Here is a 97,486-nt window from a genome sequence, read left to right as displayed (position 1 = left end):
GCTGGACACGCTGTTCACCGGCCCGACGCGGACCTGGAACTTCGTCGGCAACCTGGCGGCGCCGGTGTTCAATTTCGGCCAGACCGGCTACGCGGTGGACGCGGCCAATGCGCGGCAGAAACAGGCGCTGGCGCAATATCAAAAGACGGTGCAGAGCGCGTTCAAGGACGCGCTGGACGCGCTGTCCGGCTACAGCGCGGCGCGCGATATCCAGGCGGCGCAGACCACGCAGTTCCAGGCCTTGAACAAATCGCTGCGTCTGGCGAACCTGCGTTACGACAACGGCTACGCCAGCTATCTGGACGTGCTGGACGCGCAACGCAACAGCTTCCAGGCGGAACTGGGCCTGGTCAGCGCCAAGCTGGACCAACTCAACGCGGTGGTGGGCCTGTACAAGGCACTGGGCGGCGGCTGGGAAACACCGGCCAAGTCTTGATCCGCGGCAGCAAACGACAAACCCCGCCTTGGCGGGGTTTTTTTGTTACCTATCTATCTCGCTAAGCTCAGGCTGGCCGTACCGGCCAAGTAACATGCTTGATATCCGTAATGGCTTCCGGCAGATCTCTCAACTTTTGACGATACGCTTGCCATGCAGCCTTTTGCTCGGAGCTCAGTGCCGCATCCTGCATTTGCGTCCAATCACACTCTCGCAACAGCATAGTACGCCGCATGCGTAAGTCCATCAGCAAACCCCGCTCAATATACTGCATTACTACTTGATCCAATTGAACCTGTTCCATTGTCACGCACCTCGCAAATAACCGTTAGCAACCATAGCTCCAGACACTCCTTGGAGAGCATCCAGCCTCACTACATACTGTGGACTGGGATGGTCATACACGACATTTCCTGTCTCTTGGCTAAACACTTCAATGATCGCAGGCACGGAAGTCGTCACATTATAATGACGCGCTCCCAACAGCCAGACAACAGCCTTCATGTCATGCGCCGTAATTCCGAAATCAGCAACAGGAGGCAATTTTTCGAATAACCCGGCTTTATAAGAGTATGCCTGAGGATACAATAGAGGAGGAATGCCGCCCCACTCACCATTGACGCCACACAGGTGTAGAAACATCGCCCCATTAAATTTTTCGTATTTATCGCTATCTTCATGAGTATAGCGCGCGATAAATATATCCATTGCCTTGCGGCTTGGCAGACTGATTACAACTGGATACCAGTGATCTGCCGCCCCTCCCACTGCAATCGTCTGAGTTGCAATACTTGCAAACTCTTGCCGCGCACCATTTCGCCAATCTTCCATTTGCTGAATCTTGACATCAACACGCCGATCAATATCGGCGATCTTACCGTTCACCGTACCGGTCAGCGCGTTCGACGCTTTTACCAGTTCCGCGATATTGCTTTCCAAGCTCATCATGCTCTCCAATGGTTCATCACAGAGTGGATTGAATTAAATTCAACCATGTGTTCGTTCACCGCCCTTCCGGCGTGAACGGCTTCAGCGCTGACATGGAGACATTGTGTCAGTTATGGAAAGCAAGGGCTTTTAAACCGCTTTAGCAAAAAAAGCGAAAACCGCGCCCATGATGTGGAAGCGCGGTTCATTCTGACTTAGCCAAGCTATTTTCTCAGCCCGGCAAGCCGTGCTCGGCACGCCAGCTTAATATCATGGCTTGATTTTTCCCAGCTCAGCACTAGTAGCTGAGCTTTGATTGCTCCAAGCTCGGCAGGCATCGATGAAAGCACTCATTTTCTTGCGTTCATCTTCCGAGCCGGTCCGCAACACATTCAACTGCACATGCACGGGGTAATAACGATGAATATAAGCGGCGCAAGTATCGCGTGCCCAGACCACGGCTGGCCGCTCCAGCCCTTTCTCCGTCACGATCAAGCCAATATCGTCCTGCACATCGGAATAAAATTTCATTTCAGTACTCATATCACCCCCTGATTTAACGATTGCTGTTATTGATATTGGCAAATACGCCGCCGAGACCGCTGATCGTGCTATGGCCAATCACATCAATGACTGGGTCATAGTAGTTATATAACGCCGGCAGACGACGTTCTGGATTCCACACCCCTGGAATGACTTGTGGCAATGCCAGATAAAGCTGATCACCTACTTGAGCATTGGACAAAGCAATATCGACATGGGTATACGCCCCTGCGCGATCCGATAAAAAATGATGGGTTTTTTGATGCCAAACCCCCTTCTTACCGTTATCCATCCAATTCCAATCGCCTTGACCAATCACCTTGTGATACAGCGCCACACTGGTAAAGGCCCCCATCTTGACGTGCTGATAGGGAACAAAAAAAACATAGGGACCGAAGCCATCGCTAACTTTCTTTACAGTCAAATGCAGAATATTGAAACTACCGGAAAAGTGCAGATCATCACTGCCCATATATTGCAATAGCTCGCGAACAATGACCGGACGGGATGTCGGTTCCTCTCCCGAATTCACCGGAATCAAGGCCGCATCGAACTTGCCCCAGAAATCCCCGCCGGCATGCACGCCCAAGGCCAGCGGCAATTTCTTGTCGCCCTCCCCTCCTACCTCCGTCATTCTGGCATTGAAATTGACGGCGATGGCCGGATGCTCATTCCAATGACTGGTTCTCCAATTATTCAGCTCGGTGATTTTCTGACCGACTTTCTGATCGATTTCACCGATCTTTCCATGAACGGCATCGGTCAAACCATTGGCCGATTTCACCAACTCGGCGATATTGCTCTCCAAACTCATAACACTCTCCTTAAGGTCTTACCGCGATACATGGCCTTGACGGCCATTCAAAGCAAGGCGTCCCCAGGCCTCAGCCTGGAAACGGAAACACATAGAAATGGGGAAGTGCCGGAAGCGGCGCGGGAAATACAGGAGTGACTGCGGGGACGGCCACATCGGCCAGGGGAAATGGGGCTGCGACGCAGCCCCGGCGCTCAAGCGCCCAGACGTTGTTTGACGAACAAATGCTGCATGCTGACGATAGCCGCGGCATTGGCGGTGGCCAGCTCCAAACCGGAGCGTTTATCGGCGGCATGCTCCTGTTCCAGCGCTTGGCTGCGGTTTTGCAAGGTGGCCACTTGAGGCTCCAGCGCCTGCAAACGCGCGTCCTGCGCGCGGATACGCTCATCCCGCCCCAGGCCGCGGTTGGCTTCGCCGATCTGGGCCGCCGCCAGTTCCGCCAGTTCGCTGGCCAGGCTCAGATTGAGGCCGGCGCCGCTGGACTGGATGGTGACGCTGTCCGGCGGCAACGCGTTCAAGGCCAGGTCATAGGCCAGCAGCAATTGCACATCGGCGGCCTTGTAGGCCAGCGCCGCCTTCGGGTCGGACCAGACCGCCAGCAAGGTGCCGTCCGCCAGGATGAAACCGATCTCGCGCACCCAGAACGCCTTGTCGTCGTCAGCGATGGCGGTCAGGTGGATCTGGGTATTGCCCAGCCGTTCACCACCGGCGATGGGGTAGCGCGCCTGTTCGCTGCGCAAGGCGGTCTGGCCCTGCGTCGGCGCGTAAGCACCGTCGCCCAAGGCGATGTGGGTGATCTGCGCGGACACGCCGTCATTGCTGGCGCGCCAGATTGCGGCCAGGCCGGCCGCGGTGATAAGAGGTGCTAAGGGGGTGCTCACAACGATGCCTCCATGGTGACGTGAACCACGCTATAAATTTGCGCGGCGGATGAAAGAGCCAGCGGCTGCAACGGCGCCAGCCGCATCGGTGCGGCCTCGGCGCTACGGCGGATCAACGCACGCGCCTGAGCGGCCGATGCCAAGCCCAAGCGGCCGTTGAAACGCGCGCCCAATTTGAAGCGGTAGGTACTCCGCGCCGGCTTGGCCAGCTCCACCATGCGCCGCAAGCGGCGATAGAGATCGGGGTTGAGCAAGGCCTGGCCGGGCAGCAAATTGTCGTTCGCCCAAGCGGTCAGCTCGAAGGTGTAGGGCGCGGCCGGCGGCTGACACTGCCACCACTCCTCCAGTTCCACCGTCACGCCGAGGATGCGGAACACTTCGCGCAATGCCCAGGGCGTGCCCTTGTGGCGATGCAGTTCTATGCTCTGCTTGATCAGATCTCGGCGTTGCTGTTCGCTCTGGGTCAGCAGCCAACCTTCGTCGCCGTCGATATGGAATTGCTCGGCGAGCAAGGGCAGCAGCTCCGGCTTGGCCGCGTCCACTAGATAAACCAACAGGCCGCCTGGATCGATGTCGCACAGCCGTTCGCTCAGCCGGGCCAGCGGACCGAAACGCGCGTCGCGCGCCAGCAGATTTGGGGTCACATCAGCCATCCTGGCCTCCCGTCATTTCCAGTTGGATGTCGGTACAGTGCGACCAGCCCTGTGGCGGCACCACTTGGGTTGCGGCCGGCTCCAGCAGGGTCACTTGGTAAACGCCGGGCACCGATAGGGTCGCGATCAGCTGCGACGGCACGATGTCGCGGCCCAGCCGCTCCGCCTGCGCCTGCACGAAGGCGCCGACAGCCGCCTGCGCCTGCTGCTGCACGGTTTTAGGAACGACATCGCGATACGGCGTCAGCCGCGCGCGTACCCGGTAGCCGTAATCCTCCGGCGCCAGCACCTCCACTAGATCCGTCAGCGGCCGCACTCGGTCTGCGCTACACGCGGCGGCCACCACGCTGAGCAGGCTGTCCGGCGGCATGCCGGTTTTGGTCAGCGGGTACAAGCGCACCACGCCGGGCGGCACCTGGTTGGCGCTTTTCAGTTCGCCGTTCTGCTGTTGCAGACTGGCGCTGATCACCGCCACATCGGCGATGTCCTGATGCGCGCGCAACGCGTGGTGACGATAGGAGGCGGCGCTGCCGGCCACGCTGAAGGACTCCGGCGCCAGTCGGATGCGCGCGCGCAAGCGCTCGTCGTCCTCCGCGTCGGCGCCGCCGGCGCTGGTGTCGATATTGACCACGCTGGCGTCCACCTCCAGTTCATCCACCAAAGTGTTGATCTGGCCCGGCACGAAGCCATTGCCCGCGGCCCCCGCCTCCGTCGCGCTGACAGGCAGGTCAATACTGTTGCTGCCGGCCGGCGCGATCTGGCTGGCCAGGGTCTGGAACTGCACGCCGCCGCCGGCCACCAGGGTCTGCGCCGGGATCACCTGCGCCAGCGCCAGCGGCTGGGCGAAAGCAATGCGCACCGTACAGCGCGCGTGCTGCGCCGCCAGCCGGCTGACGCCGACCAGCTCGCCCAGGTAGTCCAGCATCGGCGCGCGGGCGAAAGCCACCAGGTTTTGGCGGCCGGCATCGTTGAAGGCGGCTCGAACCACGCTTTCGCGATAGGCGATCAGATCGATCAGCAAACGCTCCACCTGGCCGGGGTAGAGCGTCTTGCCGCTCATTTTCTGGTAGGCGTCGATCAGCTCGGCGGTGACGAGATGCGGGTCGTCATCGATGAACTTGGGCAAGTCTGGGGTCATGGGAGAACGTCCTTGAATGGAGCGCGGCGGCCTGGCGCGGCCGTCGCGGGGCGCAGAAGAGAAAGCGGATGACGACATGATCCGCCATCATGCCGCCGGCCGGCTTTTAAAGCCGTTTGGAAAAGAACTTGAACAGACCGCCGGCGCGGCCGGCTTCGGCCTCCGGCGCAGCGGCGGCAAAGTCGCCCGCAGCCAGTTGCCGCAGTTGGGACACCGCCTCGTCGGCCGCCGTGCGCGCCGCCGTCTCGTCCGAGGCCTGACGCACCGCTTCCTTGCCCTTCAGTCGCGCGTCGCGGATTGCGTACAACGCCTGTTCGCAGGCCGCCGCCTTGGCCAGAATGCTGTCCGCCGCCTGCTGGCCGTCCCAGCCCTTGGCCTCGGCCCAGGAACGCACCGCCGGCGGTGCCTCGCCCTTGTAGCCGGCGTCCTTGAACGCCTGCGCCTCGGCGGCGGCGCGCTGGTATTCGGCTAGGTTAGGCTCACTGCCCAAGGTTACGCTGCGGGTGGTATCTGCAGCGGCATCAATCTCTCGCAGCAACTGTTCTTGCAACTCCGCCAGTGAAAATTGCGGTGTCGGTTGATTGCCTTGCTGCAGCCAGAGTTCATACTCATCCCACCAGCGGTGACCTTTAGGGATATAGGCCCCATCGACAACTCGAATCACTCCATCCGACTGCTTGGTTAAACGATACATGGCATTCACTTTCACCCCCCCTATCGATTAATTAAATCTCAGCATCCGCCACCCAATGACAGGCAATCCAATTAATACTTGGACTAACTGGGGGAATCACATTTACAAACCTGGTAGAACTGGACTTAACCGCCGGAATCACGCCATTTCCATTACTCGTAGTCATTCTATCAACCGCACCTAAACCGTCATAAATCACAATAGCCGGCTCAATCCGTTTCTCTACCATAAACGGGATAGTCATATTAATTTGCTTGTCACCCAAATTGCCGACATTCAAATGAAACATCTTGCTAAAGATAGCCGGCGCGAAAGCGGAATCGGCCCCATAGTTTTTAGCGGGAAAGTCATTTAACGGATAGCTTTTCTCAAAATACCGCTGACACAAAGTCAACTCCTCGCCAAAACTGCGGTACTCGAACGGCGTCGCCACTGGGCTCTCCTCCAACTGCACCTGGGCAATATCGAAAATGCCGGTTTGCGCGCCGGTCATCGCATTCAGGGCCGGGTAGGCATCGCTGTACGACACCCCAAGAAAAACTGCCAGAGAGGCCTCGTTCCCCGGTTCGCGCCCCTGCAAGCTAGGAGAGGAAAAAGAGAAGACAAAGCGTTGCCAACGGGTCGTCAACTCCACCGGGCTTGCCTCCAGCGCCCTGATCTTGTCGGATGCGGCTGGCGGCCTCTTCAACCACTGTTCAACATAGGCCACCATCTTGCGCGGCTGATCCGCCTTGGCCCAGAAGCTCAGCGTCATACGCTTGCCGGTGAAACGCCGCAGGTTTTCCACCGGCTGACACACCTGGCAGTACTCGTTGGCCTTGCTGGCCGGCGGCTTGCTCAGCGTCAGACGCATGAAGTTCGTCGTCGCTCCCAAGGTTTCGGTCTCGGCGATACTGGCCGCCATCCGCGACAAGGTCGCGCCGCCAAGCGGGCCGCCGCCCAAATCCAGAAGCCAACGGTCCACCGAGCCATAACCGCCCACTGTCTGACTGGCGCCGCGCTGCCACACGTCGAAACCTCCATTGATCAGCACATTGCGTCGGTAGGCCTGAGCCGGAAAGGTTTGCAGAGGGTGGAAATCACGCGGCTTGGCATCCCGCTTTGCCAGCTCCTCTGCGATGCGCTGATCCACCGCGGAGCGCGTCGCCAATACCACGCTGGGGTCCACCAGCAGCGTCACCGCCGCGGTGTTGGACACTTCCAGAATCATCCGGACATAAAGCTGCTTGTTTGAACCTGCCGCCAGCAGCGGCTTGTAGCTCTCCGGGAATTTGCCGATGGCGATCAGATCGCCGCGGCTATCGAACAGACCCACCTCGCGGATGTAAAAGCCGCCCACGGTATCCGGCAACACCGCTTCCGCCACCACCCAGTTGGGGTTGTTCGGATCCACCTCCAAGTGGTTGAGCGCGCCGCGCCAGGTTTCATGTTTGAGCGCGGTCTGGCTCTCGCTGGGCGTGTAATACCCGCCGTTGTCGCCGTCGCCCACCGCCATCTGGCTGATCTGCAGCGGCGCGCCGTTTGCTTGCGCCGCCGCCAGCTTGGCCTTGCCGCTGGCGGTGAGAAGCGTGAAAAACTCATTGGCCATCGATTGCTCCTGGGAAAGGTTCTAAGGGGCTCATGCTGCGGGATAAAGCGTGACCGTCTCCACGCTGGCATGCGCCAGCGCCGCGTTCAAACTGGCGCGCTGTTGAAGTGATTCGGGCTGAAACGGATAAACTGTGGCCAGTTCGCCCACCTGAGTGGCCAGCGCCAACATTGGCACAGCGCTGCGGTTGCTCAGCACCAGTGCCAGCCGTTCCAGCACCGAGCGGGCGTTCTTGTATTCGTTGATCATCGCCTCCAGCGCCGTTAGCGTGGCGGCGTCGATGCCGCGCGCGGCCAGATCGATCCGGATCTTGAAGTGATAAGGTTTTCCGGCGTATTCGAACCATTCGCTGATCTGACCAGACAGCGCCAGCGTGGCCAGCACCTGCTGCAAAGACCAGCGCGTGCCCTTGCTGCGGTGCAGATGGATGGACTGCTTGATCAGCTCGCGCTGCTGGCGCTCACCCTGGCTCAGCCGCCAGCCTTCGTCGCCGGCGACGTGGAACTGCTCGGCCAGCGCCGGCAGCCAGCCGGCGTCCACCTGATCCACCAGGTAGACCAGCAGCGTGCTCAAATCGGCGTCGCCCAAACGAGTAGTGAGCTGTGCCAGGTGGCCGAAACGCTCGTCATTGGCCAGGATATTGGGCGCCGTCCCGCTCATAGCCGCAGCTCCGTTTCGCGGATCACGCCGTCGGCCAGACGCCACTGCACGGTGAGCCGCGCGTCGCCGTTGCCGCCTACGCTGTAGAGCACCCGCGCCACGGCGACGCGCGGTTCGCCGTACAAGGGGTGGCTAATCGCCTCCACCGCCTCGCGCACCACATGCGGCCGGGCGCGGTCTACCGGGTAGTCCAGGTAACGGAACAAATCGCTGCCAAACTCCGGCCGCAGCGGATCGCTGCCCTTGGGCGTGCCCAGGATGATGCGCAAGGCCTGATGGATGTCGTCGAGGTTCTCGACGATGTCAGCGGGGGATGCCTGATCGCGGGCCTGCAAGGCCGGCTGCCAGTGCAAGGAGGAGATGTCGGATATGCGGGTCATGGGCCTATGATGCCGCAGGACCCGCCACAGGGCTTTTAAAGCAGGTGAGGGAAACAATTGAATGGCAAGGAAAAATCATCCGCCACCGCCAAATGCGGCGCAAACCTTGCCTCCCTCCACCCCACCCGCTCGGCAACAATCGCCACGTTGCCGCACACGGGATTGGCGTCTGCTGATCTACTTAGCCATTTGGCAGGCGCATGGTGGACTATCCGCGCCACTCTCTTTTGTAGGGCGGGGCGCAGTCAGACGCGGCCACCCCCTCACGGCTTTTAGAACCTATTCAAAGTCTGCTGCGCGTCGGAGACACGGCGCCGAAAACTAAGGCCTCTGCCGATTCAAGCGCCGCAAGCCAAACGCACTTGCTCCAGTAAAGCGTCCGCCCGCGCCCAGTCGCTGTGGCGGTTCGGTCGCGCCGTGGCTTCGTAAGCCCTCATTTCCCGCTCAATATAATCGTGCAGGCCCGGCGTGGCCGGGCCGTACTCGGGCGCGCCGCCAGCGGACTTCAAAGCCAACAAACCAGCCAACTCGTCACGCAACCGGGTGTCATCCAAAGTCTGGTCGGCCAGTTCCCCCAGCCGCAGCGGCGGCATGCTGCGCCAGCGCAGCAGCCATTGCGCCGCCAGCAGGGGCCGCAGCACGTACAAGTATTTTTTCAGCCGCAGTTGCTGTTCGCGCTTGCGGCCGCGATAGTTCTTGCGCGCCGCCGACAGATAATGCCAGTAGGCGGCATCGCCGGCGAAATGCTCTTGGCCCAGATTTCGCAAAAGCCGACAAGCCGCCGGGTGCTGGCGGTAGACCTGCGGCGAGGCCAGCCACTCCAGCAACGCGGCGTTGCCGCCCAGAGTCAGCCGCAGCGCCTTGCGCAGCTCCCAGCCGCTGATGTCCAAGCCGTCGGCCAGCAGCAGTTCGATCACGTCGCGCTGGCCGCCTGCCTCGTACCACTCCGCCGCTTGCAGGTAGACGAAGCGCACATCGTAATCGCTGTCCGGCGCGTTGTAGCCCCAGCAGCGGCTGCCGCCTTCGGCCGCGTAAAGGATGCGCACGCCGTGCTGCGCCTCCACTTGTTCCAGCCGCGCCAGGGCTAGCCTCCGCGGAGCCTCCGCCTGACGCTCCGCGCGTTCCGGGCGGGCGTGTGCTTCCGTCGGCACTGTTCAACTCTCCCCATATCGTCGCGGCGCGCCAGGCTGCGGCCCGCCGATTACAAAATTTCCCTTTACCCCGCGGAAGCTATTTAATACAAAGGCGGTATGCCGTTGGAAACCGACGCCGCCGGCGGGCCCACACCATAATAACCGGGCCGGGAGCCGGCGTCCGCTCGCAATGGCTTTTGGGGAAGAACACATATGAAGCGATGGGGACAACCATGATCACCACCATCAAGGGCAAGATTCTGGCCAGTTCCGGCCTGCTGATCCTGATCGGTTTTTGCGTGCTGGCCGGCGTCAATATCTACGCGAGTTATCAAAACGCGGAGAAAGCGGTGCTGGACAACGCCAAACTGCTGGCCGAAAGCGAGGCCGGCCAGGTGCAGCGCTTGCTGGGCAAGACTTACGATTCGGCCCAGGTCGTGGCCGAATCCGCAGTGGCGGTCAAACACAATCTGCCACCCAACGCCCGCCAACTGCTATCCGACATCGTGAAGGGCCAATTGCCCAATAACCCGGACGCGGTCGGCTACTGGGCCATCTGGGAGCCCAACGCGCTGGACGGCCGCGATGCGGAGCTGGCCGGCAAGGAGCATAACGACAAGACCGGGCGCAGCGGCGTCTACTGGTATCGCAAGAGCGGCAAGATAGACGTGGTGTGGGGCGGCGAGGGGGTGGACGACAGCGCCTACTACACCGAGCCGCGCAAGACCGGCAAGCCGATGTTGACCGAGCCTTACGTGGACCCGGACATCAAGATCCTGATGGGCACCATTTCCTTTCCCCTTCTGGTCAACGGCAAGGTGCTGGGCGTGGCCGGTTGCGATATCGCGCTTGGTCATTTGCAGGAGCTGGCGGCCAAGGTCAAGCCTTACCAGAGCGGCTTCATGAGCTTGTATTCCAACAGCGGCGTTCAACTGGCCGGCCGCGATCCGGCGTTGAACGGCAAGGCGGACGCCGGCCTGCCGGCCACGGCCAAGACGGCGATCAAAAGCGGTCAGCCGGCGGAGTACGACAGCGACGACGGCTTCCGCCACTTCATCATGCCCATCACCGTGGGCGAGGCCGGCATGCCGTGGGCGGTGCGGATTTCCATACCTCTGAGCGAAGCTTTCGCCCCAGTACGCGCCGCCAGTTGGCAGTCGGCCTTGATCAGCCTGGGCATTCTGGCGCTGATCCTGTTGCTGCTGGGCGCCACGCTCAGTCAGTTGCTGCGCCCGTTGGGCCGGCTACAGTCCGCAATGAGCGAGCTGGCCTCCGGCAGCGGCGATCTGACCCGCGCGCTGCCCATCGCCAGCCGCGACGAAATCGGCCTGGCCGCCGGTGCCTTCAATACCTTCACCGGCTCGCTGCGCACGATGATGCTGGACGTGCGCCGCCACGCCGGCGATGTGCTGGGTTCGGTGCGCCAGCTGTCCGGCGATGTGGATCAGATTCGAGGCAGCTCCGCGCGGCAGTCCGAGGCGGCCAACGCCACCGCCGCCAGCGTGGAGCAGATGTCGGTCAGCGTCAGCCACATCGCGGAGTCGGCGCGAGTGGCGGAACAGCGCGCGCGCGAGGCGGGCTCGCTGTCCAGCGAGGCCTCGGCCAATGTCGACGCCACGGTGCGCGAGATCGGCCGCATTTCCCAGACGGTGCGCGAGCTGGCCGAGGTGCTGGGCGGCATGCAGCAACGCTCGGACCAGATCAGCGGCATCGTGTCGGTGATCCGCGACATCGCCGACCAAACCAATCTCTTGGCCTTGAACGCGGCGATCGAGGCCGCGCGCGCCGGCGAGATGGGCCGCGGCTTCGCCGTGGTGGCCGATGAAGTGCGCAAGCTGGCCGAACGCACCTCGCAGGCTACGCTGGAAATCTCCGGCGTGATCCAGACCATGCAGCAGGACACCGCCAAAGCCTCCGACAGCATGGACGGCGCGCTGCGCCAAGTGGACCAGGGGGTAAAACTGGCCGAAGAGTCCGCGCAATCGATCCAGCAGATCAGCGGCCACGCCCAGCAAGTGGTGGAATCCGTGGGCGACATCGCCTCCTCCACCGCCGAACAATCCAGCGCCAGTCAGGAAATCGCCCGCCATATCGAGAGCATTCACGGTATGTTGCTGCAGACCGACGAATCCATCAGCCAGGCGCAGCAGGCCACCGCCTTGCTCGCGCACTTGGGCGAGGAACTGGATTCGCTGATCGGGAAGTTCAAGCTGTAGCCGCGGCTTGATCGGATTTTTTGATCGACTCTTGCGGTTTTTTGCGCTTTTTTCGCGCCGCGCCTATCCGTATAGTCCGTTCATGGCCAGCCGCCCTCCGCGGCCGGCGTCATCAACCAAAGCCGGCGCGCCGGCAGGAGAACGCAAGATGGATAAATGGATCACATTGCTTGCCCGCGTGCTGCTGGCGCAGGTGTTCTTTCTGGCCGGCATCGGCAAGCTAGGCGCGGGCTATGCCGCCACTCAGGGTTATATGGCCGCGATGGGCGTGCCCGGATTTTTGCTGCCGCTGGTGATCGCCTTGGAAATCGGCGGCGGCTTGGCCTTGGCGCTAGGCGTGAAAGCGCGCTGGGTAGCGCTGCTGCTAGCGGGTTTCTCCGTCGCCTCGGCGCTGCTCTTCCACCTGGAGCCGGGCAATAGCCAGCAAATGATCCAGCTGACCAAGAACCTGGCCATGGCCGGCGGCTTGCTGATGGTGTTCGCCCATGGCGCGGGCAAACTGTCCTGGGACGGCCGAAAAGGCTAACCGCGGCGGCTTAAGCCCCAAACGCGGCGCAGCTCGCTCCTGCGTCGCCGCATTCAAAATTCATACAATCCAAGCCGATCTCCACCTTCGCCCAAGGGAAATCCATCTCGATGAAACCGCACTGGATGATAAGCGGCCTCGCCGCTCTGAGCTTCAGCCTAAGCGCCGCGTTGAGTTATTCCACGCCGCTCGTCGCCCCCGCCGTCGCAATGCAGCGGGCAAGCAGCAATAAGCAACTGGTGGTCGATTTCTACAACCAGTTTTTCAACCAGCACGACTTGAGCGCGGCGGACCGCTATATCGGCGACCGGTACATTCAACACAACCCCAGCGTCAAAGACGGCAAGCAAGCTTTTGTCGATACATTCGCCGACCGCTTCAAACAAGCGCCTGAGCGCCGCAGCACCATCATCCGCGCCATTGCCGAAGACGATCTGGTGGTGCTGCATGTGCACAGCGTCAACGACGCCAAAGACCGAGGCCGAGCGCTGGTCGACATCTTCCGCGTGGAGAACAACAAGATTGTCGAGCACTGGGACGTGATCCAGCCGGTGCCGGACGCAAGCGCCAGCGGCAACAGCATGTTCTGACACCGCCCGGAGGCCCGCGCCATCATGGCCGGACCTCTCCTCATCCGCGCCGACTCATGCCACAATCCAGGCATCCCCATTGAACCGAGCGCGCCATGTCCCTGCACTTCCACGTGATTCCAGTCACGCCGTTTGCCCAGAACTGTTCCATCCTGTGGTGCGACGCCAGCGGTCGCGCCGCCGTGGTGGACGCCGGCGGCGATATCGAGCGCATCGCCGACTGGATCTCCCGCCAAAACCTGACGGTGGAAAAACTGCTGCTGACCCACGGCCACATCGACCACGCCGGCGGAGCCGCGCGGCTGGCGGAGCAACTGGGCGTAAAGATAGAAGGCCCGCAACGCGCGGAAAGCTTCTGGCTGGACCAATTGCCGCAGCAAGGCCATATGTTCGGCTTTCCGCGCAGCGAGGCGCTGACGCCGGATCGCTGGCTGGAGGAAGGCGACACCGTCAGCGTGGGCGAGGAAACGCTGAACGTGATCCACTGCCCCGGCCACACGCCGGGCCACGTGGTGTTCCACAGCGCCGGCGCGAGGCTGCTGATCGCCGGCGACGTGCTGTTCCAAGGTTCGATCGGCCGCACCGACTTTCCAATGGGCAATCACCAACAGTTGATCGATGCCATTCAGCAAAAGCTGTTCCTGTTGCCGGACGACACCACCGTGGTGCCTGGCCACGGTCCCTTGACCACCATCGGCGAGGAAAAGCGCAGCAACCCCTATGTCGGCAACCCTCGCTACCGCTGAATCTCGATGCCGCCCGACTTTGATCGCAGGGTGATCGCGCTGTTGCTGGCGCTGCCGCCGGGCCGGGTCACCACCTACGGCGCCTTGGCGGAACAGGCCGGCTATCCTCGCCATTCGCGCCATGTCGGCCGCTTGCTCAGCCACCTGCCGGACGGCGTCAGCGTACCCTGGTTTAGGGTGCTGGGTTCCGGCGGGCGCATCTCGCGGCCCGGCAGCGAGCAGGCCGACTGGCAGCGCTTGTTGCTGGAGGAGGACGGAGTGGAATTGAGCGCGGCCGGCAAGGTGGATTTACGGCGCTACGGCTGGCCGGACACGCACTTTTGTAGCAAAAAACTGTAGTTCCACAACATTTAATGTTTCACACAAAATATCTATAGCTAAAAATACATCGCATTTACATAAAATGACAAAAATGCGACAAGCGCATTGTAAATACTTTGCAAACGAATATTTCTGAGCTAGTCTGCGCCCGCGCCGACAGGTCTGTCCGCGCGCACTACACGCTACACGCACAATATTCTGGTGAAACAATGAAAACTCGCAATCTGCTGCTGGCCCTGGCTCTGGTGGGCGGCTGTACCGTGGCGCAAGCCGGTGATTACTCCTTCGGCAATGTCAGCTTCAACCAGCTGAACTGGTCGCCGAGCACTCTGGATCGCACGCAAGCCGGCCCGTTCGGCGCTAAGCGCAACTTCCAGTACCTGGAAGCCGAAGGCGGCATCGGCCGTTCCTGGGGCGATGTTTACGGCTTCTTCGATCTGGAAAACTGGAACCGTAACGACAAGGAAATGCCGGCTGGCGATCGTCGCTACACCACCAAGGTAGTTGCGCGTTTCAATTTGGCGGAAGTCGGCGGCGTGCCGGTCAAGCTGTACACCCACGTATACGACACCCGTGGCCACAATTTCTTTGACCAAAACCGCGTAGTGGGCTTGGGCACCGACCTGAGCTTCGGCAAAGTCTGGTTCAAGCCTTTCCTGGGCTTCCATCAGGAACTGAAATATGGTGTCGGTGCCAATATGAACGGCTATATGGCCGGTTATGTCGCCGGTTTCGACTTCACCGCCTTCGGCCAGCCGTTCTCGGTGACCCAATGGCATGAAACCGAATTCGACCGCGCCAAGGAATACACCACCCTGGCCACCCCGAACGGCGTGAGCGAGCGCCGCACCGGCCAGAACGGCGCCATCGGCCTGTGGTGGACCCCGGTCAAATCCATGACCGCCGGTCTGCAGTACCGCTACGCCGTCAACAAGCTGGGCGTGGCCGGCAATGAAAACGCCATCATCTATTCGCTGAAATACAACTTCTAAGCCCTGCTGGCCTGAAGACAAAAGCCACCCTCCGCGGTGGCTTTTTGCATGTCCGTCGCGCTCCGCGCCCACTATGCCCCCAAGGCCGATTGACACCTTACTTACTAGTAAGTATCTTCAACGCCAACACTGGCAAGTCCAAGCAATCAAACACTTGCCCGCCGCGCTGGCGCCGGACGGCGGCCGCGGCCACAATGATCTGCGCGAGAAATCCACACGAGGACGAAAACATGACGGCATACCCGCACCTGCTGGCTCCGCTGGACCTGGGCTTCACCACGCTGAAAAACCGCGTGCTGATGGGCTCGATGCACACCGGCCTGGAAGAAGCCCCGCAAGGTTTTGAGAAGATGGCGGCCTTTTACGCGGAGCGCGCCCGCGGCGGCGTGGGCTTGATCGTGACCGGCGGCGTCGGCCCAAATCCTGAAGGCTGTGTCGCCGAGGGCGCCTCGATGCTGGCCGACGAGGCCGAGGTCCCGCACCACAAGCTGGTGACCGACGCCGTGCACGCCGCCGGCGGCAAGATCGCGCTGCAGATCCTGCACTCCGGCCGCTACAGCTTCCAGGAAAAATGCGTATCCGCTTCTCCGCTGATCGCGCCGATCAACTTCTACAAGCCGCGCGAGTTGTCCGATGCCGACATCTGGCAAACCATCGCCGATTTCGCCCGTTGCGCGCAGCTGGCGCAACAGGCCGGCTACGACGGCGTCGAAGTGATGGGCTCGGAAGGCTATCTGATCAACCAATTCATCGCCCGCGCCACCAATAAGCGCAGCGACGACTGGGGCGGCAGCTTTGAAAACCGCATCCGCTTCGCCATCGAAACCGTCAAAGCGGTGCGCGCCGCGGTGGGCAGCGACTTCATCATCATCTACCGGCTGTCCATGCTGGACCTGGTGCAGGACGGCAGCTCCTGGGACGAGGTGGCGCAGTTGGCCGGGGAGATCGAAAAGGCCGGCGCCACGCTGATCAACACCGGCATCGGCTGGCATGAGGCGCGGGTGCCCACCATCGCCACCATGGTGCCGCGCGGCGGCTTCGCCTGGGTCACCAAGAAGCTGATGGGCAAGGTGAAGATTCCGCTGATCACCACCAACCGCATCAACACGCCGGAAGTGGCCGAAAAAATCCTGGCTGAGGGCTGCGCCGACATGGTGTCGATGGCGCGTCCATTCCTGGCGGACCCGGACTTCGTCAACAAGGCCGCAGCCGGCCGCGGCGATGAAATCAACACCTGTATCGGCTGCAACCAGGCCTGTCTGGACCACATATTCCAGGGCAAGCTGACCAGCTGCCTGGTCAATCCGCGCGCCTGCCGCGAAACCGAGCTGAACTACGAGAAAACCGCTCAGGCCAAAAAACTGGCGGTCGTTGGCGCCGGTCCGGCCGGCCTGGCCTTCGCCACCGTCGCGGCGGAACGCGGCCATCAGGTAACGCTGTTTGACGCCGCGGCGGAAATCGGCGGCCAGTTCAATGTGGCCAAGCGCATCCCCGGCAAGGAGGAATTCTACGAAACCCTGCGTTACTTCAAGCGCAAGCTGGAGCAGACCGGGGTGGAACAGCGGCTGAACACCCGCGTGGCGGCGGAGGATCTCGCCGGTTTCGACGAGGTGGTGCTGGCCACCGGCATCGCCCCGCGCACGCCCGAGATTCCCGGCGTGGACCACCCCAAAGTGCTCAACTATCTGGACGTGCTCAAGCACGGCAAGCCGGTGGGCAAGCGTGTCGCCATCATCGGCGCCGGCGGCATCGGCTTCGATACCGCGGAATTCCTGACCCACGAGGGCAAGTCCAGCTCGCTGGACACCGCCGCCTTCATGCGCGAATGGGGCGTGGACATGGAGGTGGAGCATCCGGGCGGCCTCAGCCCTCAAGGACCGCAGCCGCACCCCAGCCCGCGCGAGGTGTACCTGTTGCAGCGCAAAACCAGCAAGGTGGGCGAAGGGCTGGGCAAGACCACCGGCTGGATTCACCGCGCCAGCCTGCAGATGAAACGGGTGCGCATGCTGTCCGGCGTCAGCTACGACAAAATAGACGACGCCGGCCTACACATCACGGTCAAAGGCGAAGCCCAACTGCTGCCGGTGGACAATGTGATCATCTGCGCCGGCCAGGACCCGCTGCGCGAGCTGCAGGCGCCGTTGCAGGCCGCCGGCAAGAGCGTGCATCTGATAGGCGGTGCCGACGTGGCGGCAGAACTGGATGCCAAACGGGCGATTGATCAAGGCTCGCGCCTCGCCGCCAGCATCTGACCGCCCGCCCGCCCTCCCTCGCCCGGCCCAGCCATGCCATAAAGGCATGGCCGCCGGCGCGCGGCCAGCCACTCAGAACCCGTTCAAAGTCTGCTGCGCGTCGTGAGGCGTGGCACGGTACATGGCATCTTCGAAATGCTCATGTACCCCCGGACATTCCGCTTTCTCAGCCGTTTTCGCCCTGCCTCTCTCTTGCTCACGAGGCTTTGAACAGATTCTCAAGCCCGGCATCGCCGGGCCTGCCCGCCGTCTTCCCGTCCCGCCCCCGCGTCTTCACGCAGAAACACCGTCCTTTAGTACAGATTTGACCTGATAAAACGTTTTAGCTCTTGTTTGGCGTTCATTAATTTGTCATCGTTGCGGCCATCAAATTAATTCATATATATGACCATATGACAGACATGCGTCAGGCGGATCTTCGCCTGCCCCTGTACCAGCAAGTGCGTGACGCTTTGGCCCGCGACATCGCCAACCGGGTGTGGAAACCCGGTGAGGCCATCCCCACCGAAGCGGAGCTGGTGGGACGCTTCCACACGTCCATCGGCACCATCCGCAAAGCGGTGGACCAATTGGTGGCCGACGAGATGGTGGAACGCCGTCAGGGCAAAGGCACCTTTATCAAACCGGCCAACTTCCAATCCTCGCTGCTGCGCTTTTTCCGCTTTCACGACGCGGCGGGCAATTACCGCATCCCTGAAGCAAAGATCCTGCACCGCGAGCAACTGACGCCGCCGCCGGCCATTGCCGACAGCCTGCAACTTTCTCCAGGCGGGCAGGCCATCCATCTGACCCGCTTGCGCTACCTGGACCGCGAGCCGCTGCTGGCCGAATCGATCTGGCTGCCGGCGACGCGATTCCAGGCTCTGCTGGCGATTCCTTTGCCCAGCTTCGGCGACCTGCTGTATCCGCTGTATGAGGATTGCTGTCACCAGGTGGTGGCCTCCGCGCGCGAAACCCTGACCGCGGAAGCCATCGCCCCGCCGCACGCCGAACTGCTGCAACTCGCGCCTGGCACTCCGGCCATCGTGCTGGAACGCCTGGCCAAGGCTTACGACGGCAGCCCGCTGGAATGGCGCAGCGTGCGCGGCCGCGCCGACAAGTTCCGTTACCAGGCGGACATCCGCTGATTCCGCGCCGCCCGCGCCATGGCAGCGGCGCAAGGCGGCGCATCGACAATAAGCAAGAACCATAAAGGGCAGCATCATGTTGCATTGGTATAAGCAGGTCTCGCCGGGCGAACGCAAAACCTTCTGGGGTTGTTTCGGAGGCTGGGCGCTGGACGCGCTGGACGTGCAAATGTTCAGCTTGGCCATTCCGGCGCTGATCGCCGCCTTCAGTCTGAGCAAGGCTGAAGCCGGGATGATAGGCAGCGTGACTCTGGTGGCGTCGGCGCTGGGCGGCTGGATCATGGGCGCGGTATCGGACCGCATCGGCAGAGTGTTGGCGCTGCAAATCACCATTATCTGGTTCTCGCTGTTTACCTTGCTGTCCGGCTTCGCTCAAAGCTACGAACAATTGCTGGTGTTCAAGGCGCTGCAGGGCTTCGGCTTCGGCGGCGAGTGGGCCGCCGGCGCGGTCTTGATGGCGGAGATCATTCGGCCGGAGCACCGCGGCAAGGCGATGGCCTCGGTGCAAAGCGCCTGGGCGGTGGGCTGGGGCGCTTCGGTGCTGCTTTACTCGGTGATCTTCCTGCTGTTCCCGGCTGAGATCGCCTGGCGCGTGATGTTCGGCATCGGCATCCTGCCTGCCTTCTTCATCATCTATATCCGCCGCCATATCCCGGAGCCGCCGCGCAGCGAACGCAAGGCTGCGCCCACGGTGCCCCTGCTGGATATTTTCAAGCCAGGCGTGCTGCGCATGACTCTGATCGGAGCCTTGATCGGCGTCGGCGCGCACGGTGGTTACGCCGCGCTGATGACCTGGTTGCCGATGTTCCTCAAGACCGAGCGCCATTTGTCCATTCTCGGCACCAGCGGCTATCTGGCGGTAATCATCGTCGCCTTTTGGTGCGGCTGCATGGCCAGCGCCTACCTGCTGGACCGCATCGGCCGCCGCCTCAACCTGCTGCTGTTCTCAGTCTGCTGCGTGGCCACGGTGCTGATCTATGTGTTTGCGCCGCTGAGCAATCCGCTGATGCTGTTTCTGGGCTTCCCGCTGGGTTTCTTCGCCGCCGGCATTCCCTCCAGCCTGGGCGCGCTGTTCAATGAAATCTACCCCACTGGCATGCGCGGCGCCGGCGTGGGCTTCTGCTACAACTTCGGCCGCATCCTCTCCGCCGGTTTTCCCTTGCTGGTGGGTTACCTGAGCGACGGCTGGACCTTGGGCGCCTCCATCGGCGTCAGCGCCGCGATTGCCTATTCCATCGTTGCGCTGGCCGTGTTCTGCCTGCCGGAGACCAAGGGCAAGCCGCTGAATGATGCGCAGCCGGACCCGCGCGGGCCGGAACCCCGCAACGCCCGCGCTCCGGCCTGAACGGCAAACGCGCCATTTCATCGAAATTGTGAGGTCACCATGGCATTAGACGAAATCGCCAACCAGATCACCGATGACGAGTTCGCCCTGGACACCATCCAGGGAGAGCGAGTCATCATCACCTCGCCCATCATCCTGGGCACGGCCGGCAGTGAATGGGAGGGCTCGCCGATTTTCCGGCGCGATTACCTGCTCGCCCTCTTGTCCCACAGCATCCGGCATAAAGTGCTGAACGCAGCCGACATCGACGCGGCGCTGGACCTGAGCGCGGCGCGCGACGCCGCCTGTCAGGCCTGCGGCTGAACCCGGCGCCGATGATAGACGGGCACGCCCATATCTTCCTGCGCCGGCAGATCGGCGCCGCCCCGCTGCGCTACAAGCCGTACCGGGACGCGCCCTTGCAGGCCTATCTGGCGCAACTGGACCAATTTGGCATAGCCGGCGGCGTGCTGGTGCAACCCAGCTTTCTGGGCAACGACAACCGTTATCTGTTGCAGGGCCTACGCGAGAGCGAGGGCCGGCTGCGCGGCATCGCGGTGATAGCGCCGGACTGCCCGCTGCCGGCCATGCGCGCCATGGACGACGCCGGCGTCGTCGGCCTGCGGCTCAATCTGATCGGCCGCCCGCTGCCGGACCTGAACTCACCGGCGTGGCGCCGCTGTCTGGCGCATGCCGCCAGCCTGGACTGGCAAGTGGAGGTGCACCGCGCGGCGCAGGATTGGCCTCTCTTGCTGCCGCCGCTGCTGGACGCCGGGGTCAAGGTGGTCATCGACCACTTCGGCAGGCCGCATCCTGCACTGGGGGTGGACGATCCCGGCTTCCGGCGCATGCTGGACGCCGGCGCGGCCAGCGGCCGCATCTGGGTCAAAATCTCCGCGGCCTATCGCAACGGCCTAGCCGGCCGCGGCGAGGACATCGCACGCGCCGCGCTACCGCTGCTGGACAGCGCGCTGGGACCGGGGCGCTTGCTGTGGGGCAGCGATTGGCCTCATACCCAGTTCGGCTCCATCCGCTACGCCCGTACATTGGAACTACTGGAACAATGGCTTCCCGACATGGAGCGCCGCCGACGCATCACCCACGACACCCCTGCCGAGCTGTTCCGCTTTGATGCGCCGCCCGCTACAGAAAATGTCGATCGTCCGCTAGGTGGCTGGCCGGACAGCTGAACATCAACACCAGCGGCGCGACGCCGGTATTGCTCAGTTGATGCTGGGTATTGGCCGGCACCACGAAGGAACTCTGCTCCGCAACGGCCTGGGTCCGCGCCGCTCCGGTAGCCACATCCACCAGCCTCATCTCCCCGCGGCCGCTGACGATATGGTAATGCTCGTCGCCATGGCGATGATAATGTCCGTTGATCGCCACGCCGGGAGCGATTTCGGTTAAATAAGTGCTGAAGCCGGCATCGCCGGCCAATTTCAAAATCTTGATGCCCACGCTCTTGTCGTAAACGCCGTTTTCAAGCTCCAACTTCCAATCAATCACCTTCATGACATTCCTAACAAACTGTAAATTCGGACAAAAGAACGGTTAAACGCGATCAATTATTTCAAATCTGCCCGCATTTCTCTCGGTCTCCGCGCACTTTAATCCTTTAGTACAGTTAATCAAGGCCAAACGGCCATTCGGATTGACACTATCGAAACAAAAAATCTATAAGTGCCCAACTTAGAGCCTGTTCAAAGCTTAGAGAACAAGAGCGAGACAAGGCGAAAACGGCTGAGAGCGCATTCAAAGTCTCGCGAGCAAGGGCGAGACAAGGCGAAAATGAGCGAAAAAGCGGAGTGTACGAGGGGTACATGAGCATTTTGAGCCCGTTTTTAACGCCGTATCGCCGAAGCGCAGCAGACTTTGAACAAGCTCTGAGAAAGCAGCATGCACAGGTAGTGCACCCGCATTTCGAAGACGGCACGCATCGCACACGGTCTCTAGCGGCTCACAGCAGATCGTAAACAGCTCATTAGGCGCAGCCAACGCGGCAGCGAGGCTAGCGCGGCGCACCCTCACATTACAAACCTCCGCACCAGGCGCACACTATGGACTATCAGCTCGTATCCCCTGAACACTTCTCCGAAGAACAAAGCGAATTCGTGGCTCAGTTCCGCCAATCCGTTTCCCAGATCTCCTGCCAAACCGACATGATCGTCGGCGCAAAAGACGTCAACTCCCGCCATCTGGCATCCAGCGACGCCTACGCCAGGATCGTTGCGCTTAAACGTGGAGACGATGTAGTGGACCGTCTGGATAAGGAAATGCCCTGCGAAGGCACTGCCCAGTTCGCCGATTGCTATGTACAGGAAGACTTGGCTCTGATGAGGACCTGCGACCCTACACGCAAAGTCTCCATTCTCAACGTGCATGAATACGGGGACGGCCTCAAGGCGCGGGTGTTCTCCAAGCACCTGCTCAAGCACGAGGCGACGCGCTCCATCCTGGGCACCATCTACTACGCTCATGAAATTGAAATCGCCAACTTCATTAATCTGATGCCCAATTACATTTTGGAATTCGGCGCCGGCTGCAGCATAGAGCAAGTGCAAGGCGAATTGAAACTGCTTGATGTGGAATTGACGGAGTACGAACAGGAAGTCTGCTTCCTGATGTTGCTGAACTGGGACTTCAAGCAAATAGCCGACTTCATGAACAAATATCGCCCCAAGCCTAAAACCCGTGTGGCGGATTCTATTATCAAGAGCAAGAACTATATTTGCGAAAAACTGGGCTTGCCCACTCAGCGGCGCGCTGAATTATGCGACGCGCTGATTGCCGCCGGCATGCACCGAAAAATGCCGACATCGCTTTTCAGCCGGCTGATCGGCTCCAAGCAATTGTGATCGCCAACAGGGCATTCTCCATTTTTCTGGAGTTACCCCATAAGCATAAAAACGCTATGCTCTGAGCCTGGAGCGGTAAGCCGCGCAACCGGACTGCCATCCCAATACCGGCATCGCCGCTCCAATCACGCGGCACACCTGAGCGGCAGACGCATCCCGTCAGCCCGCGCACTCCAGCGCGACGCTGCGGCGCATTATCAAGATGCGGGCCGCTCGACAAAAAAATACTTGAAACGCCGCCAGGCCCCCTGCGCAACACAAACCGCGACTTCCGCCATGCGCGCCGCCTCAAACGGCCGCGCCGGCAACGCGACGCCAGGGAGCTGTCGCGGCGGCCATTTCAGGATCAACGCGGGCCAAAGAGAAACCATGATGCGACAGGAGTCAGCAATGAGCATACGCGCCTTGAATTATGGCAAGCATTCTGCAAGATCGTTATCGGGAATCGCCAGAAACGTGGAAGCCTTCGCGCTGGACACGATAGAAGGCGAACGCGTGATCATCACCCTGCCCGCCATCCAAGGCGCGCAAGGCAGCGAATGGGAAGGTTCCTTGATTTTCCGGCACGACTACTTGCTTGAGCTGTTGGCTTACAGCGTGGAGCACGGCATCATCAAGCCCGGCGAGGTCAGCAAGGCTTTGATTGACGGCAGTTCGCGACCCAGCCAAATCTAAAATCGCGAACAGGCTCCAAACCAGAACCAGAGCATTATCAAACCGCCGCGCCATGCGCGGCGGTTTTGCTTTCAGCGTCCGCTCCGGCGGCACATTTCCGCCAGTTCCAAGGCGGCTCCAGCCGGATCCGCCGCGCCGAACACGCCGCCTATCACCGCGATCGCGTCCGCGCCGGCCGCCAGCACCTGTCCGGCGTTGCCCGCATCAATGCCTCCTATCGCCACCAAGGGCGCGCCCAAGCCTCGCGCCTCGGCAAACAGCCGCAGCCCCGCGCGCGTCGCGTCCGGCTTGGTGCCGGACGGAAACACCGCGCCGAAGGCGACGTAACTGGCGCCGGCCGCCACCGCCCGCCGCGCCCGCTCCAGGCTGTCGTAGCAAGACGCGCCTATCAACGCGCCTGCGCCCAACCGCCGCCGCGCCGCGCTCAAGGCGGCATCGTCTCGTCCCAGGTGCACGCCATCCGCGCCAACGCTCGCCGCCAGCTCCACATCGTCGTTGACGATGAAAACCACGCCGTGGCGCCGACACAGCTCGGCCAGCGCCCGCGCCTGCTCCAGACGCAAAGCCGCGTTAGGACTCTTGTTGCGGTATTGCAGAATATCGATGTGCGGCGCAGCCGCCTGCGCCAGGCTCAACAGCCGCGCGCTGTCCTCGGTGTCCGGCGTGATCGCGTACAGTCCCTTAAGCCTGGCCGGCATCGTCATCCTCGTCGTCGCCGCGCGCCCAGAACATGCGGTCCGGCAAGAACTGCCCCATGCCGGGCCGGAAGCCGTTCAGCAAGGCTTGATAGGTGTACTCCTGCGCTTCTCTCACCGCTTCCGGCAACAACAGGCCGGTGGCCAGCATGCCCGCAATGGCCGAGGCCAGCGTGCAACCGGAGCCATGGTAACTGCCCGGCAATCGTTCCCAGGAATCGGAACGCACCAGGCCGCCGGGGCCGTACAGCTGGTTGACCACTTCCTTGGTGTTTTCGTGAGTGCCGGTGATCAGCAGATGCGGGCAACCCAGCGCCAGGATGCGCTGCGCGCACTGCTCCAAGGTCAGGTCCTCGTCCTCGTCGGCGTCGTTGCTGGCGATGCGCCGCGCTTCAATGCTGTTGGGCGTCAGGATGGACACCTGCGGAATCAACATGTCGCGCATCGCCGCGATCAAGTCCTCGTCGGCTAACTCGTGGCCGCCGCCGCTGGCCAGCACCGGGTCCAATACCACCGGGATGTCAGGGTAGTCGGCAATCAGCTGCGCCACTACCGCCACGTTCTCCACACTGCCCAGCATGCCTATCTTGAAAGCGGTGACCGGGATGTCTTCCATCAGAAAACGCGCTTGGTCATTGACCCAGTCCGCGTCCAACACCATAAAGTCATTGATGCCGACGGTATCCTGCACCGTAATCGCGGTGATCACCGACAAAGGATGGCATCCCAGGCTGGCTAGCGTCAGAATGTCGGCCTGGATGCCGGCGCCGCCGGAAGGGTCCGAGCCCGCCAGGGTAAGGACCACGGGAGGAGTGGGCTGAGTGGTCAAGACTGAAACCTCTTAGTTCTGTATAGGGTCGGAGCGGCCGGCGGGCGCATTGTCAGTCTCGCGGACCACTCTTAGAATAACTGTTTTACTCGATCACAAGGTGATGCGATGCGTACTTGGATGTGTCTGATCTGCGGCTTTATCTACGACGAGGAAGCCGGCCGTCCGGAGGATGGTATCCCGCCGGGCACCAAGTGGGAAGACATTCCGCCCAACTGGACTTGCCCCGATTGCGACGCGCGCAAGGACGATTTCGAAATGGTGGAAATCTGAGCCGGCTCAACCCGTGCCCGCCGCGATATCCCGCCGCGCCGCAGCTCGCCAGTCAAACGGAGCCGGGCGCTCAAGAGGCCATACCGCAATGAAAAGTTTCTGGAGTAAAACCCTGACCGGCCTGCTGGCCGCTGCCGCCCTCGCCGGCTGTGCCCAGGTCAACACCACCCAGGGCGGCGCCGTCGGCGTCAGCCGCGGCCAAACCATGCTGCTGTCCAGCCAGGAAGTGGAGCAGATGTCGGCCAAGTCCTACGCCCAGCAGTTGGGCAAGGCTCGCGCCGCCGGCCAGCTCAACACCGACGCGGCGATGACGGCGCGGGTGCGCAAGATCTCCCAGCGCCTGATCGCCCAAGCGCCGGTATTCCGCCCCGACGCCGCCAAATGGCGCTGGGAAGTCAATGTGATGCGCAATGACGAACCCAACGCCTACGCGATGGCAGGCGGCAAGATCATGGTCTACTCCGGTCTGATCACCAAGCTCAAGCTGAGCGATGCCGAACTGGCCGCCGTCATCGGCCACGAAATCTCGCACGCGCTGCGCGAGCACTCGCGCGAGAGCATGAGCCAGGCCTACGCGCAGCAAGTGGGCCTGTCCCTGGTGGGCGCGGTGGCCGGGCTCAAGCAGAACCAGATGGACATGGCCGCGATGGCCGCCGACGTGGCGCTGTCAAAACCCAACAGCCGCACCATGGAGTCCGAAGCCGACATCATGGGCCTGGAATTGATGGCGCGCGCCGGCTACGACCCCAACGCCGCGGTGAATGTCTGGAACAAGATGATGGCGGCGGGCAATAGCGGCGGCGCCGAATTCCTGTCCACCCACCCGTCCGGCCCCACCCGCATCCGCGACCTGCAACAGCGCATTCCGCAAGTGATGCCGCTGTATCAGGCGGCTAAAAAAACCTGAACATGGCCTTGCGCAAAGAGGATGTGGACGCCCTGCTGGCCCAGGCCCGCGCCTTGCCGGGCGCCGAGTTCGACATCAAGTGGGAAACCCGGCGCGTGCTCAGCCTGGAACGCAAGATGTTCGCCCTGTTCCACGAGGATAACGTGATGTACAAAGTGGCCGCCGACGATTTTCTGGTCCTCAGCGGCCTGCCCGGCGTGCGGCCGGCGCCGTATCTGGCGCGGGCGCGCTGGATAGAAGTGTCCTCGCTGGAAGCGCTGAGCCTGGAACAGTTGCACGCGGGCATCGCCGATGCGCGTCGGCTGGTGCTGGCCAAGCTGCCCAAGGCCGTCAGACAACGCTACGAGGCCTCGGCGTGAACGCGCCCGGCCAAGCCCGGCTCCGCGCCGTCCATCGGTCCGCGAAAGCCCCCACTTCAGCGACAAAAACACCGTGAGCTACCTTTACCTGAAAGCCTTCCACATTTTCTTCGTGGTGTCCTGGTTCGCCGGGCTGTTTTACCTGCCGCGCCTCTATGTCAATCTGGCACTGGCGGAGCAGGATGCCGAATACCAGCGTCTGCTGCTGATGGCGCGCAAGCTCTATCGCTTCATGACCCCGCTGGGCGCGCTGGCGCTGGCCACCGGCCTTGGCCTGTGGCTGGGCTTCGGCATAGGCGGCGGCTGGCTGCACGCCAAGCTGACCTTGGTCTTGCTGCTGGTCGGCTATCACGGCTGGTGCGGCAAGCTCTACCGCGACTTCGCCGCCAAAACCAACCGCCGCAGCCATACCTGGTTCCGCGTGTTCAACGAACTGCCGGTGCTGGTATTGCTGGCGGTAGTGATTCTGGTGGTGGTCAAACCATTCTGAGGAGAGGGATCGCATGCGCAAATGGATTGCATTGTGGCTGGGCTGCCTGCCCGCTTGGGCCGCCACCCCGCTGCCGCCCAAACCGGCGCTGCCGCCGGAAGTGGTGGCCACGCTGCGCCGCGACGGCGCGGAGCTGCTGCGGCTGCCGATGTGCGTGGACGCCAAGGGCGCCTTCTCCGGGCAGCGCGAGGTGGGTGACGCCCTGCTCAGCATCGGCGGCACCGTCGCCGCGGTGCGCGCCCAGCACAAGCCGCTGCTGAACGCCAGCGTCAGCTGGAGCGATCAGGAGGGCAAGCGCGTGGTCAGCGCCCAGACCCTGATCGGGACGCAGCCGGAATTGGTGGGAAGCTGGCCACAGCGCAGCTCGCCTTACGGGCAAGCCAGCGGCGTCGAACAACAGCGCAGCAGCTTGTCGCTGTATCTGCAGATCTCGCCTCGGGCGGAAGCCTGCAGTAAACCCAAAGGCGAACAGATCGCCCATTAGAACCGGTTCAATGTCTGCCGCGCTTTGGCGATACGGCGTTGAACCGGCTCCTAGGAGTACGCATAAAATGGCAGTGGAAATCGAACGCCGCTTCATCGTCGTCGGCGACGACTGGCGCGGCCTGGCCCCCGGCGTGCAATACCGCCAGGGTTATCTATCGGTGGAAAAAGAGCGCACCGTGCGCGTGCGCGTGGTCGGCGATCAGGCTTGGCTGACGCTGAAAAGCAATATCAGCAACGTCAGCCGCCACGAATTCGAATACCCGGTACCGCTGGCCGACGCGCAAACCATCATGGGGGCGATGTGTCCGATGGTGGTGGACAAGCTGCGCCACCGCATCGAACACGGCGGCTTCATCTGGGAAGTGGACGAGTTCTTCGGCGACAACGCCGGACTGGTGCTGGCGGAAATAGAGCTGCCGGATGAGAGCACTCCCTTCGACAAGCCCGCTTGGATAGGCGAGGAAGTCACCGAGGACGGCCGCTACACCAACGCCTATCTGTCCAAGACCCCCTATAGCCGCTGGTAGCCTCCCCCAATCTTATCCACAGCACTCAGGCCGAGGTTTGACTTATCCACACCCTCCCGCCGTCGGCCTCGGTTAAAATGGCGGCTAAGCACGGGCCCCGCGCCCGCCCCAATCCGAACCTACATCCGCGGCCGCGGCCGCCCACAAGGAAACGCACATGTCCCGCAATCTGGAGCTGTTTGAACGTGGCAAGAAATCCATCCCCGGCGGCGTCAACTCGCCGGTGCGGGCCTTCGGCCAGGTCGGCGGCACGCCGCGCTTCGTCAAGCGCGCCGAAGGCGCCTATTTCTGGGACGCCGACGACAAACAGTATTTGGACTACGTCGGCTCCTGGGGTCCTGCCATCGTCGGCCACGCCCACCCGGACGTGGTGCGCGCGGTGCAGGAAGCGGCCGTCGGCGGCCTCTCCTTCGGCGCGCCCACCGAGGGCGAGGTGCTGATCGCCGAGGAAATCCGCAAGCTGCTGCCCTCGGTCGAGCAAGTTCGCCTGGTGTCCTCCGGCACCGAGGCCACCATGTCGGCGATCCGCCTGGCGCGCGGCTTCACCGGGCGCGACCTGATCGTCAAGTTCGAAGGCTGCTACCACGGCCACTCCGACAGCCTGTTGGTGAAGGCCGGCTCCGGCCTGCTCACCTTCGGCAACCCATCCTCCGGCGGGGTGCCGGCCGATTGCACCAAGCACACCCTGGTGCTGCAGTACAACGACGTCGAACAACTGGAGAAGACCTTCCGCGAAATCGGCGGCCAGATCGCCTGCGTGATCCTGGAACCGATCGCCGGCAATATGAATTTGATCCAGCCGTCGGCCGAGTTCGTCCAGGCGCTGCGCAGTCTGACCGAACAACACGGCGCGGTGCTGATCTACGACGAAGTGATGACCGGCTTCCGCGTGGCGCTGAACTGCGCCCAGGGCCTGCACGGCGTCAAGCCGGATCTGACCACGCTGGGCAAGGTGGTGGGCGGCGGCATGCCGCTGGCGGCCTTTGGCGGCCGCGCCGACATCATGGCCTGCATCGCGCCGCTGGGCAACGTCTACCAGGCCGGCACCCTGTCCGGCAACCCGCTGTCGGTGGCCGCCGGCCTGGCCACCCTCAAGCTGATCCAGCAGCCGGGCTTCCATGAAACGCTGGGCCGCCGCACCGCGCGCCTGGCCCAAGGTCTGGCCGACGCCGCGCGCGCGGCCGGCGTGACCATGAGCAGCGACAGCGTGGGCGGCATGTTCGGCTTCTACTTCAGCGAGCAAGCGCCCAAGTCCTACGCCGAAGCCACCCGTTGCGACATCGAACGCTTCAAGCGCTTCTTCCACGCGATGCTGGACGAAGGCGTCTACTTGGCGCCGTCCGCCTACGAGGCCGGCTTCGTCTCCAGCGCCCACAGCGAAGAGATCATCGAGCAAACCATTGCCGCCGCCGGCCGCGCGCTGAGCCGCGTTTAAACCTGAAAGCCGCCGCGTTCCGCGCGGCGGCGCCTTCCCGCATGCCCCTCTCCCCCACCCGCCTGGCCTGGCGGCTGCGCGTCGAAGCCTCCGGCGTCGAGCTGCAGCCCTGCGCGCAAACACGAGGCCCCGACGGCTATGGCCGCGGCCGGCGCTTGCCGCTGGCCCGACTGCTGGCGGAGCAAGACGACCTGGACTGGCTCAGCGGCCAGGACCGGCTGATCCTGCGCGCGCTGGCCGCCTTGCAGGCCGACATCGCCGCCGACGGCCATGCGGCGCTGGACGCACTCGCCGCGCTGCCGCTGCTGGTCGGCCACCCGGCGCTGTACTGGGCCGACGCGCCGGAACAGCCGCTGCGGATGGAAGCCGGCCAAGTGGCGCTGGAACTGGAGCGCCAGGGCGAGCAGATCACGCTGCGGCTGAGCCCGCCCGGCATCGCCGCCTGTGCCGGCGTGCTGTGGCGCAAGCTCACGCCGGACCGGCTCGCGGTCTACCGGCTGGACGAGGAAGTGCGCCAGATTGCCGCCCTGCTCGGCCACAGTCTGAGCCTGCCCTGGCACGCCCGCAAGAAAGTACTGGACGCCATCCGCGACATCGCGCCGGACTTGCCCTTGCACGACGTCAGCGCCAGCTTCGACGACAGCCTGCCCAGCCAGCCGGCCGACGCCACGCTGCGCGCGCTGCTGCGGCTGGACGACGCCAGCCTGCGGCTGCAGCTGAAAGTGCGCCCGCACCCGGCCAGCGCACTGTACGCGCCCGGCCGCGGCGCGCCCGGCCTGGTGGTGAGCGTGGACGGCGTAGCGCAGCAGCTCAAGCGCGACCTTCCCGCCGAACGCGCCCGCCAGCGCAGGGTTCACGCCGCCTGCCCAACCCTGGCCGCCGCCCGCCGCGACGGCGACGAATGGGTGGTGGACGGCCAGCAGACGGCGCTGGACCTGTTGGCCGAATTGCAGACGCTGGACGCCGACACCCTGCAATGCGAATGGCCGTCCGGCCAGCGCCAGCGCATCCGCGCCGGCGTCGGCCTGCCGCAACTGAAACTAAGCGCCAAACGCAAGGGCGGCTGGCTGGAAGTGGACGGCGAACTGGGGCTGGACGATGGCAACATTCTGGCGCTGCGCCACCTGCTGGAGGCGCTGGCCGGCCAATCCGGCCGCTACCTGCGCCTATCCGACGGCGACTGGCTGGCGCTGTCCGACTCCCTGGCCGCCCGCCTGCGGCAACTGACGCTGCTAGCCGACCACGCCGGGCCCGGCGGCCTGCGCCTGAGCCCGCTGGCCGCGCCCCGGCTGGGCGAACTGGCGGCCGAGGCCGGCGCCTTCGACGGCGACGCGGGCTGGAATGAACAATGGCGGCGGCTGCAATCGCTGCAAAACTTCCAACCCGAAGTGCCGGCCGACTTGCGCGCCACGCTGCGGCCTTACCAGCTGCAGGGCTACAACTGGCTGGCGCGGCTGGCCCACTGGGGCGCCGGCGCCTGCCTCGCCGACGATATGGGCCTGGGCAAGACGGTGCAGACGCTGGCGCTCCTGCTCAGCCGCGCCGCGCTCGGCCCGCAGTTGGTGGTGGCGCCCACTTCAGTGGCGCTGAACTGGCTGGCCGAAGCCGCCCGCTTCGCGCCCGGGCTGCGGCTGCTCCCCTACCAACAACACAGACGGCTGGACGCCGCCGGCCCCGGCGATCTGGTGGTCGCCAGCTACGGTCTGCTGCAGCGCGACGCCGACGCCTTCGCCGACGTGCGCTGGGCCAGCGTGGTGCTGGACGAGGCGCAGGCGATCAAAAACGCCGCCAGCCAGCGGGCGCAGGCCGCCCACGCGCTCTACGCCGATTTCCGCCTGGCCGCCAGCGGCACCCCGGTGGAAAACCATCTGGGCGAATTGTGGAGCCTGTTCCGCTTCGTCGCGCCCGGCCTGCTGGGCAACGAGGACAAATTTCAGCAGCGCTTCGCCCAACCCATCGCCGACGGCGACGAGGACGCCCGCGAAGCGCTGAAAGCGCTGATCCGCCCCTATCTGCTGCGCCGCACCAAGCAACAGGTGCTGACCGAGCTGCCGCCGCGCACCGACATCACCCGCGCCATCCCGCTGAGCGAGGCGGAAATGGAGGTCTACGAGGCGATGCGCCAGCAGGCGCTGGACAAGCTGGGCCAGCCGGGCGAAGCCGAGGGCGGCGCGATGCAGGTGCTGGCCGAACTGACCCGGCTGCGCCGCTTCTGCTGCCACCCGACGCTGACCCAGCCGGACAGCGCCTTGCCCTCCGCCAAGCAGGCGCTGTTCCGCGAACTGATGCTGGAACTACTGGACAACGGCCATAAGGCGCTGGTGTTCAGCCAATTCGTCGACCACCTCGCCATCGTCCGCCGGTGGCTGGACGAACAGGGCATCCGCTACCAATACCTGGACGGCGCGGTGCCCGGCGCGCAACGCAAGGCGCGCATGGACGCGTTCCAGGCCGGCGACGGCGACGTATTCCTGATCAGCCTGAAAGCAGGCGGCACCGGTCTCAACCTGACCGCCGCCGACTACGTGATCCACCTCGATCCGTGGTGGAACCCGGCGGTGGAGGATCAAGCCAGCGACCGCGCCTACCGCATGGGCCAGCAGCGGCCGGTCACGGTGTACCGGCTAGTGGCCCAGCACACCATAGAAGAAAAAATCGTGGCGCTGCATGCCAGCAAGCGCGAGCTGGCCGACAGCCTGCTGGACGGCGGCGATCTCAGCGCGCGGCTGGACGGCGCGGCGCTGTTGGCACTATTGCGCCAAAGCTGAGCATTGCCCTTTCGTCATAAAATGGGCAAGCTGGCGTCATTTCCGTGATCCAGGATCATCCATGCTCAAAGCCCTCCTGCTATCCAGCCTGCTGCTGTCCGCGCTGCCCGCCTGGGCCGGCCTGTCCCAGACCGACACCGCCTCAGAGAAAATCTCCGTCGGCACCCTGTCCATCGTCACCGCCCCGGCAATCAGCGTGGCCGGCAGCGCGCAGGGCAAGGGCGAATCGCTGCTGGCTCCGGTGCTGGCGGTCACTGGCAGCGCCTATGTGATCACCGGCCTGGCCCAAGGCGCCGGCGACACCGTCAAGATGTCGCTGGACGCGGTGCAGGGCGGCGCCAAGCTGGTGGTGGAATTATCCGGCAAGGCGCTGAAAGCCACCGGCGCGGCGGTCGGCGCCTCGGTGCAAGTGAGCGCGGTGGCCAGCGGCACCATGCTGGTCACCTCCGGCAAAGTGCTGGCCTTCATCACCAACAAGCTGGGCGAGGCCCTTCTGGAGCACAACCGTGTCCCGTCCTGACGCTCTGCCCGCCCGTCTCGCCGGCCTCGGCCTGGCGCTCTGCCTGCTGCTGCCGCAAGCCGCTCTGGCCGGCCGCAGCTGCGAGGAGCAAACCATCACCCCGGCCACCTTCGGCAAGGCGATGGCTGCCGCCGAACAACTGCGGCAAAAGCTGGACGCCAGCGGCGGCGACGTTGCCGTGATCGGCCGCGTCGGCCAGGACCTGTCGCGCTTCAAGCTGCGCTACACCCATGTCGGCATTGCTTACCGCCAAGCGGAAGGCCGCTGGCGCGTCGCCCACCTGCTCAACGACTGCGGCAGCGCCAGCTCCGACCTGTGGTACGAGGGCCTGGGCAACTTCTTCCTCGACGATATGCATTCCTTCGAGTCGGTGGCGCTGCTGCCGCCTCCGGCGCTGGCCGCGCGGCTGCGCGAACGGCTGCAAGCGCCGCCGCGGCTGCGCGAACTGCACACCCCGCAGTACAGCCTGCTGGCCTATCCCTTCGCCACCCGCTACGAAAACTCCAACACCTGGGTGCTGGAAACGCTGGCGGCCTCGGCCAGCCAGGAAGCCCGCATCGCCAACCGCGAACAGGCGCAGATGTGGCTGAAGCTCAACGGCTACGCGCCCTCGGAACTCAAGCTGGGGCCGCTGACGCGGCTGGGCGGCCGCATGTTCAAGGCCAATGTCGCCTTCGACGACCACCCCAACGAGATGCGCTACGCCGACCGCATCCAGACCGTGACCGTGGATTCGGTGATGAACTTCCTGCAGGCCCGCAACGAAGGCTGGCAGGTGCTGGAAATCCCCGCGCCCTGAATGGAGCTCAGCACGCGCCGCACGCCGCCGGCACCGCCTCCGCGACGGTGGCCGGCTGGCGCGCCGCCAGCCACGCGCCCAGGCTGACGCATGCCAGGCCGGCGGCCAGATAGCCGGTCAGCGGCTCATTCAACAAGGGCGCCGCCAGCAAGCCGGCCAAGACCGGAATCAAGGCGAACAACATCCCCACCCGCACCGCACCCAGCGCCGTAATCGCGCGCAGATACAGCAGCATCGCCACAATGGCCGCCGCCCCGCCCTGATAGGCGGCCTGGAACAGCAGCGTCGGCCAAGACGCCGCCGCCAGATGCTTGGGCAGCCACAGCAGATAGACGGGCAGATAAATCAGCGCCGCCATGATGGTGATCGCCCGCGTCAGCGGCCAGGCCGGATAAGCCCAGCGCCGCGCCAGCACCCCGAAAGCCGCCCAGCTCACAGAAGCCAGCAATAGCAGCAGATCGCCCTTCCAGCTGTCGCCGCCGGCGCCGCTGAACAGGGGCAACGCGCTCAAGGCCAGGCCGGCGCCTATCAACGCGTAACCGGGCAGCTTGTGGCGCTGCAGGCGCTCCCCAGCCAACAGCCAGGCGAACAAGGCCACCAGGAAGGGCTACATGCCCGGCAGCAACAGGCCGCCATGCGCCGCCGGCGCGTATTTGAAGCCGCTGTAGGCGAACAGGCTGACGCCCAGGCCGCCCAGCAGGGTCAGCAGCCACAACCGTGCATCGCGCAAGGCGCCGCGTGGCAGACCGCCGCACAGCAGCAGGATCAGCGCGGCGACACCGACGCGCAGCGCCAGCATGTCGGTGCCGGCCAGCGCGCTCTTGCCGCCAAGGCGCGACACCAGGTTGAAGCCGGTCCAGATGGCGACGGCGCCGAAGGCGGCCAGATAGCCCTGGCGCAGGGAAAGGGTGGACATGTTCACGCTCCGGGAATGGGAATGCTTGCATGCTAGCCCGCGCACGTCATTCTAAAAAATGAATTATTATGATTCAGATAATCTCTTGGAGAGAACGATGGAGTTGGACGAACTGCGCATTTTCCAGGCGGTGCTGCAAGAAGACGGCGTGACGCGCGCCGCCGCCCGGCTACACCGGGTGCAATCCAATGTCACCACCCGGCTTCGGCAGCTGGAGGACAAGCTGGGCGTGCCGCTGTTCCTGCGCGAAGGCAAGAAGCTGATCCCCACCGAGGCCGGCCGCCGGCTGGGCGACTACGCCGAGCGGCTGCTGAGCCTGGCCGAAGAAGCGCGCCAGGCGGTGGCCAGCGCGGAGCCGGCCGGCAGCCTGCGGCTGGGCGCGATGGAAAGCACCGCCGCCTCGCGGCTGGCGCCGGTGCTGGCCGCCTACCACCGCCGCTATCCGGCGGTGCAGCTGGAACTGCAGGCCGGCGTGTCCAACGACTTGCGGCGCGCGGTGCTGGAAGGCCGGCTGGACGCGGCGCTGATCAGCGGCCCGGCCGGCGACGAACGTCTGGACGAGGCGCTGGTGTTCGAGGAAACCATCGTGCTGGTGGCCGCCGCCGGCCAGCGCGAGCTGTCGCTGCGCCTGTTGGGCGAGACCACGCTGCTAACCTTCGGCCACGGCTGCGCCTATCGCCAGCGGCTGGAAGCCTGGATGCAGCGCCAGGGCGTACAGCCGCGCCGCCTGGTGGAGCTGGGCTCCTACCACGCCATGCTCAGCTGCGTCGCCAGCGGCATGGGGCTGGCGCTGCTGCCGCAAAGCCTGCTGGACAGCATGCCGCTGATGGCGGCCCAGGTGTCCACCCATCCGCTGCCGGCGGACCTGGGCCAGGCCCAGACCACGCTGATCCGCCGCCGCGGACTGCGCCAGCCGGCGCTGGACGCCCTGCAACGGCTGCTGTTGGGCTCGGAAAGCTAGAGCGGCACGCTGCACGGCGACGGGCCTGGCCTCAGCCGCTGTTGCGCAGGCCGGCCGAAGTGCCGTTGATGGTCAGGTGGATTGCGTACAAGGCCTCGGCGTCGTCCGGCTGGCGGCGCAGCCGGCTCAGCAGCTCCGCCTGCAACAGGCCCAGCGCGTCCAGATACGGCAAGCGCGTTTCCAGGCTGCGATGCAGCGTCGGGTTCTTTTCCAGCAACGCGCTCTGGCCGGTAATGGCGTAGAAAGCGTCCAGCGTAGCCTGCCACTCCGCCTGGATGCGGCCGAACAGGGCCTCGGCCAATGCGCGGTCCTCTACTAGGCCGGCAAAGCGGCGACCAATGCCCAGGTCGGCCTTGGCCAGCACCTGCTCCATATTGGACAGCACCACCTGAAAGAACGGCGAACTGCGGTACAGGCTTTGCAGACGGGCGCGTCCGGCTTCGCCGTGACGCTCGATAAAAGCGCGCACCGCCGAGCCGACACCGAACCAGCCGGGCAGCATTACCCGCGATTGCGACCAGGAGAACACCCAGGGAATGGCGCGCAGGTCTTTGATCGAGGCCAGGCTTTTGCGCGACGCCGGCCGGCTGCCGATGTTGAGCTTGGCGATGGCGTTGATCGGCGTCGCCTCCAGGAAGTACTGCATGAAGCCCGGCGCTTCCACCAGTTCGCGGTAGGCGCGATAGGCGGCGTCCGACAACTCGTCAAACACGGTCTCGTCGGTCTCGCAGCTGGCGCAGCCGCTAAGGCTGGCTTCCAGCGTCGCCGCCACCAGGGCTTCCAGGTTGCGGCCGCCGATGGCCGGGTCCGAATACTTGGACGCGATCACCTCGCCCTGCTCGGTGATGCGGATACGCCCGGCCACGCTGCCGGCCGGCTGCGCCATGATGGCCTCGAACGAGGGGCCGCCGCCGCGGCCCACCGACCCCCCGCGGCCATGGAACAAGCGCAGCTTGACCCGGCCGTCGGCAAAGCAGCGCACCAAACGCTTCTCTGCCTGATAGAGCTGCCATTGGCTGGTCAGGTAGCCGCCGTCCTTGTTGCTGTCGGAATAGCCCAGCATCACTTCCTGCATGCGGCCGCGGCTGTCCAGCAACTGCTGATACCACGGCAAGGCGAACAGGGCCGTCATCACCTGGGCGCTTCGGTCCAGGTCGGCAATGGTTTCGAACAAAGGCACCAGGTTGACGCTGGAGCGCGGCTGCCCGTCCACCAGCCGGATCATGCCGGCTTCTTTCAACAGCAGCGCCAGCGCCAGCATGTCGCTGACCTGAGCGCAGTTGGAGATGATGCTCTGGCCGATGGCGTCGGCGCCGAACTGCCGCTGGATCAAGGCCGCCTCGCGGAAGATCGCCAGTTCCTTCTCGGTTTCGGCGCTGTAGTCCAGATAGGGCGAATACAGCAGCCGCGGCGTGGCCAGCTCACGCAGCAACACGCGGCTTCGCGCCGCCTCGTCCAGCGCGGCGAACTCCTCCAGCCCGGCGCGGGCGAACAGCTCGCCCACCACCGCCTCGTGGCTGCCGGCGAACTGGCGCAGGTCCAACGGCATCAGGAAGAAACCGAACACGTCCACCGCACGAATCAGCTCCGCCAGCCGACCGTCGGCCAGCGCCGCGCTGCCGTGTTCGCGCAGCGAGGCGTCCAGCACGGCGAGGTCAGCCTGAAACTCGGCCTGGTCGGCATAAGGTCTGCCAGCCGGCCAACGGCCGCTCAGGCTCACGCCCAGCTGCAGGCCGGTGGCCAACACCCGCGCCTCCATCGCCGCCAGCGCGCGCCGATACGGCTCTTCGCGGCGGCTCTCCTCCTGATCCGGGGTCAGCGCCGCCAAGGCGACCAAGGCCGGGCTGACGCCGACCAGGCGTTGCGACAGCGACAGTTCGCGGTACAGCGCCGCCAGTTCGTACAGATAATGTTCAAACGCCACCTGAGCCTGGCGCGTCACCGCGTGGCGCAGCACCGCGGCGTCGACATTGGGGTTGCCGTCGCGGTCGCCGCCTATCCAACTACCGACGCGAATGAAGGACGGCAGCGGCGTTGTCTGGCCCCAGGTGGCTTCGATCTGCCGGTCCAAGCGCTGATACAGCGCCGGCAAGGCCTGGAAGAAGGTCAGCGGGTGATAGGCGACGCCGTTTTCGATCTCATCCTTGACCGCCAGCTTGAAGTGGCGGATTTCCGAGGTCTGCCACAGCGCCACGATCACGCGCTTGAGCTTGGCCTCCAGTTCCTCCTCCTCTTCCGGCGTCAGGTCCGCCGCCGCCAGCTTGCCCAGAAAACGGCGCACCGCGCGGTGGCCGTCCAGCACGCTCTGGCGCTGCACCTCGGTGGGGTGCGCGGTGAGGATGGCGCCGACATAGGCGTCGCCCAGGGTGTCGGCCAGCATGGCGATGCTGACGCCGTCGGCCTTCAACTTGCCCAGCGCGCGCGACAGGCTGCCCTGCTGCGGCGCGGAGCCGGCCTGCCGGTGGGCCCGGCGGCGGCGCACATGGTGCAGGTCCTCTGCGATGTTGAACAGTTGGGCGTACAGGCCGCAGGCGCGCACCAGCGCCATCGCCGCAGCCGGGCTCAACTCCGCCGCCAAGGGCTGGCTGCGTTCCTCGGCGCTGCGGCCGGCGATGGCGCGCACTTCGGCGTAGACCTCGGGGCCGGCTTGTTCGCTCAACACCTCGGCCAGCGCGCGGTCCAGGCGGGCCAAATCGGCGCGCAGCGGCAGGTCCTTGTCTAAATCGCTCATTCGGTATTCCTTGATGGTGACGGGCGGCTTGGCCGCTCCCGGTTTTTGAATCGGCTCAAGGCAGCGCGGCCGCTGGCGTCGCTGGCTTCAGGCGATTCGTTTCGCATGCAAAACATCATAGGCAGGCTTGCCGCTGTAGTGGCAACACTACTGTCATTTAACCCTTTAGATCTTGACCTGAGTGCGCATTGCGCAACATCAAGCTTTGCGCCGCCGCCCCGGCGACGCCGCGGCGCTGTGCGCCGGGCGGGCATGCTAGAATGCCCGCCATCCAAGCACATAGTCCGATCGGGAACCGGTTTCATGGACAAAATCGTCATCGCCAGCCGCGAGAGCCGGCTGGCCATGTGGCAGGCCGAACACATCCAGGCCCGGCTGCAAGCGCTCTATCCCCACCTCAGCGTGGACATCCTGGGCATGACCACCCAGGGCGACCAGATTCTGGACAAGACCCTGTCCAAAATCGGCGGCAAAGGCCTGTTCGTCAAAGAATTGGAAGTAGCGCTGGCCGAAGGCCGCGCGGACCTGGCGGTACATTCAATCAAGGATGTGCCGATGGTGCTGCCGGAAGGCTTCGCGCTGGCGGCGATATGCGAGCGCGAAGACCCGCGCGACGCGCTGGTGTCCGCCCGCTACGCGGACCTGTCGGAACTGCCGGACGGCGCGGTGGTGGGCACCTCCAGCCTGCGCCGCGAATCGCAGATCCGCGCCCGCTATCCGCGGCTGGTGGTCAAGCCGCTGCGCGGCAACGTGCAAACCCGGCTGCGCAAGCTGGATGACGGCGAGTACGACGCCATCATCCTGGCCGCCGCCGGCCTCAAGCGCCTGGGCCTCTCCGAGCGCATCCGCAAGGAGCTGCCGCCGTCGGAAAGCCTGCCGGCCGCCGGACAAGGCGCGCTGGGCATCGAGATCCGCGCCGACCGCGCCGACCTGATGCAGCTGCTCGCGCCGCTGAACCACGCCGCCACTCACTCCTGTGTCAGCGCCGAACGCGCGCTGGCGCGCGAGCTGGGCGGCAGTTGCCAAGTGCCGCTGGGCGCCTTCGCCACCCTCAACGAGGGCACGCTGGCGCTGGGCGGCTTCGTCGCCAGCCCGGACGGTTCCGTGATGTTGACCGCCAGCGCCAGCGCACCGGCCGATTACGCCGACGCGCTGGGCCGCGCTGTGGCCAAAAAGCTGCTGGACGACGGCGCCGGCCCGCTGATTGAAGCGGTGCTGGCCGACCCGCGCTGAGACGACGATGCCGCGCGTCCTGGTCGCCCGCCCGCAAGCGCAAAGCGCCGAGCTGCTGCGTCTGCTCGCCGCAGCGGGTTTCGACACCGGCCATCTGCCGCTGATGGAAATCGCGCCGCAGCCAGACGCGCTGGCCGCTTTGCCTGGGCAAGCGGCGGCGGCAAGTTGCCTGATTTTCGTCAGCCCCAGCGCCATAGACCAGGCCTGGCCGGCGCTGCAAACGCTGGACCTAGCCGATAAGCGGCTGGTTTGCGTCGGCCGCGCCAGCGCCGCCAAATTGGCCGCGCTCAGCGGCAGACCGGTGCTGCACCCAACCGAGGGCAGCGACAGCGAAGCCTTGCTGGCCCTGCCTGAACTGGCCGATATGCGCGGGCAACGTACGCTCATCGTGCGCGGCGTCGGCGGCAGGCCCCTGCTGGCGCAAAGCCTGGCCGCGCGGGGCGCGGCGGTGGAGTTCGCCGAGATCTACCGCCGACTGGACGGCGCGCCGGACTGGGCGGCCTTCGACCGCGCGCCGCCGGACGCCGTGATTGTCACTTCCGGCGAAATCGTAGAGCAATTGTTCCGTCTCGCTGGCCCCAGTCGAATCAGGACGTTACAATGCTTGCTGTATTGCGTGCCGCATCCGCGCGTTGCCGACCGGCTCGCCGCGCAAGGCGCGACGCGCATCATGACAACCCGGGCCGAAGACAGCGCACTGGTCGCCGGCCTTAAAAAATGGTTCTGTCGTCACCCATGAGCGAATCCCAGATCACCGAAACCGCCAAACCCGAGTCCAAGAAATCGCTGAGTCCGGCCCTGCTGATCGCCATCGCCGCGCTGGGCGTGTCCGGCTGGCAGTACTTCAGCACCCAGCAGGAACTGACCGCCGCCCGCCAGGAACTGGCGCGCCGGCTGGCCGAAGGCAGCGGATCCGCCAAGGAACTGCGCGCGATGACCGAGCAGGCGATCAGCGCCAACCGCGCCACCGAAGGCCGTCTGGCGTTGATGGAGGCCCGCGTCAACGAATCCGCCGGCCAATACGCGACGCTGAACGGCATGTACCAGGAACTGACCAAGAACCGCACCGACTGGCTGCTGTCCGAGGTGGAACACACCCTGGCCATCGCCAGCCAGCAGCTGCAACTGGCCGGCAACGTGCCGGCCGCCGTGTCCGCGCTGGAGATGGTGGACGCGCGCCTGGCCAAATTCGATCGCCCGCAATTGATCGGCGTGAAAAAAGCGGTGGCCACCGACCTGGAAAAACTCAAGGCTCTGCCCTATCTGGACAGCGTCGGGCTCACCGTGAAGCTGGACCGGCTGATGCTGTCCTCCGACAGCCTGCCGCTGGCGGTGGACGCTCACCGGCTGGCCAGCCAGAAGCCGCAGGCCAAGGCGGCGACGGCGGCCAGCGCGCCGCTGTGGGAGCGCCTGGTGGCCGACGTCAGCAAGAGCCTGGGCGAGCTGATCCACATCCGCCGCATGGACAAGCCGGAAGCGCTGTTGCTGTCGCCGGAGCAGGCTTTCTTCCTGCGGGAAAACTTGAAAATGCGTCTGCTGGACGCTCGTCTGGCGTTGATCCAACGCGACGGCAAGACCTTCGCCGCCGACATCGTGGCCGCGCGCAGCTATGTGCAGCGCTACTTCGACCGCGACGCGCCGGCCGTCACCCAATGGCTGGGCACGCTGGGCGAACTGGAAAGCGCGCCGCTGGACGTGGCGCTGCCGGATATGAACGCCAGCCTCAAATCGGTGCGCGACGCCCAAGGCGCGGCAGGAGAATAAACCGTGAAATTCGCCTTGTGGATTACCGGGCTATTTGCCCTCGCGGTGTTGGTCGGCCTGGCCGCCACCCTGAACACCGGCTACGCCATCCTGTTTCTGCCGCCGTATCGGATGGAGGTGTCGTTCAACCTGCTGATCGTATCGGTGGTGGTGCTGATTTTCGTGGTGCATCTGGTGCTGCGCATGGTGGCGGTGGCCGCCAATCTGCCGGCGGAAGTGCGCCGCTTCCAGCGCCAGAAGAAGCTGAAAGCCTCCCGCCACGCGCTGCGTGAAGCCGGCATCTCCTACTTTGAAGGCCGCTTCCAGAAAGCCGAGCGCGAAGCCAGCAAGTCGCTGGACGACGAATACTCGCCGGAAAACAAGGCCCTGGCCCTGCTGATCGCCGCCCGCTCCGCCGGCGCCGCCGGCGACCTGGACAAACGCGACGGCTATCTGGCGCAGCTGGACGCCATGCCGCCGCGGCTGCAGCTGGCGCGCCATATGCTGGACGCCGAGCTGAAGCTGGAAGCCAAGGACCCGCTGGGCGCCTTGGCCGCCATCGAACGCGCGCGCGCGCTGTCGCCCAATCTGACCAACGCCTTGCGGCTGGAATTGAAAGTCCGCTTGCTGCAGAAACAGCCGGAAGCGGTGCTGGCGCTGACCGAGAAATTGCTCAAGGCCGACGCGCTGGAGCCGGAACAGGCGCGGCGTTATCGCTTGGCCGCCTATCAGCAACAGCTGGTCACCCTGCTGGGCGGCCAGGAAATCCGCGACTGGCTGCGCCGCATCCCGGAAGCCGAGCGCAGCAATCCACAGCTGATGGACCAAGTGGTGGCGCGGCTGATCGTGTTGCAGGACTACGATTACGCCGCCACCCTGCTGGCCGGCGCGCTGGCCAACGACGATCACGACACCCCGGAGCTGTCCCGCGAGCTGGGCAAGCTGGCCGAGCACCTGAGCGAGGATAAACGCCTGGAGCTGCTGAAAACCGCGGAAAACTGGCTGAAGAAGCGGCCGCGCGACCACTGGCTGCTGATGGCCTTGGGCCGGCTGGCCTTGTGCCAGCAGCTGTGGGGCAAGGCGCAAAGCTATCTGGAAGCAAGCGCCTCGATCTCGCCGACGCTGTGCGCCCACGCCGAACTGGCGCGGCTGTTCGAAGCCACCGGCAAGGAAGAGCTGGCGGCTCAGCATTACAACAAGAGCCTGGAACTGGCGCTGAAGCAGGGCTGCTGATTCCGCACGCTTGATACAAAAAAGGACATGCTCCCGCATGTCCTTTTTTTTATTGCCTTGTTATGCCCTCTCAACTCGACAGCAGCAGCACGCCCCAGGCCAGCGCCAGATAACGCGCCGCCTTGCCAAGGGTCAACCACAAAATGCTGGACCACCAGGGCAGACGCAGCCAACCCGCGGCCAGCGGAATCGCGTCGCCAACCACCGGCAGCCAGGACAAGATCAGCACCGCCGGGCCGAAACGCTGGAACCAGCCGGCCAGCCTCGGCGGCAACTCCTTGCGCGGCGCCAACCTCCCTAGCCACAGACTAGTGACGCTGCCGGCGGTATTGGCCACCGTGGCCACCAGCAGGGCCGGCCACAGCCAGTCCGGCCATTTGTACAGAAAAGCGGACAACGCCAGCTCGGAATTACCGGGCAAAATGGTGGACGAGGTGAAGGCAGACACCGCCAACCCGCCCAGCCCCAGCCACACCAAGTGGCTCATTCATCAAACTCTATGGTTTCGCCGCAGGCGGCGGCGATGGCGGCACTGAGGGTGGAGAAGAATTCCGAGCCGTCACGCGCGGCGATCCAGCGGCCGTCGCGGAAGGCGAAGTGGTAGCCGCCGCTCTTGGCCGCTATCCACAATTCCTGATTGGCGGTGTGGCGGTTGACGATGATCTTGGCGCCGTCGCTGAACTCGATATCCAGCACATTGCCGGACACCAGATAGTCGGCGTCCAGATCATTGTCGTCGATGGCGGCTTCGATGCGTGTGAAGATGGCGTCGGTGTGCCGCAGAAATTCGGTTTCGTTCATTGCGCTTTCCCGTTGAATGACGGCCTGGACGCCGTCTTGGCGCGGCTCAGGCCTTGATCGCCAGGCGCAACGTAATCACACGGCGCGCCGCAGCTTTGCTAGTATCGGGATTTTGCCACATTGGAACTCATTCGTATGCGCACCTTGCTGGCTTGTGCAAGCCTGACCCTGTTCTTGGCCGCCTGCGGCTTCAAAGGCCCGCTGTATTTGCCCGCCCCCGCAGCCAAGCCGGCCGCCGCCGCGCCCGCCGCCAAACCCGCGGTCAAGGCCGACGCCTCCTCCCCTCGCGCCGCGGCAGAATCCGCCTCTCCCGCCTCTCGCTGACGGCTCCCGCCGCGCTTCCGGGCGGTGCGGCGACGGCGTAAAATGCTGAAGACATATTGATATTCCCACGCGGTTTCCTGCACATCAGTCATATCCTTTACACTCAAAGGCTGTATCTGCAGATAAAGGAGCCGCCGATGTCTCACTTCGCCCGTCACCTGGAACATCACACCATCGTCAACCCCTTCCCCGGCATCGTGAAGCTGGAAGCGGCGTTGGGCCACCGCATCGGCGCGCGCATCGGTTCCAATGAAAGCATGGCCAAACCGGCCTCTCCGCTAACGTCGGAGTTCGGCGAGATGATGACGGAACTGGCCCGGCTCTACCCTGACCCTTACGCGCACGGACTGCGTCAGCGCGCGGCGGCCCACAACCGCGTGGACGCGAGCCAGGTACTGTTCGACACCGGCGCCGACAGCCTGATCCTGTTGGCCTTGCGTCTGGCCTGTAATGTCGGCGACGCGGTGGTATGCACCGCCGGCACCTATCCCACCTTCCGTTATTTCGCCGAAGGCGTGGGGGCGCGCATTCTGGAAGTGCCCTACCAGCAACAAGGCGACCGGCTGCAGGCCGATCTGCCGCGGCTGGCGGAAGTGGCGCGCGCCGAGCGTGCCGCCGTGCTCTATCTCGCCAACCCGGATAATCCCAGCGGCCACTACTGGAGCGCGGACGACATCCTGGCGCTGCGCGAAACCCTGCCTTCGTCCACGCTGTTGATCCTGGACGAGGCCTATGTCGATTTCTGCGTGGACGCGCAGGACGCACCGCCGCAGGGCGCGCTGCCCAACACGCTGCGTTTGCGCACGCTGTCCAAGGCCTATGCGCTGGCCGGTCTGCGGGTGGGCTACGCCATAGGTCCGCAACACATCGTCGCCAAGGCGGACCAGATTCGGCCGCAATTCGCGCTGTCCAGCTTCGCCCAACTGGCGGCGCAAATCGTGCTGGACGATCCCGACTATTCCCGTCAGCTAATCGCCGCCACCATCCATCTGCGCGACAAACTATCCGACGCCTTGCGCGCGCGCGACCTCGTGGTGATGCCCTCGCACACCAACTTCGTCTGCATCGCCTATCGCGACGCCGCCAGCAGCGAGGCCATCCATCGCCAGCTGCTGTCCGACGGCATCGCCGTGCACCGCCCGCCGCACCCGGCGGTACGCCACTTGCTGCGCGTCACCGCGCAACCGCAGGCGCTGTCGGCCAAAGTGATGGCGGCGCTGGCGGAAGGTTAAGAAGCGGTTCAAAGCCCGCTGCGCGTCAGCGGGATGGATAGATGGGTTGAAACCCGCTTTGAAACGCTCATGTACCACGCGTACATGCTGCTTTCTCAGCGGGTTTCGCCTTGTCTTGCTCTCAAGACTTTGAACAGGCTCTCCCGCCCATAAAAAAGCCCTGGACCGGCAAGCGGCCCAGGGCTTGATCTTTCCCCATCCTTCTCACTCCGAAGTGCTGGGATTCCAATACGCCTGACTGATGAAAGGCTGGGCCACCAGCTTGGCGGCGATCTCCTCCAGCTCCTCCCACTCCACCGAGGTGGACAGCAAGGTGGCGGTCATCTCCACCTCGTCGTCGCCGAAGGGCTCCACGTCCAGATCCCCCACCGGATACTTGGACTCCTCCAGCAGGTCGCTGAGCAAGGCCATTGCGTGTTTCTGGCCGGAACGGCTGGAGATCACGCACAACTGGTAAGTGACTTCGCTGGTTTCGTCGTCGATAGGCTTGCGGTTGATCGAGTTCACCACCGGACGCAGCAAGGTGTTGCTGGCCAACACGAACAGCGTGATCAGAAAAGCCTGGGGAATCTGACCCGCGCCGGCGCTGGCGCCGACTGCCGCCGAGCCCCACAAGGTCGCCGCGGTGTTCAAACCGCGCACGTTCAAGCCCTCTTTCATGATGGTGCCGGCGCCGAGAAAACCAACGCCGGACACCACGTAGGACGCCACCCGCGCCGCGCCGCCGGTGCCGTCCAGCTGCAGCGCCATGTCGACAAAGGCCGCCGCGCCCACCGCCACCAGGGTATTGGTGCGCAGGCCAGCGGTGCGCTGACGGAACTGGCGCTCGTAGCCTATGGCCGAGCCCAGAATGAAAGCCGTCAACAGGCTGAGCAAGGTTTGCAGCAGACCAGACCCGTTGAAGCCCAGAAACTGCAGTAAGGTTTCCACTTGTTATTCCTCCTGCGGTCGATTGAAAAAACAGCCGTCCCGGCGCGCCGGGAAACAGTCTGGCAGTTTGCCACATCCACGTGACCGGGTCGTGTCCGGCCTAGCGGTTTTTACTCGCCCGGCCACCGGCAAAGTTGCCCAAGCCCAAAAAAATCGCAGACGCGGCGCGCCTGCTGACAACACGCTGTCAGCAGGGGGGCCGCACACTGCCCTCCATGGCCGCGACGCCGCCTCCGCCCCATTGAACGCGGGGCAGCAACGCTCGCGGCCGGATCGCTAAAAACCCCTTCAAGGAGTGTGCCATGTCCCCTGTTTTACACTGGTTTGAAATTCCCGTGACCCAGTTCGAACGCGCCGTCGCCTTCTATCAGCAGGTATTGCAGGTGGCGCTGCATGAGGAGAGCTTCGACAACGCCCGCATGGCGCTGTTTCCCAAAACCGACGACAGTTGCGGCGGCGCACTATTGAGCAGCCCGCAAGCCCGCCCCCACGTAGACGGCGTGCGCGTCTATCTGGATGGCGGCGCCGATCTGGACGCCACGCTGGAACGGGTCAAAACCGCCGGCGGCATCGTGGTGCAGCCCAAGACCCGCTTGCCGGAAACCTGGGGGCACATCGCACTGTTTTCCGATCTGGAAGGCAATCTGATCGGCCTGCACAGCGCCGCATGAGCCGTCGCTACTGGATAGGCGTGGCCAGCCGCGACCATGTGCGGCGCGGGCTTGCCGGCGGCTTCGCCCAGCTCTGCCATGGCAAGTCCGCGCCACTCAAGCGGATGGCGGCCGGCGACGGCCTGATCTATTACTCGCCAGTGCTCAGCCTGGAAGGGCGCGAGCCCTGCCAGCGCTTCACCGCCATCGGCCAGGCGATGGACGACCGCGTCTACCCGTTCCGGGTCAGCGCCGATTTCGAGCCCTACCGGCGGAACATCGCGTTCTGGCCGGCAGAGGACGCCGAAATCCGGCCGCTGCTCGGCCAATTGACCTTCATCGCCGATCCGGCGCGCTGGGGCTACGCCTTTCGCTTCGGCCACCTGGAAATCGGCCGCGCCGATTTCCTGTTGATCGCGTGCGCGATGCGGGCGACACTGCCGCCATCTATGCTGCGGGAACCCGACTAAATATGCGCCGAGCCGACCGACTGGTTCAAATCCTCTTGCTGCTGCGCGGCCGCCGCCGCACCACTGCCCGGCAGTTGGCCGAATGGCTGGAAGTGACGCCGCGCACTGTCTACCGCGATATGGCGGATCTGATGGCCAGCGGCGCGCCGCTCAACGGCGAAGCCGGCGAGGGCTATTGGCTGGAAGCCGGCTTCACGCCGCCGGCGGTGGCGTTTTCCGCGCGCGAACTGGCGGCGCTGGAAGTGGGCGCGCGCATGCTGGCGGCCTGGGCGGACCGGGACACCGCCGCCGCGGCGCAATCGGCGCTGGGCCGCATCCACGCGGTGCTGGGGTCCTCCGGCCTGCCGCCGGAGCCGCTGTACGCGCCCACTGCGGGCAATTACCCGCGCGAGCGGCTGGCGCCGCTGCGCGACGCCATCGTCTCCCGCCAAGCGCTTTGGGTGGATTACCGCGACGAAAGCGGCCGCGATAGCCAACGCGCGCTGTTGCCGCTGGCTCTGTTTTTCTGGGGCGACCGCTGGCTGCTGGCGGCCTGGTGCGGCCTGCGCCTGGACTACCGCAGCTTCCGCGTGGACCGGCTGCAAAGCTGGTGCGACACCAACCTGAGCTGCCCGCCCGACGTCAGCCTGGCCGGCTATCTGGGCCATGTCGACAGCGACGGCCGGGCGTTGGCTTGGCTGGAGCGACACCAGCGCCAGCCCTGGCACCAAGAATAAGCGATGCCTGGCTGGCGTCGCTGCCCGTTCAAGGCAGCAGGATAATAGAACCGCTGGTCTTGCGCCCTTCCAGATCGCGGTGCGCCTGCGCCGCCTCCGCCAAGGGATAACGATGCGATGGCGCCACCTTGACCCTGCCGTCCGCCACCCGATCAAACAAGGCTTGGGCCGAGGCCTCCAGCTCCGCGCGGCTGGCGATGTAATCGGCCAGCTTGGGCCGGGTAAAGAACAGCGAGCCGCGACTGGTCAGTTCCAAAGGCGCGAACGGCGGCACCGCGCCGGACGCGTTGCCAAAGCTGACCAACATGCCGCGCGGACTCAGGCAAGCCAGCGATATCTGGAAAGTATCCTTGCCCACCGAGTCATAGACCACCGGCACGCCCTGTCCGCCGGTGATCTCGCTGACTCGCGCCACCACGTCTTCGCGGCTGTAATTGATCACATGCTGGCAGCCCAGGCCGCGCACGATGTCGGCCTTGGCGTCGGAACCAACGGTGCCTATCACCGCCGCGCCCAGCGCCGTCAGCCACTGCACCGCGATCTGTCCCACTCCGCCGGCGGCCGCGTGCCACAAGACGGTTTGGCCCGGCCTCACCGGGTAGGTGCGTTGCACCAGATACTCCACAGTCATGCCCTGCAACATCATGCAGGCGGCGGATTCGTCGCTGATGCCGTCGGGAATCTTCACCAGCACCGCCGCCGGCAGCAAGCGCTCGGTGCTATAAGCGCCCAGCGGGCCTCCGGCGTAAGCGACGCGGTCTCCCACCGCCAGACCGGACACCCCCGGCCCCAACGCTTCCACCACCCCGGCCGCCTCCTGGCCCAGGCCGGACGGCAGCGGCAACGGATACAGACCACTGCGCTGATAGGTATCGATGAAGTTGACGCCGATGGCGGTATGACGCACCCGCGCCTGACCCGGTCCCGGAGCGGTCAGCTCCTGGCTTTGCAGACCGAGCACTTCCGGCCCGCCGGTGTGGGAGAAAACGATGGCTTGAGTCATGGCGGCCTCCTAGGCTCAAAAAATCCAGTGTGCGACGGCGGAGCCGTCCCAGGCAAGCCGCTGTCGCAGAACAGACTGTTTCTACATCAAACCAAGAATTGTCCGCGCCCCCAAGCCAGCACTTCCGGCAGGATGCGCGGCCAGGCTTCAAGTCTATGGTCATCGCCGTTGAACACTGTCTGGCGGCAGTCCAGATACAGCGCCGCCGCTTCGCGCCAATCCAGCACCTCGTCGCAACTGCCCAACAGCAGCCAGTAACGGCGCGCGGACGGCTGGGGCACGCGCAGCCCCAGCAAGGCGTGCATATCAGCGTCGCTCAAGGTGTAGACCACGCCGGTGTAGGGGTTGGTCTGCTCGCCGATGAAACGCGCCAAATCGTCGTAAGGCCGCACCGCCGGATTGATCAGCACCGCCGGGCGTTGATGGCGCTCGGCCAAAAAGGTAGCGTAATAACCGCCGAGCGAACTGCCGATCAGCAAGGTGTCCGCCGGCAAGGACGCCACCAGAGCGGACGCCTGCTCGATCGCCTCGGCCGGATGGGGAGACAGCTGCGGACAATGCAAGGTCGCATCGAACGCGTTCTGTTGCAAATAAGCGGCGGTTTCGTTCGCCTTCAGCGATTGAGGACCGGAATTGAAGCCGTGCAGGTAGACAATATGCATGCGGATGGGAACAAACAGTCAATAAAGCGTTCATTCTAAATGGCCATCGTCCCAAGAAAAACCCTGGCAGCCGCGGCTGGCAACCGTCCTTTCGACGGGCTTGCCAATACATTCGCATGAATGATACAAAAACGCGGAAAAAATAATAAAACCGACGATTTATGCCACTTAAGCGCGGTTTACAAAGATAACAGGAGAACATAAATGCTTGCCACCTTGCCGGACAACGCCCTCGTCGCCGACGCCACCACCACCAAACCCTACTCCGTAGCCAGCCTGATCATGGCGTGCGGCTTTCTGCACCACAGCGCACAGGCTTTTCTAGACGACGTGCGCGCGGACCAGGCGCTGATCCGTTCCGGCTTCTGTCCGCGCCACCATGTCCACGTTGACCGCGACGGCCAGGCCACGGTGGACGGCTTCGTCCATGAACAGGTGGGCTTGCTGCTTCAGCACAATGCCTCCCTGCATTTCGCCTTGCATGAAATGCTGATGCAGTTCGGCCCGGATGCCTGCAACGACACTCTGGCCGGCATCATCGTGCGCGGCCTGCGCGGCGTTCAGGATTGGCAGGCCGCCTGCCAGTGCCTGGCGGCGATGCGCCGCGGCCCGGCCCGAGCCTGAGCAGGTTTCAAGCCGTCATGCCGGCGGCTTGGCCCGCTTGGCCAGGTCCAAGGCCTTGAGCCTGGCGCCGACATCGCCCTGCGCGGCCGCCTTGGCGTACCAGCGGATCGCCGCCGGCAAGTCCCGCTCCACCCCGTCGCCATGCTCGTACATGCTGGCGATCAGATACTGCGCGCCCACGTCGCCCTGCCGGGCGGCCTTCTCGTACCAATACGCCGCCAGCCGGTAATCCTTGGCCGCGCCGCGACCGAGGAAGTACTGAGTGCCCAGATCCAACTCTGCCGGCAGATAGCCTTGATCCGCGGCCAACCGGAACCAACGCGTCGCCTCGGCTTGCGACTTGGCCACCTGCTGGCCGTTTTCGTACAACACTCCCAAGGCGTGCTGCGCCTGCGGCAGACCCGCGTCGGCTGCGCGACGCAACCAGCGCTCTCCCTGCATCCGGTCAGGCGCGCCGCCCTCTCCTCGCCAATGCATCATCGCCAGATCGAAAGCAGCCACCCGGTCGCCCGCCTGGGCCGCCTGCTCGAACTGCCTTCGCGCGGCGGCGTAGTCCCCATGCTGATAACTGGCCCAGCCGGCCACCTCCGTAGCCAGCGACGCCAAGGCCCACATCGCCAATATCCCGCCTACCCACACTTTCATCGCCGCTCTCCCCACCAGCCTGTCCTGAGAGCCTGTTCAAAGTCTCGCGGGCAAGAGCGAGACAAGGCGAAAACGGCTGAGAAAGCGGAATGTACATGGGGTACATGAGCATTTCGAAGCCGGTTTCAACGCGGTAGCGCCGATGCGTAGCAGACGATGAACAGGTTATGAGAGCTTAGTCGGCGGCGGCGGGGAAATCTGTCGGCGCCCGTTCCCACGGCGGCGGCTCGCCGCCCAGCCGTCTATCGATGAACTCCAGAAAAGCGCTCACCTTGGCCGGCACGTGCTTGCGCTCGGGAAACACCGCGTACACCGCGTGCAGCGGCAGAGGGTAGCGCTCCAGCAAGGGCAGCAGCCGCCCGGCGGCCAAATCCGCCCCCACAATGAAGGTGGGCATTTGAGCAATACCGGCGCCGGCCAAGAGCGCGTCGCGCAGGGCCTCGCTGTTGTTGACCAGATAATTGCCGCGCGGCTCCACCGCCACCGGGCCGTCAGGACCTTGCAACGTCCACGCCGCGCCGCCGCGGTAATAGGCATAGCGCAGGCAGTTGTGCCCGGCCAGCTGCGCCGGCGTTTCCGGCCGGCCATGGCGCGCCAGGTAGGCGGGGGCGGCGCAGATCACGCTGCGACAAGGAGCGATACGGCGGGCGATCAAGCTGGACTCCGGCAAATGGCCGATGCGGATCGCCAGGTCGAAGCCGCCTTCCACCAAATCCACCATCCTGTCGTCCATCTGCATGTCCAGCTGCACCCCCGGGCAAGCGGCCAGGAACTCCGGCGCCAGCGGCGACAAATGCAGCCGGCCGAACACCATGGGCACGCTGATGCGCAGCAACCCTCGCGGCTGGCTCTGCAAACGAGCAATGGCGTCTTCGCCCTCGCGCGCCAGAACCAACGCCTGGCGCGCGTAAGCATGGTATTGCGCGCCGGCCTCGGTCAGATGCAAGCGCCGGGTAGTACGCTGCAACAGTCGGACACCCAGCCTCGCCTCCAGCAAGGAAACGCGTTTGCTGACCGCGGATTTGCTCAAGCCTAGTTTGCGGCCGGCGGCGGCAAAGCTCCCGCATTCGATCACCGCGACAAACAAGGGCAGCGCGGCAAAACGTTCGCTCTCGTCCGTATTGTCCACTTTTACTCCACTATCCGTTTCCAACAAGCCGGATTATCGCCTAAAGCGCCACGATATATAGTGTCCGTAATGCCTCATACGGAACAAAGCCATGGACGCAAAACAACTGGACAGCCCTCTGGCGCTCGCCGCCGGCGCGATGCTCGCCTGGATGATTCATTGCAATAGTTTGCTGGCCGCGCACAGCGGCCCGCTGCAAGCCTCGTGGCTGGCGCACGGCCTGGGCGCGCTGACCGCGTTGGCGCTATGGCGCGCGACGACGCGATCGAATCCTGCGCTGGCCTCCTGCCGCCCGCCGCCTCGCTGGGCCTATCTGGGCGGCCTGCCCGGCGCGCTGACGGTGGCGCTGTCCGCTGTCGCGGTCAATAGCCCATTGGCGCTGGCCGGCACCCTGGCCTTGGCCATCGCCGGCCAATTGCTGTTCAGCCTGCTGTGCGAACGCTGCGGCTTTCTCGTCGCGCGGCGCGCGTTGACCCGCCACGACGCGCACGCCGCCTTGCTAGTGCTGAGCGGTTGCGCCGTCCTGATCTCCGCCATCTGAAGGAGGCGACATGACCGCTTACATCCTGCTGGCCCTGCTCAACGGCGTTTGCATCGGCGCCAGCCGCGCCGTCAACGGCCGCATGGCCCAAGAACGCGGCGCTTTCGCCGCCTCCTGGTGGAACCATCTGATAGGCTTCCTGCTGCTTAGCGCGCTGCTGCCGATCCTAAGCGGCGCGCCCGTCGGCGGCCTGGCCAACGCGCCGGCCAGCGCCTATCTGGGCGGCGCGCTAGGCGCGCTGTTCGTCACCGTCAACAGCCACGTGCTGACGCGGCTAGGCATGATGAAAACCACCTTGCTGGTGATAACCGGTCAAATGCTGACCGGCATCTTGCTGGACCGCCTGGCCGGCCTTGAGCGCCCGGCGCTGACCCAGTTGCTGGGCGCTGCGCTGCTTCTGGCCGGGTTGTGGCTGGCCAGACGTCCGCGCACCGGCGCGCGCGCCTGAACCGACGCCGAGAATCGCCGCGCAATGCTTGCTATGCTGAAAGTCCACCCCGCGCGGCTAAAAAATCATGGTTCCACCCCAAAACCCTCATCCCGAGCGCCAGCTGTACCGCGACGCGGACGGCCGCTATTGCGCGCGGCTGGGCGGCTATCAATTCAGCAGCGTGTTCCAGCCTCTGTTCTACCGCAGCGGCGGCGTGTTCGGCTATGAAGCGCTGCTGCGCGTGCGCACGCAAGACGGCCAGACGCCGCCCCCCGACGCCTTTTTGTCCGGGTTGCCGCCGGAATTGGCGCTGGAAGCCGACCAACTGGCCCGGCTGATCCACATCCGCAACTTCGCACAAAGCGGCCAGTCCGGCTGTCTGAGCCTGAACCTGTTGGCCCAGACAGCGGTGGTGGACAACCACGGCCGCAGTCACCTTCCCCTGCTGCAAGGCCTGTTGGACTCCTTGGAACTGGACAGCGCCGGCGTGATTTTCGAGCTGCCGGAATACGAGGTGGAGCACCACGGCCAACCATTGATCAACAGCCTGCGCCTGACCGCAGAGGCAGGCTTCGGCCTGTCGGTGGACGACTTTGGCGCAGTGGCCGCGCGTCACGGCAAGGTCAAATTGCTGTGCCCGGACCTGATCAAGATCGACCGCAGCCTGCTGCTGGACTATATGTCCGGCGAACGCCACCGGCTGCCGGTGCTGCTGGAACTGGGCTGGCAGATAGGCTGCCGCATGGCGGTGGAAGGCATTGAGAGCCGGGAACAACATCTGGCCATGCAGGAGCTGGGCGTAGAGCTCTACCAGGGCTTCTATCTGGGCAAACCGGCCGAGTTGCCGGTGACCTGCCAGCTGTGACCGGCGCGGTCCAGCCCCAGGCTGGCCAACGCCAAAGCGGCCAGAGCCGCGCCCAGCCAAACCGGCGCGCGCAGGCTCCAGCCGGCGTCCAGCAGCGCGCCGCCGCCCCAGGATCCCAACATCAAGCCCAGGTTGACCACCGACATGTGCAAGCTGTTCACCATAGGTCCGCTGCCGCCGGCGCGCACTACCCGCGCCACCATCGCCGGATTCATCGGCAAACCAGCCAGGCCCAACAGCAGTACGCAAGCCGCCGCGGCAGCCCGCCATTGCGCCAACAACGCCAGCGCCACCAAAGCCGCCAACAGCGTCAGCAAACCAACGCGCAGCACCCAGCGGGTATGACGATCCGCCCACCTGCCGCTGCATAAATTGCCCGCCACTGTCGCCAGCCCATAACCGGCGAACAGCCACGGCAACGTCGTGGCGTCGAAGCCGCTGATCTGGGTAAACAAGGGCGCCAGGTAGGTGAAGGCGGCGAATACCGCGCCTATGATCAGACCGCTGCTCAGATAAGCCGCCCACAAGCTGCCACGCGCCAGCCGTCGGCCTTCTTCGCCCAGGCTCAGGGCGCGCGGCGCGGAGCCGGACGGCGTCAGCGCGGCAATGCCCGCCGCGACCAGCGCCACCATCATCGCCACGAGCCAAAAGCTCAAGCGCCAGCCCCAGTGCTGATCTACCCAGGCAGCCAGCGGCAAGCCGGCCACGGAGGCCAGCATCAAGCCGTTGAGCACCAGCGCGGCGGCGCGCGCCACCCGATGTTCGCCCACCAACTCCGCCGCCAAGGCCAGCGCCACGCCGAAAAAGGCCGATTGCGCCACGCCGCAGATCAGCCGCGACCACAGCATTTGTTGGTAATCTCCGGCCAACGCCCCCAAAACCTGGCCAGCCAGGAACAAGAGCAACAAACCAATGAGGCTGTGCTTGCGCCTCGCCGCGCGCAGCAACCAAGTCAGCACCGGCCCTCCCAGCACGACACTGGCGGCGAAGGCCGACACCAGATTGCCCACCGCCGGCAAGCCGACGCCCAAGGCCGCCGCCAGCGACGGCATCATCCCCGCCACCATGAACTCCGACGTCGCCATCGCAAAAATGCATAAACCCAGCAGATACACTGTTGCCGGCATCGCCGCCTCGCCGTTTTTGCCCGCCATTCCTCTTCTCCCGTATCGCCATTGAATGAAGGCTTATGCTAGATTTCTTGGCGAAACGGAAAAATAGTCTTTAATTCCGTAGATAACGGAAAAATTTTCTGCAATAGCGAGGTTTGCATGGAGAAAATGAGCGGCATCGAGCTGTTTGCCCACATCGCCCAGCAAGGCAGCCTGGTGGCAGCCGGACGGCAATTGGGCATTTCCGCCTCAGCCGCCGGCAAGGGGCTGGCGCGGCTGGAGGCACGATTGGGCGCCCGCCTGGTTCAGCGCAGCACGCGGCGGCTGACCCTGACCACGGCCGGGGAACAATACTTGCAACGATGCCTGCGCATTCTGGATGAAGTGGAAGCCGCCGAACGCGAGCTGCAACAGGGTCAGGCCGCTCCCCGCGGCCGCCTGAAAGTCGGTCTGCCGCACGAATGCGGGGTGCTGGCCCCGCATCTGGCAAGCTTCATGCAAAGCTACCCGGAAATTGAGTTGGACCTGGACTATAGCGACCGCCTGGTGGATGTGATAGGCGAAGGCTTCGATGTGGTGATCCGCGGCGGCGAGCCCGGCGATTCACGCTTGAGCGCTCGCCGGCTGGGCGCTTATCGCATGCTGCTGGTGGCCGCGCCGGCCTACTTCGCCCGCTGCGGCGAGCCGGCGTCGCCGGCAGATCTGGCGCGACACCGCTGCCTGCATTATCGCTACCCTCGCAGCGGCAAGCTGGCGCCGTGGCCGCTTAACGGCGTTGATGCCCAGACTTTGCCGGTCAACGCCTGCGGCAACACAGGCGACGCGCTGATCCAGTTGGCGGAACAAGGCGCCGGCATCGCCTGCTTGCCGGACTTCACCGTGCGCCGCCAACTGGCGGAAGGACGGTTACAAGCGCTGCCGGAAGCCTGGGCGGAACGCCGCGGCACCCTCTACCTGCTATGGCCCAGCGCGCCCTATTTGCCTCCGCGGCTGCGCGCCTTCATCGACTTCTTTGCCGAGCGCGGCTTCCCCGGGGGCTGAGAGCGTGTTCAAAGTCTCGCGAGCAAGGGCGAGACAAGGCGAAAACGGCTGAGAACGCCGAATGTACGAGGGGTACATGAGCATTTTGAGCTTGTACTCACCGTGCAACGCTTCAGGAAGCGCAGCAGACTTTGAACAAGCTCAGAGAGACTCACGGCGCCGACACCAGCCGGTCCGCCATCGCCTTGATCGCCCGCATTTGCACCCCGTTCTTCCAGGCGAAATTCACGCCGGTGTAGCCAAACCAGTCCCAGCAGCCGTTCGGGTTGCCCGGCGGCATCGCCGTGGTTTGGGGGTACAGCACGATGATGCGGTTGTTATCCGCCCACTCGTTGTAGCCGGCATGAGCATAATAGGCGTCGCCGACGGCGCCGGCGTACTGCCGGCAACCGTGCAGCGCCACATGCACCTTGCAGGCCTCGCCCTCGGCGCAGACGCGCGGCACATAGACATAGCCCTCGTCCGCCAAGCTGCTGCCTGGCGGCGCGTACGGCTTCTGGTCGAAAACCGTCACTTGGCTGCTCAATTGGGCAGCGCGCGGCTGCAAGGGGCCGTAAATCTGCTTCAGGATCGCGCCGGCCTGATCGTAGCCTTCGCCCTTCCAGTCGCAATGGTTGACGTAAGGCGACTTGGTTTCGCCGCAGTCATTGCCGTAAGTGGGCGTAATCTGGGCATGGCCGGCCGGCAGGCCGCGCGGATATTCAATACGCGCCGCCGGCACCCCCAGCTTGCGGAAATAGCTCTCAGCGCTATCCACCACCGCCGTCTTCACGGTGTTGTCCTGACTGCCGCTGAACAGATAGACGCGGCGCTTGGCCAAATTGGACAAGGGATCGATCTGCCCGCTCAGCGCGAACTGTTGGGTCGCCAATACCAGGCCGCCCACCGCCGGCGGCGGTCCGCTCATGCAGGCCGGCGCGCCCGCCAGCGTGCCCTTGGAACAATAATAGGGCCCGCCCGCCACCACGCCGACGCCGCGCACCGAGGCGGAAAACGCCACCTGGTACTGCACCGCCATGAAGGCCCCGGACGACAGGCCGGATACCGACGACTGCCGAGCGTCGCCGCGATACGCCGGCAGCGGTTCCGCCGCCGCAACCATCTGCGCCAACGTCAACGCCAGCGCACCTCCCCACCACCAGCCCAGTTTCAGCATAAGTCCTCCTTTCGCGCGAAGCCCGCGCTCCGCCTGGATTATGGCGCTGCCCGCCGGCAAAAATCACCCTCATGTCATGTTTAGTCGGCAAATCGGTCAGTCTTTTTCCTACCCTCAAACCCTTTTACGGCCATCGGCGCTGTCCCGTGCCGCTGCTATTCCGTACTATTCCCGTTTTATCAATGACAAGAAGAACGGCATGCTACCGCTTCCCGCGCCCCCCATCGCCGGCCTGCGCACCTCGCTGCTGATCGGCCTGACGCTAATGCTCGTCGCCTGCAAAGCCGAGCCGCCGCCGCCCGCCACGAGACTTGACACGGCCAGTTCACCGACCGCCGCCGGCCAGGTGCGCCGCTTGAGCGCCTTGCCGGCCGGCGTCGAACTGCGTGGCAAGCTAAGCGCCGCCTACGGCTGGACGGACAACGCCGGCGAAAACCTGTTGGTGCTGGCGGAGCAACAGGAAGCCCGCGGCCCCGACGGCACCCAAAACGCGACGCTCTACGCCGCGCAATATGTGCTGGGCCAAGACAGGCCGCGAAGGCTGTGGATGCTCAGCGACGGAGTAACGCGTTGCGAGTTCGACGCCAGCGCGGCCTTCGATCTAGACGCCATCGGCTTTCCGGACCTCAACCGCGACGGCGCCTTGGAAACCATTGTCGGCTATCGCAGCGCCTGCGCCAGCGACGTCAGCCCCAATGACTACAAGCTGATCCTTCATGTGGGCAAAACCAAGTACGGACTGCGCGGTCTGGACCGCCAAGGCGTGCGCTGGCTGGACCCGGACAGCGGCCACTTGACCGGCCTTCCGCTACCCGACGACTGCAGCCCGCAGGGCCAACAGGCGCTGCAAGCCAAGGGTTGGGAAAAAGACTTCGAACCGCCCTACTTGCCCGGCTGCTACACCGACGAGAACGACTTCACCTCAGCGCCGCCGGTCTTTGCCCGTCACATGCGCCAACAGTGGTTCGCACTCATGCGCCAACAGGAAGAAAGCTGGCTCAAACAACAACATGAATGAGCTCAAGGCAGGCTCTGGCGCCGCTGATCATTCGATATGCATATTGATAATTCTTGCTGAAATAAAATCGGAGCCGTCACACGCGCATATCCTAAGGATTTCCATGGCCTCCAATTTTTCCCTCCCACGGCGCGGCGTCCTTCGCTTATGGCTGAGCCCTGCCCTTGAGCGCCTGCGCCGCGCCTAAGCAAAATACCGACGCCTCCGTCGCACCCACAGACTAGCAATCTGCCCACTTTGCGCGCACCCAAGGGTCGTTAACACGTGTGGCCAGCAGAGGCTGCATCATGCTGTTCAAGGCCGACGCGCCCATGATGAGCAAAATCCCCTTCTGGCCAACAACGCCGCTGTACGCGACAAACAGACCTACGCCGCCGGTTTCGACACCTTCCGCCTGGGCTACTTCAGCTCACGCCATCTGCCGGCTCGGCTGGCGCAGCAACACCCAACACAACGCTAAGCCGCGCGGGGGGCGCTGGGCGCCAACCCGCAATCCCCTCCCCTATCATCGCTGCCTCCCCGACGCCCGTGTCCCTGCATTCTCTTGACTCTCACTATGGCCCCCGGTGTCAGCACGCACTCGCACGAAACGTAATTTTTTGCAGTAAATAATAAATGTTATTCATTTTAAAATTTACAATCATGGCAATCGATGCCTTTGTTTTGATAGTTTTGTAAATTTCCATACCCGCCAAAAACCAGGCAAATCCACCTCACGCCACCCCGGTCCGGAACGCAAAAAACCCCAGGGGCGCCACCACGCCATCCTGGGGTTGAATTAAGAACCGCTACCTCGCAGAAAAACTGCGCCAAGGCACGCCGACGCGCAGCAAATCGTAAACAGGCCCTAAGTCGCAGAGCACACGGCTCAATTAAGACTCAGGCCAGTACCCAATTTTCGAGGCGCCGCGCCTCAATCCACACCCCCGCCTCCCACTCCCCAAATCATGACAAAAGCAAGTATTGACTGGCCTCACTCAACGGCGTTTGCCATGTTTATTCCGACAATTCGCGTTTCAACCAGCCTGATTAATGACGGCTTCAATGCGGTAGCCATCCGGGTCCACAACGAAGGCCGCGAAATAATGACTCCCATAATGGGGCCGTAAGCCCGGCGCGCCGTTGCAGCGTCCGCCGTGCAGAAGGGCCGCCGCATGAAACGCACGGACCTGCTCGGGTGTGCCGGCGGCAAAAGCCAGATGAAATCCATCTCCGGGGAGCACGAGCTCCGGCACCCATTTGAGAGACAACTTGTCACCCCCGCCTGCTTTGCCGTATCCCACCGCCGTGTCGTGCTCAAACACCCGGACGTAGCCCAGAGGGGCTAGTGCCGCATCGTAAAAAGCGCCGGAGCGACCCAAATCGTGGACGCCGAAAGAGATGTGGTGGAGCATGTTTTTTTCCAATCGATGAAGTTCATATCAATGGCGAGGCAAGCTACCCAGATCGGCCATACCGCGCGTCATGCGGACTGTCATGCCTCTCCATACGACTCAAAGCCCCACCCACGGCAAAGCAAAGGCCGCCCGAAGGCGGCCTGTTCTCATGCGGCAGGGTATAACGTCAAGACCACCCCAGCCCGGCCAATTCCTCCGCGCTCAGATGCCGCCATTCGCCCTGCGGCAGTTCACCCAGCTCAACGCTGCCCAAGCTGATGCGATGCAACTGTTCCACGCGGTTGCTGGCAGCCGCCACCATGCGTTTGACCTGGTGGTACTTGCCCTGAGTGATGGTCAGCAGGATCACGTGGCTGTCCAGCTGTTCAATGCTGTCGGCGGCAAACTCCTCTCCTTCATCATTCAGGTAGACCCCGCTTTGCAGCTTGGCGATGAACTCCTCGCTGGCCGCGTGCTTCAACGTGACCTGGTAACACTTGGGAACCTGCTTCTTCGGAGAGCTGAGCGCATGCACAAACTGACCGTCGTTGGTCAGCAAGATCAGACCGGTGGTGTCCACGTCCAGCCGGCCCACCGCCGTGATGCCCAGATTGCCGAACTGATACGGCAGCAGTCGGTAGATGCCGGGATTATGCTGCGGCTTGTGCGAGGTTTCGTAATTGGGCGGTTTGTGAAACAGCAGGTAGAGCGGGCCGTTCACCACGTCCCAGGGTTTGTCGTCCACCACCAATTGCCGGATCTCGGCCAATTCCACCTGCTGGCGGTAGTTGTCGACGATCTCGCCGTTGAGTTCGACCAGGCCGTACTCAATCAGCTGCTTGCATTCCTTGCGGCCGCCAAAGCCTTGTTGTTGCAGTAGTCGGTAAAGTTCCATCACCGGATGGTAGCACACCGCCCCTGGCGCGCCCTCCGCCGTCAGGACACCAGCGGTTGCGCCGGGTCCGCCACGCACACCCGGTCGCGCCCCTCTTTCTTGGCCCGATACAAGGCCGCGTCGGCGGCAGACACCACGCTGTCCGCATCCGTGCCGTGCAATGGACACAGGGCCAACCCCACCGACAAGGTGACGCGGATGTCGTGGCCTCCGGCTGCGATGGGCAAGGCGCGCACATCGCGGCACAGCTGCTGCGCCTTGACGTGGGCATCGTCCAGCGACGCGCCGGGCAGCAAGATGAAAAACTCTTCGCCGCCGTAGCGGCAGACAATGTCGCCGCTACGGAAAGCGTCGCTCAGATGCGCCGCCAGCGTCGTCAACACCGCGTCCCCGCACTGATGGCCGTACTGATCGTTGATATGCTTGAAATGATCCGCATCGACCATCAACACCGCAACATCGCGATGCACCGCCAGCATATGGCTGAGGACGCGCGGCAAAATGTCGTCCAGATGGCGGCGGTTGAACAGGCCGGTCAGCGGATCGCGCAGCGTCTGCTCTCGCAAGCCTTGTTGCAGCAGTTCTATTTCGTTCAGATTCTGGCGCAGCGCCTGATTGGCTTGCAGCAAATCCTGCTCCAGCCGTTTGCGCTCGCTAATATCTTTGATGCCGTTGATCACGAACCAGCCGTCGTCGGCGCGAACCACCGAACAGGAAATCAGCGCCCAGAACTCCCGGCCGTCCGCGGCGCGCAACCGTACTTCCCGATCCCGCACGCAGCCGCCTACGCGCAGCAGCGAGGACACGCGCTCGCGCTCGGCCGGGTCCACGTAGAAGTCCTGCACCTTCAGCGGCTTTCCGGGCGCAAGGCGCTCGCGGAACAGCTCCTCGGCGCGGACATTGGCGTAAATCAGTTCGCCTCCTTGCAAACGGTTCATCGCCAACGGAAACGGCGCGGCGTCCGCCATCAGCCTCAAGCGCGCCTCGCTGTCCGCCAAATCCCGGGTTCTGGCGCGGACCTTGCCCTCCAGCTGGCGGTTGACAACTCGCAGCCTGGCCTCGGTGCGGCGCAGATCCACCGCCAACGCGCCAAACACCAGTAGGGTGGAGGTCTGGATCAGCATCAGCATGCTGAGGGTCAGCAAAGCCTGCTGCCCCCCGTGACCGAAAGCGCCGCGGCCGAATACCGCGCCAACCAAGGCCAGCAGCAAAATGCCCAGCGACAAACCATGCGCCAGCCGCAGCCGCTGACGGAACGCGAACCATAGCAAGGGCAGGCTGAAACAATAAGGCAGCGCGGCGTATCGCCCGGTGCTGTCGTCTATGCCCAACATGGCCAATCCGGCGGCCAGCAAGGTCATCCAGGCGATCAGACCATCCAGCGTGTTGAGGCCGGCCTGGCCTTCGCCGGCTCCCGCGCGTCTAAACAGCAGCAGACTAGGCGCCAGACTGAAAATACCGGCCAAGTCCCCCAGCCACCAGGCGATAAAGTGGCGACCCAGCGGCAATAAGGGCTGCGGCTGGCCATGCAGCAGGGCCACCGTGCCGCCCATGGCGGCGATGGCGGCGGCCAACGCCGCGCCGGCGATGAAGGCCAACACATAAGACAGGCTGCGCAAGGGCAAGCGCCGGCCGCAGCGGTAGCGCACCAGCAAAGCGCCCAGCAAGCTGCCCACCGTGTTGGCGCCGGCAATCAACAAGGCGTCCGCCAGCGGCAGCTGGCGCGACGTCAGGCTGAACAGCAAGGAGCCCGCAGCCAGCCCCACGCCGTAGCGCTGCCCGCCGCGCAAGGCAACCGCCATGGCCAGGCCGGCCGGAAACCAGGCTGGCGTCAGCCAGGTTTCCGCGTCCATGAAACCCACCATCAATAGCCGCGCCAAGCCCCAATAGGCCGCGGCGACGCCAAACTGACGCCACGCGGCCGCCAGGAAACCCGCGGCGGAACGCCTCCATCGCTGCATGCATGTCTCCACCTTCTCTGCGCGCAGCCGCGGCGGCTGGCGGACGCAGGAGGACTTCTGCCGATCACAAGCCGGCTGTGAGAACCTGTTTACGATCTGCTGCGCATCGTGAGACGCCCCATGGTGAGTACCGCTTCGAAATACTCATGTACCACGCGTACATTCCGCTTTCTCAGCCGTTTTCGCCTTAGCTCGCGAGACCGTCAACACATTCTGAGCGCGGCCGATGCTCCAGACCGCGCCCGGACAGGGACGCGGGACGGGAAACGCCGCTTTTTAGTCAATATAGATATTCCTATGCGATTCCACCGTCATTTATTGGCTTGCCAATTGCGAGCGCGCGACAGCCGGCGCGCTATCTTGCTGATTCACATCGCGATTGAAGAAATGATACTTATCATCTAAAACGGAATCACCGCTTCGTCATTGCGTTGCGCCACCCCGTAGTCGAACAGGAAGGTCAACGATGCGCTACAGCTCAACTCACAAGACCGAAACCCGTCAACGGATCCTGACCATGGCCTCGCTGCGCTTTCGCGCTGAAGGCGTGGCCAATGTCGGCATCGCCAATCTGATGGCGGATCTGGGACTGACCCATGGCGGCTTTTACGCCCACTTCCACAGCAAGGACGACCTAGTGGCGCAATCCTGTCGCCAGGCATTGCTGGATATGAACGAGATTTGGCAGGCTCAATTGGAACAGGCGCCGCGCGGCGCCGGGCTGAAACGGCTTGCCAAGGATTATTTGAGCGCGGCGCACAGGGATTTTCCCGACTCCGGCTGCGCCGCCGCCGCGCTGGCCGGGGAGTTGGCTCGCCACGACAAAGCCACCCGCCAGGCGTTTTCCGAGGGCTTGCAGGCCTTGCTGCACACCTTGCGCCAAGCGCAACAATGCGACACGGCGGCCGGAGCGCGGCCGGCGCTGGCGCCCGAAGCCTGCCTGGCACTGATGGTGGGCGCCTTGCTGCTGTCTCGCGCCATCTCGGACGAAGCGCTCTCCGACCGGTTGCTGAAAAGCGCATCGGCTGCGTTGGCCTTGCAAGCCGGGGGTTAGAGTCTCGCGAACCAAGGCGAGATCGTGGAACAGACTCTAAGAAAGCGGAGCGCACACACGGTACATGAGCATTTCGAAGCGGTACTCACCGTGAGCCGTCTCACGACGCGCAGTAGCGCGTGAACAGGTTATTAGACGATGTCGAGGTGGTCTATGCCTTCCAGCGGGTCGCGCGACTTGGAGCCCTCGCTGTAAAGCTTGATCTTCAGCCTCAGGTCGTTAATGGAGTCGGCGTTGCGCAGGGCGTCCTCGTAGCTGATCAGGTCCGCTTCGTACAACTCGAACAAGGACTGATCGAAGGTTTGCATGCCGTTCTCGCGCGAGCGGCCCATCACTTCCTTCAGGCCGGCGATTTCGCCCTTGAAGATCATGTCGGACACCAGCGGGCTGTTGAGCAGAATTTCCACCGCCGCCACCCTGCCGCGGCCGCTTTTGATCGGCACCAGCCGCTGAGAGATGATGGAGCGCATATTCAGCGACAAATCCATCAACACCTGTTGATGGCGCTCTTCGGGGAAGAAGTTGAGAATGCGGTCCAGCGCCTGGTTGGCGTTGTTGGCATGCAGCGTGGCCAGGCACAAATGGCCGGTTTCGGCGAACTGCAACCCGTAACCCATGGTTTCGCGATCGCGAATCTCGCCCATCAGAATCACGTCCGGCGCCTGGCGCAAGGTGTTCTTCAAGGCAATGTCCCAATCATCGGTGTCCACGCCCACCTCGCGCTGGGTGATGATGGACTTCTTGTGCTGGTGCACGTATTCGATCGGATCTTCGATGGTGATGATGTGATCGTGGTTATGGCTGTTGCGCCAGTCCACCAGCGCGGCCAGCGAGGTGGATTTGCCTGAACCGGTGCCGCCAACGAAGATCACCAGGCCGCGCTTGATCAGCGCGATGTCGCGCAGCACCAGCGGCAGGTTGAGTTGGTCGAAGGTGGGGATTTCAGTGTTGATCTTGCGCAATACCATGCCGGCATGGCCCTGCTGCACATAGGCGCTGACGCGGAAACGCCCCAGACCCGGCGGGTTGATCGCAAAGTTCGCCTCCTTCTTGGATTCGAACTCCTCGGTCTGCCGGTCGTTCATCACCGCGCGCACCAGTTCCTTGGTGTGCTGGGCGGACAGGGGCTGCGGCGCCACCGGAGTGATCTTGCCGTCTATCTTCATCGCCGGCGGGAAATCCGCGGCGATGAAAACGTCGGAGGCGTTCTTGCCGGTGGCGTGCTTCAGCAGATCCAGTATGAACTTGGAAGCCTGGTCTTTTTCCATGATGAGGTCCCGCGGGTCGCCATTTAAGTGTAGAGCAGCGCCCGCTCAGAATTGATCCTTGTTGGCGGCCTTTTGCCTGGCGTCCGCCGGCGACACCATATTGCGCCGCACCAGCTCCTGCAGGCACTGGTCCAGCGTCTGCATCCCATGCTGCTGGCCGGTCTGGATCATGGAGTTGATTTGAGCAATCTTGTTCTCGCGGATCAGGTTGCGGATCGCCGGGGTGCCCAGCATGATTTCATGCGCCGCCACCCGCCCGCTGCCGTCCTTGGTTTTGAGCAGGGTCTGGGCGATCACCGCGCGCACGGACTCGGACAGCATGGAGCGCACCATCTCCTTTTCCCCGGCCGGGAACACGTCGACGATGCGGTCGATGGTCTTGGCCGCGGAACTGGTGTGCAGGGTGCCGAACACCAGGTGGCCGGTTTCCGCCGCGGTCAAAGCCAGGCGTATGGTTTCCAGATCGCGCAGTTCGCCCACCAGGATCACATCCGGGTCTTCCCGCAAGGCGGACTTCAAGGCATTGGCGAAGCTGTGTGTCTGCAAACCCAGTTCACGCTGGTTGATCAGGCACTTCTTGCTGTCGTGGACAAACTCGATCGGGTCCTCGACAGTCAGGATGTGGGAGAAGTGGTTGTCGTTGATGAAATCTATCATCGCCGCCAGCGTAGTGGATTTGCCGGAGCCGGTGGGGCCGGTCACCAGCACCAGCCCGCGCGGAAAGGCGGCGATTTCCTGGAAGATCTTGGGCGCGCCCAGCTGTTCCAGCGATAACACCTTGGACGGAATCACCCGAAACACCGCGCCCATGCCGCGGTTCTGTATGAATGAGTTGACGCGGAAACGAGCGATGCCGGGCAGATCAAAAGAAAAGTCGCACTCGAAGGTGTCTTCGAAGATTTTGCGCTGGTAATCGTTCATGATGTCGTACACCATGTCGTGCACGTCATGGTGGTCCATCGGCGGCAGGTTGATGCGACGGATGTCGCCGTTCACCCGGATCATCGGCGGCAGCCCGGCGGACAAGTGCAGGTCGGACGCCTTGTTCTTGACCGTAAAGGCCAAGAGCTCCGAAATTTCCATAATATAATCTCCACGATGACTGCGACGCCGCCATGGTTTCAGCCGCCAGGCGACCACTTAACATAAAGTACCGCCGCGCGCCGGCAACGCGTCCAAACAAGACGCCGGCCCACTTTCGGCATTTCCGGCTCTGGCGCTGATTGTAAGCTCAACTCAGCCATTTGGGATATCGCCGTCACCCCATATTATTAACGATGCGCGGCCATGCTGCTTTGTAGAAACCCCAACAAACCGCACCGCCGGCTGCACACAACTTCTCGACGCCATGACAGATTCCATCTCCCAACCCTTGCAGCAAGTCCGCCAGCGCCTGGCGGACGCGGAACACGCCGCCGGCCGGCCGGCGGGAACGGTGCGCCTGCTGGCCGTCAGCAAGACCTTCCCCGCCGCGGACATCGAGCAAGCCTATCTTGCCGGCCAGCGCGCCTTTGGTGAAAACTACGTACAGGAATTGCAGCAGAAGGCCGAGGCGCTGGCCGGTCTGGAGATTGAATGGCACTTCATCGGCCCGTTGCAATCCAATAAAACCCGCGCGGTGGCGGAATTGGCCCACTGGGCCCATTCGGTGGATCGGCTGAAAATTGCAGAACGGCTGTCCGCGCAGCGGCCAGACTCACTACCGCCTCTGAACGTGTGCATTCAGGTCAACGTGTCCGGCGAGGCGAGCAAAAGCGGCTGCGCGCCGGAACAGGCGCAGGAACTGGCGCGCGCGGTGGCGGCCTTGCCGCGCCTGACCCTGCGCGGTCTGATGTGCATCCCGGAGCCTACCGAGGACGCAGCGCGACTGGCGTCTCAGTTCGCCCTGTTGCGCCAATTGCGCGAACAACTGAACTCAGAAGGGCTGACGCTGGACACCTTGTCCATGGGCATGTCCGCCGACATGGCCGTCGCCATCGCTGAGGGCGCCACCATGGTGCGGGTGGGCACCGCCATTTTCGGCGCGCGCCATTATCATTGAATGACATCGGCTTGAAACAGCAGACGTTCAGGCCGGTTTATTAAGGAAAGATCATGCGGATTACCTTCATCGGCGGCGGCAATATGGCCAACGCCATCATCGCCGGCCTGATCAAGCAGGCGGCGCATCGCATCCATGTGGTGGACCCGGACGCGGGCAAGGTGGAGCGGCTGCGTCAGGAATACGACGTCAGCGGCGGCGCGGCGCTGCCGGATGCCTTCGACATTGGCGACATCGTGGTTCTGGCGGTCAAACCGCAGCACCTTCGCGACCTGTGCCTGGAGCTGGAACCCAGACTCAACGGCGCGCTGGTCATCTCCATCGCCGCCGGCATCCGCCTGGACGCGCTGTGCCGCTGGCTGGGCAGCAAGCGCGTAGTGCGGGTAATGCCCAACACCCCGGCGATGATAGGCAAGGGCGTGTCCGGCCTGTTCGCATCGGTGGGCGTCAGCGAAGACGACCGCCAGGACGCCAACACCGTCATGCAGGCGGCAGGCATCACGCTCTGGCTGCAAAACGAGCAACGCATCGACGACATTACCGCTGTTTCGGGCAGCGGCCCGGCCTATGTGTTTTACTTCATCGAAAGCATGATAGAGGCGGCCCAACAGACCGGCTTCTCCGAAGCCGAGGCGCGCCGACTGGTGCTGGCCACCTTTGAAGGCGCGGTGGAGCTGGCCAAGCAAAGCCCGCTGCCGGTCAGCGCACTGCGCACCAATGTGATGTCCAAGGGCGGCACCACCGAGCGCGCCATCGCCCGCTTTGAGGCGGAAGGCGTCAAACAAGCCATCATCGCCGGCATGCTGGACTGCCGCGACCGCTCCATCGAAATGGGCCAACAACTCAGCCAGGACTAAGCCACATCATGTTCTTCGACACTTTGCGCTTTCTGATCCACACCCTTTCCGGCCTGTTCGTGCTGGTGCTGCTGCTGCGCTTCTACCTGCAAGTGGCGCGCGCGCCGTTCAAACACCCGCTGTGCCAGTTCGTGATGGCCGCCACCAACTTCGCGGTGCTGCCCATGCGCAAGCTGGTGCCGGCAATGCGCGGCTACGACAGCGCCACCATGCTGTTGGCCTGGCTGATTTCACTGCTGGCCAATGTGCTGGTCACCCTGCTGAGTTCGGTGCCGGAAGTCTTCACCTTTCCGCAGGTATGGGTGGCCTTGTCTTTGCTGTCGCTGCTGGAAGTGTTCAAACAGTCACTGACCCTATTGATGGGCAGCGTCATCGTGCAGGCCGTGCTCAGTTGGATCAGCCCCTACAACCCGCTGATGCCGGTGCTGGATGCACTGACCCGGCCCTTCCTGCGCCCGTTCCGCAAGGCCAATATCGGCGGCGTGGACCTGTCGCCGCTCGTGCTGTTCCTGATCATCCAGGTGATTTTGATGCTGCCGGTTCGCATGCTTGAAACAAGCTTCTTGACCCAACTCAAGGTAGTACTGTAGCAATTCAGGTTATTTGTCATATTTTTTCGCGGCCGTGCTTTACGGCCGTTCATCTGACAACCGATTTGCATCACCACACAGGAGACTTCCAATGAAAAAAGCCTTGCTCGCCGCCGCCCTGATGAGCGCTGTCGCCGCACCCGCCTTCGCCAATATGCAGCTGGCGCAAAAATACAGCTGCACCGCCTGTCACGCGGTGGACAAGAAGATCGTCGGCCCGGCTTATAAGGACGTGGCCAAGAAATACGCCGGCCAGAAAGGCGCGGAAGCCATGCTGATGGCCAAGGTCAAGAACGGCGGCTCCGGCGTATGGGGCCCGGTGCCGATGACCCCGCATCCGAATATCCCGGACGCGGACCTGCGCGCGCTGGCCAAGTGGGTGTTGTCGCTGAAATAATTCATCCAGACATTGCAGATCCGGCACGCCGCGCGGCGCGCCGGCCCACGGAAAAAGGCGGCGGATTGCCGCCTTTGAACTGTCCGGGACATTTTATGTCCTAGCCTGTTGCGCCAATACCCTTTTAACGATGTCTCAGGCTTGTTACCGGAGTAAAACAACGCTATACCGATTGTCAGCAACAGGGAGTTAATATCACCTAAGCGCCTAAGACAGTTGCAGAAATAGCGGGGCGCCGGTAATCTTCTCCGCCTGTTGCCAACTCTATGCTGGAAGCACCAAATATGGCCAAACTAACCGAACAGGATATCCTCAACTGGACCGGCGACGATTACATGAACGCCGACCATCTTGAGTTTTTCAAAGACCGGTTGTTGCAGATGCAGCAGGAGTTGCTCTCTAACGCAAATGCGACCGCCAACCACCTGCAAGAGCAGGAAGCCACACCGGATCCGGCCGACCGCGCCACGCTGGAAGAGGAATACGCGCTGGAACTGCGCACCCGCGACCGCGAGCGCAAGCTGCTGCAGAAGATCCAGGCCTCGCTGCGCCAGATCGAAGACGGCTCTTACGGCTTCTGCGAAGATACCGGCGAGCCGATCGGCCTGCGCCGCCTGATGGCCCGCCCCACCGCCACATTGTCGGTGGAAGCCCAGGAGCGCCGCGAGCGCATGAAGCGCCAGTACGCCGACTGATTGCTCCGGCTCTCGCCCGCAAAACGCCCTGGCCGCAACCAGGGCGTTTTTCATGCCCGCGTTTCCTCTGTTCAACAAAAACAAGCAGATAAATCAACAGACGATAGCTTGCCTCTAATGATCGTCTAGTATGAATTTAGAGCATTAAAGCAGGCCGGCCGCTTGTCTAGCGTCGTCGAATCCGGTTATCTTGCTGCTATGCAAAAACTGAAATAGCAAGGGACACGCTTTATGCAACGCCAGACCGACGACGTCAGAATCCGCGAAATCAAGGAACTGCTGCCGCCCATCGCCCACCTGTACGAACTGCCAATCACCGAAGCCGCCTCGGAAGTGATCTACGCCACCCGCCGCGATATCTCCGCGTTGCTGCGCGGCGAAGACGACCGCCTGCTGGTGGTGATCGGCCCCTGCTCCATTCACGACACCGAAGCCGCCATCGAGTACGCCAAGAAACTGGCGCCGCTGCGCGACAAGCTGGCGGAAGAGCTGGTGGTGGTGATGCGCGTCTACTTTGAAAAACCTCGCACCACCGTCGGCTGGAAAGGCCTGATCAACGACCCGCTGTTGAACGAATCCTTCGACATCAACAGCGGCCTGCGCATCGCGCGCCGCCTGCTGCTGACCCTGAACGACATGGGGATGCCGGCCGCCACCGAATTCCTGGACATGATCACCCCGCAGTACTTCGCCGACCTGATCAGCTGGGGCGCCATCGGCGCGCGCACCACTGAAAGCCAGGTGCACCGCGAACTGGCCTCCGGCCTGTCCTGCCCGGTGGGCTTCAAGAACGGCACAGACGGAAATCTGAAGATCGCCGTGGACGCCATCCGCTCCTCCAGCGTGCCCCACCATTTCCTGTCCGTGACCAAGACAGGCCACTCCGCCATTGTCTCCACCGGCGGCAACCCGGATTGCCACGTGATCCTGCGAGGCGGCAAGGAGCCCAACTACTCGGCCGAGCATGTCAGCGCCGCGGCGGCGGAACTGGTCTCCGTGGGCCTGCCGCAAAAACTGATGGTGGATTTCAGCCACGCCAACAGCCGCAAGGACTACCGTCGCCAGATGGAAGTGGCCGACGACATCGCCGGCCAATTGGCCGCCGGCAACGCCAACATCTTTGGCGTGATGGTGGAAAGCCACTTGGTGGAAGGCCGCCAGGACCTGAAACCGGGCTGCGAGCTGACCTACGGTCAGAGCGTCACCGATGCCTGCATCGGCTGGGACGACACCGAGAAACTGCTGACCACGCTGGCCGACGCGGTGAAGGCGCGCCGCGCGCGTCAAGACTAAGCCGGCGCCAAGCCGACTGCCTCGCGGCGGAGCATGCGCTCCGCCGTTTTCATTGGCTCAGCTGCTCGCCGGCCAAGCGGCCCAAGGTGGCGATGGCTCTCTCCAACGCCGGCGACCACGGCTGGCCGAAGTTCAGCCGCAGACAATGGCCGAAGCGCGGTTCGGCGGAAAACACCAGGCCCGGCGCGAAGCTGATGGATTCGGCCAACGACCGCTCCAACAGGCGGCCCGTGTCCAGCCCTTCCGGGCACTCCACCCACAACAGCAGGCCGCCCTGCGGCCGCCGCAGCCGCGTGCCCTTGGGAAAAGCCGCCAGCACCGCGTCGGCCAGCTGACGCATCTGCCGCGCCAACTGCCGCCGTAAACGCTCGGCGAAACGCGTGTAATCGCCGTTGGCCAACACATCCGCCAACATGCCCTGATACAAGGCCGAGCTCACCAGGCTGCTGCTATTGCTTAGCCGCGCCAATGCCGCATGATGGCGGCCGCCGGACAGCCAGCCCAGACGGAAGGAAGGCGCGAAGCTTTTGGTGAAGGACGAGCAGTAAATCACTTCGCCGCGGCGGTCCCAGGCTTTCAGCGGCGTTGGATGCTGCTCGCCGAAGTAAAGCTCGCCGAACACATCGTCCTCGATGATGGTCAGGCCATGACGGTAAGCCAGCCGCAGCAATCGCTTCTTGGCTTCGTCCGGCATCAGCGCGCCGGTGGGGTTCTGAAAATTGGTCACCGTTACCAGACAACGCGGCGCAGGTCCGTGGCGCAAAGCGAACTCCAGCGCCTCCAGCGACAGGCCGGCATCCGGCGTGCACGGGATTTCCAACGCCTTCAACCCCAGTGCTTCCAGGGTTTGCAATAGACCGAAGTACACCGGCGTCTCCACCGCCACCGTGTCGCCGGGCCGGGTCAGCAATCGCAGAGACAGACTGATCGCCTCCGTGATGCCGTGGGTGAACAGGATGGCGTCCGGCTCCAGCTCCAACTGCCACTGCGCCGCCAGTTCGCACACCAGCCGATGCAGCCGGGCCTGCTCGCCGCGCGGCAAGTAGGCGCTTATCAGTTCCGGGCGCTGGTTCAGCGTCTGCTGCAGCCGACGCGCCAACGCCGCCGCCGGATACATGCTGCCATGCGCTTCCGCCATGTGCAGCTGGGTGCCGATGTCCAGGCCGGACCACTCGATCAATTGCGACATGCGACTGTCCACCCGCACCAGGGTCGCGGCCGACGGCAGGCCGTCCACCTCGGCGCTCGCCTGCTGCGCGCGGCTGGGCAAGGCGGCGAAGAAGCCGGCGCGCGGGCGAGCGCTAACGCGTTGCCGACGCTCCAGATGATGGTAGGCCGCCAGCGCGGTCAAGACGTTGACCCCGTGTTCGGCAGCCAGGCGGCGCACCGAGGGCAAACGACTGCCGGGGGGATATTCACCGCTGTCCAATCCTTGCTCGACTTCGGCGGCGATGCGCAAATACAGGGAATCACTCATGGCTGTTATATAGAACAGATTGGGCGCAGCATAAACTGTTTACGCCGGCTGTGGGAAGGCGCGGACCGGCGCTTGCGCTAGGCTGGGCGCTACTTTTCATTGCAAGAAAGCGCATCATGCCGTCCTCATTCTGGCGCGACCTGTCGCCCTCCGCCGCGCTGGCCGCGGTGCTAGCCCTCTTGGTAGGCTACTCCGGCCCCTTCCTCATCATCGTCCACGCCGCGCAGTCCGCCGGCCTGTCCCCGGCCCAGCTCGGGTCCTGGATCTGGGCGGTCTCCATCGGTTCCGGCGTGGCCGGCCTGTGGCTGTCCTGGCGCTGGAAAGCTCCGGTGATCACCGCCTGGAGCACCCCCGGCGCGGCGCTATTGCTGGCCGCCCTGCCCGGAGTACCCTACGGCGAAGCGGTGGGCGCCTTCCTGGCCGCCGCCGCCATCGTCACCCTGCTGGGCGTCAGCGGCCTGTTCGACCGGCTGATGAAGGTCTTTCCCGCCGCGCTGGCGGCGGCGATGCTGGCCGGCATCCTGTTCCGCTTCGTCGCGGAACTGGCCAGCGCCGCTGGTCACGACCCGCTGCTGGTGGTCAGCATGGCCGCGCTGTTCTTCGTTGGCCGCCGCTTCTTCCCGCGTTACGCGCTGCCGGCCGCCATCCTGCTGGGGCTTGCGCTGGCGGCGGCTCAAGGTCTGTTCCAGACGCTGCCGGCTCATGGCGGCGGCGGCGGTCCGCTGTTCACTCCGCCGCAGTGGTCGTGGAGCGCCTTCTTCAACCTGGCCCTGCCGCTGGCGCTGGTGGCGCTGACCGGCCAGTTCCTGCCCGGCATGGCCGTGCTGTCCTCCTCCGGCTACTCCATTCCGGCGCGCTCGCCGGTGTCGCTGCTGGGCGCGGTGTCGATGTTGACCGCCCCCTTCGGCGGCCACGGCGTGGTGCTGGCGGCAATCACCGCCGCCATCTGCACCGGGCCGGAAACCCATCCCGATCCTAAACGCCGTTACGTGGCCGGCGTGATCTGCGGCGCGCTCTATCTGGTGCTGGGCGTGGCCGGCGGCGCGCTGGCCAGCCTGATTCTGACCCTGCCCAAGGCGCTGGTGGCCACCGCCGCCGGCTTGGCGCTGTTCGGCACCCTGGCGTCCTCCCTGAGCGCTGCGCTGGCCGACGAAGGCCGTCGCGAGGCGGCCTTGATCACCTTCGTGGTGGCCGCCTCCGGCGTCAGCATCGCCGGCCTGGGCGCGCCGCTGTGGGCCTTGCTGGCCGGCGGCGCGGTGGCGCTGATCCTGCGCCCGGCCAAGCCCCGGCAGGCCGAAGCCGCCATCGTCCAGCGTGGTTGAACCGGCACTGGCAGCCCGGCGGCGGGCATGATAAGTTAAGGGACTGGATACAATATTCCGCGCGGCGACCGACCGGGCGGACCCTGCCCACCCTCGAGGAAACCATGTTCGCTGCCACCGTATACGCGCAACGCCGCGCCCGTCTGCAAGCGGCCGGCCTGTCCGGCCTGCTGTTGTTTGTCGGCAATGTCGATTCGCCGATGAACTACCACGACAACACCCTGCCCTTCGTCCAGGACTCCAGCTTCCGTTATTTCTTCGGCCTGAACGAGCCGGGCCTGGCCGGCGTCATCGACGCCGACAGCGGCGAAGCGACGCTGTTCGGCAACGACCCGGACGTGGCAGACATCGTCTGGACCGGCCCGCTGCCCAGCCTGGCCGAGCGCGCCGCGCTGGCCGGCCTGGACCGCAGCAACGCCTACGCCAACCTGGCCTCCACGGTAGCCGCCGCGCGCGCCGCCGGCCGCGCCGTGCATTACCTGGCGCCGTACCGCGGCGAGACCCTGATCGAAATGGGCCGCCTGCTGAACGTTCATCCGGCCCAGGTCAAGGAAGGCTTCTCCGCGCCGCTGACCCACGCCGTGGTGGCGCTGCGCGAGATCAAGGGAGACAAGGAAATCGCCGAAATGGAAGCGGCGCTGGCGGTGACCCGCGACATGCACATCGCCGCAATGCGCCACGCCAAACCCGGCGTGATGGAATACGAGGTAGTGGGCGAGATGGAAGGCATCATGCGCCGCCGCGACTGGCAACTGGCCTATCCGTCCATCTTCTCGCGCCGCGGCGAAGTGCTGCACAACCATCACCACGACAACCGTCTGGAAAGCGGCGACTTGGCGCTGAACGACACCGGCTGTACCTCCGGCGGCGGCTACGCCAGCGACATCACCCGCACCTTCCCGGTGGGCGGTAAATTCAGTCCGCGACAGCGCGAGTTGTACAACATCGTGCTGGACATGCAGCTGGCCGCCATCGAGGCGATGAAGCCGGGCGTGCGCTATCTGGACGTGCACAAGCTGTCCGCGCGCCTGATGGTGGAAAGAATGAGCGCGCTGGGCTTCTTCCGCGGCGACGCCAACGATATCGTCGAATCCGGCGCTTACGCCATCGCCTTCCCGCATGGCCTCGGCCATCAGATCGGCATGGACGTGCACGATATGGAAGGCCTGGGCGAAGATCTGGTGGGCTACGGCGAGGACACCGAGCGCAGCCCGCTGTTCGGCCTTGGCTACCTGCGCCTGGGCAAGCCGCTGAAACAAGGCATGGTGGTGACGGTGGAGCCCGGCATGTACTTCATCCCAGCGCTGATCGAAGCCTGGGCCGCCGAAGGCCGCCACAGCCAGTACATCAACTACGACAAATTCCGCGAATACCGCGACTTCGGCGGCATCCGCATCGAAGACAATGTGCTGGTCACCGCCAACGGCAGCCGCGTGCTGGGCGCGCCGATTCCCAAAACGGTGGAGGAAATCGAAGCCGCGATGGCCGGCTGAGCCGGTCGCCACACGACTCCAAAGCCGCCCACGGGCGGCTTTTTCGCGTCCGGTCGCCTGCGCTCGCCCCCGCGTCGCATTCTGACCAGCCCCCGCCGGTTGCCGATGCTAGTCTCAGCCTTGCCTTGCGCTAGCATCGGGAGACCCCAACATGGCTGCATTACCGGAAACCGGGGCGGCAGACCGCCTCAACCGCACGGTGTTCCTCGGCTCGTCCAGCTGCATTCTGGCGCTGGCGCTGTGGGCGATGCTGGATGCCGACGCCGCCTCCCGCGCCATGGCCTTGATATTGGGCTGGATCACCGAAGGCTTTGGCTGGTCCTACTTCCTGGCCGCCACGCTCTACATCTTGTTTGTTCTCTTCATCGCCTGCTCCCGCTTTGGCAACATCAAGCTGGGGCCGACTCACTCTCGGCCGGAATACAATCTGTTCACCTGGGGCGCGATGCTGTTCGCCGCAGGCATCGGCATCGACCTCATGTTTTTCTCGGTGGCGGAACCGGTCACCCACCTGCTGGCCCCGCCCGAGGGCCCGTCCGGCACCCACGCCGCCGCGCGCCAGGCCATGTCCTGGACCCTGTTCCACTACGGCATCACCGGTTGGTCCATGTACGCCTTGATGGGCATGGCCTTGGGCTATTTCAGCTATCGCCATCAATTGCCGCTCAGCATCCGCTCGGCCCTCTATCCCATCTTCGGCCGCCGCATTCACGGCGCGCTAGGCCACGGCGTAGACATCGCCGCCGTGCTCGGCACCATCTTCGGCATCGCCACCTCGCTGGGCATAGGCGTGGTGCAGCTCAATTACGGCCTGCACTTCATGTTCGACATCCCGGAAGGGGTGCTGCCGCAGGCCTTGCTGATCCTGCTGTCGGTGGCAATGGCCACCCTGTCCGTGGTCTCCGGCGTGGACAGGGGCATCCGCCGGCTCTCGGAGCTGAACGTGCTGCTGGCCATCCTGCTGATACTGTTCGTGCTGTTCAGCGGCAATACCGTGTTCCTCCTCAACGGCCTGGTGCTGAACGTGGGCGACTACCTGAACGGCTTCGCCGGCATGACCCTGAACACCTTCGCCTTCCAGCGCCCAGTGGACTGGCTGAATGCCTGGACCCTGTTCTTCTGGGCCTGGTGGGTGGCCTGGGCGCCCTTCGTCGGCCTGTTCCTGGCACGTATCTCGCGCGGCCGCACCCTGCGTCAATTCATCATCGGCACCCTGGTCATCCCCTTCGTGTTCACGCTGATCTGGATTTCCATCTTCGGCAACAGCGCGCTTGACCTGGTGCTGTCCGGCAACCAGGGCTTTGGCAAGACAGCGATGGAAACGCCGGAACGGGCGTTCTATTCGTTGCTGGCGCAATACCCATGGACGGGTTTCAGCGCCCTGCTCGCCACCGTTACCGGCCTGCTGTTCTACGTTACCTCAGCCGACTCCGGCGCGCTGGTGCTGGGCAACTTCACCTCCTTCCTCAAAGACCCGGCCAGCGACGCGCCCAAGTGGCTGCGCATTTTCTGGTCCCTGGCCATCGGCATCCTGACGCTGTCCATGCTGATGGTGGGCGGCGTGCCCACGCTGCAGAACGCCACCATCATCATGGGCTTGCCGTTCTCCTTCGTGATGTTCTTCATCATGGCCGGGCTGTACAAGGCGCTGCGAAGCGAAGGCATGCGCGAAGACAGCCTCCAGGCCAGCCTGGCCGGCTCGCTGTCCGGCCGCACCCGCGTCCACGCCGATCGGCGGCTGAACCGATGGCAGCAGCGGCTGAGCCGGGCGCTGAGCCATCCGGATCCGGACCGAGCCCGGACCACGCTGGAACAAAGCTGCCTCCCGGCCCTGCGCGAGGTGTGCTCCATGCTGCGCCAGCGCGGCGTCAAGGCGCGGCTGGAAGAGGAAACAGACCCGCAGACCGGCCTGCCGCGGCTGGGCCTGTTCATCGACGGCGACGCCGCCTTTCGCTACCGCATCCAGGCCGCCGTGGCAGCCACGCCCTCCTTCACCATCCGCGCCGCACCCGGCCATGACTGCCGGCTGGAAGTGCACCTGCAGGACGGCGGCCAAGGCTATAGCCTGTGGAGCTACCGCAAGGAACAGATCATCGCCGACATTCTGGACCAATACGAACGGCATCTGCACCACCTCCACCTCGGCCGGCAACCGCAGTCCACCGTCTCATAGGCTTGTGCGCCGCCGGGCTGGACGCCGCCGCCGCGGCGTCGCACCATGCCTTATTCAATCCGGCATGGAGAGCGCGATGGAAACCGTGGAATGCGTGGTGATAGGCGCCGGCGTGATTGGCCTGGCCGTGGCCCGGCAGCTGGCGATGGCCGGCCGCGAAGTCGTCATCGTCGAAGCGGAAAGCGCCATCGGTCAACATACTTCCAGCCGCAACAGCGAAGTCATCCACGCCGGGCTCTACTATCCGCCCGGCAGCTTGAAAGCGCGGCTGTGCGTGGCCGGCCGCCAGCGGCTTTACGACTACTGCGCCCAGCGCGCCATCCCTCACCGCCGCTGCGGCAAACTGATTGTCGCCGTCGACGAGGCCGAGCTGCCGCGTCTGCAAGCCTTGCAACAACGCGCCGCCGCCAACGGCGTGACCGACCTATGCTGGCTGGACGCGGAGCAACTGCAATCCCTGGAGCCGGCTTTGCAAGCCCACGCCGCACTGCTGTCGCCGTCCACCGGCATCCTGGACAGCCACGGCCTGATGCTGGCCCTGCTGGCTGACGCCGAGGCTCATGGCGCGACGCTGGCGCTGAACTCGCCGCTGCACGGCGGCCGTGTAGCGGGCGACGGGCTGGAGCTGGACATCGCCGGCATGCGGCTCCAGGCGCGCTTAGTGGTCAACGCCGCCGGCCTCTGGGCGCCGCGGGTTGCGGCCAGTCTGGCCGGGGTTCCACGTGAAACCATCCCCACCCCCTATTACGCGCGCGGCGCCTATTTCGCGCTGCAGGGCCGTTCGCCGTTCCAGCACCTGATCTATCCGCTGCCCGAGGCCGGCGGCCTGGGCACGCATCTGACGCTGGACCTGGCCGGCCAGGCGCGTTTCGGCCCGGATATGGAATGGGTGGACCACATAGACTACCAAGTGGACCCAGCCCGCGCCGACCGCTTCTACGCCGGCGTGCGCCGCTGGTGGCCGGCCTTGCCCGAACAGGCGCTGGCCCCGGCCTATGCCGGCATCCGTCCCAAAATCGCCGGCCCTGGAGCGGCGGACGCGGACTTTCTGGTCCAGGGGCCGGCGCAGCACGGCGTGCCTGGCCTGCTCCAGCTCTACGGCATCGAATCCCCCGGCCTCACCGCCAGCCTGGCGCTGGCTGAATACGCGGCGGCAACGCTGACGGCATAGCGCCGGGAGGAGTTGTCCGCTTACAATCGGACGGTCTCAACCCGCCGCCTTGCCGCTTATGCTCATTCTGAATCAACGCCAGCAGGAACTGCTGGCCATGGTCAAACGCGATAGCTACGTCAGCGTGGAAAAGCTGGCCGAACACTTCTCCGTCACCCGGCAGACCATACGCCGCGACATCGCGCTGCTGGCCGAGCACCAGCTGCTGCAACGCTATCACGGCGGCGCCAGCGTGCTGTCCAGCGTGGAAAACGTGGCCTACCAGGCGCGGCAAGTGCTGTGCATAGACGAAAAACGCCGCATCGCCGAATGCCTGGCGCGCCACATCCCGGACAACGCCTCCCTGTTCATCAACCTGGGCACCACCACCGAGGAAGTGGCCAAGGCGCTGCACCAGCACCGCGGCCTTCGGGTGATCACCAATAATCTGCACGTGGCGGACACCATGTGCGACTACCCGGACTGCGAAGTCATCGTGCTGGGCGGCATGCTGCGCAAACGCGACCGCGGCATCACCGGCGAAGCCACGGTGCAGCTGATCCGCCAGTTCCGAGTCGATTACGGCATCATCGGCATTTCCAGCATCGAGCTTGACGGCACGCTGCGCGATTACGACTACCGCGAAGTACGCAGCGCCGAAGCCATCATTCAGCAATCACGCCATGTGTTCCTGGCCGCCGACCACAGCAAGTTCGACCGTCCGGCCCTGGTGGAGCTGGGCCATCTGTCGCAGATAGACGCGCTATTCACCGACCAGCCGCCGCCGCCCGCCGTCGTCGAGCTGATGCGGGAAGCGGAGACTCAGCTGTACGTGGCGGACTAACAGCTGCTCAGAGCCTGTTCAAAGTCTCGCGAGCAAGAGCGAGACAAGGCGAAAACGAGCGAAAAAGCGGAGTGTACATGGGGTACATGAGCATTTTGAGTTTGTACTCACCGTGCAACGCTCCACGAAGCGCAGCAGACTAGGAACAGGTTCTCAGGGCTGCTGCCGCGTCGCCGCCAGCACAATCTCGCGGATGCACACGTTCTGGGGCTGCTGATAAGCGTAGACGATGGCGCGAGCCACGTCTTCCGCCGCCAGCACGCCGCCCATCTCCTGTTTCCAGGCTTCATAGCCAGCCTTGATCGCCTCGCTGCTGGTATGCGACAGCAGTTCGGTGTCCACCGCGCCCGGCGCAATCGTCACCACCCGCACGCCGTGGTCCGCCACCTCCTCGCGCAAGTTCTCCGACATCGCGTGCACCGCGAACTTGGTGCCGCAGTACGCCACATGATTGGGGAAGGTCTTGCGTCCGGCCACCGAGCTGATATTGATCACCGTGCCGCGCTTGCGCTCCACCATGCCCCCCAGCACCGCATGGATGCCGTTGAGCAGGCCGTGCACATTAACGTCGAACATGGTTTTCCACTCTTCCGGCGCTTGTTCGGCCATCTGTCCCAGCAACATCACGCCGGCGTTATTGACGATGGCGTCCACCGGCCCGAAGCGGCCCTCCGCCTCCGCCACCGCGGCGGCCAACTGGGCCCGGTCGGTCACGTCCACCGCGAGGCACAGCGTATTCGGCAACGCCAACGCCTCCAGGCGCTCGATCCGGCGCGCCAGCAACAGCAACGGATGCCCTTGCTGCGACAGCAAGCGGGCGGTGGCGGCGCCGATGCCGGAACTGGCTCCGGAGATGACGATCAAGCCTTGACTCATGACAACACTCCTTAAGCAATAGAAATAACTGATGGCAAACTGTTGAGTAGCACTATAATCCGCTCTTGAGTCCGCTAAAAATCGTTTATTCCACTCGCTGTCATCGGTTTAACTTATGGATATTCGCTCGCTAAAAGCCTTTATCGCCGTGTTCGAAGAACGCAACATCACCCAGGCCTCGGCGCGTCTCTATCTGAGCCAGCCTGCGCTGTCCGCCACTATCCGACAACTGGAAGAACAGCTGGGGGCCGTGCTGTTTCAACGCCAGCCGCGCGGCGTGGAGGTGACCGACGCCGCCCGGCTGCTCTATCCTTCGGTACGGCGGCTGGTGGAGGAAGCCGATAGCTTGACGCAGCTGTTTCGCGGCCGGCAGGACTGCCAGCCGCTGATGCTGGGCGTGGCGGCGGACCTGGGGCAGGCCGACGTGGCGCGCGTGCTGGCGGCGGCCTACCGCGCGGTGGACGGCTTGCTGCTGGAACTGGCGGCCGGCTGCGCCGGCGACGCGCGACTGGACGAGGAGGCCAACCGTTGCGAGGACGAGTTGTTCCTGCCGTTGTGGGAAGAGGATTATGTGCTGGCGATGCGCTCCGACTCGCCGCTGGCGGCACAGCCCTTGCTGCGGCCGGGACAATTGCTGGGCCATGACCTGATCGCCTGCCCGGATCACCCCTCGCACCAACGCTTCGCCAGTCTGCTGGGCGTGGCGGCGCGGGAGTTGGCCGTGGCCGCGCGTTGCGCCACCCTGCAACAGGCGGCGACGCTGGCCGCGGCCGGCGCCGGCGTCGCCTTCGTCCCGCAAGGACTGGCCAAGGACCACCCCAAGCTGAGCTGCGTGCGGCTGGAACAGGCGGAACTCAGCCGCCGCGTCGGCCTGTGCTACGCGCCGGACGCCTTGGCCAAGCCGGCGCTGGCCCGTTTGAAGCAAGCCCTGGCCGCCGACTGAGGGCCTGTTTTAAGAGTGGCTGACAAAACTCCGTTTTACGGCTGAGGCAAGGCGCGCCGACGTAGACAGTACATTAATCGGCGCAACGCAGCATCAGCGGTTTTGTCAGCCGCTCTTGGTCTTAGAGCCAGTTCAAAGTCTCGCGAGCCAGAGCGAGACTAGGCGAAAACGAGCGAAAAAGCGGAGTGTACGAGGGGTACATGAGCATTTTGATGCTTGTACTCACCGTGCAACGCTCCACGAAGCGCAGCAGACTTTGAACAGGTTCTTACTGCACCGCGGCGAAAGCCTTGGCCACATAAGGCGCGTTGGCGCGGGTCAAACCGGCCACGCACATGCGGCCGGTACCCACCAGGTAAACGCCGAAACGCTCGCGCAGAGCGTCCACCTGCGCCTGGCTGAATCCGGTGTAACTGAACATGCCGCGCTGATGGACCAGATAGGCGAAGTCCTGCTCCGGCAGCGCCTGCTTCATCACTTCCACCAGAATGCCGCGCATTTCCAGAATGCGACCGCGCATCTCGTTCACCTCGGATACCCACAGCGCTTTCAGCTCGGCATCGCCCAATACCGTGGCGATCAAGCGCGCGCCGGTGGTGGGCGGGTTGGAGTAGTTGCGGCGCACCGTGGCCTTTAGCTGGCCCAACACCAGCTCCGCCTCGGCTTGGTTCGGACACACCACCGACAAGCCGCCGCAGCGCTCGCCGTACAGCGAGAAGATCTTGGAGAAGGAGTTGCTGACCAGGAAGGACACGCCGGCGTCGGCCATCGCGCGGATGGCGTAGGCGTCCTCATCCAAGCCGGCGCCAAAGCCCTGGTAGGCAATGTCCATGAAGGGAATCAGCTGCTTGCGCTTGGCCAGCGCCACCACCTGATCCCACTGCGCATTGTCCAGGTCCGAGCCGGTGGGGTTATGGCAACACGGATGCAGCAGCAGGATGCTCCCGGCCGGCAGGGTTTCCAGCGTGTCCAGCATCGCGGCGAAGTTCACGCCGCGGGTTTGCGCGTCGAAATAGGGATAGCGGTTCACCGCGATGCCGGCGCCTTCGAAGATGGCCACGTGGTTATCCCAGGTGGGATCGCTAACCCACACTTGGGCGTCGGGAAAATACCGTTTGAGGAAGTCCGCGCCCACTTTCAGCGCGCCGGAGCCGCCCAGGGTCTGGATGGTGGCGACGCGGCCGGCGGCCAGCGCCGGGTGCCCCTCGCCGAACAACAATTCCTGCACCGCCTTGCGGTAGGCCGGCAGACCATCCATCGGCAGATAAGTGCAAGGCGGCGTCGGCTGAGCCCTCAGTTTGGCCTCGGCCTGCTGCACCGCGTTCAGACGCGGAATGCGGCCCTGCTCATCGTAATACAGGCCGATGCTGAGGTTGACCTTGTCGCCGCGCGGGTCCTTGCCGAAAGCGTCGACCAGCGACAGGATGGGATCGCCGGCGTAGGCGTCGACGTGCTGGAACATGCGTTTCTCCTTGAGTAGTGTGGTATCGCCTCGTGCAATCATTCAGAACCGGTTCATAGTCTGCTGCGCTTCGTGAACAGGTTCTTACGCCGCCCTCTGAACGGGGCGGTAATAACACGCTATTGTGCCAGACGGATTCAGGATCCGGCCGCCAGATCGTCACGCTTGAGCGCCAGCATCATCGCCGCAATCCACGGCAGGATCAGCCAACCGCCCAGCACGTTAAGCGCCGCCACCAGCTTCAGCCTTGGGCTGCCCACCAGCGCCGCGGTCAGGGTAGGCACCAGGTAGGCGCCGCCCAGGGCCAGCGCATTGCCCAGATACATCGCCCATTGCTGCCATTGCGGCTCGCCGCTGTAAGCGCCGTAAGCCCACAGCGCCAAGGACGCGGCCAGCACCGTGAAGAACAGCTTGCGCGCCATCGTCAGTATTTTCATATTCCTTCCGTTCCCGCCGCGGCGGAACACGCCGCCACAACGAAATGCCAAGCTTAATAAGACTTCCGTCCGGATGGCAAAATCAATTGCATAAATAAGACACTTTGCGCCACATTTTAATGAAACGGCGCAAGATTGATATGCATCAGGCAAGCATGGGATTCTCATTTCAACTAACGCGAACCATCTGCCTACAATCTGCTTGCCCTCACCGCCAAACCGCCGCACGCAAAGCGCGCGGCCACCACGAGCCGTCACCCCCCGCGACTGACCGCTCCATAAGAGGAATGCATCATGACGCCGCGCCCTACCCTGCTTGCCCTGGCCACCGCCCTTGCGCTGGCTGCTCCGCTCGCCGACGCCTGCTCATCGCTGATCGTCGGCAAACAGGCCTCCGCCGATGGCTCCATCATCATCGCCCGCAACGAGGATTATTACATCAATAACTGGAACAAGCGCCTGGTGCTTCACCCGGCACGCGCGGCGGCCAAGGAGGAAACGCTGAGCTTCAAAAACGGCCTGAAAGTGCCGGCTCCGGCACAGTTCTACCGCTACAGCGGACTGATGGACTGGAACGGCGACACTGCCGGCGGCGACGGGCTGTACGAGGAACGCGGCGTCAATGAATTCAATGTGGCGGTATCCGCCACCAATAGCGCGGAAATCAACGCCCGCGCCAAAAAAGCGGACCCCTTGCTGGACAACGGCGTGGTGGAAGCGGTGATTCCCTCGCTGATCCTGCCGCAGGCCAAGACCGCGCGCGAAGGCGTGGAGCTGCTGGGCCGCTATCTCAACCAATACGGCGCAGGGGAAGGCAACGGCGTGCTGATCGCCGATCCGAACGAAGCCTGGTATATGGAGATCGGCTCCGGCCACCACTGGCTGGCCTTCCGCGTGCCTCAGGATAGTTACTTGATGGTGGCCAACGGCCTGCGCCTGCACGACATCGACCTCGCCGACCACGCCAATGTGATCGCCAGCCCCGGCCTGGCCGAGTTCACCGCCAAACACCAGCTGCTGGCCAAAGTAGACGCCAAGCGCTTCAACTTCGCCCAGGCCTTCGGCGTCGTCGGCGACAAATACAATGTGGACCGCGAATGGCTGGGCCAGCACCTGCTGAACCCGGGGCTGCGCCAAGCCACGCGGCAGACTCAATACCCGCTGACGCTGAAGCCTGAGCGCAAAATCGCGGTGGCCGACGTGGCCAAGGTGCTGCGCGCCACCTTCCACGGCACCGCGCTGGCCAAACTGAAGGACGCGGACCGGCCGATGGGCGTGGACCGCACCATAGAAACCCACGTCATCCAGCTGCGCGCCGGCCTGCCCAAGGAGCTGGCGGCGCTGACCTGGCAATCCTTCGGCAGCCCGGCCGGCGCGGTGCTGGTGCCAATGTACGAAAACGCGATGAAGGACATCCCCGCGCCGCTGCGCGCCGGCGCGGCCACTTACGAAAGCGGCTCCGCCTACTGGGCCTTCCGCGCCAACGCCACGCTGGCACAGGCCAAGCCGGACAAGTATCTGCCGGTGCTGGCGCAATGGCAGACGCGGCTGGAACAGCAGTTCCAGGGCCAGCAGCCGGCGGTGGACGCGATGCTGACCAGCCTCTACGCCAGCCAGCCGCAAACCGCCATCGGCTTCGCCGGCCAATGGAGCGGCAGCAATATGCTGAGCGCGGTGCAATCGGCGCGCGACGTGCACGCCGGCCTGCTCACCGACCTGACCAAGGCCAGCGAGAAGAAGTACAGCCCGGAGGAGCTGGAAAAAATCAAAAATCTATAAGAGCCTGTTCAAAATCTAGCGAGCAAGGGCGAGACAAGGCGAAAACCGCTGAGAAAGCGGAATGGTCAAGTGGTACATGAGCATTTCGAAGCGGCACTCACCGTGTCACGCCTCACGAAGCGCAGCAGATGATGAACAGACTCTAAGCGACTAACAGCAGGGAGCGGCGCCGGCAAGCCGGTCCGCTCCCGCCAGCCCGAGCGTGTTATCTTTATGGCATTCCCCTCGCCTAGCTGGCTGCGCCATGATCCTTCACATCGACACCGACCCCGCGCGGCTGGACCGCGAGCGTATCTACCGCTACCTGTCTGAACAGTCCTACTGGGCGCGCCAACTGCCCCGCAACATCTTCGAGCGCTCGCTCGCCCATTCGCTGTGCTTCGGCGCCTACGCCGCTGATGGCGAACAGATAGGCTTCGCCCGCGTGATCACCGACTACGCTACCTTCGGCTATCTGGCCGACGTGTTCGTGGTCGAAGCCTGGCGCGGCCAGGGTGTGTCCAAGCAATTGATGGCGGCGGTCAATGCCCATCCCGGCCTGCAGAACCTGCGCCGTATGCTGCTGGCCACCGCCGACGCCCACGGCCTGTACGCTCAGTTCGGTTTTGGCGCACTGTCGCGGCCGGAGCGGCTAATGGAGCGGCTGGACGCCGAGGTTTACCAGCGGCTGGCGGCGGACGCCGGACGCCCGGCATGAACGTGCGCAAACAGTTCTGGGCCGATCCCTACCAGACCGAGCTGCACACCACGGTGGCGCGGGTGGACGGCCCTCAGGTCTGGCTGGACGCCACCATCTTCTACGCCTTCTCCGGCGGCCAGGAAAGCGACGCCGGCAGCATAGGCGGCCGCCCGGTACTGCGCGCGGAAAAACAGGATCAGGACATCGCCTACACCCTGCCGGACGGCCATGGCCTGAGCGCCGGCGACGCGGTGACGGTGGCAATAGACTGGCCGCGCCGCTACCGGCTGATGCGGCTGCACTTCGCCGCCGAACTGGTACTGGAAACCATTTGCCGCGAGCTGCCCGACGCCGAGAAGATTGGCGCCCACATCGCCGAGGATAAGGCGCGCATCGATTTTGCGCTGGCGCAGCCCATCACTCCGCTGTTGCCCGCTATCGCCGCCAAGGTGCAGGTGTTGATAGACGCCGATCTCGCCATCGTCAGCGCCTATTCCAACGAAGCCGAGCAGCGCCGCTACTGGGAACTGCCCGGCCTTTACCGCGTGCCCTGCGGCGGCACCCATTTGCGCCGCAGCGGCAAAGTGGGAGAACTAAAGCTCAAACGCAAAAACGTGGGCCAGGGTAAGGAAAGAGTGGAAATCACGCTGGCACGGCCATGAAAAACCGCGCGGGCATGCCCGGCGCGGGTGGTTTCACGTGGAACGGCGCTTTACTTCAAATCCTCAGGCCGGCAGCTTCGGCCAGTCTGCCTCGCTCAACCGCGGCCAAGCGGCCTGCTGCGGCAGGCGCGACAGCTCAACGCAGTAACGCTTCCATGCGCTCAGCAAGCCTTGCTCCTGCGCCGTCGCCAGCCCCAGCTCCTGCGCGTCCTCCAAGGGCCGGCGCTGCGCGTAAGCAGTAGCCAAGCGCTGCTGCAGCTCCTGCTGCGCCTGCGCCGTCAGCGCCGCGCGCTCTGCGTCGGTATCCACTTTCCAGGCTTTCTTGTTCCATACCGCGAAGGCCGGCGGCTCCAGTTCAGTAGCTTGCAGACTATCCGGCGTATCGCCGATTTGCGCCGTCACCGGCAGTGCGCTGGCCTTGCTCCACAGCTTGAGGGCGCGGAAATCCACCGCCAGCTGCCAGCCGCCATCGCGGTAGACCGCTACCTGCCGCTCCCCCGCCTGTGGCGGCTCCTGCTCGGTGGCGTTGGCCGGAATCAACCAGGTTTCCTCAACATCCAGCGGCGACAAGTCCGCCGTGGTGGTGCCCAGATACTCGCCGGTTTCCGGATGGTAGGCGTAGACGGTTTTCTGTTTGCGTTCTTGCATGGCGGTCTCCTTAGTATTTGATGCAGGCGAGCAGGGCGACGTTGCGGGGGCGGGTGGAGCCATAACCCCCTCCCCAACCATTACTGTCCAAGTCATCCGCAACCCCTAGAGCATTCATTTGCGCACGCCGCATTTCATAAAACTCCTTCTTGACCTTATCTGCGCCTAAATCCACATAACCCATGGATATATTGTTATTTGCATGAATCAGGCTCGCGACGCCGACCGAGTCAAGACTTGGGTCAGAAATCGTTAACGTCCCCTTTTGCCATGAGCCAAAAACACGCCCGCTATCCGCTCCGTTGCCATAATCCCAACCCCGAATAAACTCCCCGCGCAAATCCGGAAGATTGAACGTCGTCACACCATCCCCCGCGCCATACGTTGTCCCAATCGCGGCAAACAAGCCGGGATAAGTACTGCGGCTGGCCGGCGAACCATCACACTTCAACCAACCAGGCGGCGCGTAAGGCATCGCAAAGTGACCCACCAGGCCCGGCGCGCCGGACATGGTCAGTAGATTGGTGGTCGGGCCATGCTCGCATTGAGTCAGGTCCACATAAAAACCACGCGATTGTGTTTTACCATTGTCAAACACGCGAAATGCATTGCTGCTGATATCAACGATGACGTCGCCGAGTTGACTGTTCACTTGCGGCGCTTGCAGCATGAACTGCCCGCCTTCCGCCCCGCCTTCCGCCAGGAAACGGGAATTGGGCTGAAAATCCACCCGGCCATTCATCTTGCCGCCGCTCAACGGCAAGGCATCGGTGATGCCGTAGCCAGCCAGCGTATTGGGCTTGCTGTTGCCGCCCCAAGCCAGCTTCTTCAGCGCTTGCAGCAACTGGTCCTTGCGCGCCGGGTCCGCGCTCTGGCCGCTATCGCGGATTACCGTCAACAACTCGTCCTGGCTGGACTGGGCGGCGGACTGGACATTGTTCAGCCATTCCGAGGTCACCACCGTGCCCAGTTCGCCGGTGTAGGGGTTGCCGTCATGAAACAGCCCGTCCGGGCTGTTGATCGGCTTCATCGTATTTTGCATCGCGCTCTCGCTCCATTTACAGGGTTGGCCCGCTGGCCGGGCTGGCGGCTTGGGGCGGACTCCGGGCCGGGCGGGTGATTAGCAAACTACCCGCTGACCTGCTTCGCTAGTGAATCAATACAGTGATTTTGCCGGGAAGCGACGCGCGTCAGCAGTGGACGGATGTCAGTGGTGCGCGGGCAAAAAAAAATGGCAATCCCGTGGGATTGCCATCACTGAAAGCGAAAGTGGTTTACGGCGCGATCGGCGCTTTGTGCACATAGCCAAGATGGTTGCCGGATACGGCCGACGGCAAGGCCAGTTGGAAGATCGAGTTATTCTCGGCATAAACATGGCTGATGCTGTAGCCGCCGCCCCACTCCGCCACCCCGGCCATGTGCACCCAGCCATCACTTGGCGTAATGCGCCTGTTCTCCATGGGCTTGCCATTACGATATTGGCCGTAATCATAGTAGATAGACCCACTGATGCAACGCAGCCAGTTCATAAAAGTGACCGGCCCTTCAGTGCCAACCCCATACGCCATCGCCACCGCCATATTCTTGCCATCAAGCAGTGCCGGCGAATAGGTCAATGCCGCGCAACGCAGTTCCGCAATATGAAACTCATAACCATAACGTTTGTTTCCACGCTCCATTGCATTCAGCAAGTCCAACACCGGCTGTGTCAACTTCGGACCAGGGCCCTCATACGAGCCATTGTCGTGAATGAAGCGCCCCACCGAGCCCACGCTTTGGCTAAATGTAACGTTATGCATAGGCGTGGCAAACGGCGCGGTGATCTGGTTGGTTCTTGCCTGCAAGATGCCCTCCGGCGTGAACGGATCAAAGAAACGGCCGCCATCCGCCAGCAGGTTGCGACGTGGCAGCATGGCCACGGTAATGCCATCCCGAATTCCGTAACCCGCCAGGGTGCTGGCCTTGTCGGCCTTGACCGACACCTCGGCCTTGGTGGCGCCGTCGCTAATGCCGTAGCCCGCCAGCGTGGTGGGCTTGCTATTGCCACCCCAAGCCAATTGCTTCACCGCCTGTAGCAGCTGATCCCTGCGGTTGGCGTCCAGTGTCTGGCCGCTGTCCTTGATCAGCGAGATCAGCTCTTCTTGGGCTGAGCGCGTCGCTAGTTGCAGGTTGTTCAACCAGTCGGCGCTGACAATGGTGCCCAGCTCGCCAGTGGTGGGGTTGCCGTCATGAAACAAAGCGTCCGGCGTGTTGATGGGCTTGAGTGCTTCTTGCATGGAATCGCCTCCCGCGGAAATGAAGAATCGGCCATGGCCGATGACAGGTGTCGTTACTGAAAGGATTGGAGGGGATTTTGCGGGAAGCGCGCATGGGCCGGCAGCCGACAGGTGTCAGTGCCATAGCTGCAAAAAAGCCGCATCCGGAAGGGGTGCGGCTGGCGTGCGCTTGGCCGATTTAACTGAAGCTGAGCACGCTGTTGGCATTGCCCGCCACGCCGCTGGTAGCCGGCGAATATACCGTCGGGCAGCCTGTCGATGCGGCCTTGGTGTCGTAAGCCTCCAAATAACTGGTGCTATAGGTCTCAAACCCCACTTGGCAGTTCTTTGCCCAACCACCATTAATCACCATGGTAGTTCCGCAAAGCGCTCTGAACCCATTGTTGCAGTTTTCCGCAATGGCCATCGGTGCGTAAATCACCCCTGCCCAAACCGCTTGGAAACCCGTATCGCAAGCGAGCGCCTTGCCGCGCCGCCCCTGCGGTAAAGCCGGCACGACTCCGGAACCATGATTCCATATTACAGCACCGGAATGCGCCTCGAAGCCAACTCCGGATTGCTCTACCACACTGCCATCACACCAGAGATACGCGTTGCGAGCGGTGGCAAAGCCGAATCGTACCCCGGTTACCCGCCCCTCGGTGGCCCACGCACGGCTGGTATCCGCACACAACATCCCGTGCGGGTAGGCACTGCGATCATTGGCATCGAGTCGAACGGGTACTTTGGTAAGAGAGTTTTTACCCTCGCCGACGATACTCACGTAATGCAGCTCGCAGTGGGAGCCGCCGCCAACGACAACACCCCACTCCTTAACCTTATTGACCCTCAGCTTGCTGTTACTGAAGCGGGAATTCTGCTCCACTTGCAAGCCGTTGCCCGCCCCTTCTAGCACCAAGGAAGCTTCCGCGCCCCAGACCCAGGAGCCTTCGCCGATATGCAGACAGCGATGGGTCCAGTTGCTTTCGGTGGCTTCGCCTATCAAGTGGAAACCAGAAAACTCGACACCACGAACATTGGTAAACACTACGCCATGGCTATTCTTATCCGCACCCGCCACAAAGCGGATCTGGCAGGCCGAGGGGTTGGCGATATTGCCGCGAATGCGGATGCGGCTGGCGAAGGGCTGGTTGCCCAAACCAATGCCGGTCGATGTGTATTGACCATCGTCCACCTTGATCAGCACGTCGGTCTTCAGGATTTTGCCGTTGAGGCTGTTCCAAGCGCTGGCGATGTCGGCAAACTCGCGGCCGGGGCCCACTTGCAGCTCCTTGTAGCCGTTCATCCCCCAATCGTCGGTCTTCATCGCATCGGAGATGCCATAGCCGGCCAGCGTGGTCGGCTTGCTGGCGCCGCCCCAGGCAATCTGCTGCACCGCCTGCAGCAATTGGTCCTTGCGCGCCGGGTTGGCGCTCTGACCGCTGCTCTTGACCACACTCAGCAGTTCTTCCTGGTTGGCGATGACGGCGGATTGAACATTGTTGAGCCAGTCCGCGCCGACGATGGTGCCCAATTCGCCGCTGCTGGGGTTGCCGTCGTGAAACAGCGCGTCCGGCGTGGGTACGGGCTTGATGACTTCACGCATGAGAATCTCCTATAAGGGTGGGCGATTAGGACGTGAACGCGTTGAATTGCGGCTGGCTGGCCTGGCGCGCCCAGATTTCCTGCTGCGGGTCGAACGACGGGCTGGCGACCACCGGCGCGGCGTCCGCGGCGTGGTCCGTGGTCGATTCGATAGGCTCGGAAGGGAGGATGGACTGGGTGTCTTGCATGAAACGCTCCTGATGATGGGAGAGGAAAGCACAGGCTCCCGCCCGCTGAGGACGGGGCTGTGAGGGGAAGGGGGATACGGCGGGAGGGGCCGCGCGGGAGCGCGGTTTAAGGCTGGTAGGCGAAGTAAACGTGGGTGTGGGCCGGCTTGAGGTCCTTGAACAGGTCTTCCAGCCGCGGATCGCCGAAGGTGGTGAGACGCTCCCCCGCCAGCGACTGGCCGGCGCGGAAGAAGTACGGCCGGGTCTTGGCGCCGAACACGGTGACTTGCCACACCCAGGGGATGTCAGCCGTCCACAGCTGCTGGCCGGCGCGGTTGATGCCGGCGCGGAAGGGCTGCGGCTCGCTGATGGCGATGCGGTAGCCCATGCCGGCCGCCAGCCGGGTGAAGTACGGGATGGACAGGCCGCCGGTTTCCGCCAGCTTGGCCAACACCGCCTGCTGGCGCTGCTGGTAGGGCGCGTCCGTCGGTGGGGTCAGCCCGCAAACCCGCTCCCAGTCCGGCAGCAGGCCTTCGGCCAGCAGCGGCGTGGTGGCGCCCACCAACTGCCGGGCGCTGTTCTGCGCCCGGTCCAGCGCCGCGCCTTCGCTGCCCAGTTCGGCTTGCAGCCGCGGCCCGTCAGGACTGTAGCTGACCGGCGGCAGCAAACGCGTCAGTAGTTCGCTATGCGGGGTTTGCGGGCTCATTGCATCCCCTTCACCGTGAGTTTGCCCAGGCGCAGCCATTCCACCGTTGTTTCGTTTACCGTCGGCTCGATATTGACGCCGGGCGACAGCAGTTGGCGGTCCACCACGCCGGGCAGGTCGGAGATCAAGGCTTCCAGCCTGCTCTTGTACAGCTTGCTGCCGGGGGCCAGGCTGGAGAAGTGGGCGGCCAACACCTGGCGCAGCGGTTCGGTAAGCGCCTGGAGCGTGGTGCCGTCCACCGCCAGCCCCACTTCAATGTCCACCGGCCGCGGCGTGGGCGCCAGCACCAGGCAGTTTTTGGCGGTGACGGGGCGCAGGTCTTCAATATGGGCTTGCACCGCGGCCAGGGTGTCGGCCGAAGGCAGGCTGTTCTGGGCTGTGATCACCACGTCCACGGTGCCTAGGCCTCGGCGCAGCGGATAGACGTAGGCGGCGGACACGCCCGGCACTTCCTGCGCCCAGCGGCGGTAATCGTGGCGGTTGCCGCCCGCCGGCGGACGACGGATCAGTTCCAACAGCCGCGCCAGCAGGGCGGCGTCGTCCTCTTCGTCCACGCCGCCGTCCATGTTGACGAAGCTGACGCGGCTGGCCAGGCCGCTGGGCGCGGCCATCAGTTCGGCAACCGTGCCGGCCGGCACGTTGCCGGCCAGGCCGGGCAGATCGGCAGCCACCGCCACGCGGGCCTGGCCATCCACGTCCAACTGGCCTCCGGCCTGAGTGGTGTAGAGCTGCTCGCCCAGCCGTACTTTCAGGCCGGCGGCGAAACCCGCGCCGGGATTGCCGCTCAGTTGCAACAGGCCCTTGGCCGCCACCGGCGGCTTGCGGCTGAGGCCCCGCACACGGGCGTGCTGTTCCAGATAGTCGCGGTCGGCGCTGTCCGGAAAGATCTGGCGGGCGATCCAGCTTTGATGCTGGTACAAGCCTTCCACCGCGCTGGCGACCGAACTGGCGCGCACGTAGAAATCGCTGTCGGGGCCGACGTCGGCGTCGGCGCGCAGGTTTTGCAGATCACGCAGCAGCGCGCCGCGTATGGTTTCAAAATCCGGGGTGGACAGGGGCATCAGGCTATCCTCACGTGGTGTTGGAAATGTCGGGTCAGGCCGCCGGCCTCTTCCACTTCGACCAACAGCAGCAAGCGGCCGCTGCCGGGACGCTGCGCCTCAACGCCGACACGGCGAGCGCGGCCGTCGCGCAATAGCGGCTGCAAGGCTTGCTCGGCGTATTGGCAGGCCAGCAGGTCGATCTGGCTGCTGTCCTTGCTGCGGGACAACAGGTGCAGGCGGGAACCGAGTTCGGGATCGGCCCACCAACCACCCAGCGGGGTCATCAACCTCAGGTAGACGGCGTTGGCCAGGGTGTCGGTGGCGCCGCCGGCGTAATCGCCGGTAATGGGGTCCAATAGAGGGTCCATGGCGTTATTTTCCGGGTTTGAAAGGATTGGGGATAAGGGACGCGGGTCAGTGCCGGCAGGTGTTCCACCAAGCGATATCAACGGCGCTCTTGGTGAAAACGGCAGAAGAAACTGAATGCATGTAGGGTAAGTTTTCAACGCTGTATCGCTAACGCGCAGCAGATCGTAAACAGGTTCTTACAACGGCGGACTGGTCGTACCATGCACGCCGTTATGCTGGTGGCCCACCAGACTCTTGCCTCCAGCCACCACGTCGCCGCTCACGGTGACGCTGCCCTTGACGCTGGCGCCGTTGCCGCCCTGAATGGCCATCCCGCCGTTGCCGTTGATCTGGCCTTGGGCCACCAGCTGGGCGCTGGTGCTGAGCGTGGGGGTGGTGAAGCTGGCTTGTTCACTGGCGTTGACCTGCCAGTTCTTGCAACGCAGGCTGAAGGTGTCGCACTCCACCTCGATCAAGCGGCCACGCTTGAGCACGATCTTGCTGCCTTCGTCGCTGTACAGCGCCACTTCGCCGGGTTTGAGCTGTTTCAGCCGGTAGCTGCCGTGCTCGGTGGCGATCACCACGCCGTGACTGCTGCGCCCGCCCAAGGGCAGCACTACCGCCATGCTGCCCGGCGGCGGATTGGCGCTGTAGCCGTAGTGTTGAAACAGTTCGGCGTCCTGCAACTGCTCGCCGGCCAAGGCGTCGGCCTGCACTGTTTGCACATCGCCGGCGCTGTCCACGCGGGTGAGCACCGCGCGAAAGCCTTGCCTCACATTGCTGAAGGCGCGGCGGATTCTTTGGTCTACGTCATTCCACATCGTTTCAACCTTTCTATCGTCAGCGTTTGCGCATCGCCGGCAGCCAGCGGCCGTCCTCTTTCAGCGTCAGCCGGGTGGTGCAGCCCTGCCCGCGCCCGCCGCTGAAGGTGCGCGCCATCAGGAAATAAGTGCCGCCCTTGATGCCGTGCGGCTCGCTTTCCACCTGGATGCGCTGCCCGGGGGTCCACAACTCGCCGGCGCTGTTGCGGTGGCCGGCCACAGTGGCGCTGAGGGTGTAGCCGGCCAGCCGCGCGTCGGCCAGCATCTTGTCCGCGCGCGCCGCCAGTTCCGCCGGGTTGGCGGCATCCGGCTCCACCACGATGCGCGGTTTGTGATAGCGGACATCCGGGTCCGCGGACTGGTGCTTGAGGTCGTGTCTGCCCGGGGTCAAGGCCTGACGGTGGCCCTGGCCCAGCAGGGTTAGCTGCGAGTAGCGCGGCGCGTGGGAGCGGGTTTCCGTCAGGCTGAGCACATTGTTACCCTTGCCGTCGCGGCGCAAGATCAGCTTGGCCTTGGCCGGCGCGCTGTAATCCGGGCCGCCCACCACCAGAGTGCCGTCCGGATCGAACCAGGCGGCGAGGCCGTTGGCCGCCGCAGCGCGGGTGAGCACGTCCCAGGCGCTGTTGCCCGGATCCACGCTGATTTTCTCGATCTGGCCATTGCCCTTGGCGTCCACGCGCAGGCGGCTGACGCCCAGCGGCTTGATCACGTTCTCCAGCACATCGCTCAACGTCATGCCCTTGCCGGTAAGCAACGGCGCGCTGCAGTCCAGCAACATGCCGGCCAGGTCCCGGCCCGACAGCGTCAGCTGATGGCTGCCGGCGCTTATGCTGTGGCTGATGTCGTCCACGCGCCCCAGCAGCACGACGTTCGCGCCCACCAGCACTTTGACCTCGGCGCCGGGCTCCACCGCCGGCGGCACCTCGCCGCCGGGCAGGCCCAGCGACACCTGCCAGGCGTCGGCGGCCACGGTCAGATCGGAATCGATGCTGTACTGGGTCCAGTAACGATGGGTCTTGCCGGCGATCTGCAGACTGACCTCGTTTTTGTCCGACGCGGGCTTAGCGGGCGTAGCCATGGATCAGCTCTCCTGCTTGCAGATGGTTGGGATGCGCCAGCTGCGGATTCAAGCGCAGCAGTTCAGCGGCGCGGCCGCTGTCGCCGTACCACAGGTGGGCCAACTGACGCAGATTGGCGGCGGACTCCACTTTACGGGTAACGATGGGCGGTTTGGCGGCCACCAGGCCGGCGGCGCTGCGTTGCACCTGCAGGCCCAAATCCCGCAGGCTTTCAATCACCTGGCGCGCGTCCTCGCCCGGCAGCGCCTTGCGCCATTGCTCTATGGTTTGCTGCAGCGTGGCGCGCACGTCGCCCGCCACTTGCTCCAGCGCCGGCGGCGTCAACGTGGGTTGTGCGGCTTCCGAGCGGAACAGGTCGGCGGCGGCGTTCGCCATTGAGGTGGATACCGTTAGTTTGAGCATGGCGTCGATGCGAATCTCGTCCTCGGTCCATACTTCCAGCGCCTTGCCGGCTTGGTTCAAGGTATCGGACGCGCGGCCGATTTTCTTGGACACGCCGTTGAGCCTGTCCTTCATCGCGTTCCAATCAGCCAGAGTGGCCTGCGGCAGCTTGGCTTCCGCCTCCCACTTCAGGCCCGGCCAGATATCCAGTTTGACTCCAAAACGCCAATTGGCGACCTCGTCCACCAAGGACGTCACCTGGCCGATGAAGGCTTGCGGGTAGGCCAACAAGTCCACCACCTGGGCAATGCCTTGCTGCGCCATGCCGGCAAGTTGCCGCACGGTGTCGCTCAAGCGCACGCGCAGCGCGCCCAGGCGAGTCAAGGCGGTATTGGCGTTTTGCAACAGGCCCTGAGCCTTGGCGAAGGCCTCGCCGCCCAAACTGCGCGCCTTGGCCGCCAAGGCGCTGATGGCCTCTACCTGCTGCAGGGGGTGCTGGCTGGCGAAAAAGGGATTGCCCGGCGTGGCCTCCACCCAGTTCACTTCCACGGTGCAGGAGTCCGGCGCGTCGGCCTCGTGACTGATCTGGTAATCCAGCACCTGGGCCTTGGGCATGCTGCCAAATACCGGGTGAATCAATTCGCCCGGCCCAGCCTGGTCCAGCGCGGCGACAAAGTCACGTAGCCGCTGCTGATAATCGCGGCCCCAGAAGAAGACGCTAAGCGATACCTTGCGCGCCTTGCGGCCCAGGTCTTCTACGTCGGCGCCGTCCAGATAAGGGTATTCGTGCATCGCCTGGTCTCGCTGGGCGCTGTCCACGCTGCGCAGGCATTCAAAGCGCACACCACGAAAACTGGCGTCCACCAGCGCGCCGGCGGCGGAGCCGGTAAACAGACCGAGATTGAACATCAGCTTCTCCTTTGTTGTTGGCTATTGGCGGCGTTGACGGCGGCGACGATATTGCCGTTTTGGACGTCGACGGTGACTTGGATGGGTTGGGACAGCACGCTGCTGAGCTGAGCCAGGGTAGATTGGAGCTGGCTCAGAAGCGCTTGTAATGCAGGGATCTCTTGATCTACCTTTGCCGCCATTGCCGTGGAATTGCCTCCCTTAACAGCATTTACAGCCTCCAGGCTTGGAGTCGCACTTTTATTTGCCGCAATGGCTTTGCCGGCTGCAGGTTTGTTCCCCGCAGGCTTGGGCGTCACAGCCTTAGCTGGCTTGCCAACTGAAGCCGGTGGCTTAACGATTTCATCAGACTGTTTCGATGGCTTTTGCTCTATCGATTTATGGCCGTTAGAAGAAACTTCGATTCTTCCTTGTTTAAAGCCTTCTACCTTTTTCATGCCATCTAGCAAAGCTTCAAACTCGTCGGGCTTCAGATCCTTAATCTTTTTCCCATGTAAATCCAAGTTCCGACTTGCAGCCAACTTATGAATATTTTTTGCATAAGCAGCCACATCTGCCGTTCCTGAGTAATCGGAAATTGCATATTTTGGCAACATTTGCTCAATGGTTTTATTACCATGTTGTCTAGTCAACAATTGAGACTTCGCTGCACGTCCAGCGGCCTCTGTTTCAAAGATGGCATTCCCCCACTGATCAAGGTCTATTACACCCTGATAGCGTTTACTTGCATCCGATAGGGCTTGTTTTTTTCTGCGCTTACTCTTATCTGTTTTATCAGCGCTCCCGGCATAACCGAATTTCAGGTTACCGGGGTTATTATTACGCCATGAGACAGTGCCATCACTTCTGGTTTGCACTGAGCCATCTTTCATTTGATAAGTTCGAGTCTTACCAACGCTGGAAAGCAAGCCGGCAATAGTTTGAGACTCACGACTATTTCCTGACCTTGTCACGCCAGTTTTAGATGAGGCGTCAGCTTCTTTTTTTATTGCAGCAATAGGTTTTTTTTCTTTCCCAGCCAAAATATTAAGCTGCTCTGACACATGATCAGAAGAGTGTCTATTCTCAACTTGGTCAATAGCAGCACTTAGCAGTTGGCCTGTCACCCCCCCTACAATAGCGCCTGGTATTTTTTGCTTCCAGGACATCTCTGCTTTCGGCAACGTAATTTTTGACCCTAGATGCGGCCCAGTCAAACCAGAAACGGCACTACCATCAACCACATAGTTTTTAAACGTCTTCGGCATGCCTTTCCCTACTGCAGGCAAGCCCAAACTCTTATTCTTTTCTTTATACTGCGGAGTTTTAACCACAGCACCTGCAGCAGCAGGATCTATCGTTGCTCCATCAAAGCCAAAAGATTGGGATACTGCTTGTGCAATTGCGCCACCTAAAGAGTGTCCTGTTACTAGAATATTTGCATTTTCCCCAGCTTCTTTTTTTATCTGCTGCGCAAAATCCATTCCCTGGCGAAATTGTTCATCATAACGTCCACGTGCAATGTTTAAATCAGCTCCTGACACATCTCCTAAATCATCTGTTCCACGGTATGCAATCACTATTTGACCATCATTTTTATTACGAAACGAGACAGCGGCGAAGGAACCCTCTACTTTAGGCCATAGATTTAGCTCCCAATCTTTAAACTTCGGATCGCTTGCTAGCGCTTTAACAATGGTTTCTTCATCCTTGTAGGCTAGTTTAGAAAACTCTCCGAGCAATGCATCGTTTCTAACAGATGAAGTCATTTAACCCCCAAGCATAGCCATGGCAAGCCCATGTTTGGACTTGATATTTAGAAGTACTGAAGCGCGTAGAATAAGCCGGCGCGGTGGAAAAAATTCCACCGGCCAAGCTAAACAGTTACTTCATTTAATTACTCAATGATTTTACGCAGCGACAACAGCTTGATATCGCGACGCGCTTCGCTTTCCACGCCGTATTTTTCGCCCACTTCCAGCGTGAAGCAGTCCAGGTAACTGGTGCGCTTGCCGCCTGGCGCCGCGGGGAACTCGGTCAGCTTGGCGCCTTCGATCGCTTCCCAGTCCAGCTCGCCGGACAGCGGGATGGAG

Annotated in this window: 105 protein-coding genes (1 of these 105 only partly in view); 56 read left to right on the top strand and 49 right to left on the bottom strand. The window is 63.6% G+C overall.

Annotation, left to right across the window (positions count from 1 at the left end):
• Positions 1–436, top strand: a 436-nt coding sequence (locus ACUXV1_RS13610) for a TolC family protein (RefSeq protein WP_446015626.1), incomplete at its 5' end; no start/stop codon positions are given.
• 67 nt (positions 437–503) lie between these two features.
• Here the strand turns inward: ACUXV1_RS13610 and ACUXV1_RS13605 are convergent.
• From ACUXV1_RS13605 to ACUXV1_RS13550, 12 genes are all read right to left on the bottom strand, one after another.
• The gene (locus ACUXV1_RS13605) at positions 504–740 is read right to left on the bottom strand and encodes a tail fiber assembly protein (RefSeq protein ID WP_052370667.1); all 237 of its coding nucleotides are present in this window, start codon (positions 738–740) and stop codon (positions 504–506) included.
• 2 nt (positions 741–742) lie between these two features.
• On the bottom strand, positions 743–1,381 hold the full coding sequence (locus ACUXV1_RS13600; RefSeq protein ID WP_114153173.1) for a hypothetical protein: 639 nt from the start codon (positions 1,379–1,381) through the stop codon (positions 743–745).
• Between the two features lie 252 nt (positions 1,382–1,633).
• On the bottom strand, positions 1,634–1,906 hold the full coding sequence (locus ACUXV1_RS13595; protein WP_446015625.1) for a hypothetical protein: 273 nt from the start codon (positions 1,904–1,906) through the stop codon (positions 1,634–1,636).
• Between the two features lie 13 nt (positions 1,907–1,919).
• Positions 1,920–2,720 (bottom strand): hypothetical protein, encoded by an 801-nt coding sequence (locus tag ACUXV1_RS13590; RefSeq protein WP_446015624.1) that lies wholly within the window; start codon positions 2,718–2,720, stop codon positions 1,920–1,922.
• A gap of 194 nt (positions 2,721–2,914) precedes the next feature.
• Positions 2,915–3,601: a phage tail-collar fiber domain-containing protein gene (locus ACUXV1_RS13585; protein ID WP_446015623.1), complete on the bottom strand. Its 687-nt coding sequence runs from the start codon at positions 3,599–3,601 to the stop codon at positions 2,915–2,917.
• Positions 3,598–4,254 (bottom strand): phage tail protein I, encoded by a 657-nt coding sequence (locus ACUXV1_RS13580; protein ID WP_446015622.1) that lies wholly within the window; start codon positions 4,252–4,254, stop codon positions 3,598–3,600. Before ACUXV1_RS13580 ends, ACUXV1_RS13585 begins: the two co-directional genes overlap by 4 nt.
• Complete coding sequence (locus tag ACUXV1_RS13575; RefSeq protein ID WP_446015621.1) at positions 4,247–5,392, bottom strand: baseplate assembly protein; 1,146 nt, start codon at positions 5,390–5,392, stop codon at positions 4,247–4,249. The genes ACUXV1_RS13580 and ACUXV1_RS13575 overlap by 8 nt, the downstream gene beginning before the upstream one ends.
• A 106-nt stretch (positions 5,393–5,498) precedes the next feature.
• A complete protein-coding gene (locus tag ACUXV1_RS13570) occupies positions 5,499–6,086 on the bottom strand; it encodes a hypothetical protein (protein ID WP_162787975.1) in 588 nt (195 codons plus the stop codon).
• 31 nt (positions 6,087–6,117) lie between these two features.
• Positions 6,118–7,674, bottom strand: a complete 1,557-nt coding sequence (locus ACUXV1_RS13565) for a phage tail protein (RefSeq protein WP_446015620.1) — start codon at positions 7,672–7,674, stop codon at positions 6,118–6,120.
• Positions 7,675–7,704: 30 nt separating this feature from the next.
• Positions 7,705–8,334 (bottom strand): phage tail protein I, encoded by a 630-nt coding sequence (locus ACUXV1_RS13560; protein ID WP_043639442.1) that lies wholly within the window; start codon positions 8,332–8,334, stop codon positions 7,705–7,707.
• Positions 8,331–8,714, bottom strand: a complete 384-nt coding sequence (locus ACUXV1_RS13555; RefSeq protein WP_043589406.1) for a GPW/gp25 family protein — start codon at positions 8,712–8,714, stop codon at positions 8,331–8,333. The genes ACUXV1_RS13560 and ACUXV1_RS13555 overlap by 4 nt, the downstream gene beginning before the upstream one ends.
• 338 nt (positions 8,715–9,052) lie before the next feature.
• Complete coding sequence (locus tag ACUXV1_RS13550) at positions 9,053–9,865, bottom strand: nucleotidyltransferase domain-containing protein (RefSeq protein ID WP_446015619.1); 813 nt, start codon at positions 9,863–9,865, stop codon at positions 9,053–9,055.
• 215 nt (positions 9,866–10,080) lie between these two features.
• Here ACUXV1_RS13550 and ACUXV1_RS13545 point away from each other — a divergent pair, with 215 nt between their 5' ends.
• From ACUXV1_RS13545 to ACUXV1_RS13495, 11 genes are all read left to right on the top strand, one after another.
• Complete coding sequence (locus ACUXV1_RS13545) at positions 10,081–12,063, top strand: methyl-accepting chemotaxis protein (protein ID WP_446015618.1); 1,983 nt, start codon at positions 10,081–10,083, stop codon at positions 12,061–12,063.
• Positions 12,064–12,211: 148 nt separating this feature from the next.
• On the top strand, positions 12,212–12,589 hold the full coding sequence (locus ACUXV1_RS13540; RefSeq protein WP_043639439.1) for a DoxX family protein: 378 nt from the start codon (positions 12,212–12,214) through the stop codon (positions 12,587–12,589).
• A gap of 110 nt (positions 12,590–12,699) precedes the next feature.
• Positions 12,700–13,179: a nuclear transport factor 2 family protein gene (locus ACUXV1_RS13535; RefSeq protein WP_081555906.1), complete on the top strand. Its 480-nt coding sequence runs from the start codon at positions 12,700–12,702 to the stop codon at positions 13,177–13,179.
• Between the two features lie 95 nt (positions 13,180–13,274).
• A complete protein-coding gene (locus tag ACUXV1_RS13530; RefSeq protein WP_446015617.1) occupies positions 13,275–13,925 on the top strand; it encodes an MBL fold metallo-hydrolase in 651 nt (216 codons plus the stop codon).
• A 6-nt stretch (positions 13,926–13,931) separates the two neighbouring features.
• Entirely contained in the window at positions 13,932–14,264 is a 333-nt protein-coding gene (locus ACUXV1_RS13525) for an MGMT family protein (protein ID WP_043639430.1), read from the top strand.
• Positions 14,265–14,455: 191 nt separating this feature from the next.
• On the top strand, positions 14,456–15,238 hold the full coding sequence (locus ACUXV1_RS13520; protein WP_052370659.1) for an outer membrane protein OmpK: 783 nt from the start codon (positions 14,456–14,458) through the stop codon (positions 15,236–15,238).
• A 230-nt stretch (positions 15,239–15,468) separates the two neighbouring features.
• Complete coding sequence (locus ACUXV1_RS13515; RefSeq protein WP_194427391.1) at positions 15,469–17,490, top strand: NADPH-dependent 2,4-dienoyl-CoA reductase; 2,022 nt, start codon at positions 15,469–15,471, stop codon at positions 17,488–17,490.
• A gap of 392 nt (positions 17,491–17,882) precedes the next feature.
• Entirely contained in the window at positions 17,883–18,617 is a 735-nt protein-coding gene (locus ACUXV1_RS13510) for a GntR family transcriptional regulator (RefSeq protein ID WP_196783821.1), read from the top strand.
• 76 nt (positions 18,618–18,693) lie between these two features.
• A complete protein-coding gene (locus tag ACUXV1_RS13505) occupies positions 18,694–19,962 on the top strand; it encodes an MFS transporter (protein ID WP_114153164.1) in 1,269 nt (422 codons plus the stop codon).
• 39 nt (positions 19,963–20,001) lie between these two features.
• On the top strand, positions 20,002–20,265 hold the full coding sequence (locus ACUXV1_RS13500) for a hypothetical protein (RefSeq protein WP_081555909.1): 264 nt from the start codon (positions 20,002–20,004) through the stop codon (positions 20,263–20,265).
• Positions 20,266–20,276: 11 nt separating this feature from the next.
• Positions 20,277–21,131, top strand: a complete 855-nt coding sequence (locus ACUXV1_RS13495) for an amidohydrolase family protein (protein WP_081555910.1) — start codon at positions 20,277–20,279, stop codon at positions 21,129–21,131.
• On the opposite strand, the gene ACUXV1_RS13490 is transcribed toward ACUXV1_RS13495, so the two are convergent.
• Positions 21,085–21,456 carry a cupin domain-containing protein gene (locus ACUXV1_RS13490; protein WP_043639416.1) on the bottom strand — a complete coding sequence of 124 codons (372 nt, stop codon included), beginning with the start codon at positions 21,454–21,456 and terminating at the stop codon, positions 21,085–21,087. The two genes, ACUXV1_RS13495 and ACUXV1_RS13490, sit on opposite strands and share 47 nt — an antisense overlap.
• Positions 21,457–22,001: 545 nt before the next feature.
• Here ACUXV1_RS13490 and ACUXV1_RS13485 point away from each other — a divergent pair.
• Together ACUXV1_RS13485 and ACUXV1_RS13480 are read left to right on the top strand one after the other, a co-directional pair.
• Positions 22,002–22,799, top strand: coding sequence for a hypothetical protein (locus ACUXV1_RS13485; protein ID WP_081555911.1), 798 nt, complete (start codon positions 22,002–22,004; stop codon positions 22,797–22,799).
• A gap of 390 nt (positions 22,800–23,189) precedes the next feature.
• On the top strand, positions 23,190–23,474 hold the full coding sequence (locus ACUXV1_RS13480) for a hypothetical protein (protein ID WP_143330286.1): 285 nt from the start codon (positions 23,190–23,192) through the stop codon (positions 23,472–23,474).
• 71 nt (positions 23,475–23,545) lie between these two features.
• On the opposite strand, the gene thiE is transcribed toward ACUXV1_RS13480, so the two are convergent.
• Entirely contained in the window at positions 23,546–24,172 is a 627-nt protein-coding gene (gene thiE / locus ACUXV1_RS13475) for a thiamine phosphate synthase (RefSeq protein WP_446015616.1), read from the bottom strand.
• Positions 24,156–24,998: a bifunctional hydroxymethylpyrimidine kinase/phosphomethylpyrimidine kinase gene (gene thiD, locus ACUXV1_RS13470; RefSeq protein ID WP_043639402.1), complete on the bottom strand. Its 843-nt coding sequence runs from the start codon at positions 24,996–24,998 to the stop codon at positions 24,156–24,158. Before thiD ends, thiE begins: the two co-directional genes overlap by 17 nt.
• A 108-nt stretch (positions 24,999–25,106) precedes the next feature.
• On the opposite strand from thiD, the gene ACUXV1_RS13465 reads away from it, so the two are divergent.
• The 10 genes from ACUXV1_RS13465 (at position 25,107) to ACUXV1_RS13420 (ending at position 33,562) form a co-directional block, all read left to right on the top strand.
• Positions 25,107–25,271, top strand: a complete 165-nt coding sequence (locus ACUXV1_RS13465; protein WP_039756174.1) for a rubredoxin — start codon at positions 25,107–25,109, stop codon at positions 25,269–25,271.
• 88 nt (positions 25,272–25,359) lie between these two features.
• Positions 25,360–26,178, top strand: a complete 819-nt coding sequence (locus ACUXV1_RS13460) for a M48 family metallopeptidase (RefSeq protein WP_445989769.1) — start codon at positions 25,360–25,362, stop codon at positions 26,176–26,178.
• Between the two features lie 2 nt (positions 26,179–26,180).
• Complete coding sequence (locus ACUXV1_RS13455; RefSeq protein WP_043639396.1) at positions 26,181–26,537, top strand: MmcQ/YjbR family DNA-binding protein; 357 nt, start codon at positions 26,181–26,183, stop codon at positions 26,535–26,537.
• Positions 26,538–26,610: 73 nt separating this feature from the next.
• Positions 26,611–27,027 carry a CopD family protein gene (locus ACUXV1_RS13450; RefSeq protein WP_043639393.1) on the top strand — a complete coding sequence of 139 codons (417 nt, stop codon included), beginning with the start codon at positions 26,611–26,613 and terminating at the stop codon, positions 27,025–27,027.
• A gap of 13 nt (positions 27,028–27,040) precedes the next feature.
• Positions 27,041–27,511 carry a hypothetical protein gene (locus tag ACUXV1_RS13445; protein WP_446015615.1) on the top strand — a complete coding sequence of 157 codons (471 nt, stop codon included), beginning with the start codon at positions 27,041–27,043 and terminating at the stop codon, positions 27,509–27,511.
• Between the two features lie 67 nt (positions 27,512–27,578).
• Positions 27,579–28,040: a CYTH domain-containing protein gene (locus ACUXV1_RS13440; RefSeq protein ID WP_019103557.1), complete on the top strand. Its 462-nt coding sequence runs from the start codon at positions 27,579–27,581 to the stop codon at positions 28,038–28,040.
• Between the two features lie 157 nt (positions 28,041–28,197).
• Positions 28,198–29,475 carry a glutamate-1-semialdehyde 2,1-aminomutase gene (gene hemL / locus ACUXV1_RS13435; RefSeq protein WP_081555917.1) on the top strand — a complete coding sequence of 426 codons (1,278 nt, stop codon included), beginning with the start codon at positions 28,198–28,200 and terminating at the stop codon, positions 29,473–29,475.
• Positions 29,476–29,516: 41 nt separating this feature from the next.
• Positions 29,517–32,243, top strand: coding sequence for a DEAD/DEAH box helicase (locus tag ACUXV1_RS13430; protein WP_446015614.1), 2,727 nt, complete (start codon positions 29,517–29,519; stop codon positions 32,241–32,243).
• A gap of 61 nt (positions 32,244–32,304) precedes the next feature.
• Entirely contained in the window at positions 32,305–32,763 is a 459-nt protein-coding gene (locus ACUXV1_RS13425; RefSeq protein ID WP_446015613.1) for a hypothetical protein, read from the top strand.
• Complete coding sequence (locus tag ACUXV1_RS13420) at positions 32,750–33,562, top strand: DUF2145 domain-containing protein (protein WP_240314984.1); 813 nt, start codon at positions 32,750–32,752, stop codon at positions 33,560–33,562. The genes ACUXV1_RS13425 and ACUXV1_RS13420 overlap by 14 nt, the downstream gene beginning before the upstream one ends.
• A 7-nt stretch (positions 33,563–33,569) precedes the next feature.
• On the opposite strand, the gene ACUXV1_RS13415 is transcribed toward ACUXV1_RS13420, so the two are convergent.
• Positions 33,570–34,160, bottom strand: coding sequence for an EamA family transporter (locus tag ACUXV1_RS13415; protein ID WP_446015612.1), 591 nt, complete (start codon positions 34,158–34,160; stop codon positions 33,570–33,572).
• 9 nt (positions 34,161–34,169) lie between these two features.
• Positions 34,170–34,478 carry a hypothetical protein gene (locus ACUXV1_RS13410; RefSeq protein ID WP_446015611.1) on the bottom strand — a complete coding sequence of 103 codons (309 nt, stop codon included), beginning with the start codon at positions 34,476–34,478 and terminating at the stop codon, positions 34,170–34,172.
• Positions 34,479–34,575: 97 nt separating this feature from the next.
• On the opposite strand from ACUXV1_RS13410, the gene ACUXV1_RS13405 reads away from it, so the two are divergent.
• On the top strand, positions 34,576–35,439 hold the full coding sequence (locus tag ACUXV1_RS13405; RefSeq protein ID WP_446015610.1) for a LysR family transcriptional regulator: 864 nt from the start codon (positions 34,576–34,578) through the stop codon (positions 35,437–35,439).
• Between the two features lie 31 nt (positions 35,440–35,470).
• Here ACUXV1_RS13405 and ppc read toward each other — a convergent pair whose 3' ends face one another.
• Positions 35,471–38,170 (bottom strand): phosphoenolpyruvate carboxylase, encoded by a 2,700-nt coding sequence (gene ppc / locus ACUXV1_RS13400; RefSeq protein ID WP_446015609.1) that lies wholly within the window; start codon positions 38,168–38,170, stop codon positions 35,471–35,473.
• A 303-nt stretch (positions 38,171–38,473) separates the two neighbouring features.
• On the opposite strand from ppc, the gene hemC reads away from it, so the two are divergent.
• Genes hemC through ACUXV1_RS13380 form a run of 4 tightly spaced genes read left to right on the top strand, consistent with a single transcriptional unit; the run spans position 38,474 to position 42,379 of the window.
• The gene (gene hemC, locus ACUXV1_RS13395) at positions 38,474–39,403 is read left to right on the top strand and encodes a hydroxymethylbilane synthase (RefSeq protein ID WP_043639368.1); all 930 of its coding nucleotides are present in this window, start codon (positions 38,474–38,476) and stop codon (positions 39,401–39,403) included.
• Between the two features lie 7 nt (positions 39,404–39,410).
• The gene (locus tag ACUXV1_RS13390; RefSeq protein ID WP_446015608.1) at positions 39,411–40,142 is read left to right on the top strand and encodes a uroporphyrinogen-III synthase; all 732 of its coding nucleotides are present in this window, start codon (positions 39,411–39,413) and stop codon (positions 40,140–40,142) included.
• Positions 40,139–41,167 carry a uroporphyrinogen-III C-methyltransferase gene (locus ACUXV1_RS13385; RefSeq protein WP_019103563.1) on the top strand — a complete coding sequence of 343 codons (1,029 nt, stop codon included), beginning with the start codon at positions 40,139–40,141 and terminating at the stop codon, positions 41,165–41,167. The genes ACUXV1_RS13390 and ACUXV1_RS13385 overlap by 4 nt, the downstream gene beginning before the upstream one ends.
• 3 nt (positions 41,168–41,170) lie before the next feature.
• Positions 41,171–42,379 (top strand): heme biosynthesis protein HemY, encoded by a 1,209-nt coding sequence (locus ACUXV1_RS13380; protein ID WP_019103564.1) that lies wholly within the window; start codon positions 41,171–41,173, stop codon positions 42,377–42,379.
• A gap of 70 nt (positions 42,380–42,449) precedes the next feature.
• On the opposite strand, the gene ACUXV1_RS13375 is transcribed toward ACUXV1_RS13380, so the two are convergent.
• Both ACUXV1_RS13375 and cyaY read right to left on the bottom strand, forming a co-directional pair.
• Positions 42,450–42,866, bottom strand: a complete 417-nt coding sequence (locus tag ACUXV1_RS13375; RefSeq protein ID WP_446015607.1) for a YqaA family protein — start codon at positions 42,864–42,866, stop codon at positions 42,450–42,452.
• Entirely contained in the window at positions 42,863–43,180 is a 318-nt protein-coding gene (gene cyaY / locus ACUXV1_RS13370; protein WP_043589353.1) for an iron donor protein CyaY, read from the bottom strand. The genes ACUXV1_RS13375 and cyaY overlap by 4 nt, the downstream gene beginning before the upstream one ends.
• Before the next feature lie 135 nt (positions 43,181–43,315).
• Between cyaY and lptM the strand changes: the two genes are divergently transcribed.
• Complete coding sequence (lptM, locus tag ACUXV1_RS13365) at positions 43,316–43,504, top strand: LPS translocon maturation chaperone LptM (protein WP_081555924.1); 189 nt, start codon at positions 43,316–43,318, stop codon at positions 43,502–43,504.
• A 137-nt stretch (positions 43,505–43,641) separates the two neighbouring features.
• Positions 43,642–44,736 carry a pyridoxal phosphate-dependent aminotransferase gene (locus tag ACUXV1_RS13360; RefSeq protein WP_446015606.1) on the top strand — a complete coding sequence of 365 codons (1,095 nt, stop codon included), beginning with the start codon at positions 43,642–43,644 and terminating at the stop codon, positions 44,734–44,736.
• A 204-nt stretch (positions 44,737–44,940) separates the two neighbouring features.
• Here the strand turns inward: ACUXV1_RS13360 and ACUXV1_RS13355 are convergent, their stop codons facing one another.
• Positions 44,941–45,666, bottom strand: a complete 726-nt coding sequence (locus ACUXV1_RS13355; protein WP_019103569.1) for an MgtC/SapB family protein — start codon at positions 45,664–45,666, stop codon at positions 44,941–44,943.
• A 302-nt stretch (positions 45,667–45,968) separates the two neighbouring features.
• On the opposite strand from ACUXV1_RS13355, the gene ACUXV1_RS13350 reads away from it, so the two are divergent.
• The 3 genes from ACUXV1_RS13350 to ACUXV1_RS13340 are packed head-to-tail and all read left to right on the top strand — an operon-like array spanning position 45,969 to position 47,502.
• Positions 45,969–46,337 (top strand): VOC family protein, encoded by a 369-nt coding sequence (locus tag ACUXV1_RS13350; RefSeq protein WP_043589352.1) that lies wholly within the window; start codon positions 45,969–45,971, stop codon positions 46,335–46,337.
• Positions 46,334–46,786: an EVE domain-containing protein gene (locus ACUXV1_RS13345; protein WP_446015605.1), complete on the top strand. Its 453-nt coding sequence runs from the start codon at positions 46,334–46,336 to the stop codon at positions 46,784–46,786. Before ACUXV1_RS13350 ends, ACUXV1_RS13345 begins: the two co-directional genes overlap by 4 nt.
• 2 nt (positions 46,787–46,788) lie before the next feature.
• Positions 46,789–47,502, top strand: coding sequence for a helix-turn-helix transcriptional regulator (locus ACUXV1_RS13340; RefSeq protein ID WP_446015604.1), 714 nt, complete (start codon positions 46,789–46,791; stop codon positions 47,500–47,502).
• Between the two features lie 28 nt (positions 47,503–47,530).
• Here ACUXV1_RS13340 and ACUXV1_RS13335 read toward each other — a convergent pair whose 3' ends face one another.
• On the bottom strand, positions 47,531–48,505 hold the full coding sequence (locus tag ACUXV1_RS13335) for a quinone oxidoreductase family protein (RefSeq protein ID WP_446015603.1): 975 nt from the start codon (positions 48,503–48,505) through the stop codon (positions 47,531–47,533).
• Positions 48,506–48,591: 86 nt separating this feature from the next.
• On the bottom strand, positions 48,592–49,167 hold the full coding sequence (locus tag ACUXV1_RS13330; RefSeq protein ID WP_446015602.1) for a YqiA/YcfP family alpha/beta fold hydrolase: 576 nt from the start codon (positions 49,165–49,167) through the stop codon (positions 48,592–48,594).
• Between the two features lie 204 nt (positions 49,168–49,371).
• On the opposite strand from ACUXV1_RS13330, the gene ACUXV1_RS13325 reads away from it, so the two are divergent.
• Entirely contained in the window at positions 49,372–49,791 is a 420-nt protein-coding gene (locus ACUXV1_RS13325; protein WP_043589344.1) for a hypothetical protein, read from the top strand.
• A 15-nt stretch (positions 49,792–49,806) separates the two neighbouring features.
• Here ACUXV1_RS13325 and ACUXV1_RS13320 read toward each other — a convergent pair whose 3' ends face one another.
• Positions 49,807–50,436, bottom strand: coding sequence for a tetratricopeptide repeat protein (locus ACUXV1_RS13320; protein WP_081555928.1), 630 nt, complete (start codon positions 50,434–50,436; stop codon positions 49,807–49,809).
• A gap of 175 nt (positions 50,437–50,611) precedes the next feature.
• The gene (locus ACUXV1_RS13315; RefSeq protein WP_446015601.1) at positions 50,612–51,565 is read right to left on the bottom strand and encodes a LysR family transcriptional regulator; all 954 of its coding nucleotides are present in this window, start codon (positions 51,563–51,565) and stop codon (positions 50,612–50,614) included.
• A 91-nt stretch (positions 51,566–51,656) separates the two neighbouring features.
• On the opposite strand from ACUXV1_RS13315, the gene ACUXV1_RS13310 reads away from it, so the two are divergent.
• From ACUXV1_RS13310 to ACUXV1_RS13300, 3 genes are all read left to right on the top strand, one after another.
• Positions 51,657–52,106: a DMT family transporter gene (locus tag ACUXV1_RS13310; RefSeq protein WP_081555930.1), complete on the top strand. Its 450-nt coding sequence runs from the start codon at positions 51,657–51,659 to the stop codon at positions 52,104–52,106.
• 10 nt (positions 52,107–52,116) lie between these two features.
• Positions 52,117–52,554, top strand: a complete 438-nt coding sequence (locus tag ACUXV1_RS13305) for a DMT family transporter (RefSeq protein ID WP_081555931.1) — start codon at positions 52,117–52,119, stop codon at positions 52,552–52,554.
• 67 nt (positions 52,555–52,621) lie between these two features.
• Positions 52,622–53,401: an EAL domain-containing protein gene (locus tag ACUXV1_RS13300; RefSeq protein ID WP_081555932.1), complete on the top strand. Its 780-nt coding sequence runs from the start codon at positions 52,622–52,624 to the stop codon at positions 53,399–53,401.
• Here ACUXV1_RS13300 and ACUXV1_RS13295 read toward each other — a convergent pair.
• Complete coding sequence (locus ACUXV1_RS13295; protein WP_256870402.1) at positions 53,356–54,555, bottom strand: MFS transporter; 1,200 nt, start codon at positions 54,553–54,555, stop codon at positions 53,356–53,358. The genes ACUXV1_RS13300 and ACUXV1_RS13295 overlap by 46 nt on opposite strands.
• Before the next feature lie 117 nt (positions 54,556–54,672).
• On the opposite strand from ACUXV1_RS13295, the gene ACUXV1_RS13290 reads away from it, so the two are divergent.
• Positions 54,673–55,554: a LysR family transcriptional regulator gene (locus ACUXV1_RS13290; protein ID WP_446015600.1), complete on the top strand. Its 882-nt coding sequence runs from the start codon at positions 54,673–54,675 to the stop codon at positions 55,552–55,554.
• 151 nt (positions 55,555–55,705) lie between these two features.
• Here ACUXV1_RS13290 and ACUXV1_RS13285 read toward each other — a convergent pair whose 3' ends face one another.
• Positions 55,706–56,710 carry an extracellular catalytic domain type 2 short-chain-length polyhydroxyalkanoate depolymerase gene (locus ACUXV1_RS13285; protein ID WP_081555934.1) on the bottom strand — a complete coding sequence of 335 codons (1,005 nt, stop codon included), beginning with the start codon at positions 56,708–56,710 and terminating at the stop codon, positions 55,706–55,708.
• Positions 56,711–56,909: 199 nt separating this feature from the next.
• Here ACUXV1_RS13285 and ACUXV1_RS13280 point away from each other — a divergent pair, with 199 nt between their 5' ends.
• On the top strand, positions 56,910–57,728 hold the full coding sequence (locus ACUXV1_RS13280; RefSeq protein WP_081555952.1) for a M949_RS01915 family surface polysaccharide biosynthesis protein: 819 nt from the start codon (positions 56,910–56,912) through the stop codon (positions 57,726–57,728).
• Positions 57,729–58,744: 1,016 nt separating this feature from the next.
• On the opposite strand, the gene ACUXV1_RS13275 is transcribed toward ACUXV1_RS13280, so the two are convergent.
• From ACUXV1_RS13275 to ACUXV1_RS13265, 3 genes are all read right to left on the bottom strand, one after another.
• Positions 58,745–59,122: a VOC family protein gene (locus ACUXV1_RS13275; protein ID WP_043639320.1), complete on the bottom strand. Its 378-nt coding sequence runs from the start codon at positions 59,120–59,122 to the stop codon at positions 58,745–58,747.
• A 169-nt stretch (positions 59,123–59,291) separates the two neighbouring features.
• Positions 59,292–59,999 carry a pseudouridine synthase gene (locus ACUXV1_RS13270; protein ID WP_043639318.1) on the bottom strand — a complete coding sequence of 236 codons (708 nt, stop codon included), beginning with the start codon at positions 59,997–59,999 and terminating at the stop codon, positions 59,292–59,294.
• Between the two features lie 41 nt (positions 60,000–60,040).
• Entirely contained in the window at positions 60,041–61,960 is a 1,920-nt protein-coding gene (locus ACUXV1_RS13265; protein WP_446015599.1) for a diguanylate cyclase, read from the bottom strand.
• 466 nt (positions 61,961–62,426) lie between these two features.
• On the opposite strand from ACUXV1_RS13265, the gene ACUXV1_RS13260 reads away from it, so the two are divergent.
• The gene (locus ACUXV1_RS13260) at positions 62,427–63,014 is read left to right on the top strand and encodes a TetR/AcrR family transcriptional regulator (protein ID WP_043639315.1); all 588 of its coding nucleotides are present in this window, start codon (positions 62,427–62,429) and stop codon (positions 63,012–63,014) included.
• Positions 63,015–63,145: 131 nt separating this feature from the next.
• Here ACUXV1_RS13260 and ACUXV1_RS13255 read toward each other — a convergent pair whose 3' ends face one another.
• Complete coding sequence (locus ACUXV1_RS13255; protein WP_043639312.1) at positions 63,146–64,282, bottom strand: PilT/PilU family type 4a pilus ATPase; 1,137 nt, start codon at positions 64,280–64,282, stop codon at positions 63,146–63,148.
• A gap of 45 nt (positions 64,283–64,327) precedes the next feature.
• Positions 64,328–65,365, bottom strand: a complete 1,038-nt coding sequence (locus ACUXV1_RS13250) for a type IV pilus twitching motility protein PilT (RefSeq protein ID WP_043639309.1) — start codon at positions 65,363–65,365, stop codon at positions 64,328–64,330.
• A 265-nt stretch (positions 65,366–65,630) separates the two neighbouring features.
• Between ACUXV1_RS13250 and ACUXV1_RS13245 the strand changes: the two genes are divergently transcribed.
• The 6 genes from ACUXV1_RS13245 (at position 65,631) to aroG (ending at position 70,155) form a co-directional block, all read left to right on the top strand.
• Positions 65,631–66,323 (top strand): YggS family pyridoxal phosphate-dependent enzyme, encoded by a 693-nt coding sequence (locus ACUXV1_RS13245; protein WP_446015598.1) that lies wholly within the window; start codon positions 65,631–65,633, stop codon positions 66,321–66,323.
• A gap of 53 nt (positions 66,324–66,376) precedes the next feature.
• Positions 66,377–67,180: a pyrroline-5-carboxylate reductase gene (gene proC, locus ACUXV1_RS13240; RefSeq protein WP_043639303.1), complete on the top strand. Its 804-nt coding sequence runs from the start codon at positions 66,377–66,379 to the stop codon at positions 67,178–67,180.
• A gap of 8 nt (positions 67,181–67,188) precedes the next feature.
• Positions 67,189–67,770, top strand: a complete 582-nt coding sequence (locus ACUXV1_RS13235; RefSeq protein ID WP_081555937.1) for a YggT family protein — start codon at positions 67,189–67,191, stop codon at positions 67,768–67,770.
• Positions 67,771–67,861: 91 nt separating this feature from the next.
• Complete coding sequence (locus ACUXV1_RS13230; protein WP_019102525.1) at positions 67,862–68,167, top strand: c-type cytochrome; 306 nt, start codon at positions 67,862–67,864, stop codon at positions 68,165–68,167.
• Between the two features lie 284 nt (positions 68,168–68,451).
• Positions 68,452–68,862, top strand: coding sequence for an RNA polymerase-binding protein DksA (gene dksA, locus ACUXV1_RS13225; protein ID WP_019102526.1), 411 nt, complete (start codon positions 68,452–68,454; stop codon positions 68,860–68,862).
• Between the two features lie 231 nt (positions 68,863–69,093).
• A complete protein-coding gene (aroG, locus tag ACUXV1_RS13220; protein ID WP_019102527.1) occupies positions 69,094–70,155 on the top strand; it encodes a 3-deoxy-7-phosphoheptulonate synthase AroG in 1,062 nt (353 codons plus the stop codon).
• Positions 70,156–70,204: 49 nt separating this feature from the next.
• Here the strand turns inward: aroG and ACUXV1_RS13215 are convergent, their stop codons facing one another.
• The gene (locus ACUXV1_RS13215; RefSeq protein WP_446015597.1) at positions 70,205–71,632 is read right to left on the bottom strand and encodes an aminotransferase-like domain-containing protein; all 1,428 of its coding nucleotides are present in this window, start codon (positions 71,630–71,632) and stop codon (positions 70,205–70,207) included.
• 116 nt (positions 71,633–71,748) lie between these two features.
• On the opposite strand from ACUXV1_RS13215, the gene ACUXV1_RS13210 reads away from it, so the two are divergent.
• The 5 genes from ACUXV1_RS13210 to ACUXV1_RS13190 all read left to right on the top strand — a co-directional run bounded on the left by ACUXV1_RS13210 (position 71,749) and on the right by ACUXV1_RS13190 (position 78,614).
• Positions 71,749–72,954 (top strand): benzoate/H(+) symporter BenE family transporter, encoded by a 1,206-nt coding sequence (locus ACUXV1_RS13210; protein ID WP_446015596.1) that lies wholly within the window; start codon positions 71,749–71,751, stop codon positions 72,952–72,954.
• 104 nt (positions 72,955–73,058) lie between these two features.
• Complete coding sequence (locus tag ACUXV1_RS13205; RefSeq protein ID WP_446015595.1) at positions 73,059–74,447, top strand: aminopeptidase P family protein; 1,389 nt, start codon at positions 73,059–73,061, stop codon at positions 74,445–74,447.
• Between the two features lie 151 nt (positions 74,448–74,598).
• Positions 74,599–76,620 (top strand): choline BCCT transporter BetT, encoded by a 2,022-nt coding sequence (betT, locus tag ACUXV1_RS13200; protein ID WP_446015594.1) that lies wholly within the window; start codon positions 74,599–74,601, stop codon positions 76,618–76,620.
• Positions 76,621–76,696: 76 nt separating this feature from the next.
• A complete protein-coding gene (locus ACUXV1_RS13195; protein WP_446015593.1) occupies positions 76,697–77,791 on the top strand; it encodes an NAD(P)/FAD-dependent oxidoreductase in 1,095 nt (364 codons plus the stop codon).
• Positions 77,792–77,849: 58 nt separating this feature from the next.
• Positions 77,850–78,614 carry a DeoR/GlpR family DNA-binding transcription regulator gene (locus ACUXV1_RS13190; RefSeq protein ID WP_019102532.1) on the top strand — a complete coding sequence of 255 codons (765 nt, stop codon included), beginning with the start codon at positions 77,850–77,852 and terminating at the stop codon, positions 78,612–78,614.
• Between the two features lie 153 nt (positions 78,615–78,767).
• On the opposite strand, the gene ACUXV1_RS13185 is transcribed toward ACUXV1_RS13190, so the two are convergent.
• Positions 78,768–79,490 (bottom strand): SDR family oxidoreductase, encoded by a 723-nt coding sequence (locus ACUXV1_RS13185; RefSeq protein WP_446015592.1) that lies wholly within the window; start codon positions 79,488–79,490, stop codon positions 78,768–78,770.
• A 115-nt stretch (positions 79,491–79,605) separates the two neighbouring features.
• Here ACUXV1_RS13185 and ACUXV1_RS13180 point away from each other — a divergent pair, with 115 nt between their 5' ends.
• On the top strand, positions 79,606–80,433 hold the full coding sequence (locus tag ACUXV1_RS13180) for a LysR family transcriptional regulator (RefSeq protein WP_446015591.1): 828 nt from the start codon (positions 79,606–79,608) through the stop codon (positions 80,431–80,433).
• 268 nt (positions 80,434–80,701) lie between these two features.
• On the opposite strand, the gene ACUXV1_RS13175 is transcribed toward ACUXV1_RS13180, so the two are convergent.
• Positions 80,702–81,895: an amino acid aminotransferase gene (locus tag ACUXV1_RS13175; protein WP_446015590.1), complete on the bottom strand. Its 1,194-nt coding sequence runs from the start codon at positions 81,893–81,895 to the stop codon at positions 80,702–80,704.
• A 137-nt stretch (positions 81,896–82,032) separates the two neighbouring features.
• Positions 82,033–82,332: a superinfection immunity protein gene (locus ACUXV1_RS13170; RefSeq protein ID WP_446015589.1), complete on the bottom strand. Its 300-nt coding sequence runs from the start codon at positions 82,330–82,332 to the stop codon at positions 82,033–82,035.
• 294 nt (positions 82,333–82,626) lie between these two features.
• On the opposite strand from ACUXV1_RS13170, the gene ACUXV1_RS13165 reads away from it, so the two are divergent.
• The 3 genes from ACUXV1_RS13165 to ACUXV1_RS13155 all read left to right on the top strand — a co-directional run bounded on the left by ACUXV1_RS13165 (position 82,627) and on the right by ACUXV1_RS13155 (position 85,452).
• Positions 82,627–84,111, top strand: a complete 1,485-nt coding sequence (locus ACUXV1_RS13165) for a C69 family dipeptidase (RefSeq protein ID WP_446015588.1) — start codon at positions 82,627–82,629, stop codon at positions 84,109–84,111.
• Positions 84,112–84,355: 244 nt separating this feature from the next.
• Positions 84,356–84,808 (top strand): GNAT family N-acetyltransferase, encoded by a 453-nt coding sequence (locus ACUXV1_RS13160; protein WP_446015587.1) that lies wholly within the window; start codon positions 84,356–84,358, stop codon positions 84,806–84,808.
• The gene (locus ACUXV1_RS13155) at positions 84,805–85,452 is read left to right on the top strand and encodes an alanyl-tRNA editing protein (RefSeq protein WP_446015586.1); all 648 of its coding nucleotides are present in this window, start codon (positions 84,805–84,807) and stop codon (positions 85,450–85,452) included. Before ACUXV1_RS13160 ends, ACUXV1_RS13155 begins: the two co-directional genes overlap by 4 nt.
• A gap of 63 nt (positions 85,453–85,515) precedes the next feature.
• On the opposite strand, the gene ACUXV1_RS13150 is transcribed toward ACUXV1_RS13155, so the two are convergent.
• The 13 genes from ACUXV1_RS13150 to ACUXV1_RS13090 form a co-directional block, all read right to left on the bottom strand.
• Positions 85,516–86,100 (bottom strand): tail fiber assembly protein, encoded by a 585-nt coding sequence (locus ACUXV1_RS13150; RefSeq protein ID WP_161524458.1) that lies wholly within the window; start codon positions 86,098–86,100, stop codon positions 85,516–85,518.
• A 10-nt stretch (positions 86,101–86,110) separates the two neighbouring features.
• Positions 86,111–87,142: a phage tail protein gene (locus ACUXV1_RS13145; RefSeq protein ID WP_446015585.1), complete on the bottom strand. Its 1,032-nt coding sequence runs from the start codon at positions 87,140–87,142 to the stop codon at positions 86,111–86,113.
• 232 nt (positions 87,143–87,374) lie between these two features.
• Entirely contained in the window at positions 87,375–88,376 is a 1,002-nt protein-coding gene (locus tag ACUXV1_RS13140) for a hypothetical protein (protein ID WP_446015584.1), read from the bottom strand.
• Positions 88,377–88,554: 178 nt separating this feature from the next.
• Positions 88,555–89,961: a hypothetical protein gene (locus tag ACUXV1_RS13135; protein WP_446015583.1), complete on the bottom strand. Its 1,407-nt coding sequence runs from the start codon at positions 89,959–89,961 to the stop codon at positions 88,555–88,557.
• Between the two features lie 25 nt (positions 89,962–89,986).
• Entirely contained in the window at positions 89,987–90,148 is a 162-nt protein-coding gene (locus ACUXV1_RS13130; protein ID WP_446015582.1) for a hypothetical protein, read from the bottom strand.
• A 106-nt stretch (positions 90,149–90,254) separates the two neighbouring features.
• On the bottom strand, positions 90,255–90,833 hold the full coding sequence (locus ACUXV1_RS13125) for a YmfQ family protein (protein WP_043640164.1): 579 nt from the start codon (positions 90,831–90,833) through the stop codon (positions 90,255–90,257).
• The gene (locus ACUXV1_RS13120; protein WP_446015581.1) at positions 90,830–91,894 is read right to left on the bottom strand and encodes a baseplate J/gp47 family protein; all 1,065 of its coding nucleotides are present in this window, start codon (positions 91,892–91,894) and stop codon (positions 90,830–90,832) included. Before ACUXV1_RS13120 ends, ACUXV1_RS13125 begins: the two co-directional genes overlap by 4 nt.
• A complete protein-coding gene (locus tag ACUXV1_RS13115; RefSeq protein ID WP_203389372.1) occupies positions 91,894–92,244 on the bottom strand; it encodes a phage GP46 family protein in 351 nt (116 codons plus the stop codon). The genes ACUXV1_RS13120 and ACUXV1_RS13115 overlap by 1 nt, the downstream gene beginning before the upstream one ends.
• Positions 92,245–92,421: 177 nt before the next feature.
• A complete protein-coding gene (locus ACUXV1_RS13110; protein WP_043640174.1) occupies positions 92,422–93,045 on the bottom strand; it encodes a phage baseplate assembly protein V in 624 nt (207 codons plus the stop codon).
• A gap of 19 nt (positions 93,046–93,064) precedes the next feature.
• Positions 93,065–94,123: a phage baseplate assembly protein gene (locus ACUXV1_RS13105; protein WP_446015580.1), complete on the bottom strand. Its 1,059-nt coding sequence runs from the start codon at positions 94,121–94,123 to the stop codon at positions 93,065–93,067.
• On the bottom strand, positions 94,107–95,414 hold the full coding sequence (locus tag ACUXV1_RS13100) for a DNA circularization protein (protein ID WP_446015579.1): 1,308 nt from the start codon (positions 95,412–95,414) through the stop codon (positions 94,107–94,109). Before ACUXV1_RS13100 ends, ACUXV1_RS13105 begins: the two co-directional genes overlap by 17 nt.
• Positions 95,414–97,162 (bottom strand): Mbeg1-like protein, encoded by a 1,749-nt coding sequence (locus ACUXV1_RS13095; protein ID WP_446015578.1) that lies wholly within the window; start codon positions 97,160–97,162, stop codon positions 95,414–95,416. The genes ACUXV1_RS13100 and ACUXV1_RS13095 overlap by 1 nt, the downstream gene beginning before the upstream one ends.
• A gap of 128 nt (positions 97,163–97,290) precedes the next feature.
• Positions 97,291–97,486, bottom strand: the 3' portion of a protein-coding gene (locus tag ACUXV1_RS13090) for a hypothetical protein (RefSeq protein ID WP_043640192.1). 179 nt of this gene lie beyond the right edge of the window; only the last 196 of its 375 coding nucleotides appear in the window; its start codon lies off the right edge, out of view; its stop codon occupies positions 97,291–97,293.

It is taken from the genome of Chromobacterium sp. W521 (genome assembly GCF_052805975.1).
The sequence above is the reverse complement of the archived record's forward strand: the minus strand, read 5'-3'. Positions and strand labels throughout refer to the sequence as shown.

Excerpts from the sequence above, each read along its gene's own strand:
- ACUXV1_RS13340 (WP_446015604.1), top strand. The coding sequence starts at position 46,789 with ATGCGCCGAGCCGACCGACTGGTTCAAATCCTCTTGCTGCTGCGCGGC.
- cyaY (WP_043589353.1), bottom strand. The coding sequence starts at position 43,180 with ATGAACGAAACCGAATTTCTGCGGCACACCGACGCCATCTTCACACGC.
- ACUXV1_RS13515 (WP_194427391.1), top strand. The coding sequence starts at position 15,469 with ATGACGGCATACCCGCACCTGCTGGCTCCGCTGGACCTGGGCTTCACC.
- ACUXV1_RS13440 (WP_019103557.1), top strand. The coding sequence starts at position 27,579 with ATGGCAGTGGAAATCGAACGCCGCTTCATCGTCGTCGGCGACGACTGG.
- ACUXV1_RS13205 (WP_446015595.1), top strand. The coding sequence starts at position 73,059 with ATGTTCGCTGCCACCGTATACGCGCAACGCCGCGCCCGTCTGCAAGCG.
- ACUXV1_RS13230 (WP_019102525.1), top strand. The coding sequence starts at position 67,862 with ATGAAAAAAGCCTTGCTCGCCGCCGCCCTGATGAGCGCTGTCGCCGCA.
- ACUXV1_RS13210 (WP_446015596.1), top strand. The coding sequence starts at position 71,749 with ATGCCGTCCTCATTCTGGCGCGACCTGTCGCCCTCCGCCGCGCTGGCC.
- ACUXV1_RS13135 (WP_446015583.1), bottom strand. The coding sequence starts at position 89,961 with ATGCGTGAAGTCATCAAGCCCGTACCCACGCCGGACGCGCTGTTTCAC.
- ACUXV1_RS13255 (WP_043639312.1), bottom strand. The coding sequence starts at position 64,282 with ATGGAAAAAGACCAGGCTTCCAAGTTCATACTGGATCTGCTGAAGCAC.
- ACUXV1_RS13125 (WP_043640164.1), bottom strand. The coding sequence starts at position 90,833 with ATGAGCCCGCAAACCCCGCATAGCGAACTACTGACGCGTTTGCTGCCG.
- ACUXV1_RS13495 (WP_081555910.1), top strand. The coding sequence starts at position 20,277 with ATGATAGACGGGCACGCCCATATCTTCCTGCGCCGGCAGATCGGCGCC.
- thiE (WP_446015616.1), bottom strand. The coding sequence starts at position 24,172 with ATGCCGGCCAGGCTTAAGGGACTGTACGCGATCACGCCGGACACCGAG.
- ACUXV1_RS13605 (WP_052370667.1), bottom strand. The coding sequence starts at position 740 with ATGGAACAGGTTCAATTGGATCAAGTAGTAATGCAGTATATTGAGCGG.
- ACUXV1_RS13485 (WP_081555911.1), top strand. The coding sequence starts at position 22,002 with ATGGACTATCAGCTCGTATCCCCTGAACACTTCTCCGAAGAACAAAGC.
- ACUXV1_RS13580 (WP_446015622.1), bottom strand. The coding sequence starts at position 4,254 with ATGGCTGATGTGACCCCAAATCTGCTGGCGCGCGACGCGCGTTTCGGT.
- ACUXV1_RS13350 (WP_043589352.1), top strand. The coding sequence starts at position 45,969 with ATGTCCCCTGTTTTACACTGGTTTGAAATTCCCGTGACCCAGTTCGAA.
- ACUXV1_RS13285 (WP_081555934.1), bottom strand. The coding sequence starts at position 56,710 with ATGCTGAAACTGGGCTGGTGGTGGGGAGGTGCGCTGGCGTTGACGTTG.
- hemL (WP_081555917.1), top strand. The coding sequence starts at position 28,198 with ATGTCCCGCAATCTGGAGCTGTTTGAACGTGGCAAGAAATCCATCCCC.
- ACUXV1_RS13455 (WP_043639396.1), top strand. The coding sequence starts at position 26,181 with ATGGCCTTGCGCAAAGAGGATGTGGACGCCCTGCTGGCCCAGGCCCGC.
- ACUXV1_RS13280 (WP_081555952.1), top strand. The coding sequence starts at position 56,910 with ATGCTACCGCTTCCCGCGCCCCCCATCGCCGGCCTGCGCACCTCGCTG.
- ACUXV1_RS13305 (WP_081555931.1), top strand. The coding sequence starts at position 52,117 with ATGACCGCTTACATCCTGCTGGCCCTGCTCAACGGCGTTTGCATCGGC.
- ACUXV1_RS13500 (WP_081555909.1), top strand. The coding sequence starts at position 20,002 with ATGGCATTAGACGAAATCGCCAACCAGATCACCGATGACGAGTTCGCC.
- betT (WP_446015594.1), top strand. The coding sequence starts at position 74,599 with ATGGCTGCATTACCGGAAACCGGGGCGGCAGACCGCCTCAACCGCACG.
- ACUXV1_RS13505 (WP_114153164.1), top strand. The coding sequence starts at position 18,694 with ATGTTGCATTGGTATAAGCAGGTCTCGCCGGGCGAACGCAAAACCTTC.
- ACUXV1_RS13190 (WP_019102532.1), top strand. The coding sequence starts at position 77,850 with ATGCTCATTCTGAATCAACGCCAGCAGGAACTGCTGGCCATGGTCAAA.
- ACUXV1_RS13145 (WP_446015585.1), bottom strand. The coding sequence starts at position 87,142 with ATGCAAAATACGATGAAGCCGATCAACAGCCCGGACGGGCTGTTTCAT.
- ACUXV1_RS13465 (WP_039756174.1), top strand. The coding sequence starts at position 25,107 with ATGCGTACTTGGATGTGTCTGATCTGCGGCTTTATCTACGACGAGGAA.
- ACUXV1_RS13100 (WP_446015579.1), bottom strand. The coding sequence starts at position 95,414 with ATGTTCAATCTCGGTCTGTTTACCGGCTCCGCCGCCGGCGCGCTGGTG.
- ACUXV1_RS13295 (WP_256870402.1), bottom strand. The coding sequence starts at position 54,555 with ATGGCGGGCAAAAACGGCGAGGCGGCGATGCCGGCAACAGTGTATCTG.
- ACUXV1_RS13245 (WP_446015598.1), top strand. The coding sequence starts at position 65,631 with ATGACAGATTCCATCTCCCAACCCTTGCAGCAAGTCCGCCAGCGCCTG.
- ACUXV1_RS13405 (WP_446015610.1), top strand. The coding sequence starts at position 34,576 with ATGGAGTTGGACGAACTGCGCATTTTCCAGGCGGTGCTGCAAGAAGAC.
- ACUXV1_RS13300 (WP_081555932.1), top strand. The coding sequence starts at position 52,622 with ATGGTTCCACCCCAAAACCCTCATCCCGAGCGCCAGCTGTACCGCGAC.
- aroG (WP_019102527.1), top strand. The coding sequence starts at position 69,094 with ATGCAACGCCAGACCGACGACGTCAGAATCCGCGAAATCAAGGAACTG.
- ACUXV1_RS13260 (WP_043639315.1), top strand. The coding sequence starts at position 62,427 with ATGCGCTACAGCTCAACTCACAAGACCGAAACCCGTCAACGGATCCTG.
- ACUXV1_RS13110 (WP_043640174.1), bottom strand. The coding sequence starts at position 93,045 with ATGTGGAATGACGTAGACCAAAGAATCCGCCGCGCCTTCAGCAATGTG.
- ACUXV1_RS13545 (WP_446015618.1), top strand. The coding sequence starts at position 10,081 with ATGATCACCACCATCAAGGGCAAGATTCTGGCCAGTTCCGGCCTGCTG.
- ACUXV1_RS13155 (WP_446015586.1), top strand. The coding sequence starts at position 84,805 with ATGAACGTGCGCAAACAGTTCTGGGCCGATCCCTACCAGACCGAGCTG.
- ACUXV1_RS13510 (WP_196783821.1), top strand. The coding sequence starts at position 17,883 with ATGACAGACATGCGTCAGGCGGATCTTCGCCTGCCCCTGTACCAGCAA.
- ACUXV1_RS13425 (WP_446015613.1), top strand. The coding sequence starts at position 32,305 with ATGCTCAAAGCCCTCCTGCTATCCAGCCTGCTGCTGTCCGCGCTGCCC.
- ACUXV1_RS13310 (WP_081555930.1), top strand. The coding sequence starts at position 51,657 with ATGGACGCAAAACAACTGGACAGCCCTCTGGCGCTCGCCGCCGGCGCG.
- ACUXV1_RS13490 (WP_043639416.1), bottom strand. The coding sequence starts at position 21,456 with ATGAAGGTGATTGATTGGAAGTTGGAGCTTGAAAACGGCGTTTACGAC.
- ACUXV1_RS13175 (WP_446015590.1), bottom strand. The coding sequence starts at position 81,895 with ATGTTCCAGCACGTCGACGCCTACGCCGGCGATCCCATCCTGTCGCTG.
- ACUXV1_RS13180 (WP_446015591.1), top strand. The coding sequence starts at position 79,606 with ATGGATATTCGCTCGCTAAAAGCCTTTATCGCCGTGTTCGAAGAACGC.
- ACUXV1_RS13165 (WP_446015588.1), top strand. The coding sequence starts at position 82,627 with ATGACGCCGCGCCCTACCCTGCTTGCCCTGGCCACCGCCCTTGCGCTG.
- ACUXV1_RS13390 (WP_446015608.1), top strand. The coding sequence starts at position 39,411 with ATGCCGCGCGTCCTGGTCGCCCGCCCGCAAGCGCAAAGCGCCGAGCTG.
- ACUXV1_RS13565 (WP_446015620.1), bottom strand. The coding sequence starts at position 7,674 with ATGGCCAATGAGTTTTTCACGCTTCTCACCGCCAGCGGCAAGGCCAAG.
- ACUXV1_RS13320 (WP_081555928.1), bottom strand. The coding sequence starts at position 50,436 with ATGAAAGTGTGGGTAGGCGGGATATTGGCGATGTGGGCCTTGGCGTCG.
- ACUXV1_RS13115 (WP_203389372.1), bottom strand. The coding sequence starts at position 92,244 with ATGGACCCTCTATTGGACCCCATTACCGGCGATTACGCCGGCGGCGCC.
- ACUXV1_RS13480 (WP_143330286.1), top strand. The coding sequence starts at position 23,190 with ATGAGCATACGCGCCTTGAATTATGGCAAGCATTCTGCAAGATCGTTA.
- ACUXV1_RS13530 (WP_446015617.1), top strand. The coding sequence starts at position 13,275 with ATGTCCCTGCACTTCCACGTGATTCCAGTCACGCCGTTTGCCCAGAAC.
- ACUXV1_RS13105 (WP_446015580.1), bottom strand. The coding sequence starts at position 94,123 with ATGGCTACGCCCGCTAAGCCCGCGTCGGACAAAAACGAGGTCAGTCTG.
- lptM (WP_081555924.1), top strand. The coding sequence starts at position 43,316 with ATGCGCACCTTGCTGGCTTGTGCAAGCCTGACCCTGTTCTTGGCCGCC.
- ACUXV1_RS13430 (WP_446015614.1), top strand. The coding sequence starts at position 29,517 with ATGCCCCTCTCCCCCACCCGCCTGGCCTGGCGGCTGCGCGTCGAAGCC.
- proC (WP_043639303.1), top strand. The coding sequence starts at position 66,377 with ATGCGGATTACCTTCATCGGCGGCGGCAATATGGCCAACGCCATCATC.
- ACUXV1_RS13445 (WP_446015615.1), top strand. The coding sequence starts at position 27,041 with ATGCGCAAATGGATTGCATTGTGGCTGGGCTGCCTGCCCGCTTGGGCC.
- ACUXV1_RS13555 (WP_043589406.1), bottom strand. The coding sequence starts at position 8,714 with ATGACCCGCATATCCGACATCTCCTCCTTGCACTGGCAGCCGGCCTTG.
- ACUXV1_RS13375 (WP_446015607.1), bottom strand. The coding sequence starts at position 42,866 with ATGAGCCACTTGGTGTGGCTGGGGCTGGGCGGGTTGGCGGTGTCTGCC.
- ACUXV1_RS13540 (WP_043639439.1), top strand. The coding sequence starts at position 12,212 with ATGGATAAATGGATCACATTGCTTGCCCGCGTGCTGCTGGCGCAGGTG.
- ACUXV1_RS13385 (WP_019103563.1), top strand. The coding sequence starts at position 40,139 with ATGAGCGAATCCCAGATCACCGAAACCGCCAAACCCGAGTCCAAGAAA.
- ACUXV1_RS13195 (WP_446015593.1), top strand. The coding sequence starts at position 76,697 with ATGGAAACCGTGGAATGCGTGGTGATAGGCGCCGGCGTGATTGGCCTG.
- ACUXV1_RS13140 (WP_446015584.1), bottom strand. The coding sequence starts at position 88,376 with ATGCAAGAAGCACTCAAGCCCATCAACACGCCGGACGCTTTGTTTCAT.
- ACUXV1_RS13275 (WP_043639320.1), bottom strand. The coding sequence starts at position 59,122 with ATGCTCCACCACATCTCTTTCGGCGTCCACGATTTGGGTCGCTCCGGC.
- ACUXV1_RS13215 (WP_446015597.1), bottom strand. The coding sequence starts at position 71,632 with ATGAGTGATTCCCTGTATTTGCGCATCGCCGCCGAAGTCGAGCAAGGA.
- ACUXV1_RS13120 (WP_446015581.1), bottom strand. The coding sequence starts at position 91,894 with ATGCCCCTGTCCACCCCGGATTTTGAAACCATACGCGGCGCGCTGCTG.
- ACUXV1_RS13560 (WP_043639442.1), bottom strand. The coding sequence starts at position 8,334 with ATGAGCGGGACGGCGCCCAATATCCTGGCCAATGACGAGCGTTTCGGC.
- ACUXV1_RS13595 (WP_446015625.1), bottom strand. The coding sequence starts at position 1,906 with ATGAGTACTGAAATGAAATTTTATTCCGATGTGCAGGACGATATTGGC.
- ACUXV1_RS13150 (WP_161524458.1), bottom strand. The coding sequence starts at position 86,100 with ATGCAAGAACGCAAACAGAAAACCGTCTACGCCTACCATCCGGAAACC.
- ACUXV1_RS13590 (WP_446015624.1), bottom strand. The coding sequence starts at position 2,720 with ATGAGTTTGGAGAGCAATATCGCCGAGTTGGTGAAATCGGCCAATGGT.
- hemC (WP_043639368.1), top strand. The coding sequence starts at position 38,474 with ATGGACAAAATCGTCATCGCCAGCCGCGAGAGCCGGCTGGCCATGTGG.
- ACUXV1_RS13335 (WP_446015603.1), bottom strand. The coding sequence starts at position 48,505 with ATGACTCAAGCCATCGTTTTCTCCCACACCGGCGGGCCGGAAGTGCTC.
- ACUXV1_RS13235 (WP_081555937.1), top strand. The coding sequence starts at position 67,189 with ATGTTCTTCGACACTTTGCGCTTTCTGATCCACACCCTTTCCGGCCTG.
- ACUXV1_RS13130 (WP_446015582.1), bottom strand. The coding sequence starts at position 90,148 with ATGCAAGACACCCAGTCCATCCTCCCTTCCGAGCCTATCGAATCGACC.
- ACUXV1_RS13265 (WP_446015599.1), bottom strand. The coding sequence starts at position 61,960 with ATGCAGCGATGGAGGCGTTCCGCCGCGGGTTTCCTGGCGGCCGCGTGG.
- ACUXV1_RS13160 (WP_446015587.1), top strand. The coding sequence starts at position 84,356 with ATGATCCTTCACATCGACACCGACCCCGCGCGGCTGGACCGCGAGCGT.
- ACUXV1_RS13170 (WP_446015589.1), bottom strand. The coding sequence starts at position 82,332 with ATGAAAATACTGACGATGGCGCGCAAGCTGTTCTTCACGGTGCTGGCC.
- dksA (WP_019102526.1), top strand. The coding sequence starts at position 68,452 with ATGGCCAAACTAACCGAACAGGATATCCTCAACTGGACCGGCGACGAT.
- ACUXV1_RS13525 (WP_043639430.1), top strand. The coding sequence starts at position 13,932 with ATGCCGCCCGACTTTGATCGCAGGGTGATCGCGCTGTTGCTGGCGCTG.
- ACUXV1_RS13185 (WP_446015592.1), bottom strand. The coding sequence starts at position 79,490 with ATGAGTCAAGGCTTGATCGTCATCTCCGGAGCCAGTTCCGGCATCGGC.
- ACUXV1_RS13460 (WP_445989769.1), top strand. The coding sequence starts at position 25,360 with ATGAAAAGTTTCTGGAGTAAAACCCTGACCGGCCTGCTGGCCGCTGCC.
- ACUXV1_RS13330 (WP_446015602.1), bottom strand. The coding sequence starts at position 49,167 with ATGCATATTGTCTACCTGCACGGCTTCAATTCCGGTCCTCAATCGCTG.
- ACUXV1_RS13325 (WP_043589344.1), top strand. The coding sequence starts at position 49,372 with ATGCTTGCCACCTTGCCGGACAACGCCCTCGTCGCCGACGCCACCACC.
- ACUXV1_RS13520 (WP_052370659.1), top strand. The coding sequence starts at position 14,456 with ATGAAAACTCGCAATCTGCTGCTGGCCCTGGCTCTGGTGGGCGGCTGT.
- ACUXV1_RS13410 (WP_446015611.1), bottom strand. The coding sequence starts at position 34,478 with ATGTCCACCCTTTCCCTGCGCCAGGGCTATCTGGCCGCCTTCGGCGCC.
- ACUXV1_RS13535 (WP_081555906.1), top strand. The coding sequence starts at position 12,700 with ATGAAACCGCACTGGATGATAAGCGGCCTCGCCGCTCTGAGCTTCAGC.
- ACUXV1_RS13290 (WP_446015600.1), top strand. The coding sequence starts at position 54,673 with ATGGAGAAAATGAGCGGCATCGAGCTGTTTGCCCACATCGCCCAGCAA.
- ACUXV1_RS13570 (WP_162787975.1), bottom strand. The coding sequence starts at position 6,086 with ATGTATCGTTTAACCAAGCAGTCGGATGGAGTGATTCGAGTTGTCGAT.
- ACUXV1_RS13600 (WP_114153173.1), bottom strand. The coding sequence starts at position 1,381 with ATGAGCTTGGAAAGCAATATCGCGGAACTGGTAAAAGCGTCGAACGCG.
- ACUXV1_RS13345 (WP_446015605.1), top strand. The coding sequence starts at position 46,334 with ATGAGCCGTCGCTACTGGATAGGCGTGGCCAGCCGCGACCATGTGCGG.
- ACUXV1_RS13360 (WP_446015606.1), top strand. The coding sequence starts at position 43,642 with ATGTCTCACTTCGCCCGTCACCTGGAACATCACACCATCGTCAACCCC.
- ppc (WP_446015609.1), bottom strand. The coding sequence starts at position 38,170 with ATGAGCGATTTAGACAAGGACCTGCCGCTGCGCGCCGATTTGGCCCGC.
- ACUXV1_RS13250 (WP_043639309.1), bottom strand. The coding sequence starts at position 65,365 with ATGGAAATTTCGGAGCTCTTGGCCTTTACGGTCAAGAACAAGGCGTCC.
- ACUXV1_RS13095 (WP_446015578.1), bottom strand. The coding sequence starts at position 97,162 with ATGACTTCATCTGTTAGAAACGATGCATTGCTCGGAGAGTTTTCTAAA.
- ACUXV1_RS13270 (WP_043639318.1), bottom strand. The coding sequence starts at position 59,999 with ATGGAACTTTACCGACTACTGCAACAACAAGGCTTTGGCGGCCGCAAG.
- ACUXV1_RS13575 (WP_446015621.1), bottom strand. The coding sequence starts at position 5,392 with ATGACCCCAGACTTGCCCAAGTTCATCGATGACGACCCGCATCTCGTC.